At 67.2% G+C, this 110,025-nt stretch carries 108 protein-coding genes and 1 tRNA gene (1 of these 109 running past the window's edge); 53 read left to right on the top strand and 56 right to left on the bottom strand.

Annotated features, from left to right (window positions below):
* The 4 genes from accB to BLQ74_RS13340 form a co-directional block, all read right to left on the bottom strand.
* On the bottom strand, positions 1–130 hold the start of the coding sequence (gene accB, locus BLQ74_RS13325) for an acetyl-CoA carboxylase biotin carboxyl carrier protein (RefSeq protein WP_090263068.1). 335 nt of this gene lie to the left of the window's left edge; only the first 130 of its 465 coding nucleotides appear in the window; it begins with the start codon at positions 128–130; its stop codon lies beyond the left edge, outside the window.
* Positions 131–154: 24 nt separating this feature from the next.
* On the bottom strand, positions 155–598 hold the full coding sequence (gene aroQ, locus BLQ74_RS13330) for a type II 3-dehydroquinate dehydratase (RefSeq protein ID WP_090263069.1): 444 nt from the start codon (positions 596–598) through the stop codon (positions 155–157).
* Between the two features lie 143 nt (positions 599–741).
* The gene (locus BLQ74_RS13335) at positions 742–2,595 is read right to left on the bottom strand and encodes a protein-disulfide reductase DsbD (RefSeq protein ID WP_090263070.1); all 1,854 of its coding nucleotides are present in this window, start codon (positions 2,593–2,595) and stop codon (positions 742–744) included.
* Positions 2,596–2,776: 181 nt separating this feature from the next.
* On the bottom strand, positions 2,777–4,384 hold the full coding sequence (locus BLQ74_RS13340) for a GGDEF domain-containing response regulator (protein WP_090263071.1): 1,608 nt from the start codon (positions 4,382–4,384) through the stop codon (positions 2,777–2,779).
* A 250-nt stretch (positions 4,385–4,634) separates the two neighbouring features.
* Here BLQ74_RS13340 and BLQ74_RS13345 point away from each other — a divergent pair, with 250 nt between their 5' ends.
* The 4 genes from BLQ74_RS13345 to speA all read left to right on the top strand — a co-directional run bounded on the left by BLQ74_RS13345 (position 4,635) and on the right by speA (position 9,007).
* Complete coding sequence (locus tag BLQ74_RS13345) at positions 4,635–5,705, top strand: DUF2333 family protein (RefSeq protein WP_090263072.1); 1,071 nt, start codon at positions 4,635–4,637, stop codon at positions 5,703–5,705.
* Positions 5,705–6,244, top strand: coding sequence for an NUDIX hydrolase (locus BLQ74_RS13350; protein WP_090263073.1), 540 nt, complete (start codon positions 5,705–5,707; stop codon positions 6,242–6,244). Before BLQ74_RS13345 ends, BLQ74_RS13350 begins: the two co-directional genes overlap by 1 nt.
* Positions 6,245–6,488: 244 nt before the next feature.
* The gene (locus BLQ74_RS13355) at positions 6,489–6,860 is read left to right on the top strand and encodes a translation initiation factor Sui1 (protein ID WP_090263074.1); all 372 of its coding nucleotides are present in this window, start codon (positions 6,489–6,491) and stop codon (positions 6,858–6,860) included.
* Between the two features lie 233 nt (positions 6,861–7,093).
* Complete coding sequence (speA, locus tag BLQ74_RS13360) at positions 7,094–9,007, top strand: arginine decarboxylase (protein WP_090263075.1); 1,914 nt, start codon at positions 7,094–7,096, stop codon at positions 9,005–9,007.
* Between the two features lie 85 nt (positions 9,008–9,092).
* Here speA and pdxR read toward each other — a convergent pair whose 3' ends face one another.
* A complete protein-coding gene (gene pdxR, locus BLQ74_RS13365) occupies positions 9,093–10,529 on the bottom strand; it encodes a MocR-like pyridoxine biosynthesis transcription factor PdxR (protein WP_090263076.1) in 1,437 nt (478 codons plus the stop codon).
* Positions 10,530–10,655: 126 nt separating this feature from the next.
* Between pdxR and cbpA the strand changes: the two genes are divergently transcribed.
* Together cbpA and BLQ74_RS13375 are read left to right on the top strand one after the other, a co-directional pair.
* Entirely contained in the window at positions 10,656–11,600 is a 945-nt protein-coding gene (gene cbpA, locus BLQ74_RS13370) for a curved DNA-binding protein (RefSeq protein WP_090263341.1), read from the top strand.
* 2 nt (positions 11,601–11,602) lie between these two features.
* Positions 11,603–11,905: a chaperone modulator CbpM gene (locus BLQ74_RS13375; protein ID WP_090263343.1), complete on the top strand. Its 303-nt coding sequence runs from the start codon at positions 11,603–11,605 to the stop codon at positions 11,903–11,905.
* Between the two features lie 39 nt (positions 11,906–11,944).
* On the opposite strand, the gene BLQ74_RS13380 is transcribed toward BLQ74_RS13375, so the two are convergent.
* Entirely contained in the window at positions 11,945–12,505 is a 561-nt protein-coding gene (locus tag BLQ74_RS13380; RefSeq protein WP_090263077.1) for an NADPH-dependent FMN reductase, read from the bottom strand.
* A 195-nt stretch (positions 12,506–12,700) separates the two neighbouring features.
* Here BLQ74_RS13380 and BLQ74_RS13385 point away from each other — a divergent pair, with 195 nt between their 5' ends.
* The 3 genes from BLQ74_RS13385 to BLQ74_RS13395 all read left to right on the top strand — a co-directional run bounded on the left by BLQ74_RS13385 (position 12,701) and on the right by BLQ74_RS13395 (position 14,819).
* Positions 12,701–13,432, top strand: coding sequence for an NAD-dependent epimerase/dehydratase family protein (locus BLQ74_RS13385; protein WP_090263078.1), 732 nt, complete (start codon positions 12,701–12,703; stop codon positions 13,430–13,432).
* Positions 13,433–13,529: 97 nt separating this feature from the next.
* Positions 13,530–14,372, top strand: coding sequence for an arylamine N-acetyltransferase family protein (locus tag BLQ74_RS13390; RefSeq protein WP_090263079.1), 843 nt, complete (start codon positions 13,530–13,532; stop codon positions 14,370–14,372).
* Between the two features lie 243 nt (positions 14,373–14,615).
* Positions 14,616–14,819 (top strand): hypothetical protein, encoded by a 204-nt coding sequence (locus tag BLQ74_RS13395; RefSeq protein ID WP_090263080.1) that lies wholly within the window; start codon positions 14,616–14,618, stop codon positions 14,817–14,819.
* Between the two features lie 15 nt (positions 14,820–14,834).
* Here the strand turns inward: BLQ74_RS13395 and BLQ74_RS13400 are convergent, their stop codons facing one another.
* The 5 genes from BLQ74_RS13400 to BLQ74_RS13420 form a co-directional block, all read right to left on the bottom strand.
* A complete protein-coding gene (locus tag BLQ74_RS13400; protein WP_090263081.1) occupies positions 14,835–15,293 on the bottom strand; it encodes a DUF2214 family protein in 459 nt (152 codons plus the stop codon).
* 47 nt (positions 15,294–15,340) lie between these two features.
* The gene (locus BLQ74_RS13405; RefSeq protein ID WP_090263082.1) at positions 15,341–16,381 is read right to left on the bottom strand and encodes a GGDEF domain-containing protein; all 1,041 of its coding nucleotides are present in this window, start codon (positions 16,379–16,381) and stop codon (positions 15,341–15,343) included.
* Between the two features lie 16 nt (positions 16,382–16,397).
* Positions 16,398–17,747, bottom strand: coding sequence for an MATE family efflux transporter (locus BLQ74_RS13410; RefSeq protein ID WP_090263083.1), 1,350 nt, complete (start codon positions 17,745–17,747; stop codon positions 16,398–16,400).
* 97 nt (positions 17,748–17,844) lie between these two features.
* Complete coding sequence (locus BLQ74_RS13415; RefSeq protein ID WP_090263084.1) at positions 17,845–18,246, bottom strand: YkgJ family cysteine cluster protein; 402 nt, start codon at positions 18,244–18,246, stop codon at positions 17,845–17,847.
* 81 nt (positions 18,247–18,327) lie between these two features.
* The gene (locus tag BLQ74_RS13420) at positions 18,328–19,329 is read right to left on the bottom strand and encodes a zinc-dependent alcohol dehydrogenase family protein (protein WP_090263085.1); all 1,002 of its coding nucleotides are present in this window, start codon (positions 19,327–19,329) and stop codon (positions 18,328–18,330) included.
* Between the two features lie 100 nt (positions 19,330–19,429).
* Here BLQ74_RS13420 and BLQ74_RS13425 point away from each other — a divergent pair, with 100 nt between their 5' ends.
* A complete protein-coding gene (locus tag BLQ74_RS13425) occupies positions 19,430–20,353 on the top strand; it encodes a LysR family transcriptional regulator (RefSeq protein ID WP_170842802.1) in 924 nt (307 codons plus the stop codon).
* Here the strand turns inward: BLQ74_RS13425 and idi are convergent.
* Both idi and BLQ74_RS13435 read right to left on the bottom strand, forming a co-directional pair.
* A complete protein-coding gene (gene idi / locus BLQ74_RS13430; RefSeq protein ID WP_090263087.1) occupies positions 20,326–20,886 on the bottom strand; it encodes an isopentenyl-diphosphate Delta-isomerase in 561 nt (186 codons plus the stop codon). The genes BLQ74_RS13425 and idi overlap by 28 nt on opposite strands.
* Before the next feature lie 52 nt (positions 20,887–20,938).
* Positions 20,939–21,388: a DMT family transporter gene (locus tag BLQ74_RS13435; protein ID WP_090263088.1), complete on the bottom strand. Its 450-nt coding sequence runs from the start codon at positions 21,386–21,388 to the stop codon at positions 20,939–20,941.
* Between the two features lie 194 nt (positions 21,389–21,582).
* On the opposite strand from BLQ74_RS13435, the gene BLQ74_RS13440 reads away from it, so the two are divergent.
* The 10 genes from BLQ74_RS13440 (at position 21,583) to BLQ74_RS27425 (ending at position 32,980) form a co-directional block, all read left to right on the top strand.
* A complete protein-coding gene (locus tag BLQ74_RS13440) occupies positions 21,583–21,777 on the top strand; it encodes a hypothetical protein (protein WP_090263089.1) in 195 nt (64 codons plus the stop codon).
* 188 nt (positions 21,778–21,965) lie between these two features.
* Positions 21,966–25,058 (top strand): formate dehydrogenase-N subunit alpha, encoded by a 3,093-nt coding sequence (gene fdnG / locus BLQ74_RS13450; RefSeq protein WP_139199060.1) that lies wholly within the window; start codon positions 21,966–21,968, stop codon positions 25,056–25,058.
* On the top strand, positions 25,055–25,987 hold the full coding sequence (fdxH, locus tag BLQ74_RS13455; RefSeq protein WP_090263092.1) for a formate dehydrogenase subunit beta: 933 nt from the start codon (positions 25,055–25,057) through the stop codon (positions 25,985–25,987). Before fdnG ends, fdxH begins: the two co-directional genes overlap by 4 nt.
* Before the next feature lie 90 nt (positions 25,988–26,077).
* Positions 26,078–26,704, top strand: a complete 627-nt coding sequence (locus BLQ74_RS13460) for a formate dehydrogenase subunit gamma (RefSeq protein WP_090263093.1) — start codon at positions 26,078–26,080, stop codon at positions 26,702–26,704.
* A gap of 197 nt (positions 26,705–26,901) precedes the next feature.
* Positions 26,902–27,834, top strand: a complete 933-nt coding sequence (fdhE, locus tag BLQ74_RS13465; protein ID WP_090263094.1) for a formate dehydrogenase accessory protein FdhE — start codon at positions 26,902–26,904, stop codon at positions 27,832–27,834.
* Positions 27,835–27,922: 88 nt separating this feature from the next.
* The gene (selA, locus tag BLQ74_RS13470; RefSeq protein ID WP_090263095.1) at positions 27,923–29,329 is read left to right on the top strand and encodes an L-seryl-tRNA(Sec) selenium transferase; all 1,407 of its coding nucleotides are present in this window, start codon (positions 27,923–27,925) and stop codon (positions 29,327–29,329) included.
* On the top strand, positions 29,326–31,239 hold the full coding sequence (selB, locus tag BLQ74_RS13475; protein WP_090263096.1) for a selenocysteine-specific translation elongation factor: 1,914 nt from the start codon (positions 29,326–29,328) through the stop codon (positions 31,237–31,239). Before selA ends, selB begins: the two co-directional genes overlap by 4 nt.
* Before the next feature lie 171 nt (positions 31,240–31,410).
* Entirely contained in the window at positions 31,411–32,316 is a 906-nt protein-coding gene (locus tag BLQ74_RS13480) for an S-type pyocin domain-containing protein (RefSeq protein ID WP_090263097.1), read from the top strand.
* Positions 32,317–32,349: 33 nt separating this feature from the next.
* On the top strand, positions 32,350–32,661 hold the full coding sequence (locus BLQ74_RS13485; protein ID WP_090263098.1) for an excalibur calcium-binding domain-containing protein: 312 nt from the start codon (positions 32,350–32,352) through the stop codon (positions 32,659–32,661).
* A gap of 223 nt (positions 32,662–32,884) precedes the next feature.
* Positions 32,885–32,980, top strand: a tRNA-Sec gene (locus BLQ74_RS27425).
* An 81-nt stretch (positions 32,981–33,061) separates the two neighbouring features.
* Here BLQ74_RS27425 and BLQ74_RS13490 read toward each other — a convergent pair.
* Together BLQ74_RS13490 and BLQ74_RS13495 are read right to left on the bottom strand one after the other, a co-directional pair.
* Positions 33,062–33,397, bottom strand: a complete 336-nt coding sequence (locus tag BLQ74_RS13490; protein WP_090263099.1) for a type II toxin-antitoxin system RelE/ParE family toxin — start codon at positions 33,395–33,397, stop codon at positions 33,062–33,064.
* Positions 33,394–33,630: a type II toxin-antitoxin system ParD family antitoxin gene (locus BLQ74_RS13495; protein ID WP_090263100.1), complete on the bottom strand. Its 237-nt coding sequence runs from the start codon at positions 33,628–33,630 to the stop codon at positions 33,394–33,396. Before BLQ74_RS13495 ends, BLQ74_RS13490 begins: the two co-directional genes overlap by 4 nt.
* Positions 33,631–33,784: 154 nt before the next feature.
* On the opposite strand from BLQ74_RS13495, the gene BLQ74_RS27020 reads away from it, so the two are divergent.
* Positions 33,785–34,132 carry a hypothetical protein gene (locus BLQ74_RS27020; RefSeq protein WP_139199061.1) on the top strand — a complete coding sequence of 116 codons (348 nt, stop codon included), beginning with the start codon at positions 33,785–33,787 and terminating at the stop codon, positions 34,130–34,132.
* A gap of 282 nt (positions 34,133–34,414) precedes the next feature.
* Here the strand turns inward: BLQ74_RS27020 and BLQ74_RS13500 are convergent, their stop codons facing one another.
* From BLQ74_RS13500 to BLQ74_RS13510, 3 genes are all read right to left on the bottom strand, one after another.
* The gene (locus BLQ74_RS13500; RefSeq protein ID WP_090263101.1) at positions 34,415–34,999 is read right to left on the bottom strand and encodes a GrpB family protein; all 585 of its coding nucleotides are present in this window, start codon (positions 34,997–34,999) and stop codon (positions 34,415–34,417) included.
* A 142-nt stretch (positions 35,000–35,141) separates the two neighbouring features.
* On the bottom strand, positions 35,142–36,920 hold the full coding sequence (locus BLQ74_RS13505; RefSeq protein ID WP_090263102.1) for an AMP-binding protein: 1,779 nt from the start codon (positions 36,918–36,920) through the stop codon (positions 35,142–35,144).
* A 104-nt stretch (positions 36,921–37,024) separates the two neighbouring features.
* Complete coding sequence (locus BLQ74_RS13510) at positions 37,025–37,927, bottom strand: crotonase/enoyl-CoA hydratase family protein (protein WP_090263103.1); 903 nt, start codon at positions 37,925–37,927, stop codon at positions 37,025–37,027.
* Positions 37,928–38,037: 110 nt separating this feature from the next.
* Here BLQ74_RS13510 and BLQ74_RS13515 point away from each other — a divergent pair, with 110 nt between their 5' ends.
* The gene (locus tag BLQ74_RS13515) at positions 38,038–38,667 is read left to right on the top strand and encodes a TetR family transcriptional regulator (protein WP_090263104.1); all 630 of its coding nucleotides are present in this window, start codon (positions 38,038–38,040) and stop codon (positions 38,665–38,667) included.
* A 63-nt stretch (positions 38,668–38,730) separates the two neighbouring features.
* On the opposite strand, the gene BLQ74_RS13520 is transcribed toward BLQ74_RS13515, so the two are convergent.
* From BLQ74_RS13520 to BLQ74_RS13565, 10 genes are all read right to left on the bottom strand, one after another.
* Complete coding sequence (locus tag BLQ74_RS13520; RefSeq protein ID WP_090263105.1) at positions 38,731–39,417, bottom strand: M15 family metallopeptidase; 687 nt, start codon at positions 39,415–39,417, stop codon at positions 38,731–38,733.
* Between the two features lie 64 nt (positions 39,418–39,481).
* Complete coding sequence (locus BLQ74_RS13525; protein ID WP_090263106.1) at positions 39,482–39,688, bottom strand: hypothetical protein; 207 nt, start codon at positions 39,686–39,688, stop codon at positions 39,482–39,484.
* 90 nt (positions 39,689–39,778) lie between these two features.
* Positions 39,779–40,243: a glycine cleavage system protein H gene (locus tag BLQ74_RS13530; RefSeq protein ID WP_090263107.1), complete on the bottom strand. Its 465-nt coding sequence runs from the start codon at positions 40,241–40,243 to the stop codon at positions 39,779–39,781.
* Complete coding sequence (locus BLQ74_RS13535) at positions 40,240–40,614, bottom strand: DsrE family protein (RefSeq protein WP_090263108.1); 375 nt, start codon at positions 40,612–40,614, stop codon at positions 40,240–40,242. The genes BLQ74_RS13530 and BLQ74_RS13535 overlap by 4 nt, the downstream gene beginning before the upstream one ends.
* Positions 40,601–41,095, bottom strand: coding sequence for a GNAT family N-acetyltransferase (locus BLQ74_RS13540; RefSeq protein ID WP_090263109.1), 495 nt, complete (start codon positions 41,093–41,095; stop codon positions 40,601–40,603). The genes BLQ74_RS13535 and BLQ74_RS13540 overlap by 14 nt, the downstream gene beginning before the upstream one ends.
* A gap of 7 nt (positions 41,096–41,102) precedes the next feature.
* Positions 41,103–41,663 carry a DUF4136 domain-containing protein gene (locus BLQ74_RS13545; RefSeq protein WP_090263110.1) on the bottom strand — a complete coding sequence of 187 codons (561 nt, stop codon included), beginning with the start codon at positions 41,661–41,663 and terminating at the stop codon, positions 41,103–41,105.
* 116 nt (positions 41,664–41,779) lie between these two features.
* Positions 41,780–42,373 (bottom strand): DUF4136 domain-containing protein, encoded by a 594-nt coding sequence (locus tag BLQ74_RS13550; RefSeq protein ID WP_090263111.1) that lies wholly within the window; start codon positions 42,371–42,373, stop codon positions 41,780–41,782.
* A gap of 109 nt (positions 42,374–42,482) precedes the next feature.
* A complete protein-coding gene (locus BLQ74_RS13555; protein WP_090263112.1) occupies positions 42,483–43,235 on the bottom strand; it encodes a methyltransferase in 753 nt (250 codons plus the stop codon).
* Complete coding sequence (locus BLQ74_RS13560) at positions 43,228–43,536, bottom strand: MazG-like family protein (RefSeq protein ID WP_090263113.1); 309 nt, start codon at positions 43,534–43,536, stop codon at positions 43,228–43,230. Before BLQ74_RS13560 ends, BLQ74_RS13555 begins: the two co-directional genes overlap by 8 nt.
* A 74-nt stretch (positions 43,537–43,610) precedes the next feature.
* Positions 43,611–44,468, bottom strand: coding sequence for a MaoC family dehydratase (locus tag BLQ74_RS13565; RefSeq protein WP_090263114.1), 858 nt, complete (start codon positions 44,466–44,468; stop codon positions 43,611–43,613).
* 212 nt (positions 44,469–44,680) lie between these two features.
* Between BLQ74_RS13565 and BLQ74_RS13570 the strand changes: the two genes are divergently transcribed.
* Positions 44,681–45,673: an AraC family transcriptional regulator gene (locus BLQ74_RS13570; protein ID WP_090263115.1), complete on the top strand. Its 993-nt coding sequence runs from the start codon at positions 44,681–44,683 to the stop codon at positions 45,671–45,673.
* 63 nt (positions 45,674–45,736) lie between these two features.
* On the opposite strand, the gene BLQ74_RS13575 is transcribed toward BLQ74_RS13570, so the two are convergent.
* A complete protein-coding gene (locus tag BLQ74_RS13575) occupies positions 45,737–47,092 on the bottom strand; it encodes a 3-oxoacyl-ACP reductase (protein WP_090263116.1) in 1,356 nt (451 codons plus the stop codon).
* A gap of 207 nt (positions 47,093–47,299) precedes the next feature.
* Here BLQ74_RS13575 and BLQ74_RS13580 point away from each other — a divergent pair, with 207 nt between their 5' ends.
* Positions 47,300–48,580: an acetyl-CoA C-acetyltransferase gene (locus BLQ74_RS13580; protein WP_090263117.1), complete on the top strand. Its 1,281-nt coding sequence runs from the start codon at positions 47,300–47,302 to the stop codon at positions 48,578–48,580.
* 128 nt (positions 48,581–48,708) lie between these two features.
* Here the strand turns inward: BLQ74_RS13580 and BLQ74_RS13585 are convergent, their stop codons facing one another.
* Positions 48,709–49,170 (bottom strand): Lrp/AsnC family transcriptional regulator, encoded by a 462-nt coding sequence (locus tag BLQ74_RS13585; RefSeq protein WP_090263118.1) that lies wholly within the window; start codon positions 49,168–49,170, stop codon positions 48,709–48,711.
* A gap of 149 nt (positions 49,171–49,319) precedes the next feature.
* On the opposite strand from BLQ74_RS13585, the gene yedA reads away from it, so the two are divergent.
* Entirely contained in the window at positions 49,320–50,213 is an 894-nt protein-coding gene (gene yedA, locus BLQ74_RS13590; protein WP_090263119.1) for a drug/metabolite exporter YedA, read from the top strand.
* A 6-nt stretch (positions 50,214–50,219) separates the two neighbouring features.
* Here the strand turns inward: yedA and BLQ74_RS13595 are convergent, their stop codons facing one another.
* Positions 50,220–50,471, bottom strand: a complete 252-nt coding sequence (locus BLQ74_RS13595; protein ID WP_090263120.1) for a hypothetical protein — start codon at positions 50,469–50,471, stop codon at positions 50,220–50,222.
* 332 nt (positions 50,472–50,803) lie between these two features.
* Here BLQ74_RS13595 and BLQ74_RS13600 point away from each other — a divergent pair, with 332 nt between their 5' ends.
* From BLQ74_RS13600 to tauD, 5 genes are all read left to right on the top strand, one after another.
* Complete coding sequence (locus BLQ74_RS13600) at positions 50,804–51,715, top strand: acyl-CoA dehydrogenase family protein (protein WP_090263121.1); 912 nt, start codon at positions 50,804–50,806, stop codon at positions 51,713–51,715.
* 185 nt (positions 51,716–51,900) lie between these two features.
* On the top strand, positions 51,901–52,911 hold the full coding sequence (tauA, locus tag BLQ74_RS13605) for a taurine ABC transporter substrate-binding protein (protein WP_090263122.1): 1,011 nt from the start codon (positions 51,901–51,903) through the stop codon (positions 52,909–52,911).
* A 164-nt stretch (positions 52,912–53,075) separates the two neighbouring features.
* On the top strand, positions 53,076–53,882 hold the full coding sequence (locus BLQ74_RS13610) for a taurine ABC transporter ATP-binding protein (RefSeq protein WP_090263123.1): 807 nt from the start codon (positions 53,076–53,078) through the stop codon (positions 53,880–53,882).
* Positions 53,872–54,690, top strand: a complete 819-nt coding sequence (locus BLQ74_RS13615; RefSeq protein ID WP_090263124.1) for an ABC transporter permease subunit — start codon at positions 53,872–53,874, stop codon at positions 54,688–54,690. Before BLQ74_RS13610 ends, BLQ74_RS13615 begins: the two co-directional genes overlap by 11 nt.
* An 84-nt stretch (positions 54,691–54,774) precedes the next feature.
* Entirely contained in the window at positions 54,775–55,611 is an 837-nt protein-coding gene (gene tauD / locus BLQ74_RS13620) for a taurine dioxygenase (RefSeq protein ID WP_090263125.1), read from the top strand.
* A 549-nt stretch (positions 55,612–56,160) separates the two neighbouring features.
* On the opposite strand, the gene BLQ74_RS13625 is transcribed toward tauD, so the two are convergent.
* The 3 genes from BLQ74_RS13625 to BLQ74_RS13635 all read right to left on the bottom strand — a co-directional run bounded on the left by BLQ74_RS13625 (position 56,161) and on the right by BLQ74_RS13635 (position 59,184).
* On the bottom strand, positions 56,161–57,087 hold the full coding sequence (locus BLQ74_RS13625) for a sigma 54-interacting transcriptional regulator (protein ID WP_425287492.1): 927 nt from the start codon (positions 57,085–57,087) through the stop codon (positions 56,161–56,163).
* A complete protein-coding gene (locus tag BLQ74_RS13630; protein WP_090263127.1) occupies positions 57,077–58,267 on the bottom strand; it encodes a trans-sulfuration enzyme family protein in 1,191 nt (396 codons plus the stop codon). The genes BLQ74_RS13625 and BLQ74_RS13630 overlap by 11 nt, the downstream gene beginning before the upstream one ends.
* Before the next feature lie 137 nt (positions 58,268–58,404).
* Positions 58,405–59,184: a MetQ/NlpA family ABC transporter substrate-binding protein gene (locus BLQ74_RS13635; RefSeq protein ID WP_090263128.1), complete on the bottom strand. Its 780-nt coding sequence runs from the start codon at positions 59,182–59,184 to the stop codon at positions 58,405–58,407.
* Positions 59,185–59,637: 453 nt separating this feature from the next.
* Here BLQ74_RS13635 and BLQ74_RS13640 point away from each other — a divergent pair, with 453 nt between their 5' ends.
* From BLQ74_RS13640 to BLQ74_RS13650, 3 genes are read left to right on the top strand one after another with little or no spacing between them, the layout of a single operon-like run.
* Entirely contained in the window at positions 59,638–61,074 is a 1,437-nt protein-coding gene (locus BLQ74_RS13640) for a cytochrome ubiquinol oxidase subunit I (RefSeq protein ID WP_090263129.1), read from the top strand.
* A gap of 3 nt (positions 61,075–61,077) precedes the next feature.
* Positions 61,078–62,085 carry a cytochrome d ubiquinol oxidase subunit II gene (cydB, locus tag BLQ74_RS13645; protein WP_090263130.1) on the top strand — a complete coding sequence of 336 codons (1,008 nt, stop codon included), beginning with the start codon at positions 61,078–61,080 and terminating at the stop codon, positions 62,083–62,085.
* 10 nt (positions 62,086–62,095) lie between these two features.
* The gene (locus BLQ74_RS13650; RefSeq protein ID WP_090263131.1) at positions 62,096–62,242 is read left to right on the top strand and encodes a DUF2474 domain-containing protein; all 147 of its coding nucleotides are present in this window, start codon (positions 62,096–62,098) and stop codon (positions 62,240–62,242) included.
* 126 nt (positions 62,243–62,368) lie between these two features.
* Here the strand turns inward: BLQ74_RS13650 and BLQ74_RS13655 are convergent, their stop codons facing one another.
* On the bottom strand, positions 62,369–63,580 hold the full coding sequence (locus BLQ74_RS13655) for an MFS transporter (RefSeq protein WP_090263132.1): 1,212 nt from the start codon (positions 63,578–63,580) through the stop codon (positions 62,369–62,371).
* A 300-nt stretch (positions 63,581–63,880) separates the two neighbouring features.
* Here BLQ74_RS13655 and BLQ74_RS13660 point away from each other — a divergent pair, with 300 nt between their 5' ends.
* The 5 genes from BLQ74_RS13660 to BLQ74_RS13680 are packed head-to-tail and all read left to right on the top strand — an operon-like array spanning position 63,881 to position 70,023.
* The gene (locus BLQ74_RS13660; protein WP_090263133.1) at positions 63,881–66,712 is read left to right on the top strand and encodes a xanthine dehydrogenase family protein molybdopterin-binding subunit; all 2,832 of its coding nucleotides are present in this window, start codon (positions 63,881–63,883) and stop codon (positions 66,710–66,712) included.
* Positions 66,705–67,244, top strand: a complete 540-nt coding sequence (locus BLQ74_RS13665) for a (2Fe-2S)-binding protein (RefSeq protein WP_090263134.1) — start codon at positions 66,705–66,707, stop codon at positions 67,242–67,244. The genes BLQ74_RS13660 and BLQ74_RS13665 overlap by 8 nt, the downstream gene beginning before the upstream one ends.
* Positions 67,245–67,246: 2 nt before the next feature.
* Entirely contained in the window at positions 67,247–68,488 is a 1,242-nt protein-coding gene (locus BLQ74_RS13670; protein ID WP_090263135.1) for a c-type cytochrome, read from the top strand.
* Between the two features lie 3 nt (positions 68,489–68,491).
* Positions 68,492–69,460 carry an XdhC family protein gene (locus BLQ74_RS13675; protein WP_090263136.1) on the top strand — a complete coding sequence of 323 codons (969 nt, stop codon included), beginning with the start codon at positions 68,492–68,494 and terminating at the stop codon, positions 69,458–69,460.
* On the top strand, positions 69,457–70,023 hold the full coding sequence (locus tag BLQ74_RS13680; protein ID WP_090263137.1) for a nucleotidyltransferase family protein: 567 nt from the start codon (positions 69,457–69,459) through the stop codon (positions 70,021–70,023). The genes BLQ74_RS13675 and BLQ74_RS13680 overlap by 4 nt, the downstream gene beginning before the upstream one ends.
* On the opposite strand, the gene BLQ74_RS13685 is transcribed toward BLQ74_RS13680, so the two are convergent.
* Together BLQ74_RS13685 and BLQ74_RS13690 are read right to left on the bottom strand one after the other, a co-directional pair.
* On the bottom strand, positions 70,020–70,895 hold the full coding sequence (locus BLQ74_RS13685) for an alpha/beta fold hydrolase (RefSeq protein ID WP_090263138.1): 876 nt from the start codon (positions 70,893–70,895) through the stop codon (positions 70,020–70,022). The genes BLQ74_RS13680 and BLQ74_RS13685 overlap by 4 nt on opposite strands.
* Positions 70,896–70,969: 74 nt before the next feature.
* Positions 70,970–72,094 (bottom strand): methyltransferase, encoded by a 1,125-nt coding sequence (locus tag BLQ74_RS13690; RefSeq protein ID WP_090263139.1) that lies wholly within the window; start codon positions 72,092–72,094, stop codon positions 70,970–70,972.
* 71 nt (positions 72,095–72,165) lie between these two features.
* Here BLQ74_RS13690 and BLQ74_RS13695 point away from each other — a divergent pair, with 71 nt between their 5' ends.
* Positions 72,166–72,942, top strand: a complete 777-nt coding sequence (locus tag BLQ74_RS13695) for a ferredoxin--NADP reductase (RefSeq protein WP_090263140.1) — start codon at positions 72,166–72,168, stop codon at positions 72,940–72,942.
* Positions 72,943–72,994: 52 nt separating this feature from the next.
* On the opposite strand, the gene mscL is transcribed toward BLQ74_RS13695, so the two are convergent.
* Complete coding sequence (gene mscL / locus BLQ74_RS13700) at positions 72,995–73,399, bottom strand: large-conductance mechanosensitive channel protein MscL (RefSeq protein WP_090263141.1); 405 nt, start codon at positions 73,397–73,399, stop codon at positions 72,995–72,997.
* Positions 73,400–73,580: 181 nt separating this feature from the next.
* Here mscL and BLQ74_RS13705 point away from each other — a divergent pair, with 181 nt between their 5' ends.
* The 3 genes from BLQ74_RS13705 to radA all read left to right on the top strand — a co-directional run bounded on the left by BLQ74_RS13705 (position 73,581) and on the right by radA (position 75,561).
* Positions 73,581–73,823, top strand: coding sequence for an HP1242/YdcH family protein (locus BLQ74_RS13705; RefSeq protein ID WP_090263142.1), 243 nt, complete (start codon positions 73,581–73,583; stop codon positions 73,821–73,823).
* Positions 73,824–73,920: 97 nt separating this feature from the next.
* Entirely contained in the window at positions 73,921–74,142 is a 222-nt protein-coding gene (locus BLQ74_RS13710; RefSeq protein WP_244507190.1) for a hypothetical protein, read from the top strand.
* 54 nt (positions 74,143–74,196) lie between these two features.
* Entirely contained in the window at positions 74,197–75,561 is a 1,365-nt protein-coding gene (radA, locus tag BLQ74_RS13715; RefSeq protein WP_090263144.1) for a DNA repair protein RadA, read from the top strand.
* A gap of 18 nt (positions 75,562–75,579) precedes the next feature.
* Here radA and BLQ74_RS13720 read toward each other — a convergent pair whose 3' ends face one another.
* Positions 75,580–75,948 (bottom strand): PilZ domain-containing protein, encoded by a 369-nt coding sequence (locus BLQ74_RS13720; protein WP_090263145.1) that lies wholly within the window; start codon positions 75,946–75,948, stop codon positions 75,580–75,582.
* A gap of 175 nt (positions 75,949–76,123) precedes the next feature.
* On the opposite strand from BLQ74_RS13720, the gene BLQ74_RS13725 reads away from it, so the two are divergent.
* The 4 genes from BLQ74_RS13725 (at position 76,124) to yjiA (ending at position 80,166) form a co-directional block, all read left to right on the top strand.
* Positions 76,124–76,630 (top strand): DUF3015 domain-containing protein, encoded by a 507-nt coding sequence (locus BLQ74_RS13725; protein ID WP_090263146.1) that lies wholly within the window; start codon positions 76,124–76,126, stop codon positions 76,628–76,630.
* Between the two features lie 189 nt (positions 76,631–76,819).
* On the top strand, positions 76,820–78,886 hold the full coding sequence (locus BLQ74_RS13730; RefSeq protein WP_090263147.1) for a carbon starvation CstA family protein: 2,067 nt from the start codon (positions 76,820–76,822) through the stop codon (positions 78,884–78,886).
* A 15-nt stretch (positions 78,887–78,901) separates the two neighbouring features.
* A complete protein-coding gene (locus tag BLQ74_RS13735) occupies positions 78,902–79,105 on the top strand; it encodes a YbdD/YjiX family protein (RefSeq protein ID WP_090263148.1) in 204 nt (67 codons plus the stop codon).
* A 77-nt stretch (positions 79,106–79,182) separates the two neighbouring features.
* Positions 79,183–80,166 carry a GTPase gene (gene yjiA, locus BLQ74_RS13740; protein ID WP_090263149.1) on the top strand — a complete coding sequence of 328 codons (984 nt, stop codon included), beginning with the start codon at positions 79,183–79,185 and terminating at the stop codon, positions 80,164–80,166.
* 122 nt (positions 80,167–80,288) lie between these two features.
* Here the strand turns inward: yjiA and BLQ74_RS13745 are convergent, their stop codons facing one another.
* The 9 genes from BLQ74_RS13745 to BLQ74_RS13785 form a co-directional block, all read right to left on the bottom strand.
* Complete coding sequence (locus BLQ74_RS13745; protein ID WP_090263150.1) at positions 80,289–81,776, bottom strand: APC family permease; 1,488 nt, start codon at positions 81,774–81,776, stop codon at positions 80,289–80,291.
* Between the two features lie 369 nt (positions 81,777–82,145).
* The gene (locus tag BLQ74_RS13750) at positions 82,146–82,898 is read right to left on the bottom strand and encodes a cache domain-containing protein (RefSeq protein WP_090263151.1); all 753 of its coding nucleotides are present in this window, start codon (positions 82,896–82,898) and stop codon (positions 82,146–82,148) included.
* Positions 82,899–82,999: 101 nt separating this feature from the next.
* Positions 83,000–83,749, bottom strand: a complete 750-nt coding sequence (locus BLQ74_RS13755; protein WP_090263152.1) for a FadR/GntR family transcriptional regulator — start codon at positions 83,747–83,749, stop codon at positions 83,000–83,002.
* Positions 83,750–83,916: 167 nt separating this feature from the next.
* Positions 83,917–84,612, bottom strand: a complete 696-nt coding sequence (locus BLQ74_RS13760; RefSeq protein ID WP_090263153.1) for a substrate-binding periplasmic protein — start codon at positions 84,610–84,612, stop codon at positions 83,917–83,919.
* On the bottom strand, positions 84,609–85,982 hold the full coding sequence (locus BLQ74_RS13765; protein ID WP_090263154.1) for a glutamine synthetase family protein: 1,374 nt from the start codon (positions 85,980–85,982) through the stop codon (positions 84,609–84,611). Before BLQ74_RS13765 ends, BLQ74_RS13760 begins: the two co-directional genes overlap by 4 nt.
* A 163-nt stretch (positions 85,983–86,145) precedes the next feature.
* Positions 86,146–86,874: a type 1 glutamine amidotransferase gene (locus BLQ74_RS13770; protein ID WP_090263155.1), complete on the bottom strand. Its 729-nt coding sequence runs from the start codon at positions 86,872–86,874 to the stop codon at positions 86,146–86,148.
* 26 nt (positions 86,875–86,900) lie between these two features.
* Positions 86,901–87,341, bottom strand: coding sequence for a flavodoxin domain-containing protein (locus BLQ74_RS13775; RefSeq protein WP_090263156.1), 441 nt, complete (start codon positions 87,339–87,341; stop codon positions 86,901–86,903).
* A gap of 22 nt (positions 87,342–87,363) precedes the next feature.
* Entirely contained in the window at positions 87,364–88,632 is a 1,269-nt protein-coding gene (locus BLQ74_RS13780) for an FAD-dependent oxidoreductase (protein ID WP_090263157.1), read from the bottom strand.
* Positions 88,629–89,849 (bottom strand): cytochrome P450, encoded by a 1,221-nt coding sequence (locus BLQ74_RS13785; RefSeq protein ID WP_090263158.1) that lies wholly within the window; start codon positions 89,847–89,849, stop codon positions 88,629–88,631. The genes BLQ74_RS13780 and BLQ74_RS13785 overlap by 4 nt, the downstream gene beginning before the upstream one ends.
* Positions 89,850–90,133: 284 nt before the next feature.
* On the opposite strand from BLQ74_RS13785, the gene BLQ74_RS13790 reads away from it, so the two are divergent.
* Positions 90,134–90,814 carry a type 1 glutamine amidotransferase gene (locus tag BLQ74_RS13790; RefSeq protein ID WP_090263159.1) on the top strand — a complete coding sequence of 227 codons (681 nt, stop codon included), beginning with the start codon at positions 90,134–90,136 and terminating at the stop codon, positions 90,812–90,814.
* Positions 90,815–90,923: 109 nt separating this feature from the next.
* Here the strand turns inward: BLQ74_RS13790 and BLQ74_RS13795 are convergent, their stop codons facing one another.
* Positions 90,924–92,417: an aldehyde dehydrogenase gene (locus BLQ74_RS13795; RefSeq protein WP_090263160.1), complete on the bottom strand. Its 1,494-nt coding sequence runs from the start codon at positions 92,415–92,417 to the stop codon at positions 90,924–90,926.
* Between the two features lie 290 nt (positions 92,418–92,707).
* Between BLQ74_RS13795 and BLQ74_RS13800 the strand changes: the two genes are divergently transcribed.
* Together BLQ74_RS13800 and BLQ74_RS13805 are read left to right on the top strand one after the other, a co-directional pair.
* On the top strand, positions 92,708–93,463 hold the full coding sequence (locus BLQ74_RS13800; protein WP_090263161.1) for a cache domain-containing protein: 756 nt from the start codon (positions 92,708–92,710) through the stop codon (positions 93,461–93,463).
* A gap of 93 nt (positions 93,464–93,556) precedes the next feature.
* The gene (locus tag BLQ74_RS13805) at positions 93,557–94,231 is read left to right on the top strand and encodes a YceH family protein (protein WP_090263162.1); all 675 of its coding nucleotides are present in this window, start codon (positions 93,557–93,559) and stop codon (positions 94,229–94,231) included.
* A gap of 59 nt (positions 94,232–94,290) precedes the next feature.
* Here the strand turns inward: BLQ74_RS13805 and BLQ74_RS13810 are convergent, their stop codons facing one another.
* From BLQ74_RS13810 to BLQ74_RS13820, 4 genes are all read right to left on the bottom strand, one after another.
* A complete protein-coding gene (locus BLQ74_RS13810) occupies positions 94,291–95,910 on the bottom strand; it encodes an NADP-dependent glyceraldehyde-3-phosphate dehydrogenase (protein ID WP_090263163.1) in 1,620 nt (539 codons plus the stop codon).
* A 131-nt stretch (positions 95,911–96,041) separates the two neighbouring features.
* Complete coding sequence (locus BLQ74_RS27430; protein WP_170842803.1) at positions 96,042–96,206, bottom strand: hypothetical protein; 165 nt, start codon at positions 96,204–96,206, stop codon at positions 96,042–96,044.
* Between the two features lie 36 nt (positions 96,207–96,242).
* Entirely contained in the window at positions 96,243–97,595 is a 1,353-nt protein-coding gene (locus tag BLQ74_RS13815; protein WP_090263164.1) for a GntP family permease, read from the bottom strand.
* Positions 97,596–97,672: 77 nt separating this feature from the next.
* Positions 97,673–98,248 (bottom strand): gluconokinase, encoded by a 576-nt coding sequence (locus tag BLQ74_RS13820; protein ID WP_090263165.1) that lies wholly within the window; start codon positions 98,246–98,248, stop codon positions 97,673–97,675.
* A 160-nt stretch (positions 98,249–98,408) separates the two neighbouring features.
* On the opposite strand from BLQ74_RS13820, the gene gntR reads away from it, so the two are divergent.
* The 3 genes from gntR (at position 98,409) to BLQ74_RS13835 (ending at position 104,023) form a co-directional block, all read left to right on the top strand.
* Entirely contained in the window at positions 98,409–99,440 is a 1,032-nt protein-coding gene (gntR, locus tag BLQ74_RS13825) for an HTH-type transcriptional regulator GntR (protein ID WP_090263166.1), read from the top strand.
* 174 nt (positions 99,441–99,614) lie between these two features.
* Positions 99,615–102,278 carry a putative bifunctional diguanylate cyclase/phosphodiesterase gene (locus BLQ74_RS13830; protein ID WP_090263167.1) on the top strand — a complete coding sequence of 888 codons (2,664 nt, stop codon included), beginning with the start codon at positions 99,615–99,617 and terminating at the stop codon, positions 102,276–102,278.
* Positions 102,279–102,388: 110 nt separating this feature from the next.
* Positions 102,389–104,023 (top strand): mechanosensitive ion channel family protein, encoded by a 1,635-nt coding sequence (locus BLQ74_RS13835; protein WP_090263168.1) that lies wholly within the window; start codon positions 102,389–102,391, stop codon positions 104,021–104,023.
* Positions 104,024–104,030: 7 nt separating this feature from the next.
* Here BLQ74_RS13835 and BLQ74_RS13840 read toward each other — a convergent pair whose 3' ends face one another.
* Positions 104,031–104,459: a nuclear transport factor 2 family protein gene (locus tag BLQ74_RS13840; RefSeq protein WP_090263169.1), complete on the bottom strand. Its 429-nt coding sequence runs from the start codon at positions 104,457–104,459 to the stop codon at positions 104,031–104,033.
* Between the two features lie 214 nt (positions 104,460–104,673).
* Between BLQ74_RS13840 and BLQ74_RS13845 the strand changes: the two genes are divergently transcribed.
* Entirely contained in the window at positions 104,674–107,328 is a 2,655-nt protein-coding gene (locus BLQ74_RS13845; RefSeq protein ID WP_090263170.1) for a cation-translocating P-type ATPase, read from the top strand.
* Positions 107,329–107,489: 161 nt separating this feature from the next.
* Here BLQ74_RS13845 and BLQ74_RS27025 read toward each other — a convergent pair whose 3' ends face one another.
* Both BLQ74_RS27025 and BLQ74_RS13855 read right to left on the bottom strand, forming a co-directional pair.
* Positions 107,490–108,503 (bottom strand): Abi family protein, encoded by a 1,014-nt coding sequence (locus BLQ74_RS27025; RefSeq protein WP_139199062.1) that lies wholly within the window; start codon positions 108,501–108,503, stop codon positions 107,490–107,492.
* 191 nt (positions 108,504–108,694) lie between these two features.
* On the bottom strand, positions 108,695–109,894 hold the full coding sequence (locus BLQ74_RS13855) for an Arm DNA-binding domain-containing protein (RefSeq protein ID WP_090263172.1): 1,200 nt from the start codon (positions 109,892–109,894) through the stop codon (positions 108,695–108,697).
* Positions 109,895–110,025: the final 131 nt, after the last annotated feature.

The following is a 110,025-nucleotide window of genomic DNA, read 5'->3' on the forward strand; positions in this document are numbered from 1 at the left end:
AGATTGGCTGGGCGGCGGTCTTGCTGTGTCGGCTGATGCGTACCGACTCTTCGCCTTCGCGGATTTCCAGCTCGTCGATACCGGATTCTTCGAGCAGTTCGATCAGTTTCTTGACTTTACGGATGTCCATTAGCGTTCGCACTCCCAGGTGAGGTCACGGGCGTTCAAGTTGTTCGAGGGCGGACTCCAGGGCCAGGCGATAGCCTGTGGCACCCAGGCCGCAGATCACCCCTACCGCTACGTCGGAGAAGTAGGAGTGATGCCGGAAAGGTTCACGTTTGTGCACGTTCGACAGGTGCACTTCGATGAATGGGATGCTCACTGCGAGCAATGCGTCACGTAGGGCGACACTTGTATGCGTGAAAGCCGCCGGATTGATGATGATGAAGTCCACGCCTTCGCCGCGCGCGGCATGGATTCGCTCGATCAATTCGTACTCGGCGTTGCTTTGCAGGTACATCAGGTGGTGGCCGGCGTCGCGGGCGCGGCGCTCCAGGTCCTGGTTGATCTGATCGAGGGTGACCGAGCCATAGACTCCGGGCTCGCGGGTACCCAGCAGGTTCAGGTTGGGTCCGTGCAATACCAGTAGGGTGGCCATCTGCGTTCGATTCTCTTGGGATGGGCTGAATAAGGCTGGCCGGACTATGCCGGAAACCGGAGGTGACTGTCCAGTCATGCCGCTTTTGCCGTAGATGCCGACATATTGTCTGAAAATTGCTGCAGAAATATGTGGCGCGCGGCTCAGCGCCGCGCGCCGGCCTGGGTCAGGTGGCCGGCCAGGGTGGCGGCGTCGGTTTCGCCGACGATGCGCAGGTCGCTGTGTTCCTGGCCCTGCGCGGAGAACAGCAGCAGGGCCGGCGGACCGAACAGCTTGTACTGGTCGAGCAGGGCGCGCTGTTCCTCGGTGCTTTGCGTCATGTCGAAGCGCAGCAGGCGGTAACCGCCCAGTTGCGCCTGGACGTCGGCGGCCGGCAGTACCTGGCGCTCGATGATCTTGCAACTGATGCACCAGTCGGCGTACCAGTCCAGCAGCACCGGCTGGCCGTTGGCCTGGGCTTCGGCCAGGGCGGTCTTGAGTTCGCCGGGCGTGGTCAGGTTTTCCCAACTGCCGGGCACCGAGGTGGGTGGCCCGGCGTGGCTGGATGCCTGCCAGCGGCCCAGTGGGTGCAGCGGATCGGATTCGCCACGCAGGGCGCCGGTCCAGGCGGCCAGGGCGTAGACCAGCAGCATCAGGCCGAGCAATTGCGCGGCGCGCTGCATGGGCGTCTTCTTCACCAGTTCGAGGGTGCCCAGCGCAAGCGAGACGCCGCCGGCCAGCGCGCCCCACAGGGCCAGCGACACGGGGCCGGAGAGCACGCGATCGAGCAGCCAGATGGCCACCGCCAGCAGCAGCACGCCGAAGAAGTTACGCACCTGGGTCATCCAGGCCCCGGTTTTCGGCAGCAGCGCGCCGCCGCCGGCGCCGAAGATCACCAGCGGGGTGCCCATGCCCAGTCCGAGGGCGAACAGCAGCAGACCGCCACCGAGCGCATCGCCGGTGCTGCCGATGTACAGCAGCAGGCCGGCCAGCGGCGCACTGACGCAGGGCGAGACCAGCAGGCTGGAAAGCAGGCCGAGGGTGGCGGCACCGGCGATGGACCCGCCACGGGTGTCGGCGGCCATGCGGTCCAGACGCTCGCGGAGGAAGCCCGGCAGGCGCAGTTCGAAGACGCCGAACATGGCGATGGCGAAGAGCACGAAGAAGGAGGCGAAGGGCACCAGCACCCAGGGCGACTGCAGCATCGCCTGGAGGTTGAAGCGGGCGCCGAACAGCCCCATCAGCGCGCCGAGCACGGCGTAGCAGGCGGCCATTGGCAGCACATAGGCCAGCGACAGCACCAGCCCGCGGGTTCCGCCCGGGCGGCCACGCAGGACCACGCCGGAGAGGATCGGCAACATCGGCAGCACGCACGGGGTGAAGGTCAGCGTCAGGCCGGCGAGGAAGGCGATCAGCAGGCCGCGGTCGAGTTTCTTGAGCGTGCCGCCACTGTCGCCCTTGAGCATCGACAGCAGGTCGTCGACGATGCCGGATTCGGCGGGGACCGCCGCCCTGGACGCGGGCGCCGCCGTCGGCGCGAGGCTCGCGACGCCCTCGGCGGAGAGGTTCAGGCGGGCGGTTTCCGGGGCATAGCAAAGGCCCTTGTCGGCGCAGCCCTGGTAGGTCACCACCAGGGTGTAGGGACGTTTCTGCGGGTTGTTCACCGGCACCTGGACGTCGGTGATGGCGTAGTAGACCTGGGAATCGCCGAAGTACTCGTCGTGATGCGCCTTGCCTTCGGGCAGGCGTACCTCGCCGAGGGTGACCGTGGCCGGCTCGACCTGGAACTTCATGCGGTGCCGGTAGAGGTAGTAGCCCTCGGCATTGATGAAGCGCAGTTGCACATTCTGGCTGTCGCTGTCTTCGACGCTGAGGCGGAAGGCTTCGGCCACCGGCAGGAACTTGCTGTCGGTGGGCGCCGAGGCGCTGAAGCCGGCGCTGGCGGCCGGTTTGTCGAACAGGCCAGCGGCGGCGGGCAGGGCGACCAATAGCAGGAGCAGTGTCAGCAGGCGACGCATGGAAGTCTCGCGGTCTTTCTGAGTGGCGGCATCATAGCGGAAAGCGCCCGATTCCTGGCCACTGCGCGATTCGCCAGCACTGACGAGGGGTGAGCGACGCCGCTCAGACAGGTGTCGGCGGCGCCGGTTCCGCTGTGCAGCATGCGATGCGCAGCGGCGGTGGCTGCTTGCGCGCGCGGTCCTAGCTGTAGATCTCCACCCGGTTGCGACCACTGCGCTTGGCGCGGTAGAGCGCTTCGTCGGCCTGCTTGGCCAGGGTGGTGATGTCCATGGGTTCGATCAGTTGGGCGATGCCGCAGCTGAAGGTGCAGCTCAGGTCGCCCGGATGCGCGGGATAGCGGATTTCGGCGAAGCGCTGGCGGATATCTTCGAGCACTTTGTGCGCGGCGTTGGCGTCGGTGTCCGGCAAGACCACGGCGAACTCTTCGCCGCCGTAGCGTCCGATGTGGTCGGTCTTGCGCAGGCGCTGTTTGAGGAACAGCGCCAGGCTCTTGATCACGCGGTCGCCCATGGGGTGGCCGAAGCTGTCGTTGACCTTCTTGAAGTGGTCGATATCGAGCATGGCGAAGGTCAGCGGGCGGCCGTCGCGGCGCGACCGGTAGCGGGCATCGTCGAGTAGCTGCAGGGTGTGGGTGTGGTTGTACAGGCCGGTCAGGCTGTCGCGCACCATGCGCGCCTTGAGGCTGCGCGCGCGGGCCGCGCGGTTGCGCACGGTGGCGATCAGGTGGCGCGGCTTGATCGGCTTGGTGAGGAAGTCATCACCGCCCTCGCTCATGGCGTCGAGCTGCTTGTCCAGGTCGTCTTCGGCCGAGAGGTAGATGATCGGCACGCTGACGTAGCGCTCGTGCTGGCGGATCACCTTGGCCAGCTCGGTGCCCAGGCACTCGGGCATGTACATGTCGAGGATGATCAGGTCGGGCTGGAATTCGGCCATCTCGGCCATCACCGAGAGCGGCGCGGTCAGCGCGCGGGTGACGATGCCGGCGCCGTTGAGCACGCGTTCGGTGTGCGTGCCCTGGGCCCGCGAGTCGTCGACGATGAGGACGCGGAACGGCTCGTAGTGGGCGACCCGGGTGAGGGTCTCGATCTTTTCCAGCACGCTGGAGGCGTCCAGGGTGCCGGTGAAGAAGTCCTGGCCGCCGGCGCGGGCGGCGGCCAGGCGGGTGGGCGTGTCGGTTTCTTCGTGGCTGAAGAACAGTACCGGGACTTTCTGTGCCAGCCCGGCCTGGACCTCCTCGGCGAGGGGCAGGCCGCCACCGGCGAAGTCGAGTTCCATCACCAGCGCCGCCGGGTGGCGTTCGGACATGGCCGCGCGGAAGGCGTTGGCGTGTTCGCAGGGCAGCGCCTGCAGGCCGAAGAACTCCAACTGCTGGGCCAGCCGCTCGGCGCGCTCGAAGTCCTGCAAGGCCAGGTACACCGGCTTGCGCAGCGGCGGCAACTGGGTCTGCTCGAACTGGTCGCCATGCCGCAGGCCGGTGCGCGAGAGGCGCTGCATGAGCTGGTTGAGTTCGCTGATCAACTCGCTGGAGAGGCGCCCGTTGTTGCGCTCGACGGCTTCCAGGCAGTTACCGATGGAGGCGGCCAGTTGCGCATGCTCGGCCTGCTCGAAACGTTCCGCGTAGCGCAGCAGGCGCAGGCAGGCTTCGCGCAGGTCGGCCAGGCCGGCACTGTTCCATTCCGAGCGCGACAGGTTCTGCCAGATTTCCAGCAGATGCCGGGCCTGGTGGATGACCCGCTGGGAAAAATGATGTTTCAAGCGATCGCGGTTGGGATCGTCGTGCTCGGTCATGGCGCGCTTCTTATGAGAATGCGTATACACGGGCTGGCGCATACGATGATGGCACCATGCTACCAGTTGGCGCGGGCAATACCAGTGATGCCCGTCAAGGATCGGAAAAGGCACGCCATGCACAGGGTGGGCTGCCCTTCCGCCGCCGACTGGGGCATGCTAGTGCGCCTGGACCGAGGCCTCTCCGGGTAACCCGCGATGGTGGCCGTGGTCCAACCTTCTTCGTTATTCGATACGCAAGGACTTTGCCATGTGGAACTGGAAGAAACGCGGCGGCTCGGTTCGCGAGCGCGTCGACGATTCGGTTGACGATGTGCGCGCCTACTTCGGCGGACCCTGGCTGACCCGCGTAGTCGGCGGGTTGCTCGCCGTCTATCTGGCGATCGCCGGCGTGGTCGGCTGGTACTGGAGCCGCGAGCCGGATCTGTTCCCCGTGCAGCAACACGCCCAGCAGGCCGCCGAGCGCGCCGGGCGGCAGATGGTGGTCGGTTACACCACGGTGGAAACCCTCAAGGAAGTGGTTGGCACCCTGCTCAACAAGCCGGGTGGCTACCTGTCCAACGACATCTTCCCGCCGGGGCTGTGGCTGGACAACATGCCCAGTTGGGAATATGGCGTGCTGGTCCAGGTGCGGGACTTCAGCCGCGCGCTGCGCAAGGACTTCGCCCGTTCGCAGTCGCAATCCACCGAGGACGCCGACCTCGCCCGCGCCGAACCGCGCTTCAATTTCGACAACAAGAGCTGGGCGCTGCCCTCTTCCGAGTCGGAGTATGGCGAAGGCATCAAGTCGCTGGACCGCTACCTCGCGCGCCTTTCCACGCCGGCGCCGACCGCTCAGTTCTACGCCCGCGCCGACAGCCTGAACAACTGGCTGGGCGACGTTTCCACCCGCCTGGGCTCGATGTCGCAGCGGCTCTCCGCCAGCGTCGGCCGGGTCAAGCTGAACACCAACATCGCCAAGGCTGGCGCGCCGCTGGCGCCGGGCCAGGCGCCGCAGGTCGAGGAAGAGCTTCAGGAAACCCCCTGGCTGCAGATCGACAACGTCTTCTATGAGGCCCGTGGCCAGGCCTGGGCGCTGTCGCACCTGCTGCGCGCCATCGAGGTCGACTTCGCCGACGTGCTGGCGAAGAAGAACGCCACCGTCAGCGTGCGGCAGATCATCCGCGAGCTGGAGGCGGCGCAGGCGCCGATGTGGAGCCCGATGGTGCTCAATGGCAGCGGCTTCGGCGTGCTGGCCAATCATTCGCTGGTGATGGCCAACTACATCTCCCGCGCCAACGCCGCGATCATCGATCTGCGGCAACTGCTGGCTCAGGGCTGATGGATTCGATCAGCGCCACCGAGGCTGCCCATCGCGCGGCCTCGGACGCCGAACGCATCGTCTGGGTCGATGAGCGCGACCAGGTGCTCGGCGGCCTGCCGCGCGCCGAGCTGCGCCAACGCGGGCTGATCGGCCGCGGCACCTTCATCCTGCTGTTCAACGGCGCCGGCCAGTTGTGCGTGCACCGGCGCACCCTGAGCAAGGCGATCTATCCCGGCTACTGGGATACCGCCGCCGGTGGCATGGTGCAGGAGGACGAGAGCTACGCGCTGTCTGCCAGCCGCGAATTGGCGGAAGAGCTGGGCGTTGCCGGCGTCGCCCTGCGCGAGCATGGCACCTTCTTTTTCGACGAGCCCGGCAACCGCCTCTGGTGCGCGGTGTTCTCCGCCGTCTGGGATGGTCCGCTGCGGTTGCAGCCGGAAGAGGTGCTGGAAGTGCGCTTCATCGAGCCGCGCCAGGCCTTGGCGGAAGCGCAAGGCGGCGCGCCGTTCTGCCCGGATTCGCTGCAGGCGCTGCGCCTTTACCTGGGCCAGGCCTGAGCGCTCCCGGGCCTTGGGATTTTCGTCGCCGCGCGGTGAAATTTCCGATGTCGCCATTCCACCGATCAATGACGCAAATTGCCGCTTAGCATTTGCCGCCAATGCTGGTAAATTGCGCGACCTTTCCGGCCGGGCACCCCGCCGGGATTTGCGCAGCCCCTGCCTGAGTGGGGCGTCGCGGTCGGCCTCGCGCCGATCATTCGTTGACCTGGCCCTGAGAGGCCAATCCTGGGGAAAACGCCCGGTGGTCAAGAAAGCATCCTCCCTGTCCGCCCTCGGCGGGCTCGTCTACTCCACTGATGCGGGCCGGCATTGTCCGGACTGTGCTCAGCCCATCGACGCATGTACCTGCAAGCAGGCGCTGACTCCGGCCGGCGACGGTATCGCTCGCGTGCGCCGCGAGACCAAGGGGCGCGGCGGCAAGACCGTGACCACGGTCAGCGGCGTGCCCCTGGCGGTCGATGCGCTGAAGGAGCTGGCGACCGCGCTCAAGCGCCGTTGCGGCACCGGCGGCAGCCTCAAGGACGGCGTCATCGAAATCCAGGGCGACCACGTCGACCTGCTGCTCGACGAGCTGGCCAAGCACGGCTTCAAAGCGAAGAAATCCGGCGGCTGATCGCCTCTCCCCTGCAGGGAACGGGTTAGGCGTCGCGGCCCTCTGCCGCGCACGCCGGCCAGCCCGTTCCCTAGATGGGAGATGCACGGCACTCGCTGCTTCGGCGTCCTTTCCTAAACTACCGCCAGAGATGGCGGTCAACACGGCAACGTCATACCCGACGTTTAGGCTATTTCGTACCCGCCGGGCCTTCCGGCGGGTCGCCAGACTTTCTATTGAGGAGCACAGCGCGCATGGCCGCTAGACGGACCCGCAAAGACGACGGCAGCAACTGGACAGTGGCGGACAGCCGCGGCATGTATGGCATTCGCCATTGGGGCGCCGGTTATTTCGCCATCAATGACGCCGGCAATGTCGAAGTCCGCCCGCAGGGCGCCGAGGCCCAGCCGATCGATCTGCATGTGCTGGTCGAGCAGCTGCGCGAGGCCGGTCTGTCGCTGCCGCTGCTGGTGCGCTTCCCGGACATCCTGCAGGACCGCGTGCGCAAGCTCACCGGCGCCTTCGACGCCAACATCGAGCGCCTGGAATACCAGAGCCGCTACACCGCGCTGTACCCGATCAAGGTCAACCAGCAGGAAGCGGTGGTGGAAAGCATCATCGCCACGCAGAACGTCTCCATCGGCCTGGAAGCCGGCTCCAAGCCGGAGCTGATGGCGGTGCTGGCGCTGGCGCCGAAAGGCGGCACCATCGTCTGCAACGGCTACAAGGACCGCGAGTTCATCAAGCTGGCGCTGATGGGGCAGAAGCTCGGGCACAACGTCTTCATCGTCATCGAGAAAGAATCCGAAGTGCAGCTGGTCATCGAGGAAGCGGCCAGCGTCGGCGTGCTGCCGCAGGTCGGCCTGCGCGTGCGGCTGTCCTCGCTGGCCTCCTCGAAGTGGGCCGACACCGGCGGCGAGAAGGCCAAGTTCGGTCTGTCCGCCGCGCAGTTGCTGTCGGTGGTCGAGCGCTTCCGCAAGGCTGGCCTGGATCAGGGCGTGCGCCTGCTGCACTTCCACATGGGCTCGCAGATCGCCAACCTGGCCGACTACCAGCACGGCTTCAAGGAAGCCATCCGCTACTACGGCGAGCTGCGTGCCCTCGGCCTGCCGGTGGACCACGTCGATGTCGGCGGCGGCCTCGGCGTGGACTACGACGGCACCCACTCGCGCAACGCCAGTTCGATCAACTACGACATCGACGACTACGCCGGTGTGGTGGTGGGCATGCTCAAGGAGTTCTGCGACGCCCAGGGCCTGCCGCACCCGAACATCTTCTCCGAGAGCGGCCGGGCGCTGACCGCGCACCACGCGGTGCTGATCACCCAGGTCACCGACGTTGAGCGGCACAACGACGAGCTGCCGAAGATCGCCGATCTCGCCGAGCAGCCGGAGATCGTCCAGTGGCTGGCCGACCTGCTCGGGCCGACCGATGCCGAGATGGTCACTGAGACCTACTGGCGCGCCACCCACTACATGAGCGACGCGGCCACCCAGTACGCCGAAGGCAAGATCAGCCTGGCGCAGAAGGCCTTGGCCGAGCAGTGCTACTTCGCCATCTGCCGGCGCCTGCACAACCAGCTCAAGGCGCGCCAGCGCTCGCACCGCCAGGTGCTCGACGAACTCAACGACAAGCTCGCCGACAAGTACATCTGCAATTTCTCGGTGTTCCAGAGCCTGCCGGATACCTGGGCCATCGGCCAGGTGCTGCCAATCCTGCCGATCCATCGCCTGGACGAGGAACCGCTGCGCCGCGCCGTGCTGCAAGACCTGACCTGCGACTCCGACGGCAAGATCACCCAGTACGTCGATGAGCAGAGCATCGAGACCAGCCTGCCGGTGCACGACGTGAAAGAGGGCGAGGACTACCTGATCGGCGTGTTCCTGGTCGGCGCCTACCAGGAAATCCTCGGTGATATGCACAACCTGTTCGGCGACACCGATTCGGTGAACGTCTACCAGAACAGCGACGGCAGCTTCTATCACGCTGGCATCGAGACCCACGACACCATCGAGGACATGCTGCGCTACGTGCACCTGTCGCCCGAGGAGCTGATGACCCATTACCGCGACAAGGTCGCCGGGGCCAAGCTCACCGCGCGTGAGCGCACGCAGTTCCTCGATGCCCTGCGTCTGGGCCTGACCCGCTCGGCCTACCTGTCGTCCTGAGCGTTCGCGCGCCATGTCCGCGATTCGCGGGCGTGGCCGCTTCCCCCGGGAGAGCAGCGGGCAGCCGGCGGATAGCCGTTCGCGACTATTCGCCCGCTGCCGCCATCACCTCCGCCACGCGCTCGGCCAGCTCGGCCGCGTTTTGCGCATCCCGCACATTGGTGAAGCTCAGCATCAGGGCCGGCGCGCGCCGGGCTTCTACGCACCAGCTATTGAGCGCCTGCAAACCCAGGCCGGCGGCATGGGCGCGGCGGGCGATGGCGCGGTCGTCGCCGCGGATGCCGCCGATCAGGTGCAGGCCGCCGGGCAGCTCGGCGAAATCCATGGCGGCACCCAGGCGTTGCTCCAGCGCCGCGCGGAGTATCTGCCGGCGCTCCGCGTACAACGTGCGAGTGCGCTTCAGGTGGCGGGCGAAATGGCCTTCGACGAGGAAGTCGCAGAGGGTCGCCTGCAGCAATTCGGAGCAGCCCGCAGAGAAGATCTGCTGGCTGCGCACGAAGCGTTCGAGCAGCGCCTCCGGCACCACCAGGTAGCCGAGGCGCAAGGCGGGAAACAGTACCTTGCTGAAGGTTCCGCTATAGAGCACGCGGCCTTCCCGGTCGAGGCTCTTCAGCGCTGGCAGCGGGAAGCCGGCGTAGCGGAATTCGCTGTCGTAGTCGTCCTCGATGATCCAGGCGCCGGCCTGGCTCGCCCAGTCCAGCAGGGCCAGCCGCCGCGCCAGGCTCAGGGCCACGCCGGTGGGGCTCTGCTGCGAAGGGGTGACCAGGGCGAAGCGTGCCTGCGGCGCGCGGCGCCGGCCTTCGTCCACGCACAGACCGTCGGCATCCACCGGCACGGCGACCAGCTCGGCGCCGGCCGCCGCCATCAGTTGGCGACCCCGGGGGTAGCCGGGATCTTCGTGCCAGACGGCGTCGCCGGCGTGCAGCAGGGTACGGCTGATGAGGTCGAGGGCGCCCTGGTAGCCGGCGCAGATCAGCACCTGGGCCGGATCGCAGGCGATGCCGCGGGAGACGTTGAGGTAGCTGGCTAGCGCCTCGCGCAGCGGCGCGTAGCCGCTGGGCTGCGGGTAGGCCAGTTGGTTGCCGGCGGTGTGCCGCAGGCGGCGCCCGGCCAGGCGTGACCAGAGGGCGCGGGGGAAGGCGTCCAGCGCCGGCAGGCCGAGCTGGAAGGGCAGCACCTGCGGGCCGTGGGCGATGAGGCCGGGCAGCGCCTGCGCGGCGTCTTCTTCCAGGCGCGGCGGCGGGCTGGCGTTGCGCCCGGCCAGGTGCGTGGACACCAGGGTGCCGGCCGGGCCGCGTGGCTGCAGGTAGCCTTCGCTGCTCAGCAACTGGTAGGCCAGCTCCACGGTGCCGCGCGCCACGCCCAGCTCGCTGGCCAGGCTGCGCACCGACGGTACGCGCTCGCCGGGGCGCAGGGTGCCGCGGGCGATGGCCTCCTTGATGCGCTCGTAGATCTGACGGTAGATCGGCTGCGCCTGGCCGGGGTCGAGGCGCAGGCGCAAGGCGGCGGTGGGCTCGGGCATGGCCTGGTCCGATGCGTAATTTCCGGGAATGCGACTATGCCATGACCTGGATCAGCCCGCCCAGGCGGACGCCGGCGCGGATAACGGCTAGGCTTTCAGCTCCAACCCGGGGAGCGATCGATGTCGATGGACTTCAAGGACTATTACGCGATTCTCGGCGTGGCGCCCGATGCCGACGAGAAAGCGATCAAGACCGCCTACCGCAAACTGGCGCGCAAATACCATCCGGATGTCAGCAAAGAGGCCGACGCCGAGGCCCACTTCAAGGAGGTCGCCGAGGCCTATGAAGTGCTGAAAAGCCCGGACAAGCGCGCCGAGTATGACAACCTGCGCCAATACGGCCATGGCGAGCGCTTCGAGGCGCCGCCGGGCTGGCAGCCCTCCGGCGGTTTCGAGCACGCCGAGCATGGTTTCCAGGGGCATGATTTCTCCGATTTCTTCGAGTCGATCTTCGGCGCCCAGGGCGGTCCCCAGGCGCACCGCCGGCACGAGCGGCGCGGCCAGGACATCGAGCTGGAAGTGCCGCTGTTTCTCGAAGAGACGCTGTCCAGCGAACCGCGGCCGATCAGCTTCAAGCTGCCCGGCTTCGACGAGCACGGGCGGCGCCAGGAGGTGCACAAATCGCTCAAGGTGCGCATTCCCGTCGGCGTCACCGATGGCGAGCGCATCCGCCTGAAAGGACAGGGCGCGGCGGGGATCGGCGGAGGCCCCAGCGGCGATCTGTACCTGATCATCCGCCTGGTGCCGCACCCGCTGTTCGACGTCGATGGCCGCAACCTGCTGGTCACCGTGCCGCTGGCCCCCTGGGAAGCGGCGTTGGGGGCTAAAATCGAGGTGCCGACCCTGGCCGGGCGTATCGCCCTCAGCGTCCCGGCGGGCAGCCAGACCGGGCAGCGCCTGCGGATTCGCGGCAAGGGGCTGGCGGGCAAGGGCGACGAGCCGGCCGGCGATCTCTATGCCGTGCTCAAGGTGGTGATGCCCAAGGGCGCCGCCGCCGAGGCGACACGCAAACTCTGGGAAGATCTGGCCACGCAGGCGGCCTTCGACCCCCGTGCCGAGTGGGGTAAATGACCATGGCCCACGTACTTCTGACCCTGGAACTGGACGAACTCTGCGAGTCCGCGCGTTTGCCGCGCGAGGTGCTGCTGGAAATCGTCGACGTCGGCATCGTCGAACCGCGCGAGCGGCGCGGCGACACCTGGCTGTTCGACGCCGCCGCGCTGACCCTGGTGCGCCGCGCCGCGCGCCTGCAGCGTGAGTTCGAGCTGGACTGGCCGGGCATCGCCCTGGCCATGCGCCTGCTCGACGAGGTGGAGCAGTTGCGCGCCGAGAACCGCCAGTTGCGCCAGCGCCTGGCGCGCTACCTGGAAGACTGAGGCGGGCGCGGCCGGTAGGCGCCGGCCGCGCCGCGCGTCTCAGGCGCCGAGCTGCTTGGCGACCCAGCCGGCGTAGGCGTCGATGATGCTTTGCAGGAAGGGCTTGATCGTCTCGTTCGGAGCCCCGCTTTCATCGAAGAAGCCGCCGGCGCCGCCCAGGTAGGCTTCCGGCTGTTGCATGCAGAGCACATCGAGGAACACCAGCGACTGGCGCAGGTGGTGGTTGGCGCCGAAGCCACCGATGGCGCCCGGCGAACCGCTGACCACCGCTCCCGGCTTGCCGTTCCAGGCGCTCTTGCCATAGGGCCGCGAGCCGACATCGATGGCGTTCTTCATCGGCGCCGGCACCGAGCGGTTGTATTCCGGGGTGACGAAGAGCACCGCGTCGGCGCGGCGGATGCGTTCGCGGAAGGTCGTGTACGAGGCCGGCGGCGTGGCGCCGTCGATGTCCTCGTTGTACAGCGGCAACTCGCCGATCTCGACGATCTCCAGCTTCAGGCTCGGCGGGGCCAGTGCGATCAGGGCCTGGGCGATCTTGCGGTTGAGGGATTGCTTGCGCAGGCTGCCGACCAGCACGGCGACATCGAAGACTTTGCTCATGGGATGTTTCCTGGTTGCGGATGAGTCGGGACTCTTGGGTATAGCGCAAAACCTGTGACAGAGCTGAGCCGTGCCGCTTGCGCAAAGCGTCTGGTCGGCCCATGTCCCAGTCGTTCGATCGATTCTTGGCTCTGTCGCCTGTGCCATGGCCTGCCTAGAGTGGGGCCCGTCCCGTTCAGCCCGTCGAGGTCGATCATGTGCGCGAGAATCTTTTTTGCCGGTGCCAGCGGCGCCGTTGGCCGGCGCCTGCTGCCGCTGTTGCTGGCGCGCGGTTACCAGGTGCTGGCGGTCAGCCGTAGCGCCGAACGCGCCGCCGCCTTGCGCGCGGCCGGGGCCGAGGCACAGGTGCTCGATGTGTTCGACGCCGAGGCGTTGCGGCAGGCGCTGCTGGCCTTCAGGCCGCAGTGGGTGATCCACCAGCTCACCGACCTGCCGCCAGGGCTCGACCCGGCGCGCATGGGCGCGGCCATCGAGCGCAACGCCCGCCTGCGGCGCGAGGGCACCGCCAATCTGGTCGCCGCCGCCCAGGCCGCCGGGGCCGAGCGCCTGGTGGCGCAAAGCATCGCCTGGGCCTACGCGCCGGGGCCGCTGCCGCACCGCGAGGAGCAGCCGCTTGACCTGCACGCCGAGGGCGCACGCGGCGTCAGCGTCGGTGCTGTCGCCGCACTGGAACGCGCGGTGCTGACGGCGCCGATGCAAGGTATGGTCCTGCGCTATGGGCGTCTGTACGGGCCGGGCACCGGGACGGAGCAGCCGGACCCGCGCCTGGGCCTGCATGTCGATGATGCCGCGCGTGCCGCCCTGCTTGCCCTGGAGTGGGGCGTGGCGGGCTGCTACAACCTGGTCGAGAACGACTGCGAAGTGAGTGCCGCCCTGGCCCGCTACAGACTCGGCTGGCAGCCCGGCTTCCGCCTGCAGGAAGGCTGAACAGCGCTGCCGCTGCGCGCCTTCGGTGGCGTGCCGGCCATTTGCCGATTACCGAACCCCACGCGCAGCGATCGCGTGTTCGCCCAAGGAGACTCCCATGACCCCGCTCAGTCCCTTCGCTCCCGCCGAATTGCAGGCCTGCCTGGCGCGCCTCGGCCTGCCGGGCGCGGCACCGGCCGCGACGGCCGCCAACCTCGACCGACTGATCGCCGCGGCGCTGCAGCGCTTGCCGTTCGAGAACCTCGACGTGTTGCTGCAGCGGCCGATCCACATCGAGCCGGAGGCGGTCTTCGCCAAGGTGGTGGAGCAGGGGCGGGGCGGTTACTGCTTTGAGCTGAACAGCCTGTTCGCGCGCTTGCTGGTCAGCCTCGGCTACCGCGTCAGCCTGCTGGTCGGGCGCGTGCGCTGGGGAATACCCGACGCGGTGGAACTGACCTTGCAGAGTCACCTGTTGCTGCGAGTCGACCTGGACGACGGCGCCTATCTGGTGGACATCGGCTTCGGCGGCCCGGCGTCGCCCCGCGCGCTGCCGCTGGTGAGCGACGGAGAACTCGCTGGCGGCTGGCGCATCAGCGCGACCCGGCGCGACGGCGAACTGGAACTGGCGCTGCGCTCCAGCAGCGGCTGGCAGCCGCTGTACCGCTTCACCCTGGAAGCGCAGCAGTGGCTCGATTACCTGCCACGCAACTGGTACACCTCGACCCACCCGGACAGCATCTTCCGCAAGGCGCTGAAAGTGGCGATCAGCGAGGCGGACGCGCGCCTGACCCTGCTCAACGGCCAGTTCAGCCGGCGTGGCGCCGATGGGCAGGTGGAACAGCGGCTGATCGACGACCCCGACGCGCTGATCGGCCTGCTTCGCGAGCGTTTCCATCTGAGCGTGCCGCCGGCCACCGGCGAAGCCCTGCGCACACGCCTGGAATCGCTGCTGTCGCGGTGAGCGCCTCAGGGTGACCGTGGAGTCGAGGAGAACTTTCCTACCGGCCTCCGGGCGCGGTCTGATTTGGGCTCTCTGACAAAATTGTTAGCTTGCGAGACTTTCCTAACAACCCGCGCTACCAGGTCGGCCCGCCATGGAGGGATTTTCCTCCATCCGTGCCCCTTGCCGAATGGACCCCCGCCGGGCGGGTCCGCGGGAAGGCGCGGGGCACCGCAGGCTTGCCGCGCATAAGAGGAGCAGGCCATGACCGATCCCACGCGTTCCCCGCGCTTCCGGCGGCGCAGGCGCAGTTTCCTACAACGCTGGTTGTGGGCTTACAGAAAGCTCCTTGGTCTGTACTGTCCGATGCCCACGGCGCTGTACCGCGCGACGCGTTATGCCCTCTGCGGCAGTTCGGGATATTTCTATTGCAACCGTGGCAGCCTGAAGATCCACCTGCGCAACTAGGTCGGCGTGGCGCGCCTAGCCGCCGATCGTGCCGATGCCGTGGGCCATCAGGCTGGCCAGCAATGGCAGGACCAGCATGGCCGCCAGTTCCGCGCGGATCACCATGACCAGCAGACGTCCCTGGCGTGCGCTGACCTGCGGCGCCGCGCCGGCCTTCAGCGTGTTGCGCCAGTTGAGGAAGGTCATGGTCGGGTAGAGCGACAGCAGCGCCACCAGCACGAAGAGCCCGACCAGAGCGTGGAAGGCGGCGTTGTGCAGGTAGTAGTCCAGCCCCTTGGCGAACCACAGCGCACGGGCGATGCCGCTGAGCAGCACGACCCCGGCACTGGCGCCATAGGCCAGGTCGACGAACACCAGGCTGCGTGCCCGCGCATGATCCAGCGGTAACTGGAACAGGCGGTGCTCCAGCACCAGCAGGGCGAACATCAGCAGCAGCGAGATGAAGTGCAGGTAGGCAACCAGGGCTGAAGCCATGTCGGGGGTTCCTCGTTCCGTCGGGTTTCGGGCTGTGCGTGCCGTGATCAGTTCACCGGCGCTTCGCGATAGTGCACGCGGTCGCGGCCTTGTTGCTTGGCCTCGTACAGGGCGGCGTCGGCACGCGCCAGGGTCTGTTCGAGGCTTTCCTCCGCGCCAGCCAGGCTGCAGCCCAGGCTCAGCGTCACCGTCAGCGTTGCCTGGGCGGCCCGCATCGGCTGTCCGCCGATGGCCGTGCGCATGCGTTCGGCGATCTGCTGCAATTCCCGGTCGTCCTGCACGCGCAGCAGGGCGACGAATTCTTCGCCACCCTGGCGCACCAGCAGGTCGTCCGGCCGCAGTACCCCGCGCAGGCGCCGGGCGCATTCGCAGAGCACGCTGTCGCCAGCGGCATGGCCGAGGGTGTCGTTGATGCGCTTGAAGTGATCCAGGTCGGCGAAGATCACCGCCAGGCGCACGCCCTGCTCACGGGCCAGGCGTGCCTCGCGTTCATGGAAACGGCGCAGCGCCGCGCGGTTCCACAACTGAGTCAGCGGATCGAGCAGGGCGCGGCGCTGTTCGCGGTCCACCGCCTGGCGCAGGTCCTGGTTGCGTTGGGTCAGCGCGTGCAGTTGCAGGTAACCCTCGGCCAGGGTGGCCAGTTGCCGGAAGCGCGCCAGCTCCGTGTCGCTCAGTTGGCGCGGGTGGGGGTCGAGCATGCACAGGGTGCCGATGGGCTGGCCGTTACTGGCATGCAGCGGTTGGCCGGCGTAGAAGCGGATGAACGGCGGGCCGAGCACCAGCGGGTTATCGGCGAAGCGCGGGTCCTGGCAGGCATCGGCCACCACCAGCGCTTGCGTGCCGAGGATGGCGTGGCCGCAGAAGGAAATGTCGCGCGGGGTTTCGGCGGCGTCCAGGCCGACGCGTGCCTTGAACCATTGGCGATCCCTGTCGATCAGGCTGATCAGCACGGTGTCCACCTGCTCCAGGTCCTGGGTCAGTTGCACCAGGGTGTCGAGGTAATGTTCGGCCGGAGTATCGAGCACGGCCATCTCTTCCAGCGCCTGTTGGCGCCGGTCTTCGTCGGCGGGCATGGGACAAGCGAGCATGCGGCTTCCTCGAACGTCAGGTGGATGGCAGGCCGAGCCAGGCATCGCGGCGCGTCAGGCGCCAAGCGTAGCCGGCGAGGAGCAGGCCGCGTAATAGCATGAAGCAGAGAAAGGCCAGCCACAGGCCGTGGTTGCCCAATGGGCGCAACGCCAGGCCCAGGGGCAGGCTGACGGCGCAGGCGAGGAGCATGGCGTTGCGCATCTCGCGGGCCCGCGTGGCGCCGATGAACAGGCCATCGAGCAGGTAGCTCCACATGCCGATCAGCGGCAGCAGCGCCAGGTACGCCAGGTACTGGTCGGCCACCGCGCGGACTTCGGCGATATCGCTTTGCAGGGCGATGAAGACTGGCCCGGCGCCGGCGAAGAAGGCCACGAAGGCCAGGCTGGCCAGCAGCGACCAGCCACTGGCGACCAGCAACGAGCGGCGCAGGGCGACGCGGTCGCGACCGCCGATGGCGTGTCCGCAGAGGGCCTCGACCGCATGGGCCAGGCCGTCGAGGGCGTAGGAGGTGATCATCAGTCCGTTCAGCAGCAGGGCGTTGGCCGCCACCGTGGCGTCGCCCAGGCGCGCGCCCTGCACCGTGACCAGGAAAAACACGCCTTGCAGCGCCAGGCTGCGGATGAAGATGTCGCGGTTGACCATCAGCAGCGGCGCCCAACTGGCCCAGCGGCGCAGCCGCGACCAGTCCGGCAGGCCCGGGTAGCGCAGCAGGGCGCCACGGGTCAGCCACAGGCCGAGCAGCGCGCCGCTCCATTCGGCGATCACCGAGGCGCGCGCGGCGCCGGCCACGCCCCAGCCCAGGCCAAGGACGAAGAGCAGTTCCAGGGCGATGTTCACCAGGTTGGTGGTGAGCAGGATGGCCAGTGGCGCGCGGGCGTTCTGCGTGCCGAGCAGCCAGCCGATCAGCGCATAGCTGGCCAGCGCCGCGGGCAAGCCGAACAGGCGGATGTGGAAGAACTGCCGGGCCAGGGTGTCGAGTTCCGCCGAGGCCTGCATCAGCGCCATGGCCGCTGGCGTCAGCGGCACCGCCAGCAGCCCCAGCAGCAGCGCCAGGCCCAGCGCCAGCAGCAGGCCCTGGGCGAGGATGCGGCGCAAGGCGCCACCGTCTTCACGCCCGGCGGCCTGGGCGGCGAAGCCGGTGGTGCCCATGCGCAGGAAGCCGAGCACACCGACCAGCAAGGTGTACAGGCTGCCGCCCACGGCCACCGCGCCGAGCTGGTGGGCGTGCGGCAGATGGCCGATGACGGCGCTGTCGACCAGGGTCACCAGCGGCACGGAAACATTGGACAGGATCATCGGGGCGGCCAGCGCCCAGACCCGGCGATGGGTCGGACGATCGCGCCAGGCGTCGCTCAGTGGGTTCATGCGGGGCTCCTGGACGAGCGCAGCAGTATAGCGAGCGATGCGGCGTTGGCGGCACAGGCGCCAGGTTGCCGGAACAGCGCCCGGCGTGGCGCGCCGTTCAGCCGCTCTTCTTGCGGTAGGCGCAGTAGCCCGGCCGCGGACCGATCTGCGGGTGGTTGCGGCAGGTGTCCGGGCGCAGCTTGTAGACGGTGCACAGGCGGGTCTGGCGATCCAGGTACAGGCAATCGCCATTGCTGGTGCGGGTCAGGGTGAAGATGCCGCTCTTCTGGTTGAAACGCTCGACGATGCCTTCCTTGCTCAGGCGCTTGGCGACGTTCTTCGCCGGCTCGTCACGCTCGAACTCATCCACCACGCCGAGGCGGATCAGGTCGTCGATACGCACTTCCACCGGCATGGTGCAGCAGGTGGCATGGCAGTCCTTGCACAGGCCAGCGGTGTACTTGGCCCAGGTTTCCAGGCGGTCGAGTTCGGCATCGGCGATCAGCGGCGGTTTCTTCATGGTGTGTCGGCAAGGCGGCGGGAAAGGCGCGCAATCATAGTGGCGAAGCCGGCGGATTGCGCGCGCTTTCGACGAAACGGCTCAGCGGTGCTCGATCACCAGTTTGCCGAACGGCCGCCCCTCGGCCATGCGCGCATAGGCTTGCGGCGCCTGGTCGAAGGCGAAGCGGCTGTCGATCAGCGGATGCAGGCGGTGCTGGGCGATGGCCCGGTTCATGGCCAGGAAACTCTCCCGGTGGCCGACCGACAGCGCCTGCAGACGCGCGTGCTTGGCCAGCATCGGCACCACGAAGTCGGCGCCGCCGGGGAAGCCGCCGAGGAAACCGATCAGGCCGATGCCGCCTTGCGGGCGAATCGCCTGCAGCGACTGGTGCAGGCTGCGCGAGCCGCCGACTTCGAGGACCAGGTCGACGCCGCCGCCGCTGGCCCGCTGCACCTGCGCGCCCCAGTCGGCGCGGCCGTCGAAGACCTGGCTGGCGCCCAGTTCGCGCAGGCGCTCGGCTTTTTCCGGCGAGCCGGTGGTCATCCACACCTCGGCGCCGCGCAGGCGGGCGAATTGCAGGGCGAACAGCGAGACGCCACCGCTGCCCTGCAGCAGGACGATATCGCCGGGGCGCGGGGCGAAGGTCTCCAGCACGTTCCAGGCGGTCAGCGCGGCGATCGGCAGGGTCGCCGCCTCGGCATCGGAGAGGTGCGCCGGGGTGGCGACCAGGGCTGTCTGGTCGAGCACCGCGTATTCGCGCAGGAGGCCGTCGCAAGGTCCGCCCAGGCGACTGTCGACGTACTCGGCGTGGAAGCGCCCGGCCTGCCAGGCCGGGGTGTAGTGGCTGGTCACGCGGTCGCCGACGCGCCAGGCGCTGACGCCCGCGCCGACGGCGACCACTTCGCCGGCGCCATCGGACAGCGGAATCAGCGGGCGCGGCAGGTTCGGCAGGTAGTCGCGGCGGGCGATCGCCAGGTCGCGGTAGTTCAGGCTGGTCGCGCCGAGGCGCAACAGCACCTGGCCAGGGCCGGGCTGGGGCCGTTCGGCATCGAAGGGACGCAGGCTGGCGAGGTCGTCGCCGGTGAGGTGGAAGGCACGCATGGCAGGCTCCGGTGGGGTGGATGGTGCGAGCCAGTATGGTTTTGCCTTGAAACGGGATAAATTGGCTTTCCTTCAATTGATTGATGCGTTTAGAACAGCAATGCGCAGCCATGATCGCTACAGCGAAGTGCTCGCCTTCGTTGCCGTCGCCCAGCGCGGCAGTTTCATCCAGGCGGCCGATGACCTCGGCATGACCCCCTCGGCGCTGTCGCGCAAGGTCCAGGCCCTGGAACAACGCCTCGGCAGTCGCCTGCTGCAGCGCACCACGCGGCGGGTCAATCTGACCGAAGCCGGTGCGCTCTACCTGGAGCGTGGCCGCCGCTGGCTGGATGAACTGGCCGATGCCGACCAGGCCCTGGCCGACCTCGCCGGCAATGTGCGGGGGCGCTTGCGGGTGAGCCTGCCGATGCATTTCGGTCGCCTGCACGTGGTCCCGGCGCTGCCGGAACTCCTCGCCCGCCACCCGCAACTAGACCTCGACCTGGATTTCAGCGACCGCCAGCACGACCTGATCGCCGAAGGCTTCGACTGCGCCTTGCGCATCGCCCGGCTGAGCGATTCGAGCATGGTCGCGCGCTTGCTCGCAGAGAATCGTCGGGTGCTGGTGGCCAGCCCGGATTACCTGGAACGCGCCGGAGTCCCGCAGCACCCGCGCGAACTGGCCGCTCACAGTTGCCTGCAATTCTCGCTGTTCCGCGAAGGCGACGCCTGGCACCTGACGCGCGACGGCGAAACGTGCGAGGTGGTGGTGCGCGGGCGCATCCGCGCCAGCTACGGCGGTGCCCTGGTGGAGGCCGCGCGTGCCGGGCTGGGCATCACCCTGACCGCCACCTTCATCGCCGGGCCGGCGCTGCGCAGCGGCGAGCTGGTGCAGGTGCTGCCGGAATGGCGGCCGTCGCCCATGCATATCTGGATGCTCTATCCCAGCGGCCGCTTCCTCGCGCCCAAGGTGCGCGCCTTCAGCGATTTCTTCGCCGAACGCTTCGCCGGGGTGCCCTACTGGGAGCCGGAATTCTCCGGCTGAGCGGCGGACGCGCCACGCCCGGCCCAGAACGCCTTGAACGCCGGGTAGCAGGCGCGGAACCAGGGCGTGTAGGCCGGCGCCGAGGCGCCCAGTTCGGCGTCGATGCCGGCGAAGGACAGGTAGCGGAAGGCGTCGGCTTCCTCGGGAGCGAGGCGCGGCGCCTGATCGTCGACGGCGAAGAACAGGTGGCAGTACTCGTTCTCCACCATGCCGCCGGGCAGCTCGGTGCGGTAGCGGGTTTCCAGGGCCGGCTGCAGGCGCAGGTCGAGGCCCATCTCCTCGCGCAGGCGCCGTTGCGCGGCATCCAGCGGTGTTTCGCCAGGGAAGGGATGGCCGCAGCAACTGTTGCTCCACAGCCCGCCGCAGTGGTACTTGCCGGCGGCGCGGCGTTGCAGCAGCAGTTCGCCGGCGGAGTTCAGCACGTAGACCGAGATCGCCCGGTGCAACAGCCCGCGGCGGTGCGCTTCGAGCTTTTCCTGGAGGCCCAGCGGGTTGTCCTGCTCGTCCACCAGGACGACGTCGATATGGCTCATGTCGGGATGCCCTTTCGATGCCTGGGGCCCCGCTCCGCGAGGCCGGGGCGTGTCAACCGCGGCGGATCATCCAGATGCCGATACCGATGGCGAGCATGCCACCGAGCTTCAGGGCGCTGACCGGGTTTTCCTTGAACCCGGCCCAGCCGAAGTGGTCGAGGGTCATGGCCATGCCCAGTTGGCCGGCCAGCACCAGTACCATGAACAGTAGCGCGCCGACCCGCGGCGCGGCGAAGGCGGCGATGAAGATGAAGAACATGCCGAGGAAGCCGCCGCACCATTGCCACCACTGCAACCCGCGCAGCGCTTGCAGGGTCGGCATTTCGCGGTTGGCCAGGGTCAGGGCGAGCAGGCCGAGCATGCCGACGCAGAAGGAAATCAGCGCGGCGGCCAGCACGCTGGAAACCTGCTTGGCCAACTGGCCATTGATGCCGGCTTGCAGCGGCAGGCAGGCGCCGGCGATCAGCGGCAGGACGAACAGCCACCAGGGGGGCGTAGGCATGGGGAACTCCTGGACGAACGAGGCAGATGAAGCAGCCGCCTAGTATGCACCAGATGCGCCTGGACGGCCCGCCGAGAACCCGTGCCAGTGGCAGCGCCTGGCCTTGACACGCGCCTGCCCGGTTCCAGACTCAATACATGACCTGCAGCTTTCGGCAGGCCGCATCGACTGGCGAACGTCGCCGGGAGGGCAGCATGCACATCACAAGAAGAAAGCACCTGCACCATTACCGCCATTACCTGCTGGCCATCCTCATCGGCCTGTTGCTCCTGGGGCTGCATGAAAGCATCACCCAGGATCGCCAGCCGTCCTGCGACGCCGACGGCAGCCTCGCCACCTGCGCCTATCCGGTCAGCATGGACCTGCAGGTACTTTCCTATTTCCACTGAATCCGCGGCGGCCCTCGGATTCAAGGCTGCGTTGAACTGACGCGGGTCAGGGCGCTGTACGACCTGTTTCCGGCAGATTGTGCGCCCGTCTGGACCGAGCCTGGCGTGCGCCCCCTGTTTGACTATCTTTACAGGGGAGATGTCTGGTCAGGTCCCGGATGTCCCTTGCCTGATTCAGGAGACGCACGATGGATATGAACCGTCGGCAATTCTTCAAGGTCTGCGCTGTCGGCCTTGGAGGATCGAGCCTTGCAGCACTCGGCATGGCGCCCCCCGAGGCGTTCGCCGAGCAGATTCGCCACTTCAAGCTCGCTCGCACCGTCGAGACTCGCAATACCTGCCCCTACTGCTCCGTCGGCTGCGGCATCATCATGTACAGCCAGGGCGATGGCGCGAAGAACGTCGCGCAGAACATCATCCACATCGAGGGCGACGCCGATCATCCGGTGAACCGCGGCACCCTCTGCCCGAAAGGCGCCGGTCTGCTGGACTTCGTGCACAGCCCGAACCGCCTGGCCTACCCGCAGATCCGCGAGCCCGGCTCCAGCGAGTGGAAGCGCATCGAATGGGACGACGCCCTCGATCGCATCGCCAAGCTGATGAAGGAAGACCGCGACGCCAACTTCATCGAGAAGAACGCCCAGGGCCAGACGGTGAACCGCTGGCTGACCACCGGCTTCCTCGCCGCCTCGGCGTCGTCCAACGAAGCCGGCTACATGACCCACAAGGTGGTGCGCTCCCTCGGCATCCTAGGATTCGATAACCAAGCGCGTGTCTGACACGGCCCGACGGTGGCAAGTCTTGCCCCGACGTTTGGCCGTGGCGCCATGACCAACCATTGGACCGACATCAAGAATGCCGATCTGATCCTGATCATGGGCGGCAACGCCGCTGAAGCCCACCCGTGCGGCTTCAAATGGGTCACCGAAGCCAAGGCGCACAACAAGGCGCGTCTGCTCGTGGTCGATCCGCGCTATACGCGCTCCGCCTCGGTGGCGGACTACTACGCGCCGATCCGCACCGGCACCGACATCGCCTTCCTCGGCGGGCTGATCAACTACCTGCTGGAGAACGACAAGATCCAGCACGAGTACGTGCGCAACTACACCGACGTGTCCTTCATCGTGAAGGAAGGCTTCGGTTTCGAGGATGGCCTGTTCAACGGCTATGACGCCGAGAAGCGCGGCTACCCGGACAAGTCCTCCTGGGGCTACGAACTGGGCGAGGACGGTTTCGCCAAGGTCGATCCGACGCTGAGCCACCCGCGTTGCGTGTTCAACCTGATGAAGCAGCACTACAGCCGCTACACGCCGGACGTGGTCAGCAACATCTGCGGCACGCCCAAGGACATGATGCTCAAGGTCTGGGCCGAGATCGCCGAAACCTCGGCGCCGGGCAAGGTCATGACCATCATGTACGCGCTCGGCTGGACGCAGCATTCGGTGGGCGCGCAGATGATCCGCACCGGCGCCATGGTGCAGTTGCTGCTGGGCAACATCGGCATGCCCGGTGGTGGCATGAACGCCCTGCGCGGCCACTCCAACATCCAGGGTCTGACCGACCTCGGCCTGCTCTCCAACTCGCTGCCGGGCTACCTGACCCTGGCCGCCGACGCCGAGCAGGACTACACCGCCTACATCGCCAAGCGCGCCAGCAAGCCGCTGCGTCCGGGACAACTGTCCTACTGGCAGAATTACGGCAAGTTCCATGTCAGCCTGATGAAGTCCTGGTTCGGCAAAGCGGCGACCGCGGACAACCACTGGTGCTTCGACTGGCTGCCCAAGCTCGACGTGCCCGGCGCCGGCTACGACGTGCTGCGCTACTTCGACATGATGTACCAGGGCAAGGTCAACGGTTACTTCTGCCAGGGCTTCAACCCCATCGCCTCCTTCCCCAACAAAGCCAAGGTCGGCGCCGCACTGGCCAAGCTCAAGTGGATGGTGGTGATGGACCCGCTGGCCACCGAGACCTCGGAGTTCTGGCGCAATGCCGGCGACTTCAACAACGTCGACAGCAAGAGCATCCAGACCACCGTGTTCCGCCTGCCGACCACCTGCTTCGCCGAGGAAGACGGCTCCATCGTCAACAGCGGGCGCTGGCTGCAATGGCACTGGAAGGGCGCCGAGCCGCCGGGCCAGGCGCGCACCGACATCGCCATCATGAGCGCTCTGCTGCATCGCCTGCGCGAGATGTATCGCAAGGACGGCGGCAAGTTCCCCGATCCCATCCTCGGTCTCGACTGGCCCTACCTGCGGCCCGACGACCCGACCCCGGAGGAGATCGCCAAGGAGTACAACGGCAAGGCCCTGGCCGACCTGGTCGACCCGAGCAATGGCATGGTCCTGGCCAAGGCCGGCGAGCAACTGCCGGGCTTCGCCCTGCTGCGCGACGATGGCAGCACCGCCAGCGGCTGCTGGATCTTCGCCGGCGCCTGGACCCAGCAGGGCAACCAGATGGCCCGGCGTGACAACAGCGACCCCTACGCCATGGGCCAGACCCTCGGCTGGGCCTGGGCCTGGCCGGCGAACCGCCGCATCCTCTACAACCGTGCCTCGGCGGATGTCAGCGGCAAACCCTGGGACCCGGAGAAAAAACGCCTGGTGTGGTGGAACGGCAAGGCCTGGGGCGGCACCGACGTGCCGGACTACAAGGCCGACGTGGCGCCGGAAGCCGGGATGAACCCGTTCATCATGAACCCCGAAGGGGTGGCGCGTTTCTTCGCCGTCGACAAGATGGCCGAGGGGCCGTTCCCCGAGCACTACGAGCCGTTCGAGACGCCAATCGGCATCAACCCGCTGCACCGCGACAACCCGAAAGCGATCAGCAACCCGGCGGCGCGGGTGTTCAAGAACGACATGGAACTGTTCGGCAAGGCCGACGAGTTCCCCTACGCCGCCACCACCTACCGGCTGACCGAACACTTCCACTACTGGACCAAGCATTGCCGCCTGAATGCCATCGTCCAGCCGGAGCAGTTCGTCGAGATCGGCGAGGTGCTGGCCAAGCAACTCGGGATCAAGGCCGGCGACCGCGTGAAGGTCTCCTCCAACCGCGGCTACATCAAGGCGGTGGCGGTGGTGACCAAGCGCATCCGCCCGCTGCAGGTCGACGGCAAGACCGTGCACCACGTCGGCATCCCCATCCACTGGGGCTTCGCCGGGGTGGCGCGCAACGGCTACCTGACCAACACCCTGACGCCCTTCGTCGGCGACGGCAACACACAGACGCCGGAGTTCAAGTCGTTCCTGGTCAACGTCGAAAAGATCGGAGGTGAGGCATGAGCAGCCAGGACATCCATGCCCGTTCCGCGACCACCACGCCCATGCCCTCGGTGCGCCAGGAGGAGGAAGTGGCCAAGCTCATCGACGTGTCCAAGTGCATCGGTTGCAAGGCCTGCCAGGTCGCCTGCTCGGAATGGAACGAGCTGCGCGACGAGGTCGGCCACAACCACGGCGTCTACGACAACCCCATCGACCTCACGGCCGACTCCTGGACGGTGATGCGCTTCACCGAGCACGAGAACGCCGCCGGCAACCTCGAATGGCTGATCCGCAAGGACGGCTGCATGCACTGCGACGAACCGGGCTGCCTGAAGGCCTGCCCGAGTCCGGGGGCGATCGTGAAGTACGCCAACGGCATCGTCGACTTCAACCAGGACCACTGCATCGGCTGCGGCTACTGCATCACCGGCTGCCCGTTCAACATCCCGCGCATCTCGCAGAAGGACCACAAGGCCTACAAGTGCACCCTGTGTTCCGACCGTGTCGGCGCGGGCATGGAGCCGGCCTGCGTGAAGACCTGCCCGACCGGGGCCATCGTCTTCGGCACCAAGGAGGCGATGAAGGAGCACGCCGCCGAACGCATCGTCGACCTCAAGTCGCGTGGCTTCGAGCAGGCCGGGCTGTACGACCCGCCAGGTGTCGGCGGCACCCACGTGATGTACGTGCTGCACCACGCCGACCAGCCGTCGCTGTACGCCGGCCTGCCGGACAAACCGGCGATCAGCCCGTTGGTCAGCCTGTGGAAAGGCATCAGCAAACCCCTCGGCCTGCTGGCCATGGGCGCGGTGGTGCTGGCCGGGTTCTTCCACTACACCCGCACCGGCCCCAACCGCGTCGAAGAGGACGAAGAACCACGCCCCGGGCCGGAGTCGCCGGTGCACAAGGTCGATCCATCGGTGCATTCCTATGATCCGCACAAGCCGCGCTGAACGGCGTCAGGCCGTGCACGGACCCGCCCCCTCTGCCTGTCGGCAGAGGGTTGGGGAGAGGGTGTTTCGCCGCTTCCCGAGGAGCCCAGCATGAAAAGAGATATCCAACGCTACACCGCCAACGAACGCAGCAATCACTGGATGGTGGCGATCCTGTTCTTCCTGGCCGGGCTGTCCGGGCTGGCGCTGTTCCACCCGGCGCTGTTCTGGCTCAGCGAACTGTTCGGCGGCGGACCCTGGACGCGCATCCTCCATCCCTTCCTGGGGCTGGCCATGTTCCTCTTCTTCCTCGGCCTGGTGCTGCGCTTCGCCCACCACAACCTGATCGAGAAAAGCGACATCCAGTGGCTCAAGCAATGGCGCGACGTGGTCGGCAACTGCGAGGACAACCTGCCCGAAGTCGGTCGCTACAACGCTGGGCAGAAGCTGCTGTTCTGGGTCCTGCTGCTGTGCATGCTGGTGCTGCTGCTCAGCGGCATCGTCATCTGGCGCCAGTACTTCAGCGCCTGGTTCCCCATCGGCCTCATCCGCCTCTCGGCGCTGCTGCACGCCCTGGCTGCCTTCGTGCTGATCAGCAGCATCCTGGTGCACATCTATGCCGGCCTCTGGGTCAAAGGCTCGATGGGCGCCATGCTCTACGGCTGGGTCAGTCGCGGCTGGGCGCGCAAGCACCACGGCGCCTGGCTGAAACGCGTGGACAAAGGGGAGGGCCACTGACGGCAGGCCCGCGCGAATCGCGGGCATCGCCCTTCCGGTAGGGGGCGTTGGGCGCGGCGAAGCCCCTGTGGTCGGTCGGTTGACCGCATGGGCTTCACGGGCTCAAGCCATCCTGCCTGTCGGGAGGCACCCACTGCGTAGGGCGGATCACCGTTCGCGGTTATCCGCCGTTCATCCATGAACACAAGGAGTCCTGCGTGCCAGGCCAAATCCTCGAACCCGGTCAGATCGAAGCCGCCGCCAACATCCCCCCCTTCCTCAAGCTGCCCGCGCGCGACCTGTTCGCCCGACGCGCCGCGCGCCTGCGCCAGCTCGCCGACGGCCACCCGTTGGCCGACTACCTGCGCCTGCTCGCTGAACTCTGCGACATCCAGCAACGCCTGCTCGATGCGCCGCCCGCGCTGCCGCTGCCGGACGCCAGCGCCCTGCAACGCAGCCGCGAGCACAAGATGCCGCCCCTGGCCTTCGAAACCCAGGTGCGCGCGGGCGCCTGGCTGCCGTTGCTGGAGCAACTGCTGGCGGCCTTCCCGATCAGCCCCGGCAGCGCCGTCGCCGCGGCCCTCGCGCCCCTCCAGGGGGCCGACGCCGGTCAGCGCAAGGCCTGGGCCCTGGGTCTGCTCAACGGCCAGTACGACCTGCTGCCCGCCGCCCTGGTGCCCTTCCTCGGCGCTGCCCTGCAAGTCGCCTTCAGCCATTGGCTGCTGGCCCTGCCGGAGGGGCTGCTCAGCGAGAGCGAAGAGCAGACCCTATGCCCGGCCTGCGGCTCGCCGCCGGTGGCCGGGGTCATCCACCACCGTGGCCAATACAGCACCCTGCGCTACCTGGCCTGCTCGTTGTGCTCCTGCGAATGGCACTACGTGCGGGTCAAGTGCAGCCATTGCCGCGAGAGCAAGGGCCTCAGCTACCTGGCCCTGGACAGCGACGCCCGCACCGCCGAAAAGGCGCCGCTGCGCGCCGAGGTCTGCCCGGGCTGCCAGGGCTACCTGAAGCAGTTCTACCTGGAGTATGACGACGGTGCCGATCCCCAGGCCGACGACATCGCCAGCCTGGCCCTGGACATCCGTCTCGCCGAAGAGGGCTACCTGCGCCGCGCGCCCAACCTGTTGCTGGCGCCGGGCGATTCCGACTGAGTCAGGCTCGCCTAGACTGAAGCACCGTAGGATGGGTCGAGGAGCCAGCGCCGCCGCCCATCAGCCCGTTGACCCGACAGGATCCCGCATGACCTCCGTCCGCCTGCCTTCCATCGACCGCCTGCTGCGCAGCCCGGCCTGCGCGCCGCTGCAACAGCGCTACGGCCGCGACGCCCTGCTCAAGACCTTGCGCGACCTGCTCGACGAGCTACGCGAACCGGCTCGCCACGGCCAACTCGCCGCCGTCGAACTCAGCGAAGCGGTGCTCGCCGGTCGCGCTGGCGAACGCCTCGCCGCCCGCCACTCCAGCCGCGTGCGGCGGGTGTTCAACCTCACCGGCACGGTGCTGCACACCAACCTCGGCCGTGCCCTGCTGCCGGAGGAAGCCATCGAGGCCATCAGCCTCGCCGCGCGCTACCCGATCAACCTGGAATTCGACCTCGCCAGCGGCAAGCGCGGCGACCGCGACGACCTCATCACCGGGCTGATCCGCGAACTCACCGGTGCCGAGGCGGTCACCGTGGTCAACAACAACGCCGCCGCCGTGCTGCTGGCGCTGAACAGCCTGGGCGCGCGCAAGGAAGGCATCATCTCGCGCGGCGAGCTGATCGAGATCGGCGGCGCCTTCCGCATTCCCGACATCATGGCCCGCGCCGGGGTCAAGCTGGTCGAGGTCGGCACCACCAACCGCACCCACGCCAAGGACTATGCCGCCGCCATCGGCCCGCGCAGCGGCCTGCTGATGCGCGTGCACACCAGCAACTACAGCGTGCAGGGCTTCACCGCCAGCGTGCCCACCGCCGAGCTGGCCGGCATCGCCCACGCCCACGGCCTGCCCCTGCTGGAAGACCTCGGCAGCGGCAGCCTGGTCGATCTCACGCGCTGGGGCCTGCCCCGGGAACCCACGGTGCAGGAAGCCCTGAAAGACGGTGCCGACATCGTCACCTTCAGCGGCGACAAATTGCTCGGCGGTCCCCAGGCCGGGCTGATTCTCGGCAGCCGGGAACTCATCGGGCGGATCAAGAAAAACCCGCTCAAGCGCGCCCTGCGGGTGGATAAGCTGACCCTGGCCGCGCTGGAAGCGGTGCTCAACCTCTACCGCGACCCCGACCGCCTGGCTGAGCGCCTCACCAGCCTGCGCCTGCTCAGCCGCCCGCAGGTGGATATCCGCGCCCAGGCCGAGCGCCTGGCGCCGCTGCTCGCCCTGCCGCTGGGCGCGGACTGGCAGGTCAGCGTCGAAGCCGCCCTCGGCATGATCGGCAGCGGTGCGCAGCCGGTGGCGCGCCTGCCCAGCGCCGCCCTGTGCCTGCGCCCGCGCTGCGCCAAGCGCCTGCGCGGCCGCGCCCTGCTGGCGCTGGAAGAGCGCCTGCGCTGCCTGCCGATCCCGGTGATCGGCCGCATTGACGACGACGCCCTGTGGCTCGACCTGCGCCAGCTCGACGACGAAGCGGGCTTCCTCGCGCAACTGCCGCTGCTCGGCGAGGCGCCGGCATGATCGTCGGCACCGCCGGGCACATCGACCACGGCAAGACCGCCCTGCTGCGCGCGCTCACCGGCCTGGAGGGCGACCGTCGCCCGGCCGAGCGCGCGCGCGGCATCACCATCGACCTCGGCTATCTCTACGCCGACCTCGGCGATGGCAGCCTGACCGGCTTCATCGATGTGCCAGGCCACGAGCGCTTCGTCCACAACATGCTCGCCGGCGCCAGCGGCATCGACCTGGTGCTGCTGGTGGTGGCCGCCGACGACGGGGTGATGCCGCAGACCCGCGAGCACCTGGCGATCATCGAACTGCTCGGGATCCCCCGCGCCCTGGTGGCCCTGAGCAAGAGCGATCGCGTCTCGCCGCAGCGCCTTGCCGACGCGCGCGCCGAGGTCGTCGCCCTGCTGGCGCCGGGACCGCTGGCGGGCGCGCCTGTCCTGCCGGTTTCCAGCCTCAGCGGAGCTGGCGTGGACGCGCTGCGCCAGGCCCTGCGGGAGGAAGCGCAACGGGTCGCGGCGCGCGGCAGCGAGGGCGGTTTCCGCCTTGCCGTGGACCGCGCCTTCAGCGTCAGCGGCGCCGGCCTGGTGGTCACCGGCACCGCCTTCGCCGGGCGCGTCGCGGTGGGCGACGAATTGCTGCTCGGCAGCGCCGGGCGCCGTGTGCGGGTCCGTGGCCTGCACGCGCAGAACCGCGTTGCCGAGCAGGCCCATGCCGGCCAGCGGGTGGCGCTGAACCTGGCGGGCGAGCGCCTGACCCCGGAGCAGGTCAAGCGCGGTGATTGGCTGCTGGCGGCGGACCTGTACGCGCCGACCACGCGCATCGACATCGACCTGCACCTGCTGCCCGGCGAGGCCAAGGCGCTGGCCCACTGGACACCGGTGCACGTGCACCTCGGCGCCCAGGACCTGACCGGCCGCGTCGCCCTGCTCGAAGGCGAGCGCCTGGCGCCTGGCGACAGCACCTTCGCCCAACTTGTGTTGAATGCGCCGGCCCACGCCGTGTACGGCGACCGCCTGGTGCTGCGCGACCAGTCCGCCCAGCGCACCCTCGGCGGCGGCCGCGTGCTCGACCCCTTCGCCCCGGCGCGCAACAGACGCAGCGCCGAGCGCCTGGCGCAGCTCCAGGCCCTGCGTGGCGGCGGCCTGGAACAGGCGCTGCCGATCCTCCTCGCGCACGCCGACAACGGCCTCGATCCGGCCGTACTGACGCGTCAGTTCAACCGCCCGCGCGCTGGCTGGCGACTGCCCGAGGCGCTGTGCGAAATCCCCACCAAACTCGGCCCACGGCTGTTCACCGAGGCCCATTGGCGCGACCTGGGCGAGCGCCTGCTGCACGCCCTGGCGCGCTTCCACGGCGAACAGCCCGACGAACTCGGTCCCGATCGTGACCGCCTGCGCCGCTACGCCTTGCCGCAACTGGAGCGCCCGGTATTCATCGCCCTGCTGGAGCAGGCCCTGGCGGCGGGGCAAATCGAAAGCAGCGGGCCCTGGTTGCACCTGCCGGACCACCGGGTACAACTCGGCGCCGAAGACGAAGCCCTGCGCGCACGCCTCTGGCCGTTGCTGCTGGCCGGCGCCTTCGATCCGCCCTGGACCCGCGACCTGGCCAAGGCCCTGGCGGTGGACGAGGCCGCCATGCGCCTGCTGCTGCGCAAACTGGCGCGCCTCGGCCAGTTGCACCAGGTGGTCAAAGACCTCTTCTACCCCGACGAAACCCTGCGCCAGCTCACCCGGCACGCCCTGCAGCTGCGTGACGAGCAGGGCCTGATCCGCGCCGCCGCCTTTCGCGACCGCATCGGCATCGGTCGCAAACGCTGCATCCAACTGCTCGAATACTTCGATCGCATCGGCTTCACCCGCCGCTTCGGCAACGAAAGACGCATCCGCGAAGACTCGGCCCTGGCCCTGTGCGGAGCCGCCTGAACCGGCCGCGCAGCAGGGTCGTTTAAGGATTTCCTGATTCTGTGAAACGAATCGTCGCAGCCATGGTCACCGCCTCCCGGCCGCCTGTAGGCTCGAAACGGTGCGCCGACGAACCCATCGTCCCGGCGTGCGCGTTCGACGTTCAGCGGCGCCTACCGGGAGGGCGTTTTCGTGGCAGAAGAGTGGGGCAGGCAGCACGGCAACAGCGTTGACCAGCGACACCGCGAGGAGCCCCGGGCCGGCGTGCCTGGCGAGTTGCGCGAGGGCCTGCGGGCCCTCGAAGAACAGGCCCAGCGGCGTCATGCGGCACAGCGGCAATATGCGCCGCCAGCGCCGAGCGGCCGCACCTTCACCAAGAGTGCGCGCCTGCCCGACGGCCAGAGCGAGCATGCCGTGGTGCGCGGCCCCCTGCCGATCGACATCCTGTGGGATTACGGCCACTGCGCCATCCTCGGCGGTTGCGAGCAGACGCGGAGCGGCGTGCCGCTGCGGCTGATCCATCCCTGCCGGGGCACCGACCTGCTCGGTCGCCTGGGCGCGCTGACACTGAGCGCCCCGCATTGCCGGGCCTGCGTCTCGCGGGACGCTGCCGCGGACAACCTGCTCGGCCTGCTGGCGCTGCTCTGGCCGGCCCGACTCGACGACAGCGCGCTCTACAGCGAAACCGAACTGCGCCGGCTGAAACGCGCCACCACCCGCGTGCGCCTGCACCTGGAACAGCTCGCCGATGGCCGCCTCAAGGGATATGCCTTCTACACCGGCGGCCGCCGCGACTGGGAACAGGTCGATGTGATCCCCTTCGTGCCGCGCGGCGAACGCCTGGTGGCCGACTTCGGCGACGGCGCCGAACTGCTCTGGAGCCCCGCCGCTATGGCTGACCAAGCGGGCATACCGCTGCTGAGCGATCCGCCGAAAGTCCCGCAGATCTGGGTCTTTCCACCGAGCGAGGCGGCCGACAGCATCATCCTCGACCCCATCTTCCCGCCCGACTACCGCGACGCCATCCTGCTGTTCCCGGCCGGCTCCGGCATCCCACCGCTCTACGCGGTGATCGGCACCACCCGCCCCGGCTGCTAGCATCACGGCTGGCAATCGAACCCGGTATGGCCCATGAAAAAATGGATGTTATTCGCGCTGGCCGCATTGCTCGGTTGGCAGTACATGGAAAACCCCGCCTGGCAGAGCCGCTTCAGCCGCCCCGCCGAGGCGCCCCAGCCGAGCGCCGAAGACAGACCCCCGCCCGCGCAACCCACAGCGCCATCGAGCCCCGCCCCGGCACTGGCGTTCAACTGCGACGGACGCAAGCGCTGCTCGCAGATGACCTCCTGCGAAGAAGCCAGGAACTTCCTGCAGCACTGCCCCGGCATGGAAATGGACGGCGATCACGACGGCGTACCCTGCGAAGGGCAGTGGTGCCGCTAGGGCAGCCGGCAATCTTAGGGCGCACCTTCGCTAGCCACGTCATGGCCAATGGTGGCAACATCCGTTCGCTGCAAGGTTTCTCGGCCATGCGCCCCTGGCGATGACGATGCGCACCCCGCTCCAGCGCATGCGCCGCCGTATCGGCGTTTGGCCCGCCGCGGGCTTTGCGACACGCCACCGAAGCCGGCAACGGAAGCTGAAGAAAAACGCTGTAAATCGATACGGAAGGCAATCACGCCCGGTGGCGTGGCCGGGCTTCAAACCCGGTTGGGGACGGCAGCCGTTCCTGGGTGAGTTCGACTCTCACTGCCTTCCGCCAATCCTCCCCTCTACAGCCCGCTTGGCTCTAGGTTTTCGGCTCAGCCCGGGAAGAAGCTTCGACGTCGGTGTCGAAGGACTTTCAGTGCGGTGCACCTTCACCAGCCTGCATCCAGGAAGGGATGTCGTTCATGCCGTGCAGTACGCGCCACACATCGATGTGGTCGTCTCGCTCGACGTAGAACACCAGGTAGGGATAGCGCTTGAGTGGCCAGCAATGCAACCCCGGCAAATCCAGCTCATGGGCATAGCGGGACGACCCACTGGCAGGGTGACGCGCGATATGGGCGTATGCCTTTTCCAGGGCATCGATAAACCCCAGAGCAGTCTGTTCGGCGTCTTCGCTGAGGTAGTAATCGACAGCCGCCTCAACGTCCTGATTGGCGAGTAGCCTTGGAACGACTGGCTTTGCCTTCATCCACCGGCCTTCCGTACCCGAGTGCGCAGCGATTCGAAGTAGTCACTGTCGGCAGGCGCCGCTGGCATCGACTCCGCGCCGGCGATCAGCAGGCCCCGCAGGCGCTGACGGTCCTGATCCTTGCGAATCAGCTCGCGCACGTATTCGCTGCTGGTGCCATAACCGCGCTGGCTGACCTGCTCATCGACAAAGCTCTTGAGCGTATCCGGCAGGGAAATGTTCATCGTGCTCATGGGACCAGTCTCTCTGGAATGGCAAAATTTGCCAAAACATACTAGCACTCGTGATCCTCGTCGGTATCGAGAAGGCGACGAAAGTTGACTACGTCCGGTGGCAGAGCACCAAGCGGGGACGTGCACGGATATCAGCGCCAAGCGCTTCCGCACTATGCAGGTGCTGAATTTAATCAGAGCCGTGGCCTGGCGCGTGACTCTCTCAAAATCGTCAATGGCGATTGCCAATGTCTCATCGCAAACAGGCGTTTCTGTTTCTTCCCAGGTTTATGCACAACAGGACATCGATAGGACCGCCACAGAAAGCGTAAAGGTCAGCCTGTCGGACTTGGGTAAAGGGTTGGCGTCAGGTGAGAGCAAAAAAGAGTCCAACTCCGATATCGACATTGCAATGTCATTACTGCAAATGGCACAAGCGGCTAAAGCCTGGGATGCCGCACAGGCTGCGGATGAAGTGGCCGGTTCCTCCGCGGTGGGAAGCGGGCCAAGCCAGGAAATCTAAACGTCAGAATGGATTAGCGATAACTGGGCAGGCAAGTATCCATATCGCTCCTTTCTCGAACAGCATATGACATCGTTGGATTAGACCGAGATGGCGGAGCCGCGCCTTGGTCTTGTCTGGCGTTGTTCGCCATCAATCACTATCAACCATGACAAGCGTCGGTTCCGACCTCATTAGCCGCTGCCATTTTCTCCTTCCCTGTCTTTAATGCTTCTCCCGGTTCCCGTAACGGGCAGGCTTGCACGCTGCCATGTCCGTAATGGCATGGGACGTGGGCCCGGACTACGTCTGCCCGCTCTGCGGCTGGCTCATCGCTTTACCGAGGATGTGCGCAACGATTGCGCTCTTGCCGCGTGTGTAGGCCTCGCGGTCGGTAGGATGGAGGGCAGCGAGGGATTCCTTGCAATGCTGGTAGTCGGCGGCGCACTCGGGATGGCTACGTAGCCAGTTACGGAAGACAAGGTAGCGTTCGGCGTCGGCCCGGGGCATCACATGGATATGGTGAGTGCGACCCTGCCCCTTTGGCGGCATGCCTTTGACGAAGAACATCCGCTGCGGCGCCGGGTTGTCGCGCCAGTACTGGTAATCGAGTGCTTCCAGGGGGGCTATCAGGCGTGGCCAGTCGCATGCCGGCGGCGGTAGCAGGAGGATGTCGATGATCGGCTTGGACTTGAGGCCCGGCACGGCTGTGCTGCCGATGTGCTCTATGACCAGGCCTGGCAGTTGCAGCGCTTCGGCGATTCGGTGGGATTCTTCGCGGAAGCGCTGTGGCCACCTGGGATCGGCGTCGGCCAACTCGACGCGGTCGGCTTCGGCGTTGCTCCAGCGCTGGCCGTCGAAGCTGGGTTCGGCTATCGGGGTGTCCATGTTGGTCTCCACCGGTGGGCTCGCATTCGAGGGCTTGCGTGGTGTTTAGCTTCAGTCGAGCCGCCGTCGTGCCTCCATGGCCAAAGGATTGGTCTCGCGGATTTCGGGCGCTCGGCGGCACGGCATCGAATACGGCTAGACACTAGGGCTCCGCCTCCAGACCCAAACTGGCCAGTAGCCTCTCGATTGCCTGGCGCTGCGCATCCGATACTGGCCCGGGGGCGCAGATGGCGACTCGTTTCGCCGCGGGGTCGTTGCAGGTGACCACCGCTCCCTTGACGATTTCATCGACGCCGTCACGCACGCGGTGCTCCACCGCTATCTGGCGCAGGCGGAAGCGGGCCACTTTGGCGAACGGGGTGAGCGGTAGCTCGGCGAGGAGGAATAGGCGCTTGGGCTGCGCCGGCGGTTCGGCGATCCGCGTTCTGATGTAGGTGCTCAAGTCATCCTCGGACGCCGCTTCGCCAGTTCTCAGGACGATGAACAACACTGGAACTTCTCCAGCGTACTCGTCCGGCATGCCAACGGCTGCTGCCTGAAGGATGGCGGGATGGGCGAGCGCGGAGTCTTCGATCAATTGCGGGTCGATGTTGTGGCCGCTTCTGATGATGATTTCCTTGGAGCGGCCGACGATTCTGAGTTCGCCTTCGGCGCTGAACTCTCCCAGGTCGCCGGTGTGGAGCCAGCCGTCTTCCGGGCGGCCAACGATGCCGGTTTCGCTCAGGTAGCCCTGGAAGACGTTGGGGCCACTGATCAGCACCTCGCCGCGAACGCCGTGCTCGATGTCGCCGCCGGGTCGGTTCAGGCTGAGCCGCACCAGCGGTGCTGGCTTGCCGACGCTGTGTTGGCCGCACGGCCCATCGCTGCTCTGGGCGCTGGCGATGCCACTGCTTTCGGTCATCCCATACAACTGGCAGACGGGCTTGCTGATTTTCTGCTCGATGCGGCTGGCGAGTTCGCGGGGCAGCGGCGACCCACCGGTCAGCACCGCTCGCAGCCTGTCCAGGTTGGCGCCGAGCAGTGGGCTGTCCGCGATGCCCGCCAGGGTGGTGGGGACGCAAGACAGCAAGCTGATGCGGTGCCGATCGATGAGTGGCCAGATGTGTTCGGTGATCGCGCGGTTGCGCATCCCCAACAACGTTGGGAAGACGATGCTGGCGCCTGTCGACAAGGCGGCCAGGACCGCATCGATGGCGCCGCCGACATGGAACAGCGGCAGGCCTGTCAGCAGGCGATCCGACGCGCGAATGCCGAGGCTGGAGGCCGCCATCAAGGCACCAGCGGCAATATTGCGTCGAGACAGGCAGGCCAGCCTGGGCATGCCAGTGGTGCCGCCGGTGTGTATCAGGGTGGCGATGCTGTCGGCAGCGTCAACCGGCTTGAAGGCTTCGGCATCGCCGAGGAAGGTTGCCCAACTCATGGCTCCCGCTGATACCTCGGCCACCGGCACTTCGATCACGCTGGTCACCTCCGGCAGATCGCTCAGGGCTTGTGCAAGGCGTGCATGCACGTCGAACGCAGGATGCGGCCCCATGCTCACCACCACTTTGCTGCGGGCGAGCTTCAGTTGAGCGTGAATAGCCTCGGCGGATAGCAGGAGATTGACTGGGAATGCCCTGCCGACAGCGGTGGCTGCGATGAGCGCGGTCACCGCCTGCGGCACGAGCGGCAGCAGGATGGCGACCGAGTCGTTTTCCTTGACGCCGGCGGCAAGCAGGGCCGACGCTAGGGCCCGCACGTCTTGGAGCAGTTCGGCATAGCTGAGGCGGAACGGGGTGGTATCCGTTTCGCTGGCGAGGTACTCGATCGCCGTATGGTCGGGGCGCGCCTGTGCCGAGCGCGTCAGCTGGTCGAACGGGGAGGGGGCGGACTCCAGGCGCGACAGCATGCTGTGGTTCGGGGTCGATGCGGCAGTCGTCATTCGGCGTTTCCTTGCGTGATCGGCCAAGCGGACGGCCCACGCCGGCGAGAGGCCGGCGATGCGTGGGGCCTGTTTCGGGGCACGGTTGCTCGAATGGCGGCCAGTTATTTGGCAAGTCGCTCTTCGAGGGCTTCGATCTGGGCCCTGGCTTCGTCGCCTTCAGGGATCGGCCGGCCGCTGTCACGCCATTGCACTGCCGCCTTGAACCCTTCTGCCTGGGCATAGCGCCTGAACCAGAGACCCTCGGGGTTGTGCCGGGTGATACCGTCGAACACCGTGGCCATCATCTGCGTCTGTTCCAGGCCCATCGTCAGCATTACCTGGTTGACCACCATCTTGTGCATCGCCAGATGAGACTTAGGAACTCCGGCGATACGCTCGGCCAGCCGCATGGTTGCGGCCTCCAGCTCCGCAATGGGCACGACCTCGTTGGCCAGGCCCCAGGCTTCGGCCTTGCGGCCGTCGATCGGGTCGCCGGTGAACATCAACTGCTTGGCGCGGGCAAAGCCCAGGCGGTAAGTCCACATCGCCGTGGTCGGGCAGCCCCAGACCCGGGTAGGCATGTAGCCGATCCTGGCGTCCTCTGCCATCACCAGGAGGTCGCAGCTCAGGGCGATGTCGCTGCCGCCCGCCGCCGCATAGCCATGCACCTTGGCGATGGTCGGCTTGCTGCAGCGCCACAGGCTCATGAAGTCCTCCGTGTTGCGTTTCATGAAGGCGTAATCGACCATGGGGTCCCACGGGTAATCTTCCTGCTGACAGGGGTGGTCGAGGCGTTGCTCGGCGCTGTCCGCGAGGTCATAGCCGCCGCAGAAGCCTTTTCCCGCGCCTTCGACAATGATGACGTGAACCTCGTCGTTACCCTCTGCCCACTCGACTGCCGCCCTGATGTCCTTGGGCGTCTGGTCGGTGATTGCGTTCAGTCGCTCCGGGCGGTTCAACAGCAGGCGCGCGATGCGGGGAGCGTTGGGGTCTTGCTCGATCTTGACGGTTGAATAGGACGGCATGACGGTCTCCTCGGGGTGGATTCGCAATTACAGTCAGTCCTGACTGTAATGTGTCTGGGGGAACAGTCAATGCTGACTGCTCTTGGAATTCATGAGATGGATGTGAGGTCATGCCCAATTCGACTTGCGCCACCGATGCAACGGTGGACGTGCCTACGAAGAAGTCACTCAAGCAACTGTTGCTGGACGCTGCCGTTGCCGCACTGATCGAGCTGGGGGTCGCCAGAACGACCACGGTGGAGGTGCAGCGCAGGGCCGGGGTGAGTCGTGGGGCGCTGCTCCATCACTTCCCGAGCCATACCCTGATGCTGTCCGCGACCATCGAGGAGCTGGTGCGCCGCAACGATGAGGCGGTTCGGCTGGCACAGCAGCAAATGGCGGCCACCGCGAATCCGCTGGAGCGCGCTATTCGCACCCTGGTGTCGATGGGTACTCAACCAGCCTTCCTCGCGGAGCTGGAACTGTGGGCCACGGCCAGGAGCGATGCCGAGTTGCTGGCGGCAGTCCAGGGTGCCGAGCGTAATGCGCGCAAGGAGCGCGAGCGGGTCATCGCCGAGTTGTTCGCCTCGGTCCAGCACAATCCCAACTATGAGGCGGTCGTCGCGATCAGCATCGAGTTCGTCCGAGGCGTTGCCCTGTCCAGCGTGCTGACGAGCAATTCCGAGCATCGGGAGCGCTTGATCCGTCAGTGGGTTTGGGCCGTGGAGACATTGCTGCAGGCTCCCTCTCCAGCCAATTGATGCCAGTTGCGGGCGCGTTCCCGTCTTGCGTGCTCTATCGCCTGCCCGGCCGTCTGTGTCGCCTCACTTCACCGGAAAATCGAAATACGTCTCCGGGTACGGTTCCTGCTTCAGCGTGTAGTGCCACCACTCATTCGCATAAGGTTCGAAGCCGTGCCGCTGCATGGTGCCGCGCAGGGTTTCGCGGTTGCGCATTGGCTGGGCGCCGATGAGGGCGGTGCCGTGGTGGGAGATGGGGCCGAAGAAGTCGAAGGGGCTGCCCATGTCGAGTTCCGCGCCGCTCTTGGCGTCGATCAGGGTGAGGTCGACCGTACTGCCGCGCGAGTGGCCGGATTTCTTGGCGATGTAGCCGTCGCGGAACAGCGCGGCTTTGTCCAGTTGCGGGTAGTAGCGCGCCTGGGTGCGGGTGTCGCTGAGGTCGGCGGCCCAGCGTTTGAAGTGTTCGACGGCGCGCTGGGGCCGGTAGCCATCGAAGATTTTCAGCGCCAGGCCGCTCAGGGCCAGGTCGCCTTCGACCTCGGCGAGGGCCTTGGCGGCTTCGCGGCTGAGGATGACGCGGCCGCTGTCGTAGCCGTCGATGCGTTGGCCGACGAAGTTGTCGCCGCTGTAGTAGCGCAGGTCGTAGTGCGCGCCCTTGAGTACCTGGTCGAGGTAGACGAAGCCGGGTTGCGCCGGTTGGTCGGCGCGCAGGGCGCCGGCCAGCAGGAGCAGGGCGAGGCCGGCGTAGCGCAGCAGGGAGCGACGAAGCATCGCGCCTCCAGGGCGGAAGGGTTCTTCTTACCCTAGCAGGCGCGGCGCGTGGCGCGCTTGGGCGTTACTGCCGCTGCAGCATTTGCCGCTGGTTCGCGGAGAAGCCGCCTTGCTCCTGGAACTGCGCGCCGTAGGCGGGTTGCCGCTCGACGGCGTCGAGGCCGAAGGATTCCTTGACCGGCGATTCGATGGCGCCGAGGTTGTAGCTCGACGGCGCGGCGCAGCCGCCGAGGGCTAAGACGGCGAGGGCCAGCGCGTAGTACTTGGACATGGGGAAGTGCTCCGGGTGCGAACCTGATGGTCCAGCGAACACGCTAGGCGGGGATTCTTAGCGTTGCCTTAAGCCCTGCCCGGGCCTGTGTCATTCGTGGCGCAGGGCTTGCACGCTGTCGCCGTCGGGGTCGAAGGCGTCCAGGCGCATGCGTTCGGCGAAGGCGTCGAGCGCCGCCTGGCCGCGGACCAATTCAGCGCGCGCGGCGGCCCAGTCGTCCGGGCGCAGGCGCACCATCCAGCCGTCGCCGTAGCAGTCCTGGTTGATCAGGCCGGGGCGGCGCTCTACCGCATCGTTGCTCACCAGCAGGGTGCCGGCCAGGGGGCAGCGCGCGGAGGCGGCGGCCTTGGCGAATTCGACCACGCCGAAGCTGCGGTCCTTGTCGATGTGCCAGCCGTCGCGTTTCGGCGTGAAGGCGAAGATCTGCCCATAGAGCGCGCAGCCGTAGGCGCTCAGGCCGAGGGTGACGGCGCCGTCGGCTTCCTCGCGCAGCCAGAGGTTGTAGGCCGGGGCGTAGAGCAGGTCGTCGGGGAAGTCCAGTCCGTGCAGTTTCACAGGGTCAGCACTCGCTCGTATTCGAGGATCATCCGCGCCAGTTCGCCGCCGCTGGCGATTTCGTCCACTTCGGCGATCAGCGTGCTTTCGTCGATCGGCACGCCCGGTGCGCGGCACATCAGCAGGCGCGCGCCGGCTTCCTTGGCTTGCTGGATGAAGTGGCTGATCGGCTCGCCGCCCTCGGCGGCGTAGAGCCGGTCGGCGACGTCCTGCTGCGCCAGGCGAATGCCTTCGCCGCTGAGGAACAGGGTGACCTGGGCGTCCATGCAGGCGAGCAGGGTGGCGGTGTAGAAGGGCGCGGCGCAGCGCGCCGGGGTGCTCGGACCGCTGCTGACGATGATCAGCACGCGCTGGGCCTCAGGCTGGCTCAAGGGCTTTCTCCAGTTGCACCAGGGCTACGCGCTGGCCGCGCGGGTCCTGGCGTTCGACGATGCCGAGCGGGCGGTAGCCCAGGTCGGTATAGAGCAGCAAGCCGGCGGCGTTGCCGTTGAAGCAGGAAATCTTCATCCGCGTGGCGCCATGGGCCTGGCGCGCGGTCTGTTCCATCACCCCGATCAGGTAGCGCGCCACGCCATGCCCGCGCGCCCAGGGGGCGACCATCATGTTGCCCAGCGCGCAGAACTGGCCGGGCTCGCACTGGTAGAAGTTGGCGAAACCGGCGGCGCGTCCGTCGAGCAGCACCAGGGTGCTGGCGCGGCGCTCGGCGACGGTGGCGGCCAGTTGTTCGATGTCCAACGGCCAGCGCGCGCGGGGGTAAGCGTAGAAGAGTTCATCGCGGTCCCGGACGAAGCCGATGACCTCGGCGAGGTCATCGGGCTGGACGGGGCGATGCTGCAAGCGGGGTGGTTGCATGGCGGGCTCAATGCGGTGGATAGAGGGTGAGGATTTTCTTCACCACGTCGCGGACTTGCGCCTCGCGCTCGGCCGGGCTCGGCGTGCTGTTGTTCATGACCTGTTCACCGCTGCCGCGCCAGACCAGTCTGCCGTCCTTGCCGTCGAGCATGTCGACCTGGATGGTCGCGACCTTGTAGCTCAGGGTGCGCGACTCGGCGATCGCCGGGCCGCCCCAGTAACCGGCGCCATAGCCGGCCCAGTAACCGCCGCTGTAGGTGGTGACCTGGTCCAGGCGCTGGTCGACGATCAGGTAGGCGCGCACCTGGACATCGCCCTTGGCGCTGCCCTGGGCCTGGCGCAGGCCGCGCTGTTCGAGCTGGTCGGCGATGGCGTCACGGATGCGTTGTTCGGTGAGGTCGCTCTTGATGCGCGGGTCGTCCGGGCGGTACTCGAAGGCCGGTTGCGCCCAGTTCCAGCTGCGGTAGGCGGCGAAGTCGCGGCTGCTGTCGTAGTCGCGATTGAGGTTGACGGTCTCACAGGCGGCCAGGCCCAGGAGCAGGCCCAGCAAGAGCAGACGGCGGATCATGGCAGTGCTCCAGACAGAGCCTTCATCCAAGCGCAGAGTCCCGCCAAAGGCAAGCGCTGCGGATCGAGCGGAGGCTTTGTCGCGCGTGTTTCGGGGGCGCCGCAGGCTGCGCCCGATCAGTGCGGCGGGTAGCCCGACAGCGCCTTGCGCACCGCTTCGCGCAGGGCCTTGGCCTGTTCACTCTGGCTGCCCCTGGGCTCGTACTCGGCGGCGCCGCTCCAGACGCTTTGGTGGTCACGCGCATCGAGCAGGTCGATGCGCACTACGTTGACCTGCACCACATAGGTCCGCGTCACCGGCACGGCCATGCCGCCGCCGTACCAGGGATCGTAGCCACCGTAGTAGCCGCCGCCGTAGTAGTCGGTGACCTGGCGGGTGCGCTGCTCGCTGCTGAGGCTGACGCTGACGCGCAGGTCGGGCATCGCGCCGGGGCGCGCCGGGCGCAGGCCCTGCTGGTCGAGCTGCTGGCTGACCGTGTCTTGCAGCGGCGTGCCGTAGCTGGCCGGGCCGCTGGGCGTGCCGGTCCAGTTCCACGAGCGGTAACGGCCGTAATCCAGCGGCGCGGCCGGATAGGCGCCGGGGTCGAGGCCCGGATGGGCGGCCTGCGCCGGGGCCGGTGGGGCGGGCAGCGCGGTGGCGATGTAGGGATTGTGGCTCTGGCAGGCCGCCAGGGCGGCGAGCAGGGGCAGGAGGATCAGGCGCGGCGACATTCGAGGCTCCCGCACACGCCCCGAGGCGCATGCGACTTCTGTGATGGGCCGATTCTGCACCGCGCCCCGCGCGGAACGCCACCGCCGTCCCGCGACTTTTGCTGTCGGTCTATTCCTGCGGCCGGCACAGCCAGTGCAGGTAGCGGCCGAGCCCGGCGAAGGCCGGGTGGCGGCGGTAGGCCAGTTCCATTTCCACCAGGTCCAGCGCCTCGGCCTTTTGCTGGAACTCCACCGGCATGTAGTCGTGGAACACCCGCACGCCGCTGCGCGCCTCGATGCGCCAGTCGTCGCTCAGCGCCGCTTCCAGCTCGCGCGGGTCGAGCGGTTCCTGCGGGGTCAGGCTCTGGCCTTCGCCGGCGAAACGCTGTTTGCGCAGCTTGCGGAAGTGGCCCTTGAGCAGGTTGCGGTAGATCAGCGCGTCGCGGTTGTAGAAGGCCAGCGACAGCCAACCGTCGCGCCGGGTCAACTGGTGCAGCACCGGCAGGATCGCCTGCGGCTCGGCCAGCCACTCCAGCACGGCGTGGCAGAGCACCAGGTCATAGGGTTCGTCGAGCTGGCCGAGCAGGTCTTGCCAGGGCGCCTCGATGAAGGTCGCCGCCTGGCCGGCCTCGGCGAAACGCTGGCGGGCGCCTTCGAGCATGGGCGCGGCCGGTTCGGCGAGGGTCACCTGGTGGCCGTGAGTGGCCAGCCACAGCGACATATGGCCGAGGCCGGCGCCGATATCCAGCACGCGCAGCGGCCGCTCGGGCAGCACCTCGTTGAGGTCGGCCTGCAGCACGGCGAGGCGGATGGCGCCCTTGGCGCCGCCGTAGATCTTCTCGGCGAAGCGCGTGGCGAGTTCGTCGAAATGCCGGTCAGCCATGCACGAAACGCCTCTCGCTGTCGGCCAGCTTGGCGCGCACCACCTGCTCCATGTCCAGGCCCAGTTCGGCGCAGAGCAGCAGCAGGTAGAGGACGATGTCGCCGACTTCCTGGCCGGCGTGTTCGAGCGTGGCGGCGGGCAGCCGGCGCGATTCGTCTTCACTCAGCCATTGGAAGATTTCCACCAGCTCGGCCATCTCCACGCTGGCGGCCATGGCCAGGTTTTTCGGGCTGTGGAAGCGCTGCCAGTCGTTGTGGTCGCGGATCGCGTGCAGGCGCGCGGTCAGTTCGGTGAGGTTCATGCGGGGGCTCGCGGCATGCCGGCTTCAGAGGCCGCATAGCTTCGGGCTTTGCGCCCGAAGCTTCAAGGCGCGCGTCAGTCGGCCAGCGGCGTCCAGCGCCCGGCCAGGTGCGGCAGGTCTTCCGCGCCTCGCAGGCTGAACTGCCCGCTGGGCGCGCTGGCGCTGGCCAGCAGGGTGACGCGGGCGGGGAGCAGCACCGGCTTCTGGAAGCGCACCTCGACCTGATAGCCGGCACTCGGCAGGCGCTCGCCCAGGGCCGCCAGGCTGCGGGCCTTGTTCCACAAGCCGTGGGCGATGGCGTGGGGGAAGCCGAACAGCCTGGCGCTGGGCGCCGACAGGTGGATCGGGTTGTAGTCGCCGGCGACCCGCGCATAGCGCCGGCCGATGTCCGCCGGGCAGTCCCATTGGGCGATGGCTTGCTGCGGCAGTTCCGCCGCTTCCTCGCGGGTGGGCGGCGGACCGTCCAGGCGCAGGCCGCGGAAGAGCAGGCGGCTGTCGCCTTCCCAGAGCAGGCCGAGCTGGTCGTGCAACTGGGTGATGAGGCTGAAGGTCACGCCTTTGTCGTGCGCTTGCAGGTCGGTGACGCGCACGCTGGCATTGAATGGGCCGAGGCCGCCGAGCGGGCGTAGCACGCGGATGCGGTTCTCCAGGTGTACCAGGCCGAGCAGCGGGAAGGGGAAGCGGGCATCGGTGAGCAGGCCCAACTGCAGGCTGAAGGCGAGGATGTGCGGGTAGGTGGGCGGCAGCAGGTGGTCGTCGCTGAAACCGCAGAGCTGGCGGTAGCGCGCCAGGTGCGCCGGGTCCACCGTGACCGGGCAGCGCAGGCCGCGGCTCGGCAGCGTCCGGCCGCGCATGCCGCGCCGCAGGATGGCGCGCAGGAACAGGCCGGGCAGGGCGGGTGGGTCGGACAGGTCCAGCCAGTCTTTGGGCATCGCGAGTCTCCTGAGCGTGATACGTCACAAGCTTAGTCGGCGCCACTGCGCGGGCATTGGCCGCGGCGGGCGCGCCGCCTGGCGGGCGGGTCAATCGGCCGCTCTGGCGCGCCGCTGTGGATAAATCGACGGCGCCCCCGGCTGTCTCTTGAGGGGCAGCGGAAAAGCTGCATAAGATGGGCCCGCTCATGGATAACTAGAAAAAAAATCCCATGCATGATTTGACCGACGATGTGGCGCTGATGCGCCCGGTGATCGATGCCTTGCGTGCCAGCGGCCGCGATCCCGACCGCGTGCTCGCGCGGGTTGGCCTGGCGCCGGGCAGCCTGCCGGCCGGGCGCTTTCCGCACAGCGCGCAAAACCCGTTCTGGAAGGCCGCCGCCGAGGAATGCGGCGACGAGCATGTCGGCCTGTTCCTCGCCGGGCACCTGCCGGCGTTCCACGGTCTGCTGCTGGAGTACCTGTTCCTCTCCAGCGCCACCTTCGGCGAGGGCCTGCGCCACGCCCTGCGCTATATCCGCCTGCTCTCCGATACCCTCAGCGCACACCTGGAAATCGACGGCGAGCGCGCCCTGTTGCTGTTCGGGCACCGCGCCGGGACCAACCGGCACTTCCCGGAGATGCTCGCCGGCGCGGTGATCCGCCTGTTCGATGCGCTCACCGAGGGTGCCTTCAAACCCCATGAAGTGCAGCTCATGCACAACCACGGCGCACCGGCCGAACGTTACCGCCAGGTCTATGGCTGTCCGGCCCGCCTGGGCGCCGAGCGCTATGCCGTGGTCTTCGACGCGGCGGTGCTGGAGAAGCCCTCGCGACATGCCGCGCCCGAGCTGTTGCGCATGCACGAGTCGCTGGCGCGCCGGCAATTGGCGGAGGTGGAGCGCCTGGATCTGGTGCGCAAGGTCCGCCAGTTGATCGGTGAGCGCCTGGTGGAAGGCGGCGCCACCCTGGAACAGGTCGCCGCACGCCTGGACATGCCGGCGCGGCGCCTGCGCGAGCGCCTGACCCTGGCCGGGGTGCGCTTCAACGATCTGGTCACCGACTACCGCTGCCGCCTGGCCAAGGAACTGCTGCTGAAGACCGACGAGCGCATCGAGGTGATCGTCGAACGCACCGGCTTCTCCGAGCCGAGCACCTTCTACCGCGCCTTCAAGCGCTGGGTCGGCGAAACCCCGGTGGAATTTCGCAAGCGCGGCAAGGGCTAGGCGGCGGATAACGCTACGGCGCAATGCGCTGAGCACTCGTTCGCGCCGATCCGCCGCGCGGTTTCAGGCGCCGAGCAGGCTCTGGCCGCAGACCCGCAACACCTGCCCGCTCACCGCACCGGAGCCGGGCTGAGCGAGCCAGGCCACGGCTTCGGCGACGTCCTGCGGCAGGCCGCCCTGGCCCATGGCGTTCATGCGCCGGCCGGCTTCGCGGATGGTCAGCGGGATGGCCGCGGTCATCTGGGTTTCGATGAAGCCCGGCGCCACCGCGTTGATGCTGATGCCGCGCTTGCCCAGTGCCGGCGCCCAGGCCTGGGCCAGGCCGATCAACCCGGCCTTGCTCACGGCGTAGTTGGTCTGCCCGAGGTTGCCGGCGATGCCGCTGATCGAGGCGAGCAGTACCACGCGGGCGTTGTCGTGCAGCGTGCCGGCGTCGAGCAGGGCCTGGGTCAGTTGCTGCGGGGCCTTGAGGTTGACGTCGAGCACCGAGTTCCAGAACGCCTCGCTCATCTTCGCCAGGGTCTTGTCGCGGGTGATGCCGGCGTTGTGCACGAGGATGTCCACGCCGTCCGGCAGCGCCGCGACCAGTGCTTGGCCGGCGTCGGCGGCGCAGATGTCCAGGGCCAGGCCGTGCCCGCCGAGGCGCGCGGCCAGGGCGTCGAGGGCGTCCTTGGCCGACGGCACGTCGAGCAACACCACCTCGGCGCCGTCGCGCGCCAGGGTTTCCGCGATGGCCGCGCCGATACCCCGCGCCGCGCCGGTGACCAGCGCGCGCTTGCCGGCCAGCGGGCGGCTCCAGTCGCGCACCTGCTCGGCGCAGGCCGACAGCCGCACGACCTGCCCGGAGACATAGGCGCTCTTCGGCGAGAGGAAGAAGCGCAGGGCGCCCTCCAGCTGTTCCTCGGCGCCTTTGCCGACATACAGCAACTGGACGTTGCCGCCGCGGCGGATTTCCTTGCCCAGGGAGCGGCTGAAACCCTCCAGGCTGCGCTGCACGCTGGCGGCGATGGGGTCCTTGAGGGATTCCGGGGCGCGCCCGAGGATGACCACGTGCGGGCACAGGTCCAGGCCTTTGAGCGCTGCCTGGAAGAAGTCGCGCAACTCGATCAGTTGCTCGAAGCGCGCCAGGCCGCTGGCGTCGAACACCAAGGCCTTGAGCGCCGGGCCGTGCTCGGCGGTCCAACGGCGCAGGCCGTGCTGGCCGTCGATGGCGGCGTAGGCGCTGTCGCTCAGGCGCGCGGCGAAGGTCAGCACGGCCTCGCCCAGTTGGCCGCTTCCGCCCAGCAGCAGCGCGCCGGCCACCGGCCGCGTGCGCCCGGCGCTCCAACGCTCCAGGCGCACCGGGGCGGGCAGGCCGAGGGCGCCGACCAGGCGGCGGCCGACGTTGGAGTTGGCGAAGGCGATGTAGCGGTCGGACATGGACTGGCTCCTGCACGAATTCTCGACGTGGCGCTCACTCTACGCAGGCCCGTGGTCAGCGCAATTGACCCTGCTGACCGGCGCCGTGGCGGTGCGGCCAATGCGACGGAAAAGGCTAAGGTTAGCCTGTGCCGCACCCGTTCACCGGCAAGGCCCAGGCTTGAGCCACCGCTGACGGTCTCTCTCTGAACCCGCAAGGAGCCTTGCATGAGCCAACCGCGCCGGGTCGCCATCGTCGGCGGCAACCGAATACCCTTTGCCCGCTCCAACAGCGTCTACGCCACGGCGAGCAACCAGGAGATGCTGACCAGCGCCCTGGACGGCCTGATCGAGCGCTACCGGCTGCACGGCGAGCGCCTGGGCGAGGTGGTCGCCGGCGCGGTGCTCAAGCACTCCCGCGATTTCAATCTGACCCGCGAATGCGTGCTCGGCACCCGCCTGGCGCCGCAGACCCCGGCCTACGATATCCAGCAGGCCTGCGGCACGGGGCTGGAGGCGGCGATCCTGGTGGCCAACAAGATCGCCCTCGGACAGATCGACAGTGGCATCGCCGGCGGCGTCGATACCACATCGGACGCGCCCATCGGCGTCAACGAAGGGCTGCGCCGGATTCTTCTCGAAGCCAACCGTGGCAAGTCCAACGGCGACAAGCTCAAGAGTCTGCTGAAGATTCGCCCGCGCCACCTGCTGCCGCACATCCCGAAGAACGGCGAGCCGCGCACCGGGCTGTCGATGGGCGAGCACTGCGAGTTGATGGCGCAAGCCTGGGAGATCCCCCGCGACGAGCAGGACCGGCTGGCCTTCGACAGCCACACCCGGCTCGCCGCCGCCTATGCCGAAGGCTGGCAGAACGACCTGATGACGCCCTTCCGTGGCCTGCTGCGCGACCAGAACCTGCGCGCGGACATCGACCTGGAAAAGCTCGGCAGCCTCAAGCCGGTGTTCGAGCGCGGCCCGCGCGGCACCCTGACGGCGGCCAACTCGACGCCGTTGACCGATGGCGCCTCGGTGCTGCTGCTGGCCAGCGAGGCATGGGCCGAGGCCCGTGGCCTGCCGATCCTGGCCTATTTCAAGGACGGCGAGGCCGCGGCGGTGGACTTCGTCGGCCAGGACGCCGAAGGCCTGCTGATGGCGCCGGTCTACGCCGTGCCGCGCCTGCTGGCGCGCAATGGCCTGAGCCTGCAGGACTTCGACTACTACGAGATTCACGAAGCCTTCGCCGCCCAGGTGCTGTGCACCCTCAAGGCCTGGGAGGATGCCGATTACTGCAAGACCCGCCTCGGCCTGGATGCACCGCTGGGGCGCATCGACCGCGGCAAACTGAACGTAAAGGGCAGTTCCCTGGCCGCCGGACACCCCTTCGCCGCGACCGGCGGACGTATCGTCGCCAACCTGGCCAAGCTGCTCGACACGGCTGGCAAGGGCCGTGGGCTGATCTCCATCTGCGCGGCCGGTGGCCAGGGTGTGACCGCGATCATCGAGAAGTAATCCAATACAGCGGGCGGCTTCGGCCGGCCCACGATGTAAAGCAACTCCGTGATTTCAGGCAGGGCCGTGCGAGCGGTCCTGCCTTTTTTTCGCTTGCCGGGCTCGGCCGGCGGATGACGCCTGGGGCGTTATGCGCCCTGCGGTTTGCCGTTGCCGAGCAGAGTCGCATCGAGGCGGCCGCTGAAGGGGCTGGAGAGCACCAGCGAGGTCTTGCTCGCGCCGTACTGGGCGAGGCGGTCGATCAGTTCTTCCAGCTCTTCGGTGTTGGCCACCGCCACCTTGAGGATCACGCAGAAATCGCCGGTGACGCGGTGGCAGTCGATGATCTGCGGGATCTCCGCCAGGCGTTCGAGCACGCGGGCGCCGCGGTGGTCGTTGAGGCGCAGTTCGATGATGCACTGGATCGGCCGGCCGAGGCGGCTCAGGTCGACGCTGGCGTGGTAGCCGGTGATCACGCCCTCGGCCTCCAGCTTGGCCACGCGATCGGCCACCGCCGGTGGCGAGAGGTTGATGCGCCGGGCCAGTTCGGCGAAGGACAGGCGGCCGTTTTCGAGCAGGGCGGCGATCAGCGCGCGGTCATACTTGTCCATGGTGGTGCTTCGCTGTGGATTCGATGGTTCTGGTGGGGAATTTCCATCGAATGAAAAGTGTTATGCCGGGTTAAGCAGTGGCTGTGCCTTATCCGGCGCTATTTGGCCTCATAAAATGATTCGCCCTGCCTCCGCTGTCGAGTCCTTTCATGCCCGCGCCCGCCCCCCGCGTCTCCCTGACGCTGCTCGCTGCCTTCTTCGCCCTGTATTTCATTTGGGGCTCGACCTACCTGGTGATCCGCATCGGCGTCGAATCCTGGCCGCCGATGCTGATGGCCGGCTGCCGCTTCCTGATCGCCGGGGCGCTGCTGTTCGCCTGGGCGTTGTGGCGCGGCGCCCGCCTGCCGGGGCTCAAGCAATGGCTCAGCGCCGGCGCGGTGGGCATCCTCCTGCTCAGTTGCGGCAATGGCGGGGTCACCGTCGCCGAGCACTGGGGCGTGGCCTCCGGTGTGGCGGCCCTGGCGGTGGCCACGGTGCCGCTGTTCACCCTGGTGTTCGCGCGCCTGTTCGGCCAGCGCAACAGCCTGCTGGAGTGGTCCGGCATCGGCCTGGGGCTGTTCGGTATCGTCCTGCTCAACCTCGGCTCGAACCTCAAGGGCAGCCCGGCCGGCGCCGCGCTGATTCTCTTCGCCGCGGCGGCCTGGGCCTTCGGTTCGGTGTGGAGCCGGCGCCTGCCGCTGCCCGCCGGGCCCATGGCCAGCGCCGTGGAAATGCTCGTCGGTGGCGTTGCGCTGCTGCTCGGCAGCCAGCTCGGCGGCGAGCACCTGCAACAGTGGCCGGATACCCGTGGCTGGCTGGCGCTGGCGTACCTGGTGCTGTTCGGCTCGATCATCGCCTTCAGCGCCTACCTCTACCTGCTCAGCCACGTGCGCCCGGCGGCGGCCACCAGTTACGCCTTCGTCAACCCGGCGGTGGCGGTGCTGCTCGGGGTGTGCTTCGCCGGCGAGCACATCGGTTGGCCGGAAGCGCTGGCGATGGCGGTGATCATTGGCGCGGTATTGCTGATCAGTCTGCCGCAGTGGTGGCGGCGCGAAGGCGACTGAGGCGTTTCAGTCGAGCGGGACGATCTGGACCTTGCTGATCCCGGCAAGGTCCGCGCTGCGTTTCAGGCTGCGCACCTGGAAGGGTTGCCAGCGTGCATCGACCAGCCCGGTGGGGTCGTCGCCGGTCTCCTGGGCCAGGTGCAACATCACCTGCAGCAGGGCGAGGAACTCGTTGGGCGCCTCGAAGGCGTCGTGGATCAGCCAGCGCGGTTGTTCGTGCAGGCGGTAATGGATGGCGTAGCGATGCGGAGTATTCATGAGCGTACCTCCGTCTGCTGTGACCACCGCCGGCGGCAAAGGTCCCTGCGCCAGCCGCTCTTGCGACGTGCGGTAGGAAATGGATGAAGGCTTCGGGAGCGGGCGGCGGCGGGTATTGCCGGGGCTGCCTGGGCGCCGCCCCCCGGCAGTTCTCAGCTAAGGCGAAAAGGTTATTTAACCTTGGTCTTTTGCTTGGTTAAGGTTCTAACAAAGCCCCCTGGCGCTGCCTGATCCCGTTCCCGGGAAAGGCCCCCAGCCCTGTATTCCCCCGTCAGTCCACCCGCGCGCCATTCGCTCAGGCCACTGATTCCGCGTCCTGAGATGAGGTGTCCATGAGCGCCGCCCCGACCACCGCTGCCGCGGCCCGTCCCAACCCCGGCCCGGCGCCCGCCGGCAATGCCGCCTGGGCCCGCGCCCTGCGCGATTCCGGCCTGCTGCGCCTGTCGTTGCCGCGCGCGCTGGGCGGCGACGGCAGCCCCTGGAGCGAGATCCTGCAGACCCTGCGCGACCTCTGCGAGCGCGATGGCGCGCTGGCGCGATTGTTCGCCGTGCATCACCTGCAACTGACCCGCGTGCGGCTGCTCGGCAGCCGCGAGCAAGGGCAACGCCTGCTGCCCCTGACGCTGCTGCGCGACAACCTCTGGGGCGCGTTGGGCGAGCCCGGCGAGCGCCGCCTGCTGGCGGTCGAGCATGTGCGCGGCGGGTTCCGTATCAATGGCCTGGCGAGCGACGGCTTCGCCGCCGAGGCGGCCGACTGGCTGCTGCTCTGGGCCTGGCACGGGCCGAGCCGCGCCAGCCTGCTGGCCGCGCTGCCGAAGGAACGCACCGGCCTGGCCGTGCAGGCCTCGCGTGGCGCCCCGCAGTGTCAGGCCTTGCGCCTGCATCCGGAGGACATCCTGGTGCCGCCGGGGCTGCCGGCGACACCGCGCACGGTCTGGTGCGACAGCCTGGCGCTGCTGCTGCAGGCGAACCTCGCCCTCGGCCTGGCGCAGCATGCCGCCGAGCGCCAGGAGCAGCCCCGGGCAGCCGAGCTGTCGCGGCTGCTGGGCCTGGGATTGCGGCTGAGCGCGCAGGCCGCCGTGCTGCTCGACGAAGGCATCGAGGCTGGCGCGGCGCTCAGTTTCAGCCGCAGCCACGCCTTCGCCAACCTGGTCGCGCAGACCGTGGCGGTGGCGCAACAGGCGGCCCAGCAGAGCCTTCGCGCGGAAGGTCTGAATGCCCGTCTGCGCGCTGCCGCGCACTGATGGTGGGATGAATCCGCACGCCATAAGTTAATGACTAAAAATTATTTATTTTGATTTTTTTATATCTGTAATCTTGGTTTCAACAGGACTACCGGACCACCGGCGTCACATTCCGAACATCGTGCAACCGTCCGGTGGTCCGTCCTCGTCGAGCAGGCGGCCCCATGTTCCCCGAGGAGCTTTCCATGAGCCGCATCTTCACCCCGCGCCGCCTGCTGGCCGCGCTTGCACTGAGCGCCATCGCCGGTGCCGCCCAGGCCGACATCACCCTTGGCTACCAGACGGGCATCGACCCGACCAAGGTGCCGCAGGCCGATGGCACCTATGAAAAAGCTATCGGCGAGAAACTCGATTGGCGCCGCTTCAACAGCGGCGCGGAAGTGGTCGCGGCGATCGCCTCCGGCGACGTACAGCTCGGCAACCTGGGCTCCAGCCCGCTGGCCGCCGCCACCTCGCGCGGCCTGCCGATCGTCGCCTTCATCGTCACCGCGCAGATCAACGCGGCCGAAGCCCTGGTGGTGCGCAACGGCAGCAAGATCGAGAAGCCCGAAGACCTGGTCGGCAAGACCATCGCCACGCCCTTCGTTTCCACCTCGCACTACAGCCTGCTGGGCGCGCTCAAGCATTGGAACATCGATCCGAGCAAGGTGAAGATCGTCAACCTCAACCCCAGCGAGATCGCCGCCGCCTGGCGTCGCGGCGACATCGACGGCGCCTTCGTCTGGTCGCCGGCCCTCGGCGAGATCAAGAAGAACGGCAAGGTGCTGACCGACGCCGCGGAAGTCGGCAAGTGGGGCGCACCGACCTTCGAGGTCTGGGTCGCCCGCAAGGACTTCGCCGAGAAGCACCCGGAAGTGCTGGCCAAGTTCGCCCGCGTGACCCTCGATTCCTTCGCCGACTACAACGCGCACAAGGCGCAGTGGAGCGCCGATTCCGAGCAGGCGAAGAAGATCGCCCGGCTGACCGGCGCCTCGCCCGAGGACGTACCCGAGCTGCTCGCCGGATCGGCCTTCCCCGAGACCCAGGCGCAGCTATCCAGCGCCCTGCTCGGCGGCGGCACCGCCAAGGACATCGCCGGCACCGCGGCCTTCCTCAAGGAGCAGAAGCGCGTTCCGTCGGTACTCAAGGACTACTCGCCCTACGTCAGCGCCGAGTACGTGCGCCAGGCGGCGAGCGTGCAGGTGGGACAGCGCTGAGACCCGCCGCTGGCGGCTGACCGCAACACGGTTGGCCGCCCAGCGTCCCGGCCGCGCTCCTTCCCGGTCATTCCGGCGCCCGCGGGAACGACGCCGGGGCGGCGAGGCGCGGGCCCTTTGCGCTACGCCCAGCGCATTCCTTCTTACCCTACGGAGGGCAGAACATGAGCCGTTTGACGGCCGAGGCGGTCAGCCTCTCTTTCCAGCAGCACGGCCAGACCCGGCGCGTGTTGCATGAACTCACCCTGGACGTGGCCAAGGGCGAATCCCTGGTGGTGCTCGGCCCGTCCGGCTGCGGCAAGTCCACCCTGCTCAATGTCCTGGCCGGTTTCCAGGCGCCGGATCGCGGGCGCGTGCAGATCGACGGCCGGACCCTGTCCGGGCCTGGTGGCGAACGCGGCGTGGTGTTCCAGGACGACGCCCTGATGCCCTGGTTGAACGCCCTGGAAAACGTCGCCCTGGGCCTGCGCATCCGCGGGCTCGGCAAGGCCGAGCGTGAGGCGCGGGCGCGTGAAGTGCTGGCCCTGGTCGGCCTGCAGGAGCACGCGCACTACCGTGTTTCGCAGCTCTCCGGCGGTCAGCGCCAGCGCCTTGGCCTGGCCCGCGCGCTGGCGGTGGAACCGGATTTCCTGCTGCTCGACGAGCCGTTCGGCGCCCTCGATGCGCTGACCCGCGAGCGCATGCAGGTGCTCACCCTGGAACTCTGGCGCAAGACCGGCAAAGGTCTGTTCCTGATCACCCACAGTGTCGACGAAGCGCTGTTCCTGGCCACCGACCTGGTGGTCATGGACGGTCCGCCGGCGCGCATCGTCAAACGCCTGCGCCCGGACTTCGCGCGGCGCTACGCCGCCGGCGAGCCGGTGCGCTCGATCAAGTCCGACCCGGAGTTCGGCCGCCTGCGCCAGGCGCTGCTGGATCTGTTCCTGGAAAACGACGCGCTTGAACAACCGGAGGCCGCCAATGCCCACTGATACCCTCAGCGCCAAGCTGCCGCGCAAACCGGCGGTGCGCGCGACGCCGCGTTTCGATCCACGCCGCTGGGCGGCCGCCGGCAGCCTCGCCGGGCTGTTCGGCCTGTGGTGGCTGGCGACCCACTTCGGCTGGGTCGACACGCTCTTCCTGCCGGCGCCGGAGCAGCTTTACCAAGCCCTGCAACGCCTGCTCGCCGAAGGCTATGTGGATGCCAGCCTGTGGCAGCACATCGGCACCAGCTTGTTGCGTGTGCTGCTGGCCCTCGGCGCCGCCGTGCTCACGGCGATTCCGCTGGGCATCCTCATGGGCCTCAACCCGTTGCTCGGCGCCGCGCTCGATCCGCTGGTGGAGTTCTACCGGCCGATCCCGCCGCTGGCCTACCTGCCGCTGATCGTCATCTGGTTCGGCATCGGCGAGCTGTCCAAGGTGCTGCTGATCTACCTGGCGCTGTTCGCTCCGTTGCTGATCGCCACCGCCGCCGGTGTGCGCCGCGTCGACAAGTCGCGGATCCAGGCGGTGCGCTGCCTGGGCGCCAACCGTTGGCAGGTGGTGCGCCACGTGGTGCTGCCCAGCGCCTTGCCGGACGTCCTCACCGGCCTGCGCATCGCCCTGGGCGTGGGCTGGTCGACCCTGGTCGCCGCCGAACTGATCGCCGCCAACCGTGGCCTCGGTTTCATGGTGCAGTCCGCCGCGCAGTTCCTCGCCACCGATGTGGTGGTGTTGGGGATTCTGCTGATCGCCGGCATCGCCTTGAGCTTCGAGCTGGGACTGCGCTGGCTGCAGCGGCGCTTCACGTCCTGGGAGTAGGGCCAGAGCAAGAACCCCTCTGCCGTCCGGGCGAGGGCTGGGGAGCGGGCAACCCTCCCGCACTGAATTCAAGAGAGAAAAGCAATGACCACCCTGACCATCGAACCCCTCAGCCCGGCCCTCGGCGCCGTGGTTTCCGGCATCGACCTGGCCGCGCCGCTGGACGACGCCCAGCAGCAGGCCATCGAACGGGCGCTGTTGCAGCACCAGGTGCTGTTCTTCCGCGACCAGCCGTTGACGCCCGTGCAGCAGGCGGGCTTCGCCGCGCGTTTCGGCGACCTGCACATTCACCCGATCTACCCCAGCTCGCCGGAGCAGGACGAAATCATCGTCCTCGACACGGCGGTCATCGACATGCGCGACAACGCCATCTGGCACACCGACGTGACCTTCCTGGAAACCCCGGCGCTGGGCGCCGTGCTCGCCGCCAAGCAGCTCCCGCCGCACGGCGGCGACACGCTCTGGGCCAGTGGCATCGCGGCATTCGAGGCCCTGTCGAAACCCTTGCAGCGCTTGCTCGACGGCCTCACCGCGACCCATGACATCAGCAAGTCGTTCCCCCAGGAGCGTTTCGGCGCCACTTCCGCCGACCTGGCGCGCCTGGAAGAAGCGCGGCTGAAGAACCCGCCGCGCTCGCATCCGGTGATCCGCACGCACCCGGTGACCGGGCGCAAGGCGCTGTTCGTCAGCGACGGTTTCACCACCCGCATCAACGAACTGGAGCCGGCCGAGAGCCGGGCCATCCTCGACCTGCTGTTCGCCCACTTCAGCCGCCCGGAGTTCACCGTGCGCTGGCGCTGGCGGGAGAACGACGTGGCCTTCTGGGACAACCGCGTGACGCAACACTACGCGGTGGACGACTACCGCCCGCAGCGCCGGGTCATGCACCGCGCCACCATCCTCGGTGACAAACCGTTCTGACGGTACATCGTTCGTGGGCGGGGCGCCCATGTGTGGCGCGGAAGCGGGATCAGCGCGCCACCGTCCCTTGGGGGAGCGCTGGGCGCAGAGGCATGCAGGGAAGCGGGGAGAGACGACGCGGGCAGGGAAGGGGATGGCGTTGCGCAGGCACCGCCGCCAGGCCTCCACAACGGGGCCTGGCAGCGGGACTGTGGCTTACTTGCGGCGGGCTTTCACGCGGCGATCGGCGTGGCGCTCCGGGTTGACCTGCGGCGGGGTGTGCAGGAAGGCGGTGGCGGCGAAGAAGCTGGCAAGTGCGGCAAAGCTGGTCACGATGGTCTCCTCGGTCCGGGAAGTTGGTTGAGGCCGGACGCGATGGGGCGAATTCTCGCCGGGGCAGATGACAGAAAGAAGTTGAAACGGCTGATGGTGAGTATTGCGGCCAATGATGGAGGCCCCGGCACGCACCGTCGGCCGGCAACGTAGGATGGGACGAGCGCAGCGATTCCCATGCGGCCAGCGCCGATGGGTCTTGCAGGCTCCAGCCATCCTACGCAGCCGCGCAGCGGTTCATTCGGCCAGCAGGGCGCGTAGCTGTTCGCGCGCGCCGGGCAGTTGCAGCAGGCGCCGTAGGTCGTCCAGTGCAACCACGGGGGCGCCGCTGGAGAAGTTCAGGTGTTCCGGCAGCACTTCGTCGCCCGGGCTGACCAGCAGGGCGAAGTGGATGACGTTTTCCAGCTCGCGAATGTTGCCCGGCCAGGAGTAGCTCTCCAGCGCCGCCTGGGCCGCCGTGCCGATCTGCGGCACCGGCAGTTCGAGGCGTTGCGCGTGCACGCCGAGGAAGTATTCGGCCAGGGGCAGGATGTCGCCGATCCGCTGGCGCAGCGGCGGCAGCTCCAGGTTGCCGTCGGCCAGGTACTGTTGCAGGCCTTCGAGGAATTTGCCGGCGCTGACCGCCTGGGCCAGGTCGATGCTGGTCGCCACCACCAGACGCACGTCCAGCGGGATCGGTTCGCGGGCGCCGACGCGCAGCACCTCGCGCTCCTGCAGGACGCGCAGCAGTTTCTCCTGCAAGGCCAGCGGCAGGTCGGCGATTTCGTCCAGGTAGAGGGTGCCGCCCTGGGCCGAGCCGAACCAGCCGGCGCGGCTGCCCACCGGGCCGTTGTGCGCGCCGGGGGCGTAACCGAACAGTTCGGCCTCGGCGTAGGTGCGGCTGAGCGCGCCGCAGCTCACCGCGACGAACAGGCCGGGGCGCTCGCTGGCGCGGTGGATATGCCGCGCCAGCAGTTCCTTGCCGGTGCCGGTTTCGCCACGGATCAGGAGCGGCTGGCTGCCCGGCGCGAGGCGCTCGACCTCGTCACGCACCTGGTGCGAGCGCGGATCGAAGAACACCAGGGCCTTGGCACGGATGCTCAGCGGACTTTTGTCGGCGTCGGGGAAGGTCAGCAGCGGCTGAGGGACTTTCATGGGGATTCTCCTTGGCCGCTCAGAGCGCATCCAGCGCCTGCAGGAAGTCGGCGATGATGTCTTCACTGTCCTCGATGCCCACCGAGACGCGGAGGGTGCCATCGTGGATCTCCAGTTGCGCCAGGGCTGCGGCGGACAGTGCGCGGTGCGAGGTCTTGCCGGGGTGGGTGATGCTGCTCGCGACGCCGGCCAGGGACGGCGCGAAAACGGCGCGCTGGAGCAGGCCGATCAGCCGGTCGACCTGGTCCAGGCCGCCCTTGAGGGTGAAGGCGAGCATGCCCGAGGCGCCCTTGCGGAACAGTCGCCGGGCCAGTGCGTGGTCGGGGTGCGAGGGCAGGCCGGGGTAATGCACGCGGGCCACCTGCGGATGGCCTTCGAGGGCCTCGGCCAGCGCCTGGGCGTTGCGCGAATGGGCGGCCATGCGCAAGGCCAGGGTCTTGGCGCCGCGGAAGGTCAGCCAGCTCTCGAAGGGGCTGGCGCTGCCGCCGGCGTTGATCTGGAAGCGCCGCGCCTGGGCGATCCACTCGGCATCGCCGACCAGCACGCCGCCAGTGGCGTCGCTGTGGCCGTTGAGGTACTTGGTGGTGCTGTGGATGACCAGGTCGGCGCCGTCGCGCAGCGGCTGGTAGAGCACCGGCGAGAGGAAGGTGTTGTCCACCAGCAGCTTGAGACCGTGTGCGTGGGCCAGGGCCGCCAGCGCCGGCACGTCGCTGACGCGCACCAGCGGGTTGGAGGCGGTCTCGGTGTAGATCAGCCGGGTGCGCGGGGTGATGGCCGCGCGCACCGCGTCGAGGTCGGCGATATCGACCAGGCTGGCGCCGATGCCGAAGCGCGCCAGTTCCTTCTCGATCAGGCTCTGGGTGGTGCCGTACAGCTCGCGGCTGGCGATCAGGTGGTCGCCGGCTGACAGGCGGCCGAGCAGCGCGGCGGCGATGGCGGCCATGCCGGAGGCGGAGAACAGGGCATCCTCGCCGCCCTCCAGGTCGCGCAGCAGCTCCTCGACGGCGCTGTGGTTGGGATTGCCGAGGCGCGTGTACATGTAGTTGTCGGGGTTGCCGGCGAGGAAGTCGTCGACCTGCTCCAGGGAGTCGTAGACGAATACCGAGGTCTGGTAGATCGGCTGGGTCTTGGCCCGGGTGACCATTCTCCGGTCGCTGTCCTGGCCGCTGTGCACCGCGCGGGTGGATGGGCCTTGGGCGCTGTCGCTCATGGCGGGTACCTCATCGATTGCGCGCCTCCGTCGGGCGGAGGCCGGGAAAAAGCCAACGCCGGCGCGCGAACCGGACCGGCGTTGCAAGCGGGCGCGTTATCCGGCGCCCGGCGTGGGAGTCGCTGTGGCGACGCGGATCAGAAGGCCGGTACCACCGCGCCGTTGTATTTCTTCTCGATGAATTCCTTCACCTGCGGGCTGGTCAGGGCGGCGGATAGCTTCTTCAGCGCATCGCTGTCCTTGTTGTCCGGACGCGCCACCAGGTAGTTCACGTAGGGCGAGTTGCGGTCTTCCAGCACCAAGGCGTCCTTCACCGGGTTGAGCTTGGCCTCCAGGGCGTAGTTGGTGTTGATCAGGTCCAGGTCGACCTGGTCCAGCACGCGTGGCAGCAGCGCCGATTCGAGTTCCTTGAACTTCAGGTGCCTGGGGTTCTCGGCGATGTCTTTCGGGGTCGCCAGGGCGTTGCTCGGGTCTTTCAGTTTGATCAGCCCGGCCTTCTGCAGAAGGATCAGCGCGCGGCCGCTGTTGCTGCCCTCGTTGGGCAGGGCGACGGTGGCGCCATCCGGCAGTTCGCTGAGCGACTTGTACTTCTTCGAGTAGCCGCCGAAGGGTTCGACGTGCACGCCGGTCACGGTCACCAGGTGGGTGCCCTTGCCCTTGTTGAAGTTGTCCAGGTACGGCTTGGTCTGGAAGTAGTTGGCGTCCAGGTGTTTCTCGGCGACCTGGACGTTGGGCTGCACGTAGTCGGTGAAGACTTTCACTTCCAGGTCCACGCCTTCCTTCGCCAGGGTCGGCTTGATCAGTTCGAGGATCTCCGCGTGGGGGACCGGCGTGGCGGCGACCACCAGTTTCTCGTTGGCGTTGACCGAGGCACTGAAGGCGGCGGCGATGGCAGTCAGAAGCAGCAGTTTTTTCATGGCGATGTCCTTGTAGGGCAATGTGCCGGCGTGGTCGCGACTCGTGGTCGGTCGGATGAACCTGGCGGGTAGGTGGCTCGGGTCTCTCTGGAGGGGCCCGTTGCAGGCAAAATTAGCGGGATTTTTTATTCCAATAAAATATTATTTATTCATCTGATTATTCTTTTATTGAATATAAAAACTGAGTCAGCGTGCCGCGCGACAGCCTGCCGCGCGGCAACCCACCACGGCGGAAAATTCGCCCCTGCGACGTAAGATCGGCGCGCTCCATTGCTCTGCATCAAGACATCCGGCGAACTTTTCTGCTCGCCGCCGAAGGAGCGGATGTGCGCCTGCGCCGATCCGTTCCTCGCACAAGAATCCACCAGGATCACGCATGAATTGCCGGTGCCCGTGCGCCGGCGTGCTGCCCGCTGCGTGCAGCGACGGGCGTCAACCTGATGAGGTAACGTCATGTTGGGTTTAGAGGCGCTAGAACTGGCGCGAATCCAGTTCGCATTCACCGTCTCCTTCCACATCATCTTCCCGGCCATCACCATCGGCCTCGCCAGCTACCTGGCGGTGCTCGAAGGGCTATGGCTGAAGTCCGGCGAAGAGGTCTACCGCGACCTGTACCATTTCTGGTCGAAGATATTCGCCGTCAACTTCGGCATGGGCGTGGTGTCCGGGCTGGTCATGGCCTACCAGTTCGGTACCAACTGGAGCCGCTTTTCCAGCTATGCCGGAAGCATCACCGGGCCCCTGCTGACCTATGAGGTGCTCACCGCCTTCTTCCTCGAAGCCGGTTTCCTCGGCGTCATGCTGTTCGGCTGGAACCGCGTCGGCCGCGGCCTGCACTACTTCGCCACGGTGATGGTGGCGATCGGCACGCTGATCTCGACCTTCTGGATTCTCTCCTCCAACAGCTGGATGCAGACCCCGCAGGGTTACCAGGTGCTCGACGGCCGCCTGGTGCCGGTGGACTGGCTGGCGGTGGTGTTCAACCCGTCCTTCCCCTATCGCCTGGCGCACATGGCCATCGCTTCCTTCCTCGCCACCGCCTGCTTCGTCGGTGCCTCGGCGGCCTGGCACCTGCTGCGCGGACGCGACACCCCGGCGCTCCGCAAGATGCTCTCGATGGCCATGTGGATGGCCCTGCTGGTGGCGCCGGTCCAGGCCCTGGTCGGCGACGCCCATGGGCTCAATACCCTGGAGCACCAGCCGGCGAAGATCGCCGCCATCGAAGGCCACTGGGACAACAGCGAGGGTGGACCGACCCCGCTGATCCTCTTCGGCCTGCCGGACATGCAGCGCGAGGAAACCCGCTTCAAGCTGGAAATCCCGCTGCTCGGCAGCCTGATCCTCAAGCACAGCCTGAGCGAGCCGATCCCGGCGCTGAAGGACTTCCCGGCGCAGGACCGGCCCAACTCGACCATCGTCTTCTGGTCGTTCCGGGTCATGGTCGGCCTCGGCCTGGCGATGATCCTGCTCGGCCTCTGGAGCCTCTGGCTGCGCTGGCGCGGCGGCTTGTTCGAGAGCCGCGCCTTCCTGCGCCTGGCGTTGTGGATGGGGCCGTCCGGGCTGATCGCGGTGCTCGCCGGCTGGTTCACCACCGAGATCGGCCGCCAGCCCTGGGTGGTCTACGGGCTGATGCGCACCGCCGACGCGGCGTCCAGCCACAGCAGCGTGCAGATGAGCCTGACCCTGGTGACCTTCGTGCTGGTGTACTTCTCGCTGTTCGGCGTCGGCATCGGCTACATGATGCGCCTGGTGCGCAAGGGCCCGGTGACCCACGAAGGGCGCGAGGCCAGCGACGGCGGCGCCGGTCGCCCACGCACGCCGGCACGGCCGCTGTCGGCGACGCTGGAGGGCTTCGACGACGAATCCGACAACCCGGGCGCGAGGAACTGAATCATGGGTATCGATCTTCCGCTGATCTGGGCCGTCATCATCATCTTCGGCGTGATGATGTACGTGGTGATGGACGGCTTCGACCTGGGCATCGGCATGCTCTATCCGTTCTTCAAGGACGATGCCGACCGCGATGTGATGATGAATACCGTGGCGCCGGTCTGGGACGGCAACGAAACCTGGCTGGTGCTCGGTGGCGCGGCGCTCTTCGGTGCCTTCCCGATGGCCTATTCGGTGGTGCTCTCGGCGCTCTACCTGCCGCTGGTGTTCATGCTCGTGGGGCTGATCTTCCGTGGCGTGGCCTTCGAGTTCCGCTTCAAGGCCAAGGCGCACAAACGGCACATTTGGGACAAGGCCTTCATCGGCGGTTCGCTGGCGGCGACCTTCTTCCAGGGCGTGGCGCTGGGCGCCTTCATCGAAGGCATTCCGGTGGCCGACGGGCAATTCGCCGGCGGCTCGCTGGACTGGCTGGCGCCGTTCCCGCTGTTCTGTGGCCTGGCGCTGATCGTCGCCTACAGCCTGCTCGGCTGCACCTGGCTGATCATGAAGACCGAAGGCCGCCTGCAGCAGCGCATGCACGACCTGGCGCGGCCGCTGGCCCTGGTGCTGCTGGTGGTGATCGGCATCGTCAGCCTGTGGACGCCGCTGGCCCACACGCAGATCGCCCAGCGCTGGTTCAGCCTGCCCAACCTGTTCTGGTTCCTGCCGGTGCCGCTGCTGGTGCTGCTGAGCTTCTACGCGCTGCTGCGCTCGGTGGCGAACAACGACCATGTGATGCCGTTCGTGCTCACCCTGGTGCTGATCTTCCTCGGCTACAGCGGCCTGGGCATCAGCCTGTGGCCGAACATCATCCCGCCGGGGGTGAGCATCCAGGCCGCCTCGGCGCCGCCGCAGAGCCAGGGCTTCATGCTGGTCGGCGCGCTCTTCATCCTGCCCTTCATCCTCGGCTACACCGCCTGGAGCTACTACGTGTTCCGCGGCAAGGTGAAGCACGGCGACGGCTACCACTGAGGGTGCGGACATGAAACCGGAACACGCGAACGCGCCGCTGGCCAAACGCCTGGGCTGGCTGCTGCTGATCTGGGCGGGCAGCGTCGCCGCCCTCGGCGTGGCGGCCTGGCTGATGCGCCTGCTGATGAGCGCGGCGGGGCTCGGCACGCCGCACTGACGACTCCCATCCGGGCGCTCCTTGCGCCCGTCGCCCCCGCCTTGGCGGGGGCTTTTTTATGCGCCGGCGCTTGCCGTATGGCGGATCAGCGTGAACGGTTATGCGTCCTACGCCCTCGCACTGGCCTCAGTGCAGCTTGTCGCGCTTGGCCAGGGTCGGGAACAGCTTGATCCAGGCGCCAGTGACGAGCAGCGTGCCGACGCCGCCGAGCACCACTGCCGGCACGGTGCCGAACCAGTGCGCGGTGAGGCCGGACTCGAACTCGCCGAGCTGGTTCGAGGCGCCGATGAACAGGCCGTTCACCGCGCTGACCCGGCCGCGCATTTCGTCCGGGGTTTCCAGCTGCACGAAGGCGCCACGGATCACCATGCTGATCATGTCCGCCGCGCCGAGCACCACCAGCACCGCCAGCGACAGCCAGAACGAGGTCGAGAGGCCGAAGGCGATGGTCGCCACGCCGAAGATGCCCACCGCGAGGAACATGATCCGTCCGACGTTGCGCTCGATGGGGACGTGCGCCAGCCAGAAGGACATCAGCAGCGCGCCCAGCGCCGGTGCCGAGCGCAGCAGGCCGAGGCCCCAGGGGCCGGTGAGCAGGATGTCCTTGGCGAACACCGGCAGCAGCGCGGTGGCGCCGCCGAGGAGCACGGCGAACAGGTCCAGGGAGATGGCGCCGAAGATATCCGGGCGGCTGCGGATGAAGCGGATGCCGGCCAGCAGCGACTCCAGCGTAGCCTTGCCCTGGGTCGCCGGCTGCTGCCGCGAAGGCAGGCTCAGGACCAGCGTGCAGGCCATCAGGTAGAGCAGCGCGGTGGGCGCGTAGACCCAGAAGGCACCGAAGGCGTAGAGCAGCCCGCCAAGGGCCGGCGCGGCGATGGTCGCGGCCTGCATGGCCGAGGCCGAGGCGGCCACCGCGCGCGGGAACAGCCCGGGCGGCACGATGTTCGGCAGCAGCGCCTGGGTGGTCGGCATCTCGAAGGCGCGCGCGCTGCCGAGCAGGAAGGCGAGGACGAAAATCATCTCGCGGCTGACGCTGCCGGTGCTGGCGCCGAGTACCAGGGCCAGCGCCACCAGGCCCTGGCCGGCCTGGCAGATGGCCGCCACCTTGCGCCGGTCGTAGCGGTCGGCGACATGCCCGGTGTGCAGCATGAAGAGCACCCGTGGGATGAACTCGACCAGGCCGACCAGGCCGAGGTCGAGCACGTTGTGGGTCAGCTCGTACATGTGCCAGCCGATGGCCACGGTGAGCATCTGGAAGCCGCTGGCGGTGCACACACGGGCCAGCCAGAAAGCGAGGAAGGGGCGGTGACGGAGCAGTGAGGTGGCGTCGGCGGACATGCTGGCGAGGCTACTGATTAGGAGGCTAAGGAAAAGCCCACGAGCCTAGCACTCGTCGAATATCTGAAGGAATAGTCATTCGCTTCTTTGCGATTTCCGATTTTTCCTAGGGGCTTATGCGCAGCTGGCCTTTTGCCGGGATCGTGGTCGCTGCGTAAGGTTGACGCCTCGGTCAGGAAATGTCCGGACGCCGTGGCCCGCTCGCCGGCCGCGCTCTCAGTTCACCTGCCTTATCGCCGTTGTTCGTCCAGTACCCCATAACGAAATGGGCGGGATCGCCACCGCCCCGAAGGATGCTTCATGTCCAAATCTGATCTTTCCCGGCGTGCCTTTCTCCAGGGCGGCCTGGTCGCGGGTGTCAGCGTGACCCTGGCGCCGCTCGGCAGCCGGGCCTTCGCGGCCCTGATGGAAAACCGCGTAACCCTGCCGGCCGAGCGCTGGATCGGCCACGACAACCGGGCCCGCTCGCGCATCGACGCGCTGTCCAAGGTCTGCGGCGACAAGGTGTTCGCCCGCGACATCCGCGCCCAGGACATGCCCGGCTGGCCGCAGCGGCAAGGCCACGCCCTGTTGCTCAAGACCTTGCGCGCCGACCGCATCTACGAAGGCTTCGACCTCGGCTTGCTGGGCGACGATTGGCAGCCGGATCGCATCGTCAGCGCCTATGACCTGCAGCGCGACGGCATCGTCTTCCCCGAGGCCCATGGTCCCGATCCGCTGTTGCCGCCGGGCAAGGTGCCGATGTTCATCGGTCAGCCGGTGGCGATCCTCATCTGGCACGACTTCGAGCGCTATCGCCAGGCCAAGCGCACGTTGAAGTTCAACGACCGGGCGCTGCGCTACGGCGCCCAGGCGCCGCTGTTCCAGGGCGAGCCCTACGGCAGCTTCCGCTATGTACGGGTCGGCGGCGCGCGTTCGGCGGACGAGGATGAGTTCTCCAGCCTGAAGGACTCGATCCTGTTCCCGCTGATCCGCAACCGTAAGCCGGTGTGGGACCAGCAGCCGCGCGAGCATGGCAGCCTCACCGAGCAAGGGCTGTTCTACGCAGCGAAGATTCAGCAGCAGATCGACAACCCGCCGGCCGATTGGCTGGTCTTCGACGAGCGCTACCGCACCCCGTCCATCGAGCCGGCGGCCATGGAAGCGGACAACGGCAACGGCTGGTACGACCCGGCGAGCAAGACCCTGCACTTCGTGGTCGCCACCCAGTGCCCGCAGGAGGTCGCGCAGGAGACCGCGCGCATGCTGGCGCCCTCGCGCTTCGGCCTGCGCACGCTCAACCTGCACCCCGGCTATACGGTCGGCTACGGCTCCAAGGATCACAACATCTTCGTCTACTACGCGGCCCTCGCGGCGCTGTACGGCGAGGGCGTGCCGGTGCGCCTGGCCAACGATCGCTACGAACAGTTCCAGAGCGGCATCAAGCGCCACGCCTTCGATATCCGCTACCAATTGGCGGTGGACAAGCGCGACCTGGGGTTCAAGGTGTTCCGCGCCGAGATGAGCGCCGACGGCGGCGGCCGCGCCAACTACAGTGCCTCGGTGGTGGCGGTGGGCGCGACGGCGGCGCAGTCCATCTACTACATGCCGCAGAGCGACCTGCAGGCCAGCGCCTACCACTCGCGCGGCGTCGAGGCCGGCTCCATGCGCGGCTACGGCACCCTGCAGAGCATGGCCGCGACCGAAATGATGGTCGATGAAATCGCCGAGCGCCTGGGCGTCGACGCCATCGAGCTGCGCCGGCGCAACGCCCTGCGTTCGGGAATGAAAAACACCCAGGGTGCGGTGCCCGCCGGTGCCCTGCGCCTGCACGAGCTGCTCGACAAGGCCGCCGCCCATGCGGTCTGGAAGAACCGTGCCGCGCGCAAGCAGCGTTTCGACGCGGAGGACCCGGACAACCACTACGGGGTCGGTTTCGCCATTTGCCAGAAGGACTTCGGCACGGGGGCGGAGGCGCCCATGGCGAGTCTTGAGTTCGACGCCAACGGGCACATCCGCCTGCGCCACATCGGCATCGAGCTGGGCACCGGCATGGCCACCTCGCAGGCGCTGGTGGCGGCGGACTTCCTCGGTCGCCCGGCCGACCAGGTGAAGACCGCCGAGACCGACTGGGCGGAGCTGCAACTGCTCAGCGGCGACGACCCTTACACCCTGGACCAGGCCACCCAGGAGCGGAAGCTGCGCAACCCGCGCTGGGTCGGCAAGTACGCCTCGGCCTCGTCAGCGACCAACTCGGCCTATTACTTCAGCCACGCCACCCGCGAGGCGGCGCGCGTGCTGTTCAACCATGGTCTGTGGCCGGCGGCGCTGGAACTCTGGGGGCAGGGGCCGTATGGCGGCCAGGCCAACCCTTACGTGGTGCGCCGCGAGGACGCCCGCTGGGTCGATGACCGGCTCAGCGCCAATGGCCTGGAGCCGCTGCCCTTCGCCCTGCTGGCCAGGCATGCCCATGAGCGCGGCCTGGTCACTGGCGCCACGGTGCATGCTTTCAACCGCTGGCACTGGGCGGAAAGCGAGTTCCGCATCGACGGCGTGAGCGAGCGCCTGCCGCTGGACGGCCTGGCGCTGAAGTATGGCGATGGCGCGTCGCCGGCGAAGAAGGCGCAGATGAGCAGCGCCGGCTTCCACCTGCTCGACCGGCAGAATGTCAGTTATCCGCCGGTGCAGTTGAACAACGCCGCGGTGACCTACTACAGCCCCGTCGCCACCCTGGTCGAACTGAAGGTCAACAAAGGCACCCACGAGGTGCAGGTGCTCAGCCATCGTTCCTGGGTCGAGTGCGGCCGCGTGCTGGTGCCGGAGCTGGTCAAGGGACAGATCGAGGGCGGTACCGCCATGGGCCTGGGCCATGCGCTGCTGGAGGAAATGCCGTTGCACGAAGGCGGCCCGGCCGAGGGCGACTGGAACTTCAACCGCTACCGCCTGCCGCGCGCCAAGGATGTCGCGGTATGGACGCAGAGCGCGGAAATCCTCCCGCCGCTGTCCGACAGCGATCCATCCAAGGGCATCGCCGAGGTGGTGATGATTCCCATCGTCGCCGCCATCGGTAATGCCGTGGCCCACGCCATCGGCAAACGGGTCCGCGACCTGCCCCTCACGCCCGCGCGCATCAAGGAGGCCCTGAATGGCTAAGCGTCCGCTGCAACTGACCCTCAACGGTCAAACCGTCGCCTCGGCCGAGGTCGCCGACGACCTGCCGATGATCGACTACCTGCACGAATACCAGAACCTCACCGGTTCGCGACTGGGCTGCGGCCAGGGCATCTGCCACGCTTGTGTGGTGATCGTCGACCACCCGGACGGCAGCAGCGAACAGGTGCGCACCTGCATCACCGGCGCGCACTGGTTCGACGGCAAACGGGTGCGCACCATCGAAGGCCATGCCACGCGCGATGCCAAGGGGGAGGTCAGTGCGTTGAACCCGATCCAGCAGAAGTTCGTCGAGCGTTTCGCCTTCCAGTGCAGCTACTGCGCGCCGGGCTTCGTCAACGCCGCCACCGTGCTGCTGGAAAAGGCCCAGCGCCAGCCGCTGAAGAAGAGCGAGCTGGAGTCGGCCATCGAGGACAGCCTTGGCCAGCACATCTGCCGCTGCACCGGCTATGTGCGTTACTACGATGCCACGCGCGAGGTGCTCAGCGACCTCGGCCTGGTCCGGGAGGGTTGACCATGCGCCGACTGCTAAGCGGTTTCGCCCTGAGCGCGGGCCTCGGTCTCTGCGCCAGCGCCCTGGCCGCCGATGCCGAGCTGATCCAGCGCGGCGAATACCTGGCGCGCGCCGCCGACTGCGAGGCCTGCCACACCGCGCCCGGCGGCGCGCCCTTCGCCGGCGGTCTGGCGCTCGCCTCGCCGTTCGGCGTCATCTACGGCAGCAACATCACCCCGGACAAGGAACATGGCATCGGTGACTACAGCGCCGACGACTTCTACGCCGCCCTCACCCAGGGCAAGCGCAGGGACGGCGCCAACCTCTATCCGGCGATGCCCTACACCGCCTACCGGCAGATCGAGCGCGCCGACGCCGACGCCATCCTCGCCTACCTGCAGAGCCTGGCGCCGGTACACCGCGCCACGCCCGAGACGCGCCTGGACTTCCCGTTCAACCTGCGCCTCGGGCTGAGCGGCTGGAACCTGCTCTACGCCAAGGACCTCGCGCTGCCGAGCGGCGACGGCAAGAGCGCCGCCTGGCAGCGCGGCCAGTACCTGGTCGAGGTCCTCGGCCATTGCGGCGAATGCCACACCCCGCGCAACGTCGCCGGCGCCCTGCGGCAGGACCAGCGGTTGTCCGGCGGCGTGCTGAACGGCTACCTGGCGCCCAGCCTGCTGGCCGGCGACCTGGCCGCGCGCGGCTGGAACCCCGCCGACCTGGCGAGCTTCCTGGAGCACGGCATGAGCGCCCAGGGCAGCATGTTCAGTGAGATGTTCGCGGTGCAGCACCACAGCACCCGGCACCTGCAGCGCGCCGACCTCGACGCCATGGCCACCTACCTGCTGGGCGAGCAGCCGCCGCCAGCCAGGGTCATCGTCGCGCTGGCCTACCCGCAGCTCAGCGACAGCGCCAAGCGCGGCCGTCAGCAGTACCTGAACCTCTGCGCCGGCTGTCATGGCGTGGAGGGCGAAGGCAAACCGCACATCGCCGTGGCCATGCAGGGCAACACCTCGCTGCGCCTGGCCGATGCGCGCAACCTGCTGCGGGTGGTGCTCGACGGCATCGCCGAGCAACCCTTCGGCGGTTTCGAACGCATGCAGCCGATGCCGGCGTTCGCCGACAAACTGGATGACGCGCAGCTCACCGATCTGCTCAACTATCTGCGTCAGACCTGGGGCGGCCTGCCCGGCGATCTCGACACCCAGGCTCTGTCGCCACTCAAATCCGCTACTGCGCCGGCCCCCGCCGGCAAGGTGATGTAACGCGTGCAACACCTCGATCTTCACGTGATTCGCCAGGCGCTCCGTTGGTCCAGCGAGGCGCAGCGCGTCTGGCTGTGTACGGTGCTGTTCACCTATGGCTCGGCGCCGCGCGCGCCGGGTTCGCTGCTGGCGGTGAACGCCCGCGGGCAGTGGGTCGGCTCCTTGTCCGGCGGCTGCGTCGAGGATGATTTCCTCGAACGCGTGGCCGCTGGCGAGTTCGCCGGGCCGGTGGCGCTGGTGCGCTACGGCGAGGGCGATCCGCGCTCGTCTATCCGCCTGCCCTGCGGCGGCGTCCTCGACGTGCTGGTGGAGAACCTGGCGCCGGACTGTGCGGTGCAAGCGCACCTGCGCGAACTGGAGTCGGCGCTGCTCGGCCAGCGTCGCTTGCTTCGCGAGGTCAGCCTGGCCGATGGCGCGCGCAGCCTGCGCGACGACCACAGCCACGGCCCTCGGGTCGAGCGTGACGAACAGCGCGTGCAACTGCGTGTCGGCGCCGCGCAACGCCTGCTGCTCGCCGGCTATTCCAGTGTGGCCCATGCCTGCGCCGAGTTCGGCAAGGGCCTGGGCTTCGAAGTCATCCTCTGCGACCCGCGCGAGGAAGCCCTGGACGGTGTCGAGCTGAGCGGCGTGGAAATCCGCCGCGAGCTGCCGTCGATCTTCATCGCCAACGGCGGCTGCCATGCCGACACCGCGGTGGTGGCGCTGACCCATGACCCGAAGATCGACGACCTGGCCATGCTCGAAGCGGTGCGCACCCAAGCCTTCTATATCGGCGTGATGGGGTCGCGCACCACCTCGGCCAAGCGCATCGAACGCCTGCGCCGGGTCGGTGGGCTGAACGACACGGAACTGGCGCGCATCCATGCGCCCATCGGCCTCAACCTGGGCAGCAAGACGCCGGCGGAAATCGCCCTGGCGGTGCTCGCCGACATTCTCCGCACGCGCAGCGGCATCGCCCGCGAGCAACTGTGAGCGCGGTCGTCGCCCTGCTGCTGGCGGCCGGCCAGGGCCGGCGCTTCGGCGCCGACAAGCGCCTGGCGCGACTGGGCGATGGACGCACCCTGCTGGCCGCGAGCCTGGCCAATGCCCGCGCGGCGTTCAGCGAGGTGCTGGTGGTCGTGCGCGCGGACGACGAACCGGGCGCGCTCGGCTTGCCGCTGGCCAGCCCGCTGCTGCGTTGTGCGCAGGCCGAGGCCGGCATGGGCCACAGCCTGGCCGCCGGCGTCGCGGCGCTGGTCGATGGCGCGGCGGACAGCGTCGCCATCCTCCTCGCCGACATGCCCTGGATCGCCCCCGCGACCCTCGCGCAATTGGCGGCGCAGGCCGACCCGCGGCGCATCGTTTTTCCCCTGTATCGCGGCGAGCGCGGTCATCCGGTGCTGTTCGGCCGGGCGTTCTGGGCGGAGTTGTGCGCCTTGCACGGCGACGAAGGGGCCCGCGCGGTGCTGCAGGCGCATCGCGAAGCCTGGCTGGCCGTGGAGGTTGCGGACGCGGGCGTGCTGCGCGACGTGGATACCCCGGCTGCGCTCGGCTAGCGCGGCGCCATCCAGTCGCCGATCAGTGGCCAGAGCTCCTCGCTGGCGTTGCGCGACAGCACCAGGCGGTTGTGGCTGTAGTCCTCGCGGAAGCCACTGTGCTTGCCGCACAGCCGACAATCCGCATCGTCGCCGCCGAAGGCTTCCACCAGCGCCTGGCAGCCCGCCGCCGGAGCGATGAAGCGGTCGCCGCTGCCGGCCAGGCCGAGCACCGGCAGGCGTGCCTCGGCGAGCGAGGCGAGGTAATCGAAGCCGTCCAGGCCGTCGAAGCGACCGCGCAGGTTCCACTGGCACCACTGGCGCATCAGTCGCGCGCTCTCCGCCTCCGGGCCGATGCTGCGGCGCCGTTGCGGCGCCACGCGGCGGCCGCGCAGCAGCAGGTCGTAGGCGTGGATCAGCAGCCGATGGCGCAGTGTGCCGCCGGCCGCCGTCGCTTGCGAACCAAGCAGCACCAGCCCGCGCAGGCGCTCGCCGGCCAGGCGAGGATTGCGCGCGGCCCACATCGAGGCGATCAGCCCGCCGCCGGAATGGCCGATCCAGAACGCCGCCGGCTGGCCGCTGCGCTGGCCGACGGCATCGAGCACCGCCGGCACGTCATGCTCGGCTACCTCGTCGAAGCTGTGGCGGAACTCGCCGCGATCGCTGCCGCCATGCCCGCGCCAGTCGAACACCCAGCAGGCGAAACCGCGTTCGGCCAACTGCTCGGCCAGGCCCAGGCAACTGCGGTAGTTGGAGAAGGTGCCATGGGTGAGGATCACCGCCGGGCCTTCGGCGGCGCCGATGCGGTACAGCGCCAGCCGCAGGCCGTCGCGGGTGCGGATGTGCTCCACGGGGAGCGCGGCGCTGGCGAAGGCGCTGCTGGGGGTTGGCATGGCAGTGTGTCCTGACTCGCGAAAGGGCTAGAGCATCCTGCTCCTGGCCACGCCCGCCAGGCAACCGCGGCCGCTTACTTGGTCGCTTTAAGCACCACGAATTTCGGATTCGCCGCCACCTGCTCGACGCCGCGGAACAGGCGTTTGAGCTTGGCGTGGTAGCCGAGGTGGCGATTGCCGACGATCCACAGCTCGCCACCCTTGCGCAGGGCATGGCGGGCCTGCTGGAACATGCGCCAGGCGAGGAAGTCGCCGACCACCTGCTGCTGGTGGAAGGGCGGGTTGCACAGCACCACGTCGAGCGAGTCCGCCGGCTGTCCGGCGAGGCCGTCGGCGGCGCGGAACTCCGCGTCGCGCTCGCCGAGGGCGGCACGCCAGTTCGCCTGCGCCGACTGCACGGCCATGAAGGATTCGTCGACCAGCAGGTAGTGCGCCTGCGGGTTGTCCAGCGCACTGGCGATGGCGAGGATGCCGTTGCCGCAGCCGAGGTCCGCCACTCGCGCCGCGCCCAGGTGTTGCGGCAGGTGCGGGAGGAAGGCGCGGGTGCCGATGTCCAGGCCTTCGCGGCAGAACAGGTTGGCGTGGTTGAGCAGCTCCAGCGCGGGCTGTTCCACGCGGTAGCGGCTCGGGTAGGGGGAGCGCGGTGCGCTCTTATCCACAGGCGTGGCGAACAGCAGACGGGCTTTCTTCTCCGCCAGCGAGGCCTGTACCGGGCCGACGTAGGTTTCCAGCAGGTCGCCGGCGGCGCGCGGCAGGTGCTTGACCATGGCGCCGGCGATCACCCGCGCGCCCGGCGCCAGCCGCCCGTGCAGGCGGATCAGTTGCTCCTCCAGCAGGGCCAGGGTCTTGGGCACACGGATCAGCACCAGGTCGAAGGGCCCGGCGGGCGTCTCGCTGGCTGGCACGAACGTCACCGCGTCGGCGGCCAGGGCGTTGCGTGCGAGGTTCTTCTGCAGGGCCAGGGCGGCGAGGAAGGAGTCGCCGCTGCTGGTCACCCGGGCCTGGCCGGCGAGGCTGGCGGCGAGGGCACCGAAGCCATCGTTGAGCACCAGCACCCGGCTGTCGGCGTTCAGGCCGTCGGCGGCGACCTGGCGCAGCAGGTATTCATCGGCGGCGTCGAAGGCCTGCAAGGGGTCGTTCGGCTGCTCCGGCTGGCGGATCAGGTCGAGCTGGGAAAAGGCGCTGGAAAATATAGGCATATGAACTGGCGGTGTTTCTCGGCCCCTCGATGCGAGAGACTTGTACAAAGCTTTTGGATTGGGAGCGGAGTATGACCGCCAGCGAAGAGAAGTTCACCCGTCAGACGTTGCTCGATGTGCAGCCGCTGACCCCCAGCCTGTTCACCCTGCGCACCACCCGCGACGCCGGCTTCCGCTTCCGCGCCGGGCAGTTCGCGCGCCTCGGCGTGTACAAAGCGAGCGGCAGCATCGCCTGGCGCGCCTACTCGATGGTTTCGGCGCCGCACGACGAGTTCCTCGAATTCTTCTCCATCGTGGTGCCGGGCGGCGAGTTCACCAGCGAGCTGAGCCAATTGCGCGAAGGCGACCAGTTGCTGGTGGATCGCCAGGCGTTCGGCTTCCTCACCCTCGATCGCTTCGTCGATGGCCGCGACCTCTGGCTGCTGGCCACCGGCACCGGGCTGGCGCCGTTCCTGTCGATTCTCCAGGACTTCGAGGTGTGGGAGCGCTTCGACAGCATCAAGCTGGTCTACAGCGTGCGCGAGGCCCGCGAGCTGGCCTACCGCGAGCTGATCGCCGGGCTGGCGCAGCGCGACTACCTGGCGGACTACGCGCACAAGCTGCAGTTCATCCCGCTGGTGACCCGCGAGCAGGTGCCGGGTTGCCTGGGCGGGCGGATCACCACGCTGATCGAGAACGGCGAACTGGAACGCGCCGCCGGCCTGGCGCTGAGCCCCGAGCATTCGCGGGTGATGCTCTGCGGCAACCCGCAGATGATCGAAGACACCCGTGCGGTGCTCAAGGCGCGCGGCATGAACCTGGCGCTGACGCGCAAGCCGGGGCAGGTGGCGGTGGAGAATTACTGGTAAACGGCCATGAAAAAGGGCCCCTTTGGGGCCCTGTCGGTGTTGCTCGCCGTGCTCAGGGCTTGTTCTGCTGGTTCTTCAACAGGTCACGGATTTCGCTGAGCAGTTCCTGCTCCTTGGTCGGCGCGGCCGGCGCCACCGCTTCTTCGCGCTTGAAGCGGTTGATCGCCTTGATGCCGAGGAAGATGGCGAAGGCGACGATCAGGAAGTCCAGGCAGGTCTGGATGAACTTGCCGTAGGCCATTACCACGGCCGGCGCCTTGCCCTCGGCGGCCTTGAGGGTGATCGCCAGGTCGGAGAAGTCCACCCCGCCGATCAGCAGGCCGATCGGCGGCATGATCACATCGCCGACGAAAGACGTGACTATCTTGCCGAAGGCGGCGCCGATGATGATACCGACGGCCATGTCGACCACATTGCCCTTGACGGCGAAGGCCTTGAATTCGCTTAGCAGACTCATGCACAGACTCCTTTCAGAAGAGGGGGGACAGGGGCAGTTTAGCGGTCGCGCCGCGCTGCGGCAGCATAGACCCGCGGGCGCGGAAAAATTCCCCCATGACGCGGCATGACCGGCGGTTCTGGGCGAATGACGGCGGTGGGCTAGGCTGAAAAGGTCATCCACCCAACCCAGGAGGTCCGCCATGCCGCTAGAGCACCATCCATTGGCCCGGGAGTTCCCCGATCACCGTGCCCGGCTCGCCAAACTCTTCGAGGAAGACAGCAACTTCGCCCGCCTCGCCGGCACCTACGAGGCGCTCGACCGGCGGATATTCGAGGTCGAGGATGGCCGCGCGGCGCTCGATGACCTCGCGCTCAACAGCCTCAAACTGCAACGCGTGACGCTCAAGGACGAGATCGCCGAACTCCTGCAGCGACCCGCCTGAGCTTGACCCGAGTCAAGGGTCTTATGAGGGGCCAGGCGTAGGCTCCTGTCATCTATTTCCTGCTGGTGTTCATACCATGCGTAAAGAGCCGCGTTTGTTGAGCAAGACTGCCCGCCCCGCCCTCAAGGACACTGTCGATCCGCGCCAGGTGCAGGAGCGCCTGGTGCGCCTGAAGCTGCAGTACGAATTGCTGGACCAGCGCATCAGTCGGGTGGAGGAGGGCGTCGAGCGCCCCGAATCCACCCTGGCGGCCCTGCGCATGCGCCGTGAAGGCCTGCGCTACGACATGGAGTGCCAGTACCGCCGCCTGGCGGGCTGAAGCACCGGCGCCGACAGGCTATGATGCGGGCTTTGTCTTCGACGGAGTCCGCCCATGGCCAAGGCCAAGCGCTTGTATGGCTGCACCGAGTGCGGCGCCACCTTCCCCAAGTGGGCCGGGCAGTGCGCTGACTGCGGGGCCTGGAACACCCTGGTCGAAACCGTCGTGGAAAGCGCCCCGAGTGGCGCTTCCGGGCGTGGCGGCTGGGCTGGCCAGCAGGCCAACATCAAGACCCTGGCGGAAGTCAGCGTCGAGGAGATGCCACGTTTCAGCACCGCGTCCGCCGAACTCGACCGGGTTCTGGGCGGCGGCCTGGTGGATGGCTCGGTGGTGCTCATCGGCGGCGATCCCGGCATCGGCAAGTCGACCATCCTCCTGCAGACCCTGTGCAACATCGCCAGCCGCATGCCGGCGCTCTACGTCACTGGCGAGGAGTCGCAGCAGCAGGTGGCCATGCGCGCCCGGCGCCTGGGGCTGCCGGAAGACAAGCTCAAGGTCATGACCGAGACCAGCATCGAAAGCATCATCGCCACGGCGCGCCACGAGCAGCCCAAGGTGATGGTGATCGACTCGATCCAGACCATCTTCACCGAACAACTGCAATCCGCCCCCGGCGGCGTCGCCCAGGTGCGCGAGAGCGCCGCGTTGCTGGTGCGTTTCGCCAAGCAGAGCGGCACGGCGATCTTCCTCGTCGGCCACGTCACCAAGGAAGGCGCCCTGGCCGGTCCGCGGGTGCTCGAACACATGGTCGACACCGTGCTCTATTTCGAGGGTGAATCCGACGGCCGCCTGCGCTTGTTGCGGGCGGTGAAGAACCGCTTCGGCGCGGTCAACGAGCTGGGCGTGTTCGCCATGACCGACCGTGGCCTGAAGGAAGTCTCCAACCCCTCGGCGATCTTCCTCACCCGCGCCCAGGAGTCGGTGTCCGGCAGCGTGGTCATGGCCACCTGGGAAGGCTCGCGACCGATGCTGGTGGAGGTGCAGGCGCTGGTCGACACCAGTCACCTGGCCAACCCGCGGCGAGTCACCCTGGGCCTGGATCAGAACCGCCTGGCCATGCTGCTGGCGGTGCTGCACCGCCACGGCGGCATTCCCACCTATGACCAGGACGTGTTCCTCAACGTGGTGGGTGGCGTGAAGGTGCTGGAGACGGCTTCCGACCTGGCGCTGATGGCGGCGGTGATGTCGAGCCTGCGCAACCGCCCGCTGGATCACCAGTTGCTGGTGTTCGGCGAGGTCGGCCTGTCCGGCGAGGTGCGCCCGGTGCCCAGTGGCCAGGAGCGCCTGAAGGAGGCGGCCAAGCATGGTTTCAAGCGCGCCATCGTGCCCAAGGGCAATGCGCCCAAGGAAGCGCCGGCGGGCTTGCAGGTGATCGCGGTGACGCGCTTGGAACAGGCGCTGGACGCCCTGTTCGAATAGCCGGCCGGGGCTGGCGCCTCAGGACTCGCCGAGCAGCGCCAGCTCGCGTTCCAGCAGGCTCTCGTCGCCGAGGTTCAGCTCCACCAGGCGCCGCAGGTGGCTGATCGAGTCCAGGTCGATATGCCGGCAGGTGAATCCGAGCAGGCCTTCGCGTTCCCAGGCCAGGTCCGCGTCCATGTAGACGTTGACGTCGAAGCCCAGGTAGATGCGTACCTGGAACGGCTGCGACGCATCGCCACGCCAGGCCTCCGGCCGCTCCGCCAGCAGCCCCTGCAGGGACAGATCCTGCAGTACCACTTTCCAGCGCTGCTCGCCTTGGCTGATTTCCGTGCCGGCATCGAAGGCGACACGCTGGAAGCGCCGCCGCTCGGCGTGTTGCTCACTCATCTCGGGGCTCCTGGAACGTTCTCGTTCGCCACACTATAGCCAAGCCAACGGCCTGTCGTCAGACAGGCGTCACGGAGAATTCCCCGCTGTCTTGAGGGGGTATCGATTTGACAGCACCCCACCCCTCGCCAAAGCTCCATACGCTGAACCAACATTTTTCTGCGGAGTGCGGAGCATGGACAAAAAAACACTGAGCAAGGGTTTGATCTTCGCGGTACTGAGCGCCGCCAGCCTGTTGGCGCAAGCCGAGGATGCCGAAGGCAAGGGGTGCGGTTGGGGCAACATGGTCTTCGACGGGCAGCGCGGCCTGATTCCGCACCTGCTGGCAACCACCACCAACGCCACCTCGGGCAACGCCACCTTCGGCCTGACCTCCGGCACCAACGGCTGCGATGCCAACGCCCGTATCGGTTACGGCGGCCGCTCGATCTTCGCCATGAACGGCATGCTCGACAACATCGCTGAGGACATGGCCAAGGGCCGCGGGGAAGCCCTGGACGCCTATGCCACCCTGCTCGGTATCGAGGTCAAGGATCGCGATCACTTCGCCCAGGTCACCCATCAGCACTTCGCTGAGATCTTCGCCAGCAAAGACGCCACCGGTGAACAGGTCTACCACAACACGCTGGCGGTCATGCAGCGTGACCAGGTGCTGGCGCGCTACGCCAAGCAACCGGCCTGACCGTTACCTGGCTCTGAAAAAACCCGCCGCAAGGCGGGTTTTTCTTACCCGTAGCAAGGCGCTTCGCCGCTTCGGCGAGGCGGAAATATCCCTGTAAGGGCTCTAGACTAAGGTCGTATAAATGGTTCGTGGTAAAGGACTAAAATTTTTACTGCGAATTCTCGCCTTCAATCTGTCGGAAGCCTCGCCATGAACAATAACAATAGCCCGCTACGTCATATCGCCTGGGCGATAGTGGCGATAGTCGGAGCCTGTGCCTTAGGAGTCGTGGCCCTGCGCCGCGGCGAAGCCATCAACGCGCTCTGGATCGTCGTTGCGGCGGTCGCCATCTATCTGGTCGCCTACCGCTACTACAGCCTGTTCATCGCCGACAAGGTGATGCAACTGGACCCGGCTCGGGCAACGCCCGCCGTCATCAATAACGACGGCCTGGATTACGTCCCGACCAACAAGCACATCCTCTTCGGTCACCACTTCGCCGCCATCGCCGGCGCCGGTCCGCTGGTCGGTCCGGTGCTCGCCGCGCAGATGGGCTACCTGCCCGGCACGCTCTGGCTGATCGCCGGCGTGGTGCTCGCGGGGGCGGTGCAGGACTTCATGGTGCTGTTCATCTCGACCCGTCGCAACGGCCGCTCGCTGGGCGAGCTGGTTCGCGAGGAAATGGGCCAGGTGGCGGGGACCATCGCGCTGTTCGGCGCCTTCCTGATCATGATCATCATCCTCGCCGTGCTCGCGCTGATCGTGGTGAAGGCCCTGGCCGGCAGCCCGTGGGGCATGTTCACGGTGATGGCGACCATCCCGATCGCCATCCTCATGGGCCTGTACATGCGCTATGTGCGCCCGGGCGCCATCGGCGAAATCTCCGTAATCGGCGTGGCGCTGCTGCTGGGCTCGATCTGGCTCGGCGGGCAGATCGCCGCCAGTCCCGAATGGGCGCCAGTGTTCAGCTACACCGGCGTGCAGATCACCTGGCTGCTGATCGGCTATGGAGCGGTCGCTTCGGTATTGCCGGTGTGGCTGCTGCTGGCGCCGCGCGATTACCTGTCGACCTTCCTCAAGATCGGCACCATCATCGCCCTGGCCATCGGCATCCTGATCGTCATGCCGCAACTGAAGATGCCGGCCCTGACCCAGTTCACCGACGGCACCGGCCCGGTGTGGAAAGGCGGTCTGTTCCCCTTCCTGTTCATCACCATCGCCTGCGGCGCGGTGTCCGGCTTCCACGCGCTGATCGCTTCGGGCACCACGCCCAAGCTGCTCAGCCGCGAACCCGATGCCCGCTACATCGGCTATGGCGGCATGCTCATGGAGTCCTTCGTGGCGATCATGGCGATCGTCGCGGCCTCGGTGATCGAGCCGGGCGTCTACTTCGCCATGAACAGCCCGCCGGCCGTGGTCGGCACCGACGTGGCCGCGGTGGCGACGACCGTCAGCAACTGGGGCTTCGCCATTTCGCCCGAGGTGCTCACGCAGACCGCCAAGGACATCGGCGAAACCACCATCCTGGCCCGTGCCGGTGGTGCGCCGACCCTCGCGGTGGGGATCGCGCAGATCCTCCACAGCGTGCTGCCGGGTGAGAACACCATGGCCTTCTGGTACCACTTCGCGATCCTCTTCGAGGCGCTGTTCATCCTCACCGCGGTGGACGCCGGCACCCGCGCCGGGCGCTTCATGCTGCAGGACCTGCTGGGCAATTTCGTGCCGGCACTGAAGAAGACCGACTCCTGGACCGCCAACATCATCGGTACCGGTGGTTGCGTGGCGCTGTGGGGCTGGCTGCTGTACCAGGGCGTGGTCGATCCGCTGGGCGGCATCAACACCTTGTGGCCGCTGTTCGGCATCTCCAACCAGATGCTCGCCGGTATCGCACTGATGCTGTCCACCGTGGTGCTGATCAAGATGAAGCGCCAGCAGTACGTCTGGGTGACCATGCTGCCGGCTGCCTGGCTGCTGATCTGCACCTCGACCGCGGGGCTGATCAAGCTCTTCGACTCCAACCCGGCCGTGGGCTTCATCGCTCTTGCCAACAAGTACGGCGCCGCGCTGGACGCCGGGCAGATCCTGGCTCCGGCCAAGGACATCGGCCAGATGAAGACGGTGATGATGAACTCCTACATCAATGCCGGACTGACCGTGCTCTTCCTGCTGGTGGTGTTCAGCATCCTGATTTACGCGATCAAGACCGGCACGGCAGCCTGGAGCAAGCCGGAACGCACCGACAAGGAAGCGCCGTTCCAGTCGATCCCGGAAGCCTGATGCAGGAGGTGATCCATGTTCAATGACCTCAGCCGCATGGGTAAGTATCTCGGGCAGGCCGCGCGCATGCTGGTCGGCATGCCCGACTACGACACCTACGTCGAGCACATGCGCAGCAAGCACCCGGACAAGCCGGTGATGACCTACAAGGAGTTCTTCCGCGAGCGCCAGGAAGCGCGTTACGGCGGCGGCAAGGGGCGTCCGATCCGTTGTTGTTGAACGGGTCGATCGGTGTATAAGGAAACGGGCCGCGAGCGATCGCGGCCCGTTTTCATTTCCCTGCCTGGATATTTCCCATGAGTGACTCCGTACAGTCCGCGCAGATTCCGGTGACGGTCCTCACCGGCTTCCTCGGTGCCGGCAAGACCACACTGCTGCGCCATATCCTGCAGGCCGAACACGGCCTGAAAATCGCGGTGATCGAGAACGAATTCAGCGACACGCCGATCGACGGCCAACTGCTCGGCGATGCCCCGGCGCAGGTGATGACCCTGTCCAACGGTTGCGTCTGCTGCACGATCAACAGCGACCTGGAAAAAGCCCTGTTCCTGCTGCTGGAGCGCCGCGACAACGGCGAGATCGCCTTCGACCGCCTGGTGATCGAGTGCACCGGCCTGGCCGATCCGGCGCCGGTGGCGCAGACCTTCTTCGTCGACGAGATGCTGCGCGAGCGCTACCTGCTCGACGGCATCATCACCCTGGTCGATGCCGCCAACGCCGAGCGCCACCTGCAGGAAGCCATCGCCCAGGCCCAGGTCGGGTTCGGCGACCGCATCCTGGTGAGCAAGCGCGACCTGGTCGAGGCGGACGCCTACGAGGCGCTGCTCGAACGCCTGCAGCGGATCAACCGCCGTGCGGAAATCCATCCGGTCGAGCATGGTCGTATCGACCTCGAACGGCTGCTCGACGTGCGCGGTTTCAACCTCAATGGCGAAATCGGCCTGCGTCCGCTGCGGCCGTTGCGCCCACTGGCGGCGGCCAGCGATCGCATCGCCACCCTGGTGCTGCGCAGCGACAAGCCGCTGGACGTCGAGCGCCTCAGCGAGTTCATGGACGACCTGCTGCAATGGCATGGCAACTCGCTGCTGCGCTACAAGGGCGTGCTGAACATTGCCAACGAGCCGCGCCGCCTGGTGTTCCAGGGCGTGCTGCGCCTCTATGGCTTCGATTGGGACACGCCCTGGCGCGACGACGAGGCGCGCGAGAGCGTGATCGTATTCATCGGCGACAACCTGCCGGAGGAGCAGATCCGCCAGGGCTTCGAGGCCATCACCGGCTGACTCCTCCGCTCGCGGTCATCCGCCGTGCCGGGATGGACGGATCGGCGTGGGAGGGGGAATGCGCGTTGCACTGCCAAGAAAAACGCCCGGCATCGGCCGGGCGTTTTCATTGGCGCGTCAACTCAGTGGCGCGACAGCTTCCAGGCGTCGCCCGCCGGGGCGGTGCCCTTGTCGTAGGGGCGGAACAGCAGCATGTACAGCAGACCCAGACCGATGACGATGGAGCCGGTGAGGATGATGCCGTAGTTGATGTACCAGGGCGCGTCGGGGGTGCGCGGCCAGGACATGTTGACGATCGCCATCAGGCCGTAGGCCAGGGCCGCGATGTTCACCGGCCAGCCCCAGATACCCAGGGTGAAGGCACCGGCGGGCTTCCAGCCACGCATACGGGCGAACAGGGCGCCGCTGACGATCATCTGGAAGGCCAGGTAGATGCCGATGGCGGCGAAGCTGACCACGGTGGCGATGGAGTTCTGCAGGAAGTAGCCGAGCACCACGATGGTTGCCGGAATCACGCCACAGGTGATCAGCGCCGCGGTGGGTACGTGGGTGTTCGGCGACAGGCGTTTCAGCAGGCCGCTGCCCATGACCATCTCATCGCGGGCGTAGGAGTACAGCAGGCGGCTGGCGGCGGCTTGCAGGCTGAGCACGCAGGAGACGAAGGAGACCAGGATCACCGCCATGACCATGCGCGCCCCGAGTACGCCGAAGGCGCCGTCGAAGATGGTGGTCATCGGGTCCTTGTCGGCGCCGGAGATCACCGCGGCCATGTCCGGTACGGCGAGAATCAGCGCCAGGGCGGCGAACATCGAGGCGCCACCGCCGATCCAGATGGTCATGCGCATGGCCTTGGGAATGCGCCGGCTCGGGTTCGGGGTTTCTTCGGCGACGTCACCGCAGGCCTCGAAGCCGTAGTAGAGGAACATGCCGGCCAGGGAGGCGGTGAGGAAGGCCGGCCAGTAGGAGCCGTCGATGCGGATGTCGAAGGTGTTGAACAGCACGCTCAGCGGCTGGTGGCGTTCGAAGATCAGCAGGTAGCCGCCGATCACGATGGCGCCGATCAGTTCGCAGAGGAAGCCGAACATGGCCACTCGCGCCAGTAGCTTGGTGCCGCTGAGGTTGAGCAGGGTGGCCATCAGGGTCAGGCTCAGGCCGACCAGGGTATTGGTCGCGGGGTTCGCCTCGAAGCCGAGCAAGGTGGCGATGTAGGGGCCGGCGCCGAGGGCCACCGCGGCGATGGTCACGCACAGCGAGCAGGAGTAGATCCAGCCGACCATCCAGGCCCAGCGTTTGCCCACCAGGCGCCGTGCCCAGGGGTAGACGCCACCGGAGATGGGGAACTGCGAGACCACTTCGCAGAAGATCAGACACACCAGCATCTGTCCGAGGCCCACCAGCAGGTACGACCAGAACATCGGCGGCCCGCCGGCGGCGAGGCACAGCCCGAAGATGGTGTACACGCCCACCACCGGAGAGAGGTAGGTGAAGCCCAGGGCGAAGTTCTCCCAGAGGCTCATGCTGCGTTCGAAGTTCGAGGAGTAGCCCAGTGCTCGCAGTTGCTCCGCGTCGCGGTCTTCCGCAGTGAGCCCGGGTTGGATCGAGCTGTTCATCGTTGTTGTTCCTTTGTGAGTATGCCCGGCGGCATCGAACAGGTAGATCAGAGCCTTGGTCATGTATCGCGCTGCTCCCGTGGTGCTTCGGGAAGGCGCATGGCCTAGGCCGGCTGGCGCTTGGGTAACAGTTTTGGCTGTCGGCAGAAAGCAAGCACAGCCTATTCCATATTACATATGATTTAAAATGTTTTATCTCGGCTCAGGCGAAATCCTTGGGCTTGCGAGGTATCGGGGGCGTTGGGTGTGGGGTGTATGGCCGGCGTCTTTGCCTGCGGCGCCGGTATCCGTATGGGTGAAGCGATGCCGCTGAACCTTATCGGGGCAAGCGCCACCTATTTCGCCCTGTTCTGGGGCGCTTCGACGCAGTCAGGCCGCGCGCCGGCGCCTCTCCGGGAGTCGCGCGAGTGTCCAGTGCGCCGATTGTTCCGCCAGGGGCATGTACTGGCAGTCGCTGTCGATGCGGCTGAGGCCCAGGCTGGCCATTTCCCCGGCGGTCCAGTTGGCGGTGTTGGTCGCCACGACACGGCCTTCGCTGCTGAGGATCAGCGCTTCGTGGCTCATGCGCATCAGGCTGGAGGTGACGACGCGCTCGAACTTGTTGAGCGCCACGTCGGCAGCGGCCACGCCGATGAACTGGCCGTTCACCAGGATCGGCATGGAGAAGGTGAGGATGTACATGTCCTGGCCGTAGAGGTCGACATAGGGGCCGACCACGGTGCTGCGGCCGCTGTTGCGCGGGCGCGAGAACCAGAGCATGTCGCTGTAGTCGTAGAAACTCTCGCTGCCGCGATTGAAGTTCAGGCTCAGGGGCATGACACGCCCGCCAGCGCCGAGCTGGCGCCACTCAAGGTACATTTCCTTGTCTTGCAGCACGCCGGGCTGCAGGACTACGCCGGTGCCTTGCAGGCAGGAACCGGCTTTGCTCAGGCTGGATTCGATCAGCGGTTTCAGGCTGGCCAGTTCAGTGGAGGTCATGACCCGCCCGGCGTCGTTGCAGCGTTGCCACAAATGGGTGATTTCGTCCGACAGCACGCCAATCTGCGCAAAAATGTTACTGATGGAAACGTCGATGCGCTGGGCGCATTCCCGTATTTCTTCGCAAGACATCGGGGTTGCCATGGCTTGGCCTCGTTCATTGTGCTGTTGTCGGCCGCCGGATTGCAGATTTGCTGCTAAGACAAAGGTTTGGCGGTAGGAATGAACGGCAAGCGCTATGCCAACTACGGCGCTTCCTGGGCCAAAAGATCTAATTTCATATCTATAAGCCGTTTTATGCCCCGATTGACGTGGGCTTCGACCATGGCGCCCGCCAGGTTGGGGTCGCCGGCGACAATGGCTTCGCGGATCGCCGCGTGTTCCTGCTGGATGGTTTCCACGCTGGGCGCGCCCTCGACCGTCAGCCAGAGCAACTCGCCGATCTCCGCTTGCAGGCGGATTTCCGCGTGGGTCAGGCGCACGGACTGCGATGCGACGGCGATCTCGATGTGGAAGCGGGCGTCCGCGCGTCGCCGTTCATGGCGCGTGCTGGCCTTGCCGAGCGCCTCGATGTACTGCGCCAGGTGCTGGTGGTGTTCGCGCGAGGCGCGTTTGGCGGCCAGGCGCGCGGCGGCGCCGGAGATGGCGATGTGCTCGTCGCCCAGGTCGCGCAGGTCGATGGTGCTCAGTTCGTCCAGGCGGCTCAGGACGATGTCGGTGGGGATTTCTTCTACCGCGCGAATGAAGCTGCCGCCATTGCGCCCGCGGCGGGTCTCGATCACGCCACGCTGGCGCAGGTAGGCGAGGGCTTCGCGCAGGGTTACGGTGGCGACGCCGAATTGCATGGCCAGTTCGGTTTCGCTGGGCAGTTGCTGGCCCTGGGCGAACAGGCCGAGGTCCACGGCGTCCATCAGCCGACGCACGACTTCCTCGGTGCGTCCTTCCTGACGTAGGCGAATGAACGAGCCGGGGGAGTTGGGAGAGGTTCCGTTCATACTGCGTGAGGTCGTGGCGCCTGTGCTACCCGCCAGGGGTGAGCGCCGCTACCTGAACTCCTGTAAGAGGGGCCGGTGGCTGAGGGACTGACGCAGTATAACCTCATACTCAGAGCTTATTGTCGAATCGAGGCCGCCCCGAGGGGCGGCCTTTTCCTGGGACTCGCTCAGAACGGGTAGGGCAGCGAGGTCATCCATTTCTTCCAGATGCGCTGCAGTTCACCGTCGGCCTTCAGCGCCGCGAGTGCGCTGTCGACCTGATCGAGCCAGGCGGGGTTGCCCTTCCTGACCGCGATGCCCCAGCGGTTGCGGGTCGCAACGCTGAAACCGATGGTCAGGTCGGCTTCCTCGGCCAGCGGCACCAGTGCCACGTCATCGTCCACCAGGGCGTCGATGCGCCCGTCCCGCAGCGCTTGCACCATGTCACCGAGGACGTCGTCCGACTCGCCGGAGAAGGGCACGCGAATGCAGCCGTCGAAGGTTTCCGCCAGGGCCATGTTGAGGCTGTTGGCGATGGCCCCGACTTTCTTGCCGCGCAGGTCGGCAGGGCTCTTCACCGGGCTTCCGCGCAGCACCATCACGGCTTCGTCGAACACCGCATAGGGCTCGGTGAAGTCGGCCAGGGTCTTGCGGTAGTCGGAGATGCCTTGGCCGCAGAGCAGGATGTCGCCGTCGCCCGCTTCGAGCATCGGATAGAAATCCGCCCAGTTGCGGTAGACGAACTGCGCCTGCCGGCCGAGCCGCGCGGCCAGCGCGCGGGCGACGTCCGACTCGTAGCCGTGGCGGTAGCCGTCGGCGTCCTTCCAGAACAGTGGCGGCGCCGGCAGGTCGGCGCAGAGTACGTTGAGGGTGGTCTGGCTCATGGCAGGTAATCCATGTACATCTTGCTTTCCCATTCGGTGACCACGGAGCAGTAGCGCGCCCACTCGTCAGCCTTGAGGTCGCGGTAGAGCTCGGCCATCTCCGCCGGCAGGGCGTTGCGCACCACGGCATCCTGGTCGAACGCCTGCACCGCTTCGCCGAGGGTCAGCGGCATGCGCACGCTTTCCTGGCTGCGCGGGATGCTGTCGCTGTTGTCCGGGGCGCCCGGATCGAGGCGCTTGTCCAGGCCGTCACGGATGGCCGCGAGCAGCAGGGTGTGCGACAGGTAGGGGTTCACGCTGGCATCGGGCAGCTTGTATTCGAGGCGGCCGTTGGCCGACAGGCGCACGGTGCAGGTCTTGTTGTCCATGCCCCAGTTGAGGCGGTTGGGGGCGAACAGGCCGGCATCCCAGAAGCGCTTGTAGGAGTTCACCGTGGAGGCCATCACCAGCATCGAGCCCGGCGCGTGGGCGAGCAGGCCGCCGAGGGCGTGCAGGCCGGTGTCGGTCAGGTGCAGGTCGCGACGGCCGGCTTCGGCGATGGCGTTCTGCGTGCCGCGCCAGAGGCTGAAGTTGTGGTGGCAGCCGCTGCCCATGCTGCCGGTGGTCGGCTTCGGCATGAAGCTGGCGCGCACGCCGAACTCGTTGGCTACCTGGCGGCAGATCAGGCGGTAGGTGACCAGGCGGTCGGCGGTCTTCTCGCAGTCATCGAACATCCAGTTCAGTTCGAGCTGGCCCGGGTCTTCGTAGTCGCCCTCGATCATGTCCAGGCCCATGGCGCCGGCGTATTCCATCACGCGCTTGAAGATCGGCCGCATCATTTCCAGGTTGCCCAGGTGGTAGGCGGGGCTGGCGCCCGGACGCACCTTGACTTCGAGCTTGTCGCCGAACCAGGTCATTTCCGGTTCGCAGCCGGTCTTCAGGCTCAGGCCGGTTTGCTCGACGAAGTTCTGGTGGGTATCGATCAGCAGGCCGCGAACGTCGGTGGACAGGGGCGCGCCGCCGATCTCCAGGCGATGCTCCGGCTCGTACAGGCGGCAGTAGAAGCTGCCGATCGAGCGGTCCCAGGGCAGCACGTTGAAGCTCGATGTGTCGGGGATCGCGGTGAATTCCGCGGCCTGGGCGCCGCCGCCGAGGAGCACGCCGGCGCGGGTGCTTTGCAGGTCGGACAGCGCGGTACGGTGGAATTGCACGCCTTTTTCCAGGTTGCGCAGCAGGTGCTTGGCCGGCACCACCTTGGCGATGACCCGGCCACTGAGCGTGACCACCTGGTAGTAGAGGTATTCCACGCCGGACTCGCGGATACGGGCGCTGAGTTCCTGAGTGACGGCAGAGCGGGTGTTGAGTTCTTTATGCAGGTCTAACGCAGTCATTGGAGCGCTCCTCTAGCACCGGCATGGCAAGGCACGATGCTGCGGATGGTTGGGATGCCTTCGTGGTCGTCGGCATATTTATTAAATATGATGTTATATGTTTTGTTGCGTGTAAAAAGCGCTTTCCGGGAGATTGCGGCCTCCGTTACGGGTGGATTCGAGTTCATGGCTTGCCCGCGCCAGCGCTGTGCTCGCGGAAGAAGCGCGCGGCCCATCGGGCTATCCGGGCGTTGTCGGGGCTGTGCTGGCGCAGCGAGGCGCGGCCGTGCTCGGCGACCGGGGCTGGAACCAGGCTGCCGCCGAATTGATCGAGCAGGGCCTGTACGTAGTCCTCGTCGAACTCGGGATGGAACTGCACGGACAGCGCCGGGAAGTCGTAGGCCAGTGCGCCGTTCGGGCAGTGCGCGGAGCCGCCGACGACCTTGGCCCGCGCCGGCAGCGTGCTGACCTGGTCCTGGTGGAAGACGAAGGTCGGGGTGTCCGCCAGGCTGCTGTCGTTGAACCGGTAGGCCTGGGCGCCGATGCCCCAGCCGACGTCGGCTCGGGTGGTCTGGCCGGCATAGGCGTCGGCCATGATCTGGTGGCCGAAGCAGATGCCGAACACCGGCTTTTCCAGGTCGCGCAGGCGTTGCAGGAAGTCCAGCAGGCGCAGCATCCAGTCACTGCGTTCGTAGCAGCTGTGCTTGGAGCCGCTCAGTACATAGCCGTCGAACTGCTCGGGGGCTGGCAGCGCTTCGCCGCGCACGGCGGAGACGCTGCTGAAGCTGGCCTCGGGAAGGGCCGGCTGCAGCCAGCGTTCGATCATTTGCGGATAACTGCCGAAGCGCGCGTGCAAGTGCTCCGGCACCAGGCCGTTTTCGATGATGCACAGGCGTAGAGGCGTGGTATCCATCTCTGCTTCTCCGGATGGGCGTGGCATCAGAGCTGACCGAGCAGGGTGCGGGTCCAGGCCAGGGCGACGTCGCCGGGCAGTTCGCCGCTGGAGGCATCGTGCTGGCCGTGCTCGCCGACCTGCGTCGCGCCCAGCTGCTTGAGGGCGTCGGCGATCAGTTGGCTGCCGCGATTGAAGGTCTGGTAGAAGCTGTCGCCCAGGCCGAAGGCGGCGAAGCGCAGGCCGCGCAGGTCCGGGCGTTGCTGCTGCAGGGCGGCGAAGAAGGGTTGCGCGCTGTTCGGCAATTCGCCGTCGCCATAGGTGGAGCAGATGACGAGGTGGAAGTCGTCCGCCTTCAGTTCGCTGGGATCGAACGCCGACATGTCGCGCACGACGGTCGGGTAGTCGGCGCCGAGCGCCTCGGCGACGTCGTCGGCGACCATTTCGGCATTGCCGGTTTCGGTTCCGAAAAGAATGATCATCTTCATGGGCTGTTCTCCGTTGTTCTACTCAGGCGCGAGCGATGGCGAGCATGCCGTCGCGCTCCACGATCTTGCGGCGGACCCGTCCGGGCATGGCATCGCGCAGTTCGACGGCGTCGATGCGCTGCCAGCCGGTGTAGGGCACGCAGTCCTGCTGCAGCGTCGACGGCAGGGCCTGGAAGCCGGGGCGGCTGGCCTGCCCGGCGAAGCCGGCGAAGTCCGCGACAATGCTCTCGGCCACCAGGCGGGCGTCCTGTCGGTTCTCTGGAATGGTTCCGCGCGGGCCGCGGCGGAACCAGCCGACGCAATACAGCCCGTGGTCGAGCCGGCCCTTGTCGAGGTCCGCCGCCTCGCTCGCCAGGGCTTCGCGGCGGAATCGCGCACTCGACTGTTCCTCGAAGCCGATGGCGGTGATCACGCTGTCCGCGGCCAGGCGCAGTTCGCGGCCGCCGTCGGCGACCAGGCGAATGGCCTCGACCTGTTGCTCGCCGTCGATCGCCACCGGCGTCCAGCCGAAATGGAAGACCACCTCGCGCTGCCCCTCGCCCGCGCCATCCCGTGCGGCGAGGCTGCGCAGTTCGTCCAGCCGCGCCGCTTCAGCGGCATCCGCCGGCTGGTAATCGACGCCGGGCAGGTCGCGCACCTGGATGCGCACGCCGTCCAGCTTGCCCAGTTCGCGCAGCATCACCGGGTCGAACCTGGCTTGTCCGGGCGCGGAACGACCGACGATGTCGATGCGCTGCGGCGGCTCGGCGAGCAGCCCGGCGAGGGCCTGCTCGGCAATGTCGGAACCGTGGAATTCCTCGGCGGACTTGGCCAGCAGGCGCAGCACGTCGATCGCCACGTTGCCGTTGCCGACGATGGTCACGCGCTTGCCGAAGCGCGGCGCGAAGGTCTGTTCGTCAGGATGCGCATTGAACAAGCGGGTGACGCGGCCGGAGCCATAGACGCCCGGCAGTTCCTCGCCGGGAATGCCCAGGCGGCGGTCGCCGTAGAGGCCGGTGGCGAGCACCACCACGTCGTAGGCGGCGCGCAGTTGTTCCAGCGACAACTGGCGGCCGACCTCCAGGTTGCCGATGAACTGCACGTTCTCCCGCTCGAACAGGCGCTCGAACTGGCGAATGACCGCCTTGGTGCCCTGGTGGTCGGGGGCGACCCCGTAGCGCACCAGGCCGAAGGGCGCCGGCAGGCGTTCGATCACGCCGATCTGCGCCTCGGGCCAGTGCTTGCGCAGGGCCTGTGCCAGGTAGCAGCCGGACGGTCCGCTGCCGACGATGGCGACGCTCGGCGAGTTCATGCCCGTGCCACCGCGTCGAAACGGATCGGCAGGCGGGTAGCGCCGGTGTTGCCACTGTCCGGCAGCCACTCGGCCTCGCCGGCGAGGACGGGGTGCTTGACCCGCTGCGCCAGCAGGGCGAGGGCGGCAGTCATGTCGCCACGGGCGATGAAGTGGCCGATGCAATGGTGCGCGCCGGCGCCGAAGCCAAAGTGCGGCTGGCGCTTGGCGGTGATGTCGAACTCGGCGTTTTCGAAGGCGCGCGGGTCGCTGCCGGCCGATTGGCTGAACAGATGGATGGTGGTGCCGCGCTTGATCTGCAGGCCCTGGTACTCGAAGTCTTCGAGGGCTTCGCGGGTGACCCAGGTGACCGTCGGGCGCACGCGCATCACTTCCTCTACGGCGGCCCTGGCCAGCTCGGGGTCATTGCCCAGCAGCTCCCATTGCGCCGGGTGCTGGAGGAAGGTGTCCATGGCCAGGCTGATCTGGTTCCGCGTGGTATCGATGCCACCGAAGATCGCCAGGACGATCATGTCGAACAGCTCCTGGTCGCTCAGCGCTTCTTTATTCTCTTCGTTGGCACGCACCAGGCTGCTGAGGAAGTCTTCGCCCAGGCCGTTGGCCTTGAGCGCGCTGACCGCCTGCCTGGCATAACCGAACAGCTTGTCCGTGGCGGCATTGATCCGTGCCTCGTCGCGCTTGAAGGTGACCCCCAGGGCCAGGCCCATCTCCACCGCCAGGTCGGCCAGGCCGCGCCACTCGCTGCGCGGCAGGCCGAGCAGCAGGCAGATCACCTGGGTGGCGTAGGGCTCGGCGAACTCGCTGACGAATTCGCAACTGCCCTTGGCGATGAAGCCGTCGATCAGTTCGTCGGCGATCTGCTGGAAGTCCGGCATCAGCTTCTTCACCAGCTTCGGGGCGAAGGCCGGGTTGGCCAGGCGGCGCAGGCGCGAATGGTCGGCGCCTTCCTGGCTCAGCAGCATGCGCATCCACCAGTCGGCGAAGCTGCCGGTGGCGTTGTTGTGCGCGGGCCAGGCGTAGCTGCCCTGGCGCAGGCGCTGGTCGCGGATCAACTGGTTCACTTCGGCGTAACGCAGTACCGCGATGCCGTAAGGCGTGCGGGCGAACCAGCTTTGCTCGCGGGCCTGCATCACTTCTGCCGAACGAATGGAAAAGGCCGGATCGCTGACGTCGAGGTAAGGCGCGGCTTCAAGCGTGGTCGGGAGATTGGCGGACATTCGGACACCTCCGGTTCTTATAGGCCTGTCGATCGCGCTCAGGCTCAGGTTTGTTGTGCCACGACAGGCCGATGCCTTCGGGAGTGCTTCCCGGCGATCGCTGTCGTCGGGGGAGTGGTTTTAAATTTAAAATATGGTTTTATAGTTTTCAACGAAAATTTTCTTCGTTTCGACAACGCCGCTGGCGGTGCGCCGTGGCCCCTGTGGCTCGCCTGCCCCGTGCGGACAGGCCAGAAGCGCTGTCGCCTGAACTGAATGGACCTGAATTTTTTGGAGGAAACCTGATGAAGACTTCTCGCGCCGTCGCCGTCCTGCACGATCCGAAGGATGTCGCCGGCTGCCTGCCGGAGCTGTTCGCGGAGCAGGGCATCGACCTGGAACTGAGAACGGTGGAGGCGCCGCTGCCGCAACCGGAGAGCCTGGAACTACTGCTGGTGCTGGGCAGCCCGGAGTCCGCCTACGACCACCGCGTGCCCTGGCTGGGCACTGAACTGGCCTGGTTGAAAGCGGTGCAGGCGCATGGCGTGCCGACCCTGGGCATCTGCTTCGGCAGTCAGTTGCTGGCCCGTGCGCTGGGCGGAGAGGTCTACCGCAACCGCCAGGCGGAGATCGGCTGGATGGAGATTGCCACGCCACGTGCCGATTGGCTGTTCAAGGGACCCTGGCTGAATTTCCACTTCGATGCCTTCACCCCGCCGCCCGGTTCACTGCTGCTGGGGGAGACTGAATTGGCCGCGCAGGCATACCGCCACGGGCGTTCCCTGGGCGTGCAGTTCCACCCGGAGATCGACACGGCGATGTTCGACACCTGGATCGCATACTGGCAGCGCAGCGAAGAGGGGCAGCGCTTCATGGCCGGCGCCGGGGATCTGCCGGAACGCATCCGCGCGGAGATCGCCGCGCGCGAAGCGGACAACCGCGACAACTGCCGGCTGTTGCTGGCGGATTTCCTCGGGCGGCTCTGAGGCGCCGGGGCGGCGTACAACCCTGAGCGGCTGTACGCCCTTGCGGAGTGCGGCGTCCCGGCGGCGTATCACGCACCTGCGTCATACGCCGCCGGGCGTTGCCGTGACCTTACAGCTTGATCCAGGTCGCCTTCAGTTCGGTGTACTTGTCGAAGGCGTGCAGCGACTTGTCACGGCCGTTGCCCGACTGCTTGAAGCCGCCGAAGGGCGCGGTCATGTCGCCGCCATCGTACTGGTTGATCCACACGCTGCCGGCGCGCAGGGCGCGGGCGGTCTGGTGTGCCTTGGAAATGTCGCGGGTCCACAGCGCGGCGGCCAGGCCGTAGGGCGTGTCGTTGGCGATGCGCACGGCCTCTTCGACATCCTCGAACTCGATCACCGAGAGCACCGGGCCGAAGATTTCCTCGCGGGCGATCTTCATGGCGTTGCTCACGCCGTCGAACAGCGTCGGCTCGACGTAGGTGCCGCCGGTTTCCTCCAGTACGCGCTGGCCGCCGCAACGCAATTGGGCGCCCTCGGCGCGGCCGGCTTCGATGTAGCCGAGCACCTGCTCCAGTTGTCGCGCGTCGACCAGCGCGCCGACGTTGGTCTGCGGGTCCAGCGGATGACCGGCTTTCCAGCCCTTGAGCGCTTCCACCACCAGCGGCAGGAACTGCTCCTTGATCGAGCGTTGCACCAGCAGGCGCGAACCGGCGGTGCAGACTTCGCCCTGGTTGAAGGCGATCGCGGCGGCGGCGGATTCGGCAGCGGCCTGCAGATCCGGGGCGTCCTCGAAGACGATGTTCGGGCTCTTGCCGCCGGCTTCCAGCCAGACGCGCTTCATGTTCGACTCGCCGGCGTAGACCAGCAGTTGCTTGGCGATCTTGGTCGAGCCGGTGAACACCAGGGTGTCGACGTCCATGTGCAGCGCCAGGGCTTTGCCGACGGTGTGACCGTAACCCGGCAGCACGTTCAGCACGCCCGCCGGCAGGCCCGCTTCGATGGCCAGTTGGGCGATGCGGATGGCGGTCAGCGGCGAGCGCTCGGAGGGCTTGAGGATCACTGAGTTGCCGGTGGCCAGGGCCGGGCCGAGTTTCCAGCTGGCCATCATCAGCGGGAAGTTCCACGGCACGATGGCGGCGACCACACCGACCGGTTCGCGGGTGACCAGGCCGAGCTGGTCGTGCGGGGTGGCGGCGACTTCGTCGTAGACCTTGTCGATCGCCTCGCCGCTCCAGCGGATGCTGTCCGCCGAGCAGGGCAGGTCGACGTTCAGCGAATCGCCGATCGGTTTGCCCATGTCCAGGGTTTCCAGCAGCGCCAGTTCCTCGCTGTGTGCCTCGATCAGATCGGCGAAGCGGATCAGCACGGCTTTGCGCGCGGCCGGCGCCAGGCGCGACCAGACGCCGGAGGCGAAGGTGGCGCGGGCGCTCTGCACGGCGCGCTCGGCGTCGGCGGCATCGCAACTGGCGACCTTCGCCAGCAGGCGGCCGTCCACCGGGCTGATGCAATCGAAGGTCTGGCCGGAAGCGGCGTCGAGGTACTCGCCCTGGATGAAGGCGCGGCCTTCGATCTGCAGTTGGCTGGCTCGGGCTTCCCAGTCGGCGCGGGTGGCTTGGGTCATGGTGTGGTGGCTCCTGCGGGGTGTTTTTGTTCAGGGGCTCGCGACGGGACGGATCAGCCACCGCCGGCCGAGAGCATGTCGGATAATTCGTTTGAGACCATATCTTATGGTTTTAAAGTTGCCAATAGCGCTTCGCCTTGGCGCCAAGGCCAATCCGCTTTTTTCGCGAGAGACTGCACTGATGGCACATCGATTGCTGTATAGGTCAGCGCAGATTCCTGTGCGGCGATCCATGCCGTGAACGCGGAGCCTCTGGCCCGCGTCAGAACAAACCATCCGAGGCCCAGGTCATGCTTCCCGAACTTCCAGCGGATGAACTCCAGCAATGCGCGGCGCGCATCGATGCGTCGATCCGTAACGTTTTCCAGCGACTAGACGAAATGGCCGCCGAAGTCGTGACGACCTGGGAGCGCTTGCAGGCCCAGGGCCGCCGGCCGAGTTCCCGCGATCTGAGCGCACTGCGCCCGCGCATCCAGGGCAACCTGCGCCGCGAGGATTGCCGCATGCACGGCACCGGCGTGGTGCTGGAGCCCGGCGAACTGGCCGATCAGGACATGTTCCTGGAGTGGTGGTACCACGGCGAGGGCGACAAGATCGTGCCGCTGCGGCTGAACTTCAATCGGCACAGCGAGCGCTTCTACAACTACCTCAACATGCCCTGGTACGCGCAGCCGCGCAGCAGTGGGCAGCCGTCGGTCGAGGGGCCCTTCGTCGACCTCTATGGCACCGATCTGTACATCCTCGCCTTCTCCATCCCGATCCTGGTACGCGGCCGCTTCGTCGGTGTCGCCGCCGCCGATATCGCCTTGCAGGAGTTCGAGCCGGTGCTGCTGCGCAACCTGATGCGCCTGGGCAACGAGGCGCTGGTGGTGAACGGCGAGGGCCGCGTGGTGGCGGCCAACACCGCCAACTGGTTCGTCGGCGACATGGCCCGCCAGGGCTTGGGGCGCGACGAAGGGCAGGCGCGCGTGCTGGCGTTGCTGGGCTCGTCGTCGCACTGGTCGGTGATCGAGCGGCCGGTCAGCCGCATGGCCGTCGCCGGTTGAGCGGCGCCCGCCACGCGCGAGGCGTCGCCGAGGGTGCCAAAGCGGTCGCGGAGGGCTAGGCTAGTGCGCTCTTAGCGACAACCTGGAATGGCCATGAACGACGAGTCTACAAGCACTTCCGAGCGCGAACCCCTGAGCGCGGTGGAGGTCCGCATCCTCGGCAGCCTGATCGAAAAGCAACTGACCACCCCGGAAGCCTACCCGCTGACGCTGAACGCCCTGGTCACCGCCTGTAACCAGAAGACCAGCCGCGAGCCGGTGATGGACCTGACGCCCGGCCAGGTCGGCCAAGCCCTGCGCAGCCTGGAAGGGCGCGACATGGTGCGCCTGGTCATGGGCAGCCGCGCCGACCGCTGGGAGCAGCGCCTGGAAAAGGCGCTGGAACTGGTGCGGCCGCAACTGATCCTGCTCGGCCTGCTGTTCCTGCGCGGACCGCAGACCCTCAACGAACTGCTCACCCGCAGCCAGCGCATGCACGATTTCGACGACACCGAGGAAGTTCGCCACCAGCTGGAACGCCTCGCCGGCCGTGGCTTCGCCGTGCAACTGGAACGCCAGGCGGGCCAGCGCGAGGATCGCTACATGCACCTGCTGGGCAGCGAGGCCGACCGCGACGCGGCGATCGCCGCCAGTGGCCGCTCGACCCCGCGCGGCGAACAGAGTGCCCAGGACGAGGGCCGGATCAGCGAGCTGGAAGCACGGGTCGCCGCCCTCGAAGAACGCCTGGCGCGCCTGGAGCGGGGTGGCTCGGAAAGCGAACCGGACTGAGCGGTCGCCGCTGACTCGCGGTGCGTCCCGGCAGCGTCGATGCGCTGCCGGGACACGGCTCAGAAGATGTAGTCGGTGGTCAGGAAGTTCGACTCGCGGTTGCGGATGATCTCGCTGATCAGCGCCTTGTTGTCGCCGTTGAAGCGCGTGGCCACCAGGGTGCGGATGGAGAAGGTGCGCAGGGCGTCGTGTACCGACAGGGTGCCTTCGGCGGAGTTCTTGCGGCCGTTGAACGGATAGCTGTCGGGCCCACGCTGGCACTGGGCGTTGATATTGATCCGCCCGACCTGGTTGGCGAAGGCATCCACCAGCCGGCCGATCTGCTGCGGGTCGTTGCCGAACAGGCTGAGCTGCTGGCCGTAGTCGGACTGCAAGACGTAGTCGATCACCTCATCCAGCTCGCGGTAGGGCACCACCGGCACCAGCGGGCCGAACTGCTCCTCGTGGTACAGGCGCATCTGCGGCGTCACCGGGCTGAGCACGGCCGGGTAGAAGAAGCTTTCGCGGCTGGCGCCGCCGCCTGCGTTGACCACCCGGGCGCCCTTGCTCAGGGCGTCGTCCAGCAGTGCCTTGAGGTAGTCGACCTTGCCCGGTTCCGGCAGCGGCGTCAGCGCCACGCCCGGCTCCCAGGGCATGCCTGGCTTGAGGCTGGCCAGACGGCTGCTGAACTTGTCGAGGAACGGCTGCAGCACGCTGTCGTGGACGAAGAGGATTTTCAGCGCGGTGCAGCGCTGGCCGTTGAACGACAACGCGCCGGTGACGGCTTCCTCGACCGCGTTGTCCAGGTCCACCTGGGGCAGGACGATACCGGGGTTCTTCGCGTCCAGACCGAGCGCCGCGCGCAGGCGGTGCGGGCGTGGGTGCAGGCGCTTGAGATCGGCGGCGCCCTTGTGCGTGCCGATGAAGGCGAAGACGTCCACCTTGCCGCTGGCCATCAGCGCCGACACCGTTTCACGACCGCGTCCGTAGATGATGTTGATCACCCCCGGCGGGAAGCTGTCGCGGAAGGCTTCCAGCAGCGGGCGCATCAGCAGTACGCCGAACTTGGCCGGCTTGAAGACCACGGTGTTGCCCATGATCAGCGCCGGGATCAGGGTGGTGAAGGTCTCGTTCAGCGGGTAGTTGTAAGGCCCCATGCACAGCGCCACGCCCAGCGGCACGCGGCGGATCTGGCCGAGGGTGCCCTGTTCCAGCTCGAAGCGGCTGGAACGGCGATCGAGCGCCTTGAGGGCCTCGATGGTGTCGACCATGTAGTCGCAGGTGCGGTCGAACTCTTTCTCCGAATCCTTGAGGTTCTTGCCGATCTCCCACATCAGCAGCTTGACCACCGCCGCGCGTTGCTCGCGCATGCGCGCCAGAAAGGTCTCCACGTGCTGGATGCGCTCGGCCACGCGCAGCGTCGGCCACAGGCCCTGGCCGTTGTCGTAGGCGCTCACCGCGGCGTCCAGGGCGGCCAGGGCCGCCTCGGCATCGAGCAGCGGGGTGCTGCCCAGCAATACCTGCTCCTCGCCCAGCGCGGTCTTCAGGAAGATCGGGCTGCGCACTGGCGCCAGCGGGCCTTCCCAGCGGCGCAGTTCACCGCCCACCAGGTATTCGCGCTGCTCGACGGGGGCGTCGGGGCGGAAGGCTTCCGGGATGGCGGCGGCGGTGGGAAACAGGGTATCGAGGTTATCTGTCATTGTGGGTTCCTCTGCAGCGGGAGTGCCGGGACAAGGTGGGCAGGTGGCAACTCCGAATGCTGTTTTAGCCTGAAATTCGCTTTAGGTGAATCGTTTCAGCATCCGTTCGGCGGAAAGCCGGGCAAACGCCTTCAGCGCGGCTGGGGGCCTTTGCCGGTGTCGGCCGCGGCGGGTCGCCCGGCGGCTTCGCCGAGCAGTTCCTGCTGTTCGGCGTAGCGCGCGCGGATGTCGAAATCGCGCGGCCAGTCGCGGCTGTCGCTGGGGCGCGAGGGGACTGGCGAGGGGGTGGTGGGCATCTCCGGTACTCCTTCAGGGAATGGCGCTGGTGGTCCTCAGACCACCAGCGAAAGCAGCAGGATGAACACCAGGCCGACCACGGAGAGGATGGTTTCCATGGCCGTCCAGGTCTTGAAAGTCTCACCGACGCTCATGTTGAAGTACTGCTTGACCAGCCAGAACCCGGCGTCGTTGACGTGCGAGAGAATCAGCGAGCCGGCGCCGGTGGCCAGCACCAGCAGCTCGCGGTTGACCCCGGGCAGCATGCCGATCACCGGCACCACGATGCCCGCGCCGGTGATGGTGGCGACGGTCGCCGAGCCGGTGGCGATGCGGATCAGCGCGGCCACCAGCCAGGCCAGCAGGATCGGCGAAATCTGCGCCTGCACCGCCAGGTGGCCGATCACGTCGCCGACCCCGCTGGCCACCAGCATCTGTTTGAAGCCGCCGCCGGCGCCGATGATCATCACGATGGCGGCGGTGGGGGCGAGGCTCTGGTCGAGCAGCTTGAGGATCTTCTTGGCGTCGAAGCCGCGCGCGTGGCCGAAGGTGTAGAGGGCCACCAGCAGGGCCAGCAGCAGCGCGCTGATCGGGTGGCCGAGCATGTCCATCCAGGCGCGGAAGGCGTGGCCGTCGGGCAGCAGCACATCGGCGAAGGTCTTCAGCAGCATCAGGAACACCGGCAGCAGCACGGTCGCCAGGGTCACCGCGAAGCCTGGCAGTTCGCTGCTTTCCGGCTCATGGGCGATCTGCGCCACCAGGTCTTCCGACGGGCTGCCGGGAATCACCCGCGAGATCAGCGCGCCGAACAGCGGGCCAGCGATGGCGGCGGTGGGCAGGGCGACGATCAGACCGTAGAGGATGGTCTTGCCGATGTCGGCGCCAAACACGCCGATGGCCAGCAGCGGACCGGGATGCGGCGGCACCAGGCCATGCACCGCGGAGAGGCCGGCGAGCAGCGGGATGCCGATCTTGATCAAGGACACGCCACTGCGCCGCGCGACGATGAACACCAGTGGGATCAGCAGGATGAAGCCGATCTCGAAGAACAGCGGAATGCCCACCAGGAAGGCGGCGAGCATCATCGCCCAGTGCACCCGGCGCGTGCCGAAGGCGGCGATCAGGGTGCGTGCGATCTGATCGGCGCCGCCGGATTCGGCCATCAGTTTGCCGAGCATGGTGCCCAGGGCGAGGATCACCCCGACGAAGCCGAGCACGCCGCCGAAGCCGTCCTGGAAGGCCTTGACGATCTGTGCCACCGGCATGCCGGAGGTCAGGCCGAGGAAGCCGGCGGCGATGATCAGGGCGAGGAAGGGGTGCAGCTTGAAGCGGGTGATCAGCAGGATCAGGCCGAGAATGGTGAACAGTGCGTCCAGCAGCAGGTAGGTGTCGTGGGACAGACCGAACATGGTGGGGGCTCCCTTGTCGTTGTTGTGTCAGGAGTAAGTGAGGTAGCGCTGTCTTTGGCCGGCGAAGGACCAATCGTTCAGACCGGATCGTGCTCGTGCCACCAGGCCAGGGCGGTTGCGGCGATCCGTTCGACCGGCAGGGTGGCGTCCACCACCAGGGTCAGCGGCTCGTCGCGCGGCGGTTCCAGGGCGGCGAACTGGCTGTCGATCAGGGTCGCCGGCATGAAATGACCGGGACGGTCGGCGACGCGACGGGCGGCGACCTCCGGGGTCAGTTCGAGGAACACCACACCGAGTCCGGGCACCGCTTCGCGCAGGCGTTCGCGATAGCTGTGCTTGAGCGCCGAGCAGGTCAGCACCGGGCGCTGGCCGGCGGCCAGGGACTTGCGCAGCTCGTCGGCCAGGCTGGCCAGCCAGCCGGCGCGGTCTTCGTCGGTGAGGGGGATGCCGGCGCTCATCTTGCGGATGTTGTCCGCCGGGTGGAACGCATCGCCTTCGATGCCATGGGCGCCGCTGAGGCGGCACAGGGTCTGGCTGACGCTGGACTTGCCGCAGCCGGCCACACCCATGATCAGCAAGGCCTGGATGGGGGGAAGCCGGTCGCGCCTCGGCAGGGAGACAGCGCTATCTTTCAAGGGTGAAGCCAGGAGCATGGCTGCCTCCGCGTTCTTGTCATTCTGGTCGTTGCAGTGAAGTCGGCGGCACATTGGCCGCAGCGAGGGGCAGGACCGCCGAAGGGCGGTTTCAGGCAATTGCCCGACTCGCGAGACAGCGCTACCTTAGTGCCTCGATTTTTGTTTGGCAAGCAAGCCGATGACCGCCCAGAAGAACGATAAGAACTCCCGCGCCAGCGGCCGGCCCACCCTCAACGAGGTGGCGCGGCGCGCCGGCGTCAGCCCCATCACCGCCTCGCGCGCCCTGCGTGGGGTCAGCAGCGTCGCCGAGGCGCTGGTGCTGAAGGTCCAGGAGGCCGCCCGTGAGCTGGGCTATGTGGCCAACCCGGCGGCGCGGACTCTGGCCTCGGCGCAGAGCCACAGCGTGGTGGTGCTGGTGCCCTCGCTGTCCAACCAGTTGTTCGTCGACACCCTCGAAGCCATCCACGGCGTGCTGCGCCCGCAGGGGCTGGAAGTGCTGATCGGCAACTTCCACTACTCGCGCGACGAAGAAGAAGACCTGATCCGCAACTACCTGGCCTACCAGCCGCGCGGTTTGCTGCTGACCGGCTTCGAGCGCACCGAGAGCGCCCGGCGCATGGTCGAGGCCAGCGGCGTGCCCTGCGTCTACATGATGGACCTGGACAGCGGCGCCGGGCTGCACTGCGTCGGCTTCTCGCAACTGCGCGCCGGCGCTGCCGCCGCCGAGCACCTGCTCTCCAGCGGACGGCGCCGGCTGGCCTATGTCGGCGCGCAACTGGACCAGCGCACCCTGCTGCGCGGCGAGGGCTTCCGTCGCGCCTTGCAGCAGGCCGGTTGCTACGACCCGGCGCTGGAAGTGCTGACGCCGCGGGCGTCCTCGGTGGGCCTGGGCGGGGAGTTGTTCTGCCAGTTGCTGGCCAGCCAGCCGCAGGTCGATGGCATCTTCTTCGGCAACGACGATCTGGCCCAGGGCGCCCTGCTGGAAGCCATGCGCCACGGCATCAAGGTGCCCGAACAGGTCGCCGTGCTCGGCTTCAACGACCTGCCCAGCTCGGCATTCATGGTGCCGCGCCTGTCGAGCATCCGTACCCCGCGCGAGGCCATCGGCCGGCGTGCCGCCGAGCTGCTGCTGCAACTCATCGGCGGGCGCAGCGTGGCCGATCCAGTGCTGGACCTGGGCTTCGAACTGATGATCCGGGAAAGCACCTGACGCACGGACCTCCGCGCTGAGCGGCGTCCGGTGCGGGGCCGTTCGGCGGGAGGCGCTGCGGTAAATCGGCGCGCTGCCGATATTTTCCGACGGCCCTGAGGCCTGGCGCGCTGGCAATTGGCAAATGCCTTGGCCTAGGCTGGGCACTCTCGCTGTGGCTGCAGACGGACCTCCATGACCAGCACTTTCGACTTCTCCTCCCATGCTCCAGGGGCCACCCAGCGCTTGCGCATCGGGGTGGTCTTCTACATTGGCGTATTGCTGGTGCTGGCCCTGCTGGTCGGACTGAGCGGCTGGAGCGCCTATCGTGACTACCGCAGCACCACGGATCTGGTGCGGCAGAACATTTCCGCGTTGTCGCGCTCCCTCGAGGGCTACATCAGCGCCTTGCTGTTGCAGAGCTACGGCAGCATCTATGTGGTGGGCGAGGAGCTGCAACTGTCCGCCGCGCCGCCCGATGTGGCGCGTATCCGCGAGGAACTCGCCCTGGCCATGCGCTACGACCCGGTGTCGGCCTACCTCTTCGTCCTGCGCGATGGCCAGCTCTACGCCGTGGACAGCCGAGGGCAGGCGGCGGAGGGCAAGCTGCGCGGCCTGCTCGAACAGGCGCCGTTGGCCACCGGCGAGCATCCGAGCTTCGGTCGCGCCTTCCAGCCGGACAACGACAGCGGTTACCTGATGCCGATGTTCATCAGCCAGCGCGATGCCCATGGGCATGAGCAGAAGGTCGGTGCGCTCATCGATACCGACCGGCTCGGCGATCTGCTCCGCCGCCTGGGCCTGGAAGAACACATGAACGCCGGGATGTACGACAACAGTGGCGGCGTGCTCTTCCGCACGCCGCAGCCGCTGCGCTTCGTCGGCCAGCCATTGCAGCTCGACTCGCCGTTGCGCGCCCGCCTGGGACAGTCGACCTTCGCCCTGGTCGAGGGCGACAACATCGATAACGAGCGCGCGCTGTTCGCCGATGCGCCTTCGGCCAGTTTCCCGATCCACGCGGTGGTCGGGCAGACCTCCGCCAGCTACCTGACGCCCTGGATCAAACGCTCCAGCTACAGCGCCCTGCTATTGCTCATCAGCGTCCTGGCCATCGGCCTGATTGCCTGGCAGTTGCGCCGGCTGATCGGCGAACTCAGCCAGAGCGGGCGTTTCTACGGGCAACTGTTCAACGACATCAACGATGGCGTCCTGCTGATCGGCGTCGACGGCCGCGTGCAGGCCGCCAACCCGCGCGCGGCGCGGATGTTCGGGGTCGCTGGGGCGGAGCTGCTGATTGGCCGGCTGCCCTCGGAACTGTCGCCGCCGTACCAGCCCGACGGCCGCCTGTCGCTGGCCGCCAGCCGCGCCGCGCTGAGCGACCTGCTCAACAGCGAACTGGGCGAGCGCGACAGCGAGTGGCGTTTCCTGCGCCGCGACAACCGCGAAGCCTTCGACTGCGAGGTGCACAGCTCGCGCTTCCGCTGGCAACAGAACACCCTGCTGCTGGTGGTGCTGCACGACATCACCGAGCGCAAGCGCTACCTTGCCGAGCAGGAGTACCTGGCCAGCCACGATTCGCTGACCGGCCTGCCCAATCGCTACTGGCTGGTGCGCCACATCGAACAGCGCATCGCCCAGGGCGAGGGCCAGCGCTTCGCCGTGCTGCTGCTGGACATGAACCGCTTCAAGGAGGTCAACGACACCCTCGGCCACCACTATGGCGACGCCGTGCTGCAGGAAGTCGGCAAGCGCCTGGACGACTGGCTGCGCAGCCAGGGGGCACAGATCGCCCGCCTCGGCGGCGACGAGATGGCCATCGTCACCGCCAGGCCGCTCGACGAAAACGACGTCGGCCGCCTCTGTCAGGATGTCGGCCAGGTCCTGCGCCAGCCGCTTTCCGCGGCGGGCGTGCAACTGGAGATCTCGGCCAGCATCGGCGTCGCCAGTTACCCGGAACATGGCGAGAGCCCCGCTGACCTGTTGCGCTGCGCGGACATCGCCATGTACCAGGCGAAGAACAGCCGGCGCGATTTCATCGTCTACCAGCGCAGCGACGACACCTACACGCTCGAACGCCTGGCCCTGTACACCCATCTGGGGCGGGCGATCCGTGAGGGCGGCCTGCAATTGCACTACCAGCCCAAGGTGCGCCTGGACGACCAGCAGGTGATCGGCTTCGAGGCGCTGTTGCGCTGGAACCACCCGGAACGCGGCCTGATCCCGCCCGGCGAGTTCATTCCGCTGGCCGAGTCCACCGAACTGATCCATCCCCTGACCCACTGGGTGATCGACGAGGCCCTGCGCCAGTTGCATGTCTGGCGCGCGCGTGGCCTGGGCACCTGCATAGCGATCAACATCAGCGCCAACAACCTGCGCAATCCGCATTTCGTCGGCAACCTGCAGGCGCTGCTGGCGCAGCACCGGGTGCCGGCCGAGCTGATCGAGCTGGAAGTCACCGAAGGCACCCTGCTGGAGGACCCGGAAATGGCCCTGCGCTGCCTGCAGGCGATCCGCGACCTGGGCGTGATCCTGTCGATCGACGACTTCGGCACCGGCTACTCCTCGCTGGCCTACCTCAAGCGCCTGCCGGTGCAGGTGCTGAAGATCGACCGCACCTTCATCTCGGCCATGACCAGCAACTTCTCCGACGCCATGATCGTGCAGTCCACCGTCGCCCTCGGGCACAACTTCGGCATGCAGGTGGTCGCCGAAGGGGTCGAGGATGCGGCCACCGCCGAGGCCCTGGCGCAACTGGGCTGCGACATTGCCCAGGGCTACCACTTCGGCCGCCCGATGCCGGCCGAGCAAGTGGTCGCCTGGCGCCTGCAGCGGCAACTGGAGTCGCTGGGGATCGACTGAGCGTGCGCCCGCCGCCGCGCCGCCATCCCTCCGCAAGCTGAGCTACGCTCCCATTCGGGTGGCCGTTGCTCCGGTCACCGGGCCGGCGTAACCGTATCGGGGCGAGGAATATGCGCAGCAGGATGTGTGTCTGGTTGGCCGTCTGTCTGGGCCTCTGCTGGTCGGCGCTGCTGAGCGCGGCCCCGCTGGCGATGGCGGCGGAGAGTGGCAGTGTCGTCGAGGTCGGGCCGGAGTCCGCCGAACTGATGATCGCCAACCGGAGCATCGCGGTGTTTCGCGCCACCCTCCTGGGCGAGACGCCGGCCGCGCGGGTCAAGGCGGCGCGCGCGGCGATCATCGAGGCCCTGGACGAAAACCAGGACTTGAAGGTTTCCCTCGATTCCGTCGAGACCAGCTACATGGTGCTGCTGGCCGATCGGCGCGCCTTCATCATCACCCCCAAGGACCTGGCGCCGGAGGATGGCTTCGTCGGCCTGGCCGCCGAGCGCGCGGCGGAGCGCTTGCGCCTGGCGCTTACCGAGGCCCAGCAGGCGCGCAGCCTGCGCTTCCTGCTGCTGGCGGCGGCACTCTCGGCACTGGCCACGGCGATCTACGCGGTGCTCCTGCGCGCGGCCTACTGGACGCGCGGCCGACTGCTGACGCTGCTGCCGAAGCTCATGCTGCGCCACGCCGGCACGCTGAAGATCGGCCAGACGCCGATGTTCGATACCAGCTTCCTGTACCACTCGGTGCGCCGCTTGCTGGGGCTCATCTACTGGTTGCTGGTGCTGCTGTTCAGTTACGAATGGCTGAGCTTCGTGCTCTCGCGCTTCCCCTATACGCGACCCTGGGGAGAGGGCCTTAACACCTACCTGCTGACGCTGGTGCGCTACCTGGCCGATGGCATCATCGGCGCGATCCCCGGCCTGGCGGTGGCCCTGGCGATCTTCCTCATCGCCCATACCGTCAGCCGTTTCAGCCAGCGCCTGCTGGAGCGCCTGTCGCGTCCGGGAACCATCAGTTGGCTCAACGATGAGACCCTGCAGCCCACCACGCGGCTGACCTCCCTGGCTATCTGGCTGTTCGCCGTGGCCATGGCCTATCCCTATCTGCCGGGTTCGGGGACCGATGCCTTCAAGGGCCTGTCGGTCCTGCTCGGCCTGATGATTTCGCTGGGCGCCTCCAGTGTCGTCGGCCAGGCCGCGGCGGGGCTGATCCTCACCTACACCCGCACGCTGCGCCCCGGTGAATTCGTGCGCATCGGCGAGCACGAGGGCACGGTGACCGAGATGGGCATGTTCACCACGCGCATCCGCACCGGGTTGGGCGAGGTGCTGACCATCCCCAATGCGATGATCACCGGCAGCGTGACCAAGAACTACTCGCGCACCGTCCAGGGCGCCGGCTACATCGTCGATACCACGGTCACCATTGGCTACGACACGCCCTGGCGGCAGGTCGAAGCCATGCTGCTGGAGGCGGCCCTGCGCACGCCGGGCGTCCTGCCCCGGCCCGTGCCGCAGGTATTCCAGGTCGCGCTTTCGGACTTCTACCCGGAATATCGCCTGGTGGCCCAGGCCAGCCCCAGCGAGCCGCTGTCGCGCGCGCAACTGCTGAGCATGCTGCACGCCAACATCCAGGACGTGTTCAACGAATACGGCGTACAGATCATGTCGCCGCACTACCTGGGCGATCCGCAGCAGGAAAAGTGCGTTCCCAAGGCGCGCTGGTACGCAGCGCCGGCGCAGCCGCCGAAGGAACCCTGAGGCGCCCTCAGCCCTTGAGTGCCGCCAGGTAGGGAGCCAGGCGCCGACCCATCTCCTCACCCAGTGCCTGCAAGCCGCTCATGGGGCGGATCATGACCTCGAACTCGACGATCTTGCCGCGCTCGTCGAAGCGGATCAGGTCGATGCCCTTGAGCTGCCGCTCGCCGACCCGCGCGCTGAACTCCAGCACCACGCTGAGGCCATCGGCGCTGGCCAGCTCGCGGTGGTAGGCGAAGTCCTCGAAGACCTTGCTCACGGTGTTGAGGATCAGCGACACCACCGGCGCGCCCGGATAAGGCGTGTGGGCCATCGGTGAGCGGAATACCGCCTGGGCGTCGAGCAGTTCGGGCAGCGTGCTCAGGTCGCCCTCGGCGATCAACTGGTGCCAGCGTTGCAGGCTGGCGGCGGCGTTAGGGTGCAGCGTCAGTGCGGTCATGCTCCGCTCCTCGGGTGGCGTGGCGATCAGCGACACCATAGAGCCCCACCCGCGCGTGGCTCAATGATCGAAAGTGACTGAACACTGATCGCCGTGCGCAGCGGGCGCGCCGCCACGGCGATGCGCCGGGTCGCTGGTGCCCTTGGACGTGGATGCACTTAACTGTAGGTCGTAGGACATCGAGAACCCTCCAACCCGGCGGACCGACCGAGGCATGAAAATCCACCAGCTCGACCCTGCTGCCGCGCTCGCCAGCCTGCAAGTCACCGACGCGGGGCTGACCAGCGGCGAAGCCGTGCGCCGGCAGCAGGAGTTTGGCCGCAATCATCTGCCGCGCCTGAAGCGCACGCCGCTCTGGCTGAAGTTCCTCCGCGAGTTCACCCACTTCTTCGCCCTGATTCTCTGGGTGGCGGCGGCGCAGGCCTTCTTCGCCGCCTGGCGAGAGCCCGGCGAGGGCATGGCGACCCTGGGCACGGCCATCCTGCTGGTGATCCTGATCAACGGCCTGTTCTCCTTCTGGCAGGAGTACCGCGCGGAAACCGCCATCAACGCCCTGCAGCGCCTCCTGCCACACAGCGTGAAAGCCCTGCGCGACGGGCATACCCAGGTGCTCGATGCCAGCGAGCTGGTCCCCGGCGACATCATCTTCATCCAGGAGGGCGACCAGATACCGGCGGACTGCCGGCTGCTCGAAGGCTTCGGCATGCAGGTGAACAACGCCGCGCTCACCGGCGAATCCGTGCCGGCCTCGCGCAGCGCTGAGGCCGACCTGCACTGCGCGCTGAACCAGGCGCGCAATATCCTCTTCGCCGGCACCAGCCTGGTGACGGGCAATGGCCGCGCGCTGGTCTTCGCCACCGGCGAACACAGCGCCGTCGGCGTCATCGCCCAACTGACCCAGGCCAGCGGCGGGCAAGCGTCGCCGCTGCAACTGGAAATCCGTCGGCTCAGCCACCTGGTCGCCTGGCTGGCCTGCGCGCTGGGCGGCGTGTTCTTCCTGATCGGTAGCTGGATCGGCCTGCCGCTTTACGCCAACTTGATGTTCTCCATCGGCGTCATCGTGGCCAACGTCCCCGAGGGCCTGCTGCCCACCGTCACCCTGTCGCTGGCGATCGCCTCGCAGCGCATGGCCCGGCGCAATGCCCTGGTGCGCCACCTGACGGCGGTGGAAACCCTCGGCTCGACCAGCGTCATCTGTACCGACAAGACCGGCACCCTGACCCAGAACCGCATGTCGGTGCGCGCGCTGTACCTGGACGGCGCACTCATCGAGCCGACGCAACTGCCCGGCGATCACCTGCTGCGCGAGATTCTCGGCCGCTGCCACGACCTCAAGCGCGGGCGTGAGGCTTGGCTCGGCGATCCGATGGAAGTCGCCCTGGTCGGCCTGGCCGAGGGCAACGGCCCCTTGAGCGAGAGCCGGCGTCTGCAGGAGCAGCCGTTCGACACGCAGCGCAAGCGCATGGCGGTGCTGCAGGACACCGCGCAGGGCCCCAGGGTCTACGTCAAGGGCGCCCTGGAAAGCGTGTTGCCGCTGTGCCGCCAGCAGTGGAGCGGCGGCGCCGCGCAGGCGCTCGATGACGCCGCTCGCCAGGCCATCCTGGCCGCCCACGACGCCCTGGCCGAGCGCGGCTTGCGCATCCTTGCGCTGGCCTGGCGTCCGGCACGGGGCGACGAGAGCAGCGACAGCCTCGACCGCAACCTGCGCTTCGCCGGCCTGGTCGGGCTGGAAGACCCGCCGCGCGCGGAGGTCCCGGAAGCCATCCGCCAGTGCCGCAGCGCCGGCATCCGCGTGATCATGGTCACCGGCGACCATGCGCGTACCGCCTGCGCCATCGGCCGGGAAATCGGCCTGCTGAGCGCGGCGCCGCCGACGGTGATCAGCGGCGAGCAACTGGGGCATCTCAGCGACATCCAACTGCAACTGGCCCTCGACCAGCCGGACATCGTTTTCGCCCGCGTGGCCGCGGAGCAGAAGATGCGCATCGTCAGGGTGCTGCAAAGCAAGAAGCAGGTGGTCGCGGTGACCGGCGACGGGGTGAACGATGCGCCGGCGCTGAAACAGGCGAACATCGGCATCGCCATGGGCCTCAGCGGCACCGATGCGGCGCGCGAATCGGCCGACCTGATCCTGCTCGACGACAACTTCGCCAGCATCGTCGCCGCGGTCGAGGAAGGCCGCGCGGTCTTCGCCAACCTGCGCAAATTCCTCACCTACATCCTCACCTCGAACATTCCCGAACTGGTGCCCTACCTGGCCTTCGTGCTGCTGCGCATCCCGCTGCCGCTGACGGTCATCCAGATGCTGGCCGTGGACCTGGGGACGAACATCTTCCCGGCACTGGCCCTGGGCGCCGAGAAACCCGGCGCCGACATCATGCAGCAGGCGCCGCGGCAGCATGACGAACGCCTGCTGAACAGCGCCCTGATCGTCCGCGCCTACTGTTTCCTCGGCCTGCTGGAAGCCGCCGCCGCCCTCACCGCGTTCTTCTTCGTCCTCGCCCAGGGGCACTGGCAGTACGGCACCGCCCTGGCCAGCAACGACCCGCTGTACCTGAGCGCGACCTCGGCCTGCTTCGCCTCCATCGTGGTCACCCAGGTGGTCAACGTCTTCCTCTGCCGCCACCCCCGCCGCCCCTCCTTCGGCGCCGGCTTCACCAGCAACCCCATGCTGTTCTGCGCCATCGGCGTGGAACTGAGCCTGCTGGCCTTCGTGCTCTACACCCCCTGGGGCAACCTACTCTTCGCCACCCACCCCTTGCCCGCCTCGGTATGGCCCGTGGCGATTGCCTGCGCACTGGCCATGCTGCTGCTCGAAGAAACGCGCAAAGGATTGGTACGCCGCTGGGACGCGGCCGGGACGGTGTAGTGGGGCAGGGGGTTTGCGCGGAGAAAAGAAAAAGCCCCTGAAATTCGCTAGGAAAATCAGGGGCTTATCTTTTACGTTTGGTGGAGCCGGGGGGATTTGAACCCGCAGCGGAACCAGTAACGACGCGCCATTCGGCGCCGAAGCTGGCATAAAGCTGCCATTTAGTACCGTCTGTGAGCTTTCGCTATTACGCCTACAGGTTCGGAGCGCTGGTCTAATACCAAGGCCAGCCTGATGTTTTTCTTAAAGACCTGCCCCAAGCTTATAAGTGAGTCATCTTCAGAAAGATTGGTGAAGCACCCTGCCGCGCCGGTGTGAGCAATCGCTGAAGCTAAAGTGTGCTCTGTTAAGTCAATCATCCCTCCGTGAAGGTTATCCGCAATAAATTGGGCGACAAAGTCCCAATCAATGATTGCCTTCGGTGCGCCGTTATCATCCTCAGCGAGTAGGAAGCTCTTTGTCCTTAAATGCTGCATTGCCTCTTCAAGACTTACTCTGTCCTTGACGCGTGCGAAGCTATTGTCGCACCGGTCTTTCACTGCAGGGCCCGTGCCACCATTTATGTTTGGGTATGTGCGGAGTATTTGCGGTACTGTGGAGTGGCATTTAAGCCAGTCGGCAGCATCGTGAGACCTATAGCTAACTACGTCCAGTATAGTTTGATGCTCTTGGCTGCAATTGAGCGAAAGGATCTGCTCGTGGTGAGCGATACGGTTGCGGACCCAGTTCATTCGTGAAATAACAGGATGGAATGAGGCGCGCGTAAGAGTAGGGTTGTTGGGGAAAAGCTTTCGCATCCTCGTTTGCCAGATGCTTCGGTCATATTCTGGTCTGAACAAATTTGACCAAAAGTCAAAGCTTATTCTGGATATCAATGTGTCCTTGCTTGCTGCTGGGAAACGACTAACTACGCTTTGGAGTGAGTTGTGGCTTTCCGGATTTAGGAGCCCAAGGAAAGAGCCGTCTATATGCCAGTCGATGGTGAACTCAGAGCTAAAAACATCATCGATCGCATTTCTGATAACTATCTCTAGTATGTGCAGTGGAAATAGAAATGACTTCGCTAGCCTAGCGTTGTAGAGGTAGAGTTGGAAAGCGTGGCTTCTGTTGTGTCCAGAGCGCTGGAAATATACCCAAAATCTCTTTGGGGATAGCTCCGCCTCAAGAGAACTCATAGATTGATTTGTGTAGGAGAAAGGCGCTTGACACTCTGCCATGCTTGTGTAGAATCCGTCGTCACTAGCAGCTGAATATGCCCCTCTGACGCAAGTCAAGCGCTACAGCACTAGACATACAGAGCCCCGGGACTAGCGAAAGCTTCTCCCGGGGTTTCGCTTTTAGGGGGGGAAGATCAGACGATCTTACCTTAGTGGGACGGTGTGAGGCGATCTTTGCGGACTTGTTCATCTGAGGTCGCGGTGCTCGTCGGCGTCCAGATCGCTTCCGCCTTTGATCCTGCCAAAGAGTCGGCAGTTGGCATCCACCTTCCGTAGACTCGAGCGATCATCGTCCAATCGCTATGCCCCATCTGCTGAGCCACCCACATTGGATGCTCGCCAGCCGATAGCATCATCGAAGCATAGGTGTGCCTCGTCTGGTACGGGCGGCGATAACGCACTCCAGCCTTCTTCAGCGCGTACACCCAGAGCGTCTTCCTGATCGGGCCGTCACCGGCCCAGCGCTCTCCCGTCCTCGGGTTCTGGAATACTTCGAGGTTCGCCAGGTAGGTGAACGTCTTCTGCACCTTCAGTGCTTCCATGGCAGGGCCAAGCAGCTTGATGCTCCTTCGGCCTGAGGTCGTCTTGGTAACCTCTGCTTTGCCCTTGGCTGCCTGGGTGATTGCCCGAGTGACGTGCACCTCGCCGCGAAGCCAGTCGATATCTCCCCACTCGAGGCCGACGAGCTCGCTGGTCCGCATCCCTGTCCATAGCGCGAACTGCACCAGGTTCCGGCCCTGGCCCTCAAGAGCGCCAAGGATCGCCTGCTGCTCCTCCGGCGAGAACGGGTCGACGTCGTCGTCCTTCACCTCGCCCTTCCTTGCATAGGTCCACCCTGCGAGTGGGTTGCTTTCGATCAACTCCTCCTCCATCGCATCGCTGAGCGCAGAGCGGAGGCAGCTCTGGATGTTGCTGAGCGTCTTGTTGCTGATCTGCAGGGTGTCCAGCCAATCCTTCACGGCTTTCCGCTTCAGATCGACCACCATGACGGGGCCAAGGGCGGGTACAAGGCGCAGCTCGACGATTTTCCTATAACCGTCGAATGTGCTGCTGGAAACGTGCTTGCGCTTCGACTCGAGCCATCGCCCGAGGAAGCCGGCAACCGTTTCCCGGGAGGCCTCCGGCGCGAACTTTGCCGCGCGCGGAGAGCCAGGGAATGTCACCGAGTAGTCGAATGTGCCGTTGGCGATGGCGTGCTCGATTGCGGCCTTGTGCTGTTCCGCCCGCTTCAGGTTAGTGGCGGTGGGCTTGAGCGCGATCCGTTCCCGACAACGGACGCCGCGGTACATGAACGTGATTTCAATACTGGAGTCCGAGACCGCCCTGACTCCCCGCCCATCTCTACCCATGATTCGTACCCCTCAACGTCGATCAATGTTCGCCCGTCCGGCGCCTTGATCCAGATTTCTCCGAGCAGCCACACTCCGTCGCGGATTTTCGACCTGATGGCATCCTCGGTGTAGCCAGACTCCATGGCGAA

It is taken from the genome of Pseudomonas panipatensis (genome assembly GCF_900099785.1).
GTDB classification, from domain to species: domain Bacteria; phylum Pseudomonadota; class Gammaproteobacteria; order Pseudomonadales; family Pseudomonadaceae; genus Pseudomonas; species Pseudomonas panipatensis.

Bases quoted from the DNA above. Each gene is read 5' to 3' on its own strand.
- BLQ74_RS13615 (WP_090263124.1), top strand. From the start codon at position 53,872: ATGCCCACTGATACCCTCAGCGCCAAGCTGCCGCGCAAACCGGCGGTG.
- BLQ74_RS13650 (WP_090263131.1), top strand. From the start codon at position 62,096: ATGAAACCGGAACACGCGAACGCGCCGCTGGCCAAACGCCTGGGCTGG.
- BLQ74_RS13630 (WP_090263127.1), bottom strand. From the start codon at position 58,267: ATGAGCGACAGCGCCCAAGGCCCATCCACCCGCGCGGTGCACAGCGGC.
- BLQ74_RS13810 (WP_090263163.1), bottom strand. From the start codon at position 95,910: ATGACAGATAACCTCGATACCCTGTTTCCCACCGCCGCCGCCATCCCG.
- BLQ74_RS13345 (WP_090263072.1), top strand. From the start codon at position 4,635: ATGTGGAACTGGAAGAAACGCGGCGGCTCGGTTCGCGAGCGCGTCGAC.
- speA (WP_090263075.1), top strand. From the start codon at position 7,094: ATGGCCGCTAGACGGACCCGCAAAGACGACGGCAGCAACTGGACAGTG.
- BLQ74_RS13660 (WP_090263133.1), top strand. From the start codon at position 63,881: ATGTCCAAATCTGATCTTTCCCGGCGTGCCTTTCTCCAGGGCGGCCTG.
- BLQ74_RS13770 (WP_090263155.1), bottom strand. From the start codon at position 86,874: ATGGATACCACGCCTCTACGCCTGTGCATCATCGAAAACGGCCTGGTG.
- BLQ74_RS13595 (WP_090263120.1), bottom strand. From the start codon at position 50,471: ATGAATACTCCGCATCGCTACGCCATCCATTACCGCCTGCACGAACAA.
- BLQ74_RS13410 (WP_090263083.1), bottom strand. From the start codon at position 17,747: ATGAACCCACTGAGCGACGCCTGGCGCGATCGTCCGACCCATCGCCGG.
- BLQ74_RS27430 (WP_170842803.1), bottom strand. From the start codon at position 96,206: ATGCCCACCACCCCCTCGCCAGTCCCCTCGCGCCCCAGCGACAGCCGC.
- BLQ74_RS13720 (WP_090263145.1), bottom strand. From the start codon at position 75,948: ATGAGTGAGCAACACGCCGAGCGGCGGCGCTTCCAGCGTGTCGCCTTC.
- BLQ74_RS13755 (WP_090263152.1), bottom strand. From the start codon at position 83,749: ATGAACGGAACCTCTCCCAACTCCCCCGGCTCGTTCATTCGCCTACGT.
- BLQ74_RS13575 (WP_090263116.1), bottom strand. From the start codon at position 47,092: ATGTCCGACCGCTACATCGCCTTCGCCAACTCCAACGTCGGCCGCCGC.
- BLQ74_RS13835 (WP_090263168.1), top strand. From the start codon at position 102,389: ATGCGCAGCAGGATGTGTGTCTGGTTGGCCGTCTGTCTGGGCCTCTGC.
- fdxH (WP_090263092.1), top strand. From the start codon at position 25,055: ATGAGCAGCCAGGACATCCATGCCCGTTCCGCGACCACCACGCCCATG.
- BLQ74_RS13515 (WP_090263104.1), top strand. From the start codon at position 38,038: ATGCCCAATTCGACTTGCGCCACCGATGCAACGGTGGACGTGCCTACG.
- BLQ74_RS13505 (WP_090263102.1), bottom strand. From the start codon at position 36,920: ATGACGACTGCCGCATCGACCCCGAACCACAGCATGCTGTCGCGCCTG.
- BLQ74_RS13780 (WP_090263157.1), bottom strand. From the start codon at position 88,632: ATGAACTCGCCGAGCGTCGCCATCGTCGGCAGCGGACCGTCCGGCTGC.
- BLQ74_RS13705 (WP_090263142.1), top strand. From the start codon at position 73,581: ATGCCGCTAGAGCACCATCCATTGGCCCGGGAGTTCCCCGATCACCGT.
- BLQ74_RS13845 (WP_090263170.1), top strand. From the start codon at position 104,674: ATGAAAATCCACCAGCTCGACCCTGCTGCCGCGCTCGCCAGCCTGCAA.
- tauD (WP_090263125.1), top strand. From the start codon at position 54,775: ATGACCACCCTGACCATCGAACCCCTCAGCCCGGCCCTCGGCGCCGTG.
- BLQ74_RS13775 (WP_090263156.1), bottom strand. From the start codon at position 87,341: ATGAAGATGATCATTCTTTTCGGAACCGAAACCGGCAATGCCGAAATG.
- BLQ74_RS13820 (WP_090263165.1), bottom strand. From the start codon at position 98,248: ATGCTCCTGGCTTCACCCTTGAAAGATAGCGCTGTCTCCCTGCCGAGG.
- BLQ74_RS13815 (WP_090263164.1), bottom strand. From the start codon at position 97,595: ATGTTCGGTCTGTCCCACGACACCTACCTGCTGCTGGACGCACTGTTC.
- BLQ74_RS13520 (WP_090263105.1), bottom strand. From the start codon at position 39,417: ATGCTTCGTCGCTCCCTGCTGCGCTACGCCGGCCTCGCCCTGCTCCTG.
- BLQ74_RS13730 (WP_090263147.1), top strand. From the start codon at position 76,820: ATGAACAATAACAATAGCCCGCTACGTCATATCGCCTGGGCGATAGTG.
- BLQ74_RS13640 (WP_090263129.1), top strand. From the start codon at position 59,638: ATGTTGGGTTTAGAGGCGCTAGAACTGGCGCGAATCCAGTTCGCATTC.
- BLQ74_RS13460 (WP_090263093.1), top strand. From the start codon at position 26,078: ATGAAAAGAGATATCCAACGCTACACCGCCAACGAACGCAGCAATCAC.
- BLQ74_RS13745 (WP_090263150.1), bottom strand. From the start codon at position 81,776: ATGAACAGCTCGATCCAACCCGGGCTCACTGCGGAAGACCGCGACGCG.
- selA (WP_090263095.1), top strand. From the start codon at position 27,923: ATGACCTCCGTCCGCCTGCCTTCCATCGACCGCCTGCTGCGCAGCCCG.
- BLQ74_RS13750 (WP_090263151.1), bottom strand. From the start codon at position 82,898: ATGGCAACCCCGATGTCTTGCGAAGAAATACGGGAATGCGCCCAGCGC.
- BLQ74_RS27020 (WP_139199061.1), top strand. From the start codon at position 33,785: ATGCAGGTGCTGAATTTAATCAGAGCCGTGGCCTGGCGCGTGACTCTC.
- selB (WP_090263096.1), top strand. From the start codon at position 29,326: ATGATCGTCGGCACCGCCGGGCACATCGACCACGGCAAGACCGCCCTG.
- BLQ74_RS13405 (WP_090263082.1), bottom strand. From the start codon at position 16,381: ATGCTCGCTTGTCCCATGCCCGCCGACGAAGACCGGCGCCAACAGGCG.
- BLQ74_RS13435 (WP_090263088.1), bottom strand. From the start codon at position 21,388: ATGCCTACGCCCCCCTGGTGGCTGTTCGTCCTGCCGCTGATCGCCGGC.
- BLQ74_RS13485 (WP_090263098.1), top strand. From the start codon at position 32,350: ATGAAAAAATGGATGTTATTCGCGCTGGCCGCATTGCTCGGTTGGCAG.
- BLQ74_RS13390 (WP_090263079.1), top strand. From the start codon at position 13,530: ATGACCCCGCTCAGTCCCTTCGCTCCCGCCGAATTGCAGGCCTGCCTG.
- BLQ74_RS13500 (WP_090263101.1), bottom strand. From the start codon at position 34,999: ATGGACACCCCGATAGCCGAACCCAGCTTCGACGGCCAGCGCTGGAGC.
- BLQ74_RS13840 (WP_090263169.1), bottom strand. From the start codon at position 104,459: ATGACCGCACTGACGCTGCACCCTAACGCCGCCGCCAGCCTGCAACGC.
- BLQ74_RS13760 (WP_090263153.1), bottom strand. From the start codon at position 84,612: ATGAGCCAGACCACCCTCAACGTACTCTGCGCCGACCTGCCGGCGCCG.
- pdxR (WP_090263076.1), bottom strand. From the start codon at position 10,529: ATGCCCGAGCCCACCGCCGCCTTGCGCCTGCGCCTCGACCCCGGCCAG.
- BLQ74_RS13550 (WP_090263111.1), bottom strand. From the start codon at position 42,373: ATGTCGCCGCGCCTGATCCTCCTGCCCCTGCTCGCCGCCCTGGCGGCC.
- BLQ74_RS13340 (WP_090263071.1), bottom strand. From the start codon at position 4,384: ATGACCGAGCACGACGATCCCAACCGCGATCGCTTGAAACATCATTTT.
- BLQ74_RS13425 (WP_170842802.1), top strand. From the start codon at position 19,430: ATGCGCAGCCATGATCGCTACAGCGAAGTGCTCGCCTTCGTTGCCGTC.
- BLQ74_RS13830 (WP_090263167.1), top strand. From the start codon at position 99,615: ATGACCAGCACTTTCGACTTCTCCTCCCATGCTCCAGGGGCCACCCAG.
- BLQ74_RS13570 (WP_090263115.1), top strand. From the start codon at position 44,681: ATGCATGATTTGACCGACGATGTGGCGCTGATGCGCCCGGTGATCGAT.
- BLQ74_RS13765 (WP_090263154.1), bottom strand. From the start codon at position 85,982: ATGACTGCGTTAGACCTGCATAAAGAACTCAACACCCGCTCTGCCGTC.
- BLQ74_RS13690 (WP_090263139.1), bottom strand. From the start codon at position 72,094: ATGCCTATATTTTCCAGCGCCTTTTCCCAGCTCGACCTGATCCGCCAG.
- BLQ74_RS13525 (WP_090263106.1), bottom strand. From the start codon at position 39,688: ATGTCCAAGTACTACGCGCTGGCCCTCGCCGTCTTAGCCCTCGGCGGC.
- BLQ74_RS13600 (WP_090263121.1), top strand. From the start codon at position 50,804: ATGAGCGCCGCCCCGACCACCGCTGCCGCGGCCCGTCCCAACCCCGGC.
- BLQ74_RS13495 (WP_090263100.1), bottom strand. From the start codon at position 33,630: ATGAGCACGATGAACATTTCCCTGCCGGATACGCTCAAGAGCTTTGTC.
- BLQ74_RS13800 (WP_090263161.1), top strand. From the start codon at position 92,708: ATGCTTCCCGAACTTCCAGCGGATGAACTCCAGCAATGCGCGGCGCGC.
- yedA (WP_090263119.1), top strand. From the start codon at position 49,320: ATGCCCGCGCCCGCCCCCCGCGTCTCCCTGACGCTGCTCGCTGCCTTC.
- BLQ74_RS13540 (WP_090263109.1), bottom strand. From the start codon at position 41,095: ATGCAACCACCCCGCTTGCAGCATCGCCCCGTCCAGCCCGATGACCTC.
- mscL (WP_090263141.1), bottom strand. From the start codon at position 73,399: ATGAGTCTGCTAAGCGAATTCAAGGCCTTCGCCGTCAAGGGCAATGTG.
- BLQ74_RS13565 (WP_090263114.1), bottom strand. From the start codon at position 44,468: ATGCCCAAAGACTGGCTGGACCTGTCCGACCCACCCGCCCTGCCCGGC.
- BLQ74_RS13400 (WP_090263081.1), bottom strand. From the start codon at position 15,293: ATGGCTTCAGCCCTGGTTGCCTACCTGCACTTCATCTCGCTGCTGCTG.
- BLQ74_RS13695 (WP_090263140.1), top strand. From the start codon at position 72,166: ATGACCGCCAGCGAAGAGAAGTTCACCCGTCAGACGTTGCTCGATGTG.
- tauA (WP_090263122.1), top strand. From the start codon at position 51,901: ATGAGCCGCATCTTCACCCCGCGCCGCCTGCTGGCCGCGCTTGCACTG.
- radA (WP_090263144.1), top strand. From the start codon at position 74,197: ATGGCCAAGGCCAAGCGCTTGTATGGCTGCACCGAGTGCGGCGCCACC.
- BLQ74_RS13490 (WP_090263099.1), bottom strand. From the start codon at position 33,397: ATGAAGGCAAAGCCAGTCGTTCCAAGGCTACTCGCCAATCAGGACGTT.
- BLQ74_RS13350 (WP_090263073.1), top strand. From the start codon at position 5,705: ATGGATTCGATCAGCGCCACCGAGGCTGCCCATCGCGCGGCCTCGGAC.
- BLQ74_RS13790 (WP_090263159.1), top strand. From the start codon at position 90,134: ATGAAGACTTCTCGCGCCGTCGCCGTCCTGCACGATCCGAAGGATGTC.
- BLQ74_RS13655 (WP_090263132.1), bottom strand. From the start codon at position 63,580: ATGTCCGCCGACGCCACCTCACTGCTCCGTCACCGCCCCTTCCTCGCT.
- gntR (WP_090263166.1), top strand. From the start codon at position 98,409: ATGACCGCCCAGAAGAACGATAAGAACTCCCGCGCCAGCGGCCGGCCC.
- BLQ74_RS13670 (WP_090263135.1), top strand. From the start codon at position 67,247: ATGCGCCGACTGCTAAGCGGTTTCGCCCTGAGCGCGGGCCTCGGTCTC.
- BLQ74_RS13635 (WP_090263128.1), bottom strand. From the start codon at position 59,184: ATGAAAAAACTGCTGCTTCTGACTGCCATCGCCGCCGCCTTCAGTGCC.
- BLQ74_RS13665 (WP_090263134.1), top strand. From the start codon at position 66,705: ATGGCTAAGCGTCCGCTGCAACTGACCCTCAACGGTCAAACCGTCGCC.
- BLQ74_RS13385 (WP_090263078.1), top strand. From the start codon at position 12,701: ATGTGCGCGAGAATCTTTTTTGCCGGTGCCAGCGGCGCCGTTGGCCGG.
- BLQ74_RS13335 (WP_090263070.1), bottom strand. From the start codon at position 2,595: ATGCGTCGCCTGCTGACACTGCTCCTGCTATTGGTCGCCCTGCCCGCC.
- BLQ74_RS13855 (WP_090263172.1), bottom strand. From the start codon at position 109,894: ATGGGTAGAGATGGGCGGGGAGTCAGGGCGGTCTCGGACTCCAGTATT.
- aroQ (WP_090263069.1), bottom strand. From the start codon at position 598: ATGGCCACCCTACTGGTATTGCACGGACCCAACCTGAACCTGCTGGGT.
- BLQ74_RS13380 (WP_090263077.1), bottom strand. From the start codon at position 12,505: ATGAGCAAAGTCTTCGATGTCGCCGTGCTGGTCGGCAGCCTGCGCAAG.
- BLQ74_RS13625 (WP_425287492.1), bottom strand. From the start codon at position 57,087: ATGCGCTCTGAGCGGCCAAGGAGAATCCCCATGAAAGTCCCTCAGCCG.
- BLQ74_RS13585 (WP_090263118.1), bottom strand. From the start codon at position 49,170: ATGGACAAGTATGACCGCGCGCTGATCGCCGCCCTGCTCGAAAACGGC.
- BLQ74_RS13510 (WP_090263103.1), bottom strand. From the start codon at position 37,927: ATGCCGTCCTATTCAACCGTCAAGATCGAGCAAGACCCCAACGCTCCC.
- idi (WP_090263087.1), bottom strand. From the start codon at position 20,886: ATGAGCCATATCGACGTCGTCCTGGTGGACGAGCAGGACAACCCGCTG.
- BLQ74_RS13560 (WP_090263113.1), bottom strand. From the start codon at position 43,536: ATGAACCTCACCGAACTGACCGCGCGCCTGCACGCGATCCGCGACCAC.
- BLQ74_RS27025 (WP_139199062.1), bottom strand. From the start codon at position 108,503: ATGAGTTCTCTTGAGGCGGAGCTATCCCCAAAGAGATTTTGGGTATAT.
- BLQ74_RS13415 (WP_090263084.1), bottom strand. From the start codon at position 18,246: ATGAAGAAACCGCCGCTGATCGCCGATGCCGAACTCGACCGCCTGGAA.
- BLQ74_RS13555 (WP_090263112.1), bottom strand. From the start codon at position 43,235: ATGGCTGACCGGCATTTCGACGAACTCGCCACGCGCTTCGCCGAGAAG.
- BLQ74_RS13805 (WP_090263162.1), top strand. From the start codon at position 93,557: ATGAACGACGAGTCTACAAGCACTTCCGAGCGCGAACCCCTGAGCGCG.
- BLQ74_RS13375 (WP_090263343.1), top strand. From the start codon at position 11,603: ATGGCCCACGTACTTCTGACCCTGGAACTGGACGAACTCTGCGAGTCC.
- BLQ74_RS13725 (WP_090263146.1), top strand. From the start codon at position 76,124: ATGGACAAAAAAACACTGAGCAAGGGTTTGATCTTCGCGGTACTGAGC.
- BLQ74_RS13685 (WP_090263138.1), bottom strand. From the start codon at position 70,895: ATGCCAACCCCCAGCAGCGCCTTCGCCAGCGCCGCGCTCCCCGTGGAG.
- yjiA (WP_090263149.1), top strand. From the start codon at position 79,183: ATGAGTGACTCCGTACAGTCCGCGCAGATTCCGGTGACGGTCCTCACC.
- BLQ74_RS13610 (WP_090263123.1), top strand. From the start codon at position 53,076: ATGAGCCGTTTGACGGCCGAGGCGGTCAGCCTCTCTTTCCAGCAGCAC.
- cydB (WP_090263130.1), top strand. From the start codon at position 61,078: ATGGGTATCGATCTTCCGCTGATCTGGGCCGTCATCATCATCTTCGGC.
- BLQ74_RS13735 (WP_090263148.1), top strand. From the start codon at position 78,902: ATGTTCAATGACCTCAGCCGCATGGGTAAGTATCTCGGGCAGGCCGCG.
- BLQ74_RS13785 (WP_090263158.1), bottom strand. From the start codon at position 89,849: ATGTCCGCCAATCTCCCGACCACGCTTGAAGCCGCGCCTTACCTCGAC.
- BLQ74_RS13580 (WP_090263117.1), top strand. From the start codon at position 47,300: ATGAGCCAACCGCGCCGGGTCGCCATCGTCGGCGGCAACCGAATACCC.
- BLQ74_RS13440 (WP_090263089.1), top strand. From the start codon at position 21,583: ATGCACATCACAAGAAGAAAGCACCTGCACCATTACCGCCATTACCTG.
- BLQ74_RS13395 (WP_090263080.1), top strand. From the start codon at position 14,616: ATGACCGATCCCACGCGTTCCCCGCGCTTCCGGCGGCGCAGGCGCAGT.
- cbpA (WP_090263341.1), top strand. From the start codon at position 10,656: ATGGACTTCAAGGACTATTACGCGATTCTCGGCGTGGCGCCCGATGCC.
- BLQ74_RS13795 (WP_090263160.1), bottom strand. From the start codon at position 92,417: ATGACCCAAGCCACCCGCGCCGACTGGGAAGCCCGAGCCAGCCAACTG.
- BLQ74_RS13420 (WP_090263085.1), bottom strand. From the start codon at position 19,329: ATGCGTGCCTTCCACCTCACCGGCGACGACCTCGCCAGCCTGCGTCCC.
- BLQ74_RS13545 (WP_090263110.1), bottom strand. From the start codon at position 41,663: ATGATCCGCCGTCTGCTCTTGCTGGGCCTGCTCCTGGGCCTGGCCGCC.